Source organism: Streptomyces sp. NPDC041122 (assembly GCF_055592445.1).
The window spans coordinates 335,643-450,985 of the sequence record NZ_JBVIYQ010000005.1 but is presented as its reverse complement, the minus strand read 5'-3'; the positions used below and the strand labels follow the sequence as shown (position 1 = coordinate 450,985).

The 115,343-nt window shown below is 70.2% G+C and carries 98 protein-coding genes (1 of these 98 only partly in view); 57 read left to right on the top strand and 41 right to left on the bottom strand.

Annotation, left to right across the window (positions count from 1 at the left end):
- Positions 1 to 497, top strand: partial view of an AI-2E family transporter gene (locus tag ACZ6B8_RS20850; RefSeq protein WP_471608124.1) — the final stretch only. 934 nt of this gene lie to the left of the window's left edge; the window shows 497 of its 1,431 coding nt (coding positions 935-1,431); its start codon lies beyond the left edge, outside the window; its stop codon occupies positions 495 to 497.
- Positions 498 to 581: 84 nt separating this feature from the next.
- Here the strand turns inward: ACZ6B8_RS20850 and ACZ6B8_RS20845 are convergent, their stop codons facing one another.
- Both ACZ6B8_RS20845 and ACZ6B8_RS20840 read right to left on the bottom strand, forming a co-directional pair.
- Positions 582 to 1,112: an alkyl hydroperoxide reductase gene (locus ACZ6B8_RS20845; protein ID WP_471078841.1), complete on the bottom strand. Its 531-nt coding sequence runs from the start codon at positions 1,110 to 1,112 to the stop codon at positions 582 to 584.
- Positions 1,113 to 1,127: 15 nt separating this feature from the next.
- Entirely contained in the window at positions 1,128 to 1,682 is a 555-nt protein-coding gene (locus tag ACZ6B8_RS20840) for a peroxiredoxin (protein WP_150171589.1), read from the bottom strand.
- 133 nt (positions 1,683 to 1,815) lie between these two features.
- Between ACZ6B8_RS20840 and ACZ6B8_RS20835 the strand changes: the two genes are divergently transcribed.
- Positions 1,816 to 2,769, top strand: a complete 954-nt coding sequence (locus tag ACZ6B8_RS20835) for a LysR substrate-binding domain-containing protein (RefSeq protein ID WP_471078845.1) — start codon at positions 1,816 to 1,818, stop codon at positions 2,767 to 2,769.
- Between the two features lie 51 nt (positions 2,770 to 2,820).
- On the opposite strand, the gene ACZ6B8_RS20830 is transcribed toward ACZ6B8_RS20835, so the two are convergent.
- From ACZ6B8_RS20830 to ACZ6B8_RS20820, 3 genes are read right to left on the bottom strand one after another with little or no spacing between them, the layout of a single operon-like run.
- A complete protein-coding gene (locus ACZ6B8_RS20830) occupies positions 2,821 to 5,235 on the bottom strand; it encodes an FtsX-like permease family protein (RefSeq protein WP_471078848.1) in 2,415 nt (804 codons plus the stop codon).
- Positions 5,232 to 5,918 (bottom strand): ABC transporter ATP-binding protein, encoded by a 687-nt coding sequence (locus ACZ6B8_RS20825; protein ID WP_471078851.1) that lies wholly within the window; start codon positions 5,916 to 5,918, stop codon positions 5,232 to 5,234. The genes ACZ6B8_RS20830 and ACZ6B8_RS20825 overlap by 4 nt, the downstream gene beginning before the upstream one ends.
- Positions 5,915 to 6,442 carry a PadR family transcriptional regulator gene (locus ACZ6B8_RS20820; RefSeq protein WP_358777545.1) on the bottom strand — a complete coding sequence of 176 codons (528 nt, stop codon included), beginning with the start codon at positions 6,440 to 6,442 and terminating at the stop codon, positions 5,915 to 5,917. The genes ACZ6B8_RS20825 and ACZ6B8_RS20820 overlap by 4 nt, the downstream gene beginning before the upstream one ends.
- 238 nt (positions 6,443 to 6,680) lie before the next feature.
- On the opposite strand from ACZ6B8_RS20820, the gene ACZ6B8_RS20815 reads away from it, so the two are divergent.
- On the top strand, positions 6,681 to 8,936 hold the full coding sequence (locus tag ACZ6B8_RS20815; RefSeq protein WP_471608123.1) for a transglycosylase domain-containing protein: 2,256 nt from the start codon (positions 6,681 to 6,683) through the stop codon (positions 8,934 to 8,936).
- 79 nt (positions 8,937 to 9,015) lie between these two features.
- Here ACZ6B8_RS20815 and ACZ6B8_RS20810 read toward each other — a convergent pair whose 3' ends face one another.
- From ACZ6B8_RS20810 to ACZ6B8_RS20795, 4 genes are all read right to left on the bottom strand, one after another.
- Entirely contained in the window at positions 9,016 to 11,166 is a 2,151-nt protein-coding gene (locus ACZ6B8_RS20810; RefSeq protein ID WP_471078858.1) for a SpoIIE family protein phosphatase, read from the bottom strand.
- Between the two features lie 62 nt (positions 11,167 to 11,228).
- Positions 11,229 to 11,870, bottom strand: a complete 642-nt coding sequence (locus ACZ6B8_RS20805; protein WP_471078860.1) for a class I SAM-dependent methyltransferase — start codon at positions 11,868 to 11,870, stop codon at positions 11,229 to 11,231.
- Between the two features lie 116 nt (positions 11,871 to 11,986).
- Positions 11,987 to 12,673 (bottom strand): cytidylyl-2-hydroxypropylphosphonate hydrolase, encoded by a 687-nt coding sequence (gene fomD, locus ACZ6B8_RS20800; protein ID WP_471608122.1) that lies wholly within the window; start codon positions 12,671 to 12,673, stop codon positions 11,987 to 11,989.
- A 52-nt stretch (positions 12,674 to 12,725) separates the two neighbouring features.
- A complete protein-coding gene (locus ACZ6B8_RS20795; RefSeq protein ID WP_471608121.1) occupies positions 12,726 to 14,138 on the bottom strand; it encodes a class II fumarate hydratase in 1,413 nt (470 codons plus the stop codon).
- Between the two features lie 122 nt (positions 14,139 to 14,260).
- On the opposite strand from ACZ6B8_RS20795, the gene ACZ6B8_RS20790 reads away from it, so the two are divergent.
- Complete coding sequence (locus tag ACZ6B8_RS20790; protein ID WP_471608120.1) at positions 14,261 to 15,823, top strand: ricin-type beta-trefoil lectin domain protein; 1,563 nt, start codon at positions 14,261 to 14,263, stop codon at positions 15,821 to 15,823.
- A gap of 81 nt (positions 15,824 to 15,904) precedes the next feature.
- Here the strand turns inward: ACZ6B8_RS20790 and ACZ6B8_RS20785 are convergent, their stop codons facing one another.
- Entirely contained in the window at positions 15,905 to 17,572 is a 1,668-nt protein-coding gene (locus ACZ6B8_RS20785) for a fumarate hydratase (protein WP_471608119.1), read from the bottom strand.
- Positions 17,573 to 17,773: 201 nt separating this feature from the next.
- Here ACZ6B8_RS20785 and ACZ6B8_RS20780 point away from each other — a divergent pair, with 201 nt between their 5' ends.
- Positions 17,774 to 18,433, top strand: coding sequence for a DUF1707 SHOCT-like domain-containing protein (locus ACZ6B8_RS20780; RefSeq protein WP_471608118.1), 660 nt, complete (start codon positions 17,774 to 17,776; stop codon positions 18,431 to 18,433).
- Positions 18,434 to 18,608: 175 nt separating this feature from the next.
- A complete protein-coding gene (locus ACZ6B8_RS20775) occupies positions 18,609 to 19,022 on the top strand; it encodes a WhiB family transcriptional regulator (protein ID WP_471078872.1) in 414 nt (137 codons plus the stop codon).
- Positions 19,023 to 19,096: 74 nt separating this feature from the next.
- Here ACZ6B8_RS20775 and glpX read toward each other — a convergent pair whose 3' ends face one another.
- Positions 19,097 to 20,128, bottom strand: a complete 1,032-nt coding sequence (glpX, locus tag ACZ6B8_RS20770; RefSeq protein ID WP_471078874.1) for a class II fructose-bisphosphatase — start codon at positions 20,126 to 20,128, stop codon at positions 19,097 to 19,099.
- A 232-nt stretch (positions 20,129 to 20,360) separates the two neighbouring features.
- Between glpX and ACZ6B8_RS20765 the strand changes: the two genes are divergently transcribed.
- On the top strand, positions 20,361 to 20,879 hold the full coding sequence (locus tag ACZ6B8_RS20765; RefSeq protein WP_471608117.1) for a DUF4245 domain-containing protein: 519 nt from the start codon (positions 20,361 to 20,363) through the stop codon (positions 20,877 to 20,879).
- A 64-nt stretch (positions 20,880 to 20,943) separates the two neighbouring features.
- On the opposite strand, the gene ACZ6B8_RS20760 is transcribed toward ACZ6B8_RS20765, so the two are convergent.
- The 4 genes from ACZ6B8_RS20760 to ACZ6B8_RS20745 form a co-directional block, all read right to left on the bottom strand.
- Positions 20,944 to 21,534: a malonic semialdehyde reductase gene (locus ACZ6B8_RS20760; protein ID WP_471078880.1), complete on the bottom strand. Its 591-nt coding sequence runs from the start codon at positions 21,532 to 21,534 to the stop codon at positions 20,944 to 20,946.
- 216 nt (positions 21,535 to 21,750) lie between these two features.
- The gene (locus tag ACZ6B8_RS20755) at positions 21,751 to 21,999 is read right to left on the bottom strand and encodes an exodeoxyribonuclease VII small subunit (RefSeq protein ID WP_471078883.1); all 249 of its coding nucleotides are present in this window, start codon (positions 21,997 to 21,999) and stop codon (positions 21,751 to 21,753) included.
- Positions 22,000 to 22,008: 9 nt separating this feature from the next.
- A complete protein-coding gene (gene xseA / locus ACZ6B8_RS20750; RefSeq protein ID WP_471078886.1) occupies positions 22,009 to 23,268 on the bottom strand; it encodes an exodeoxyribonuclease VII large subunit in 1,260 nt (419 codons plus the stop codon).
- A 443-nt stretch (positions 23,269 to 23,711) separates the two neighbouring features.
- Complete coding sequence (locus ACZ6B8_RS20745) at positions 23,712 to 25,115, bottom strand: APC family permease (protein WP_471608116.1); 1,404 nt, start codon at positions 25,113 to 25,115, stop codon at positions 23,712 to 23,714.
- A gap of 97 nt (positions 25,116 to 25,212) precedes the next feature.
- On the opposite strand from ACZ6B8_RS20745, the gene ACZ6B8_RS20740 reads away from it, so the two are divergent.
- On the top strand, positions 25,213 to 26,205 hold the full coding sequence (locus ACZ6B8_RS20740) for a 4-hydroxy-3-methylbut-2-enyl diphosphate reductase (protein ID WP_471608115.1): 993 nt from the start codon (positions 25,213 to 25,215) through the stop codon (positions 26,203 to 26,205).
- A gap of 27 nt (positions 26,206 to 26,232) precedes the next feature.
- Positions 26,233 to 26,973, top strand: a complete 741-nt coding sequence (ppgK, locus tag ACZ6B8_RS20735) for a polyphosphate--glucose phosphotransferase (protein WP_471078895.1) — start codon at positions 26,233 to 26,235, stop codon at positions 26,971 to 26,973.
- 149 nt (positions 26,974 to 27,122) lie between these two features.
- Here ppgK and ACZ6B8_RS20730 read toward each other — a convergent pair whose 3' ends face one another.
- Positions 27,123 to 27,611 (bottom strand): DUF6542 domain-containing protein, encoded by a 489-nt coding sequence (locus ACZ6B8_RS20730; RefSeq protein WP_471608114.1) that lies wholly within the window; start codon positions 27,609 to 27,611, stop codon positions 27,123 to 27,125.
- A gap of 414 nt (positions 27,612 to 28,025) precedes the next feature.
- Here ACZ6B8_RS20730 and ychF point away from each other — a divergent pair, with 414 nt between their 5' ends.
- Both ychF and ACZ6B8_RS20720 read left to right on the top strand, forming a co-directional pair.
- Positions 28,026 to 29,114 carry a redox-regulated ATPase YchF gene (gene ychF, locus ACZ6B8_RS20725; protein ID WP_471608113.1) on the top strand — a complete coding sequence of 363 codons (1,089 nt, stop codon included), beginning with the start codon at positions 28,026 to 28,028 and terminating at the stop codon, positions 29,112 to 29,114.
- Between the two features lie 309 nt (positions 29,115 to 29,423).
- Positions 29,424 to 31,580: an AIPR family protein gene (locus ACZ6B8_RS20720; protein ID WP_471608112.1), complete on the top strand. Its 2,157-nt coding sequence runs from the start codon at positions 29,424 to 29,426 to the stop codon at positions 31,578 to 31,580.
- 265 nt (positions 31,581 to 31,845) lie between these two features.
- Here the strand turns inward: ACZ6B8_RS20720 and ACZ6B8_RS20715 are convergent, their stop codons facing one another.
- Positions 31,846 to 32,685: a hypothetical protein gene (locus ACZ6B8_RS20715; RefSeq protein ID WP_350980657.1), complete on the bottom strand. Its 840-nt coding sequence runs from the start codon at positions 32,683 to 32,685 to the stop codon at positions 31,846 to 31,848.
- Positions 32,686 to 32,821: 136 nt separating this feature from the next.
- Here ACZ6B8_RS20715 and ACZ6B8_RS20710 point away from each other — a divergent pair, with 136 nt between their 5' ends.
- The 10 genes from ACZ6B8_RS20710 (at position 32,822) to ACZ6B8_RS20665 (ending at position 48,381) form a co-directional block, all read left to right on the top strand.
- Positions 32,822 to 34,906, top strand: coding sequence for an N-6 DNA methylase (locus tag ACZ6B8_RS20710; protein WP_471608111.1), 2,085 nt, complete (start codon positions 32,822 to 32,824; stop codon positions 34,904 to 34,906).
- A 121-nt stretch (positions 34,907 to 35,027) separates the two neighbouring features.
- Positions 35,028 to 37,022, top strand: coding sequence for a type I restriction-modification system subunit M (locus ACZ6B8_RS20705; RefSeq protein ID WP_471608110.1), 1,995 nt, complete (start codon positions 35,028 to 35,030; stop codon positions 37,020 to 37,022).
- Positions 37,019 to 38,299, top strand: a complete 1,281-nt coding sequence (locus ACZ6B8_RS20700; RefSeq protein ID WP_471608109.1) for a restriction endonuclease subunit S — start codon at positions 37,019 to 37,021, stop codon at positions 38,297 to 38,299. The genes ACZ6B8_RS20705 and ACZ6B8_RS20700 overlap by 4 nt, the downstream gene beginning before the upstream one ends.
- A complete protein-coding gene (locus tag ACZ6B8_RS20695) occupies positions 38,296 to 41,508 on the top strand; it encodes a type I restriction endonuclease subunit R (protein WP_471608108.1) in 3,213 nt (1,070 codons plus the stop codon). Before ACZ6B8_RS20700 ends, ACZ6B8_RS20695 begins: the two co-directional genes overlap by 4 nt.
- Before the next feature lie 116 nt (positions 41,509 to 41,624).
- A complete protein-coding gene (locus ACZ6B8_RS20690) occupies positions 41,625 to 43,232 on the top strand; it encodes a serine/threonine-protein kinase (RefSeq protein ID WP_471608107.1) in 1,608 nt (535 codons plus the stop codon).
- A 17-nt stretch (positions 43,233 to 43,249) separates the two neighbouring features.
- On the top strand, positions 43,250 to 45,394 hold the full coding sequence (locus ACZ6B8_RS20685; protein ID WP_471608106.1) for a 3'-5' exonuclease: 2,145 nt from the start codon (positions 43,250 to 43,252) through the stop codon (positions 45,392 to 45,394).
- Positions 45,395 to 45,797: 403 nt separating this feature from the next.
- On the top strand, positions 45,798 to 46,898 hold the full coding sequence (locus ACZ6B8_RS20680) for a tyrosine-type recombinase/integrase (protein ID WP_471608105.1): 1,101 nt from the start codon (positions 45,798 to 45,800) through the stop codon (positions 46,896 to 46,898).
- A gap of 313 nt (positions 46,899 to 47,211) precedes the next feature.
- On the top strand, positions 47,212 to 47,496 hold the full coding sequence (locus tag ACZ6B8_RS20675) for a hypothetical protein (RefSeq protein WP_471608104.1): 285 nt from the start codon (positions 47,212 to 47,214) through the stop codon (positions 47,494 to 47,496).
- Positions 47,478 to 47,891 carry a PIN domain-containing protein gene (locus ACZ6B8_RS20670; protein ID WP_471608103.1) on the top strand — a complete coding sequence of 138 codons (414 nt, stop codon included), beginning with the start codon at positions 47,478 to 47,480 and terminating at the stop codon, positions 47,889 to 47,891. The genes ACZ6B8_RS20675 and ACZ6B8_RS20670 overlap by 19 nt, the downstream gene beginning before the upstream one ends.
- Before the next feature lie 34 nt (positions 47,892 to 47,925).
- Positions 47,926 to 48,381: an amidase family protein gene (locus ACZ6B8_RS20665; protein ID WP_471608102.1), complete on the top strand. Its 456-nt coding sequence runs from the start codon at positions 47,926 to 47,928 to the stop codon at positions 48,379 to 48,381.
- Positions 48,382 to 48,444: 63 nt separating this feature from the next.
- Here the strand turns inward: ACZ6B8_RS20665 and ACZ6B8_RS20660 are convergent, their stop codons facing one another.
- Entirely contained in the window at positions 48,445 to 49,572 is a 1,128-nt protein-coding gene (locus ACZ6B8_RS20660; RefSeq protein WP_471608101.1) for a threonine synthase, read from the bottom strand.
- A 396-nt stretch (positions 49,573 to 49,968) separates the two neighbouring features.
- Between ACZ6B8_RS20660 and ACZ6B8_RS20655 the strand changes: the two genes are divergently transcribed.
- Positions 49,969 to 51,543, top strand: a complete 1,575-nt coding sequence (locus ACZ6B8_RS20655; RefSeq protein WP_471078913.1) for a S8 family peptidase — start codon at positions 49,969 to 49,971, stop codon at positions 51,541 to 51,543.
- Positions 51,544 to 51,555: 12 nt separating this feature from the next.
- Here the strand turns inward: ACZ6B8_RS20655 and ACZ6B8_RS20650 are convergent, their stop codons facing one another.
- Entirely contained in the window at positions 51,556 to 52,776 is a 1,221-nt protein-coding gene (locus ACZ6B8_RS20650) for a serpin family protein (protein ID WP_471608100.1), read from the bottom strand.
- Positions 52,777 to 52,975: 199 nt separating this feature from the next.
- On the opposite strand from ACZ6B8_RS20650, the gene ACZ6B8_RS20645 reads away from it, so the two are divergent.
- The 7 genes from ACZ6B8_RS20645 to ACZ6B8_RS20615 all read left to right on the top strand — a co-directional run bounded on the left by ACZ6B8_RS20645 (position 52,976) and on the right by ACZ6B8_RS20615 (position 60,703).
- Entirely contained in the window at positions 52,976 to 54,118 is a 1,143-nt protein-coding gene (locus ACZ6B8_RS20645; protein ID WP_471608099.1) for a DUF4190 domain-containing protein, read from the top strand.
- Positions 54,119 to 54,213: 95 nt separating this feature from the next.
- On the top strand, positions 54,214 to 55,485 hold the full coding sequence (locus tag ACZ6B8_RS20640; protein WP_471608098.1) for an alpha/beta hydrolase fold domain-containing protein: 1,272 nt from the start codon (positions 54,214 to 54,216) through the stop codon (positions 55,483 to 55,485).
- 112 nt (positions 55,486 to 55,597) lie between these two features.
- Positions 55,598 to 56,353 (top strand): GntR family transcriptional regulator, encoded by a 756-nt coding sequence (locus tag ACZ6B8_RS20635; RefSeq protein ID WP_362364227.1) that lies wholly within the window; start codon positions 55,598 to 55,600, stop codon positions 56,351 to 56,353.
- Positions 56,354 to 56,621: 268 nt separating this feature from the next.
- Positions 56,622 to 56,807, top strand: coding sequence for an SPOR domain-containing protein (locus tag ACZ6B8_RS20630; RefSeq protein ID WP_471078923.1), 186 nt, complete (start codon positions 56,622 to 56,624; stop codon positions 56,805 to 56,807).
- An 88-nt stretch (positions 56,808 to 56,895) separates the two neighbouring features.
- Positions 56,896 to 57,315 (top strand): (deoxy)nucleoside triphosphate pyrophosphohydrolase, encoded by a 420-nt coding sequence (locus ACZ6B8_RS20625; protein ID WP_471078926.1) that lies wholly within the window; start codon positions 56,896 to 56,898, stop codon positions 57,313 to 57,315.
- A 116-nt stretch (positions 57,316 to 57,431) separates the two neighbouring features.
- Positions 57,432 to 57,857: an ATP-binding protein gene (locus ACZ6B8_RS20620; protein WP_471079908.1), complete on the top strand. Its 426-nt coding sequence runs from the start codon at positions 57,432 to 57,434 to the stop codon at positions 57,855 to 57,857.
- 173 nt (positions 57,858 to 58,030) lie between these two features.
- Positions 58,031 to 60,703 carry a SpoIIE family protein phosphatase gene (locus ACZ6B8_RS20615; RefSeq protein WP_471608097.1) on the top strand — a complete coding sequence of 891 codons (2,673 nt, stop codon included), beginning with the start codon at positions 58,031 to 58,033 and terminating at the stop codon, positions 60,701 to 60,703.
- 18 nt (positions 60,704 to 60,721) lie between these two features.
- On the opposite strand, the gene ACZ6B8_RS20610 is transcribed toward ACZ6B8_RS20615, so the two are convergent.
- The 8 genes from ACZ6B8_RS20610 to ACZ6B8_RS20575 all read right to left on the bottom strand — a co-directional run bounded on the left by ACZ6B8_RS20610 (position 60,722) and on the right by ACZ6B8_RS20575 (position 68,971).
- On the bottom strand, positions 60,722 to 61,435 hold the full coding sequence (locus ACZ6B8_RS20610) for a PspA/IM30 family protein (RefSeq protein WP_471608096.1): 714 nt from the start codon (positions 61,433 to 61,435) through the stop codon (positions 60,722 to 60,724).
- A gap of 67 nt (positions 61,436 to 61,502) precedes the next feature.
- Positions 61,503 to 63,545, bottom strand: coding sequence for a TPM domain-containing protein (locus tag ACZ6B8_RS20605; protein ID WP_471608187.1), 2,043 nt, complete (start codon positions 63,543 to 63,545; stop codon positions 61,503 to 61,505).
- A 141-nt stretch (positions 63,546 to 63,686) separates the two neighbouring features.
- The gene (locus ACZ6B8_RS20600) at positions 63,687 to 64,607 is read right to left on the bottom strand and encodes a hypothetical protein (RefSeq protein ID WP_471608095.1); all 921 of its coding nucleotides are present in this window, start codon (positions 64,605 to 64,607) and stop codon (positions 63,687 to 63,689) included.
- Positions 64,608 to 64,781: 174 nt separating this feature from the next.
- Positions 64,782 to 64,949 (bottom strand): hypothetical protein, encoded by a 168-nt coding sequence (locus ACZ6B8_RS20595; RefSeq protein WP_471608094.1) that lies wholly within the window; start codon positions 64,947 to 64,949, stop codon positions 64,782 to 64,784.
- Positions 64,913 to 65,683, bottom strand: coding sequence for a succinate dehydrogenase/fumarate reductase iron-sulfur subunit (locus tag ACZ6B8_RS20590; RefSeq protein ID WP_471608093.1), 771 nt, complete (start codon positions 65,681 to 65,683; stop codon positions 64,913 to 64,915). The genes ACZ6B8_RS20595 and ACZ6B8_RS20590 overlap by 37 nt, the downstream gene beginning before the upstream one ends.
- The gene (locus ACZ6B8_RS20585; RefSeq protein WP_471608092.1) at positions 65,680 to 67,671 is read right to left on the bottom strand and encodes a fumarate reductase/succinate dehydrogenase flavoprotein subunit; all 1,992 of its coding nucleotides are present in this window, start codon (positions 67,669 to 67,671) and stop codon (positions 65,680 to 65,682) included. Before ACZ6B8_RS20585 ends, ACZ6B8_RS20590 begins: the two co-directional genes overlap by 4 nt.
- 16 nt (positions 67,672 to 67,687) lie before the next feature.
- Positions 67,688 to 68,524 carry a hypothetical protein gene (locus tag ACZ6B8_RS20580; RefSeq protein ID WP_355803234.1) on the bottom strand — a complete coding sequence of 279 codons (837 nt, stop codon included), beginning with the start codon at positions 68,522 to 68,524 and terminating at the stop codon, positions 67,688 to 67,690.
- A 132-nt stretch (positions 68,525 to 68,656) separates the two neighbouring features.
- Entirely contained in the window at positions 68,657 to 68,971 is a 315-nt protein-coding gene (locus ACZ6B8_RS20575; protein ID WP_471608091.1) for a hypothetical protein, read from the bottom strand.
- Between the two features lie 413 nt (positions 68,972 to 69,384).
- Here ACZ6B8_RS20575 and ACZ6B8_RS20570 point away from each other — a divergent pair, with 413 nt between their 5' ends.
- From ACZ6B8_RS20570 to ACZ6B8_RS20540, 7 genes are all read left to right on the top strand, one after another.
- Positions 69,385 to 71,721 (top strand): ABC transporter family substrate-binding protein, encoded by a 2,337-nt coding sequence (locus ACZ6B8_RS20570; RefSeq protein ID WP_471078947.1) that lies wholly within the window; start codon positions 69,385 to 69,387, stop codon positions 71,719 to 71,721.
- 249 nt (positions 71,722 to 71,970) lie between these two features.
- Positions 71,971 to 73,878 carry a translational GTPase TypA gene (gene typA, locus ACZ6B8_RS20565; RefSeq protein WP_471078950.1) on the top strand — a complete coding sequence of 636 codons (1,908 nt, stop codon included), beginning with the start codon at positions 71,971 to 71,973 and terminating at the stop codon, positions 73,876 to 73,878.
- Between the two features lie 479 nt (positions 73,879 to 74,357).
- Positions 74,358 to 75,989, top strand: a complete 1,632-nt coding sequence (locus ACZ6B8_RS20560) for a peptide ABC transporter substrate-binding protein (protein ID WP_471608090.1) — start codon at positions 74,358 to 74,360, stop codon at positions 75,987 to 75,989.
- 78 nt (positions 75,990 to 76,067) lie between these two features.
- Positions 76,068 to 76,994, top strand: a complete 927-nt coding sequence (locus ACZ6B8_RS20555; protein WP_471078956.1) for an ABC transporter permease — start codon at positions 76,068 to 76,070, stop codon at positions 76,992 to 76,994.
- Positions 76,987 to 77,955: an ABC transporter permease gene (locus tag ACZ6B8_RS20550; RefSeq protein WP_471078959.1), complete on the top strand. Its 969-nt coding sequence runs from the start codon at positions 76,987 to 76,989 to the stop codon at positions 77,953 to 77,955. The genes ACZ6B8_RS20555 and ACZ6B8_RS20550 overlap by 8 nt, the downstream gene beginning before the upstream one ends.
- A gap of 11 nt (positions 77,956 to 77,966) precedes the next feature.
- A complete protein-coding gene (locus ACZ6B8_RS20545; RefSeq protein ID WP_471078962.1) occupies positions 77,967 to 79,022 on the top strand; it encodes an ABC transporter ATP-binding protein in 1,056 nt (351 codons plus the stop codon).
- Positions 79,015 to 80,190, top strand: a complete 1,176-nt coding sequence (locus ACZ6B8_RS20540) for an ABC transporter ATP-binding protein (RefSeq protein WP_471078965.1) — start codon at positions 79,015 to 79,017, stop codon at positions 80,188 to 80,190. The genes ACZ6B8_RS20545 and ACZ6B8_RS20540 overlap by 8 nt, the downstream gene beginning before the upstream one ends.
- Before the next feature lie 107 nt (positions 80,191 to 80,297).
- Here the strand turns inward: ACZ6B8_RS20540 and ACZ6B8_RS20535 are convergent, their stop codons facing one another.
- The 6 genes from ACZ6B8_RS20535 to ACZ6B8_RS20510 form a co-directional block, all read right to left on the bottom strand.
- Positions 80,298 to 80,882 (bottom strand): Uma2 family endonuclease, encoded by a 585-nt coding sequence (locus ACZ6B8_RS20535; protein WP_471608089.1) that lies wholly within the window; start codon positions 80,880 to 80,882, stop codon positions 80,298 to 80,300.
- Positions 80,883 to 81,100: 218 nt separating this feature from the next.
- Positions 81,101 to 82,135 (bottom strand): ABC transporter ATP-binding protein, encoded by a 1,035-nt coding sequence (locus ACZ6B8_RS20530; RefSeq protein ID WP_471608088.1) that lies wholly within the window; start codon positions 82,133 to 82,135, stop codon positions 81,101 to 81,103.
- Between the two features lie 26 nt (positions 82,136 to 82,161).
- A complete protein-coding gene (locus tag ACZ6B8_RS20525; RefSeq protein WP_471608087.1) occupies positions 82,162 to 83,190 on the bottom strand; it encodes an ABC transporter ATP-binding protein in 1,029 nt (342 codons plus the stop codon).
- Positions 83,191 to 83,210: 20 nt separating this feature from the next.
- A complete protein-coding gene (locus tag ACZ6B8_RS20520; protein WP_471078977.1) occupies positions 83,211 to 84,191 on the bottom strand; it encodes an ABC transporter permease in 981 nt (326 codons plus the stop codon).
- Between the two features lie 91 nt (positions 84,192 to 84,282).
- Positions 84,283 to 86,067 carry an ABC transporter substrate-binding protein gene (locus ACZ6B8_RS20515; protein WP_471608086.1) on the bottom strand — a complete coding sequence of 595 codons (1,785 nt, stop codon included), beginning with the start codon at positions 86,065 to 86,067 and terminating at the stop codon, positions 84,283 to 84,285.
- A gap of 87 nt (positions 86,068 to 86,154) precedes the next feature.
- Complete coding sequence (locus ACZ6B8_RS20510) at positions 86,155 to 87,180, bottom strand: ABC transporter permease (protein WP_471608085.1); 1,026 nt, start codon at positions 87,178 to 87,180, stop codon at positions 86,155 to 86,157.
- Positions 87,181 to 87,597: 417 nt separating this feature from the next.
- Between ACZ6B8_RS20510 and ACZ6B8_RS20505 the strand changes: the two genes are divergently transcribed.
- From ACZ6B8_RS20505 to ACZ6B8_RS20485, 5 genes are all read left to right on the top strand, one after another.
- Positions 87,598 to 89,229, top strand: a complete 1,632-nt coding sequence (locus ACZ6B8_RS20505) for a peptide ABC transporter substrate-binding protein (RefSeq protein ID WP_471608084.1) — start codon at positions 87,598 to 87,600, stop codon at positions 89,227 to 89,229.
- A 72-nt stretch (positions 89,230 to 89,301) separates the two neighbouring features.
- On the top strand, positions 89,302 to 90,225 hold the full coding sequence (locus ACZ6B8_RS20500; RefSeq protein ID WP_471078989.1) for an ABC transporter permease: 924 nt from the start codon (positions 89,302 to 89,304) through the stop codon (positions 90,223 to 90,225).
- The gene (locus ACZ6B8_RS20495) at positions 90,218 to 91,195 is read left to right on the top strand and encodes an ABC transporter permease (protein WP_471078992.1); all 978 of its coding nucleotides are present in this window, start codon (positions 90,218 to 90,220) and stop codon (positions 91,193 to 91,195) included. The genes ACZ6B8_RS20500 and ACZ6B8_RS20495 overlap by 8 nt, the downstream gene beginning before the upstream one ends.
- A 6-nt stretch (positions 91,196 to 91,201) precedes the next feature.
- A complete protein-coding gene (locus ACZ6B8_RS20490) occupies positions 91,202 to 92,248 on the top strand; it encodes an ABC transporter ATP-binding protein (RefSeq protein ID WP_471078995.1) in 1,047 nt (348 codons plus the stop codon).
- Positions 92,249 to 92,345: 97 nt separating this feature from the next.
- Positions 92,346 to 93,419, top strand: a complete 1,074-nt coding sequence (locus ACZ6B8_RS20485) for an ABC transporter ATP-binding protein (protein ID WP_471079915.1) — start codon at positions 92,346 to 92,348, stop codon at positions 93,417 to 93,419.
- A gap of 19 nt (positions 93,420 to 93,438) precedes the next feature.
- Here the strand turns inward: ACZ6B8_RS20485 and ACZ6B8_RS20480 are convergent, their stop codons facing one another.
- Complete coding sequence (locus tag ACZ6B8_RS20480; protein WP_471608083.1) at positions 93,439 to 95,607, bottom strand: S9 family peptidase; 2,169 nt, start codon at positions 95,605 to 95,607, stop codon at positions 93,439 to 93,441.
- 147 nt (positions 95,608 to 95,754) lie between these two features.
- On the opposite strand from ACZ6B8_RS20480, the gene ACZ6B8_RS20475 reads away from it, so the two are divergent.
- The 8 genes from ACZ6B8_RS20475 (at position 95,755) to ACZ6B8_RS20440 (ending at position 103,494) form a co-directional block, all read left to right on the top strand.
- Positions 95,755 to 95,949: a hypothetical protein gene (locus ACZ6B8_RS20475; protein ID WP_055569071.1), complete on the top strand. Its 195-nt coding sequence runs from the start codon at positions 95,755 to 95,757 to the stop codon at positions 95,947 to 95,949.
- A gap of 24 nt (positions 95,950 to 95,973) precedes the next feature.
- Positions 95,974 to 96,897: an N-acetyl-1-D-myo-inositol-2-amino-2-deoxy-alpha-D-glucopyranoside deacetylase gene (gene mshB / locus ACZ6B8_RS20470; RefSeq protein WP_471079001.1), complete on the top strand. Its 924-nt coding sequence runs from the start codon at positions 95,974 to 95,976 to the stop codon at positions 96,895 to 96,897.
- Between the two features lie 137 nt (positions 96,898 to 97,034).
- The gene (locus ACZ6B8_RS20465; protein ID WP_471079918.1) at positions 97,035 to 97,403 is read left to right on the top strand and encodes a DUF6113 family protein; all 369 of its coding nucleotides are present in this window, start codon (positions 97,035 to 97,037) and stop codon (positions 97,401 to 97,403) included.
- Positions 97,404 to 97,567: 164 nt separating this feature from the next.
- Positions 97,568 to 99,745, top strand: a complete 2,178-nt coding sequence (locus ACZ6B8_RS20460; protein WP_471608082.1) for a hypothetical protein — start codon at positions 97,568 to 97,570, stop codon at positions 99,743 to 99,745.
- A gap of 140 nt (positions 99,746 to 99,885) precedes the next feature.
- The gene (locus ACZ6B8_RS20455; protein ID WP_471079007.1) at positions 99,886 to 100,836 is read left to right on the top strand and encodes an ABC transporter ATP-binding protein; all 951 of its coding nucleotides are present in this window, start codon (positions 99,886 to 99,888) and stop codon (positions 100,834 to 100,836) included.
- On the top strand, positions 100,833 to 101,591 hold the full coding sequence (locus ACZ6B8_RS20450; RefSeq protein WP_471079010.1) for an ABC transporter permease: 759 nt from the start codon (positions 100,833 to 100,835) through the stop codon (positions 101,589 to 101,591). Before ACZ6B8_RS20455 ends, ACZ6B8_RS20450 begins: the two co-directional genes overlap by 4 nt.
- Positions 101,592 to 101,644: 53 nt before the next feature.
- Complete coding sequence (locus tag ACZ6B8_RS20445) at positions 101,645 to 102,802, top strand: sensor histidine kinase (RefSeq protein WP_471608186.1); 1,158 nt, start codon at positions 101,645 to 101,647, stop codon at positions 102,800 to 102,802.
- Positions 102,799 to 103,494 carry a response regulator transcription factor gene (locus tag ACZ6B8_RS20440; protein ID WP_471608081.1) on the top strand — a complete coding sequence of 232 codons (696 nt, stop codon included), beginning with the start codon at positions 102,799 to 102,801 and terminating at the stop codon, positions 103,492 to 103,494. The genes ACZ6B8_RS20445 and ACZ6B8_RS20440 overlap by 4 nt, the downstream gene beginning before the upstream one ends.
- A 33-nt stretch (positions 103,495 to 103,527) precedes the next feature.
- On the opposite strand, the gene ACZ6B8_RS20435 is transcribed toward ACZ6B8_RS20440, so the two are convergent.
- A complete protein-coding gene (locus tag ACZ6B8_RS20435) occupies positions 103,528 to 104,358 on the bottom strand; it encodes a transglutaminase family protein (RefSeq protein ID WP_471608080.1) in 831 nt (276 codons plus the stop codon).
- A gap of 209 nt (positions 104,359 to 104,567) precedes the next feature.
- Positions 104,568 to 105,569, bottom strand: a complete 1,002-nt coding sequence (locus ACZ6B8_RS20430) for a GNAT family N-acetyltransferase (protein WP_471608079.1) — start codon at positions 105,567 to 105,569, stop codon at positions 104,568 to 104,570.
- A gap of 143 nt (positions 105,570 to 105,712) precedes the next feature.
- Here ACZ6B8_RS20430 and fdxA point away from each other — a divergent pair, with 143 nt between their 5' ends.
- Positions 105,713 to 106,033, top strand: a complete 321-nt coding sequence (gene fdxA, locus ACZ6B8_RS20425) for a ferredoxin (protein WP_030573070.1) — start codon at positions 105,713 to 105,715, stop codon at positions 106,031 to 106,033.
- Between the two features lie 93 nt (positions 106,034 to 106,126).
- Entirely contained in the window at positions 106,127 to 107,221 is a 1,095-nt protein-coding gene (locus ACZ6B8_RS20420) for a bifunctional succinyldiaminopimelate transaminase/glutamate-prephenate aminotransferase (protein WP_471608078.1), read from the top strand.
- Between the two features lie 79 nt (positions 107,222 to 107,300).
- On the opposite strand, the gene ACZ6B8_RS20415 is transcribed toward ACZ6B8_RS20420, so the two are convergent.
- Together ACZ6B8_RS20415 and ACZ6B8_RS20410 are read right to left on the bottom strand one after the other, a co-directional pair.
- On the bottom strand, positions 107,301 to 107,759 hold the full coding sequence (locus ACZ6B8_RS20415; RefSeq protein WP_471079026.1) for an ATP-binding protein: 459 nt from the start codon (positions 107,757 to 107,759) through the stop codon (positions 107,301 to 107,303).
- A 344-nt stretch (positions 107,760 to 108,103) separates the two neighbouring features.
- Positions 108,104 to 109,000, bottom strand: a complete 897-nt coding sequence (locus ACZ6B8_RS20410; protein WP_471608077.1) for a heavy metal transporter — start codon at positions 108,998 to 109,000, stop codon at positions 108,104 to 108,106.
- A gap of 60 nt (positions 109,001 to 109,060) precedes the next feature.
- Here ACZ6B8_RS20410 and dapE point away from each other — a divergent pair, with 60 nt between their 5' ends.
- Together dapE and ACZ6B8_RS20400 are read left to right on the top strand one after the other, a co-directional pair.
- Positions 109,061 to 110,140 (top strand): succinyl-diaminopimelate desuccinylase, encoded by a 1,080-nt coding sequence (dapE, locus tag ACZ6B8_RS20405; protein ID WP_471608076.1) that lies wholly within the window; start codon positions 109,061 to 109,063, stop codon positions 110,138 to 110,140.
- A gap of 109 nt (positions 110,141 to 110,249) precedes the next feature.
- Positions 110,250 to 111,023, top strand: coding sequence for an LOG family protein (locus tag ACZ6B8_RS20400; RefSeq protein WP_471079035.1), 774 nt, complete (start codon positions 110,250 to 110,252; stop codon positions 111,021 to 111,023).
- A gap of 26 nt (positions 111,024 to 111,049) precedes the next feature.
- On the opposite strand, the gene folP is transcribed toward ACZ6B8_RS20400, so the two are convergent.
- The gene (folP, locus tag ACZ6B8_RS20395) at positions 111,050 to 111,910 is read right to left on the bottom strand and encodes a dihydropteroate synthase (protein ID WP_471079038.1); all 861 of its coding nucleotides are present in this window, start codon (positions 111,908 to 111,910) and stop codon (positions 111,050 to 111,052) included.
- 125 nt (positions 111,911 to 112,035) lie between these two features.
- Here folP and ACZ6B8_RS20390 point away from each other — a divergent pair, with 125 nt between their 5' ends.
- Positions 112,036 to 112,395: a DivIVA domain-containing protein gene (locus tag ACZ6B8_RS20390; protein ID WP_471079041.1), complete on the top strand. Its 360-nt coding sequence runs from the start codon at positions 112,036 to 112,038 to the stop codon at positions 112,393 to 112,395.
- Positions 112,396 to 112,397: 2 nt separating this feature from the next.
- Positions 112,398 to 112,991 carry a DNA-3-methyladenine glycosylase I gene (locus tag ACZ6B8_RS20385; RefSeq protein ID WP_471608185.1) on the top strand — a complete coding sequence of 198 codons (594 nt, stop codon included), beginning with the start codon at positions 112,398 to 112,400 and terminating at the stop codon, positions 112,989 to 112,991.
- 12 nt (positions 112,992 to 113,003) lie between these two features.
- Here the strand turns inward: ACZ6B8_RS20385 and chcB are convergent, their stop codons facing one another.
- Positions 113,004 to 113,804 carry a 2-cyclohexenylcarbonyl CoA isomerase gene (chcB, locus tag ACZ6B8_RS20380; RefSeq protein ID WP_471079042.1) on the bottom strand — a complete coding sequence of 267 codons (801 nt, stop codon included), beginning with the start codon at positions 113,802 to 113,804 and terminating at the stop codon, positions 113,004 to 113,006.
- Positions 113,805 to 113,842: 38 nt separating this feature from the next.
- On the opposite strand from chcB, the gene ACZ6B8_RS20375 reads away from it, so the two are divergent.
- Both ACZ6B8_RS20375 and ACZ6B8_RS20370 read left to right on the top strand, forming a co-directional pair.
- On the top strand, positions 113,843 to 114,124 hold the full coding sequence (locus ACZ6B8_RS20375) for a hypothetical protein (protein WP_471079045.1): 282 nt from the start codon (positions 113,843 to 113,845) through the stop codon (positions 114,122 to 114,124).
- Positions 114,112 to 114,279: a DUF3117 domain-containing protein gene (locus ACZ6B8_RS20370; RefSeq protein ID WP_003966491.1), complete on the top strand. Its 168-nt coding sequence runs from the start codon at positions 114,112 to 114,114 to the stop codon at positions 114,277 to 114,279. Before ACZ6B8_RS20375 ends, ACZ6B8_RS20370 begins: the two co-directional genes overlap by 13 nt.
- A gap of 222 nt (positions 114,280 to 114,501) precedes the next feature.
- Here the strand turns inward: ACZ6B8_RS20370 and ACZ6B8_RS20365 are convergent, their stop codons facing one another.
- Positions 114,502 to 115,200, bottom strand: coding sequence for an O-methyltransferase (locus tag ACZ6B8_RS20365; protein WP_471079926.1), 699 nt, complete (start codon positions 115,198 to 115,200; stop codon positions 114,502 to 114,504).
- Positions 115,201 to 115,343 lie beyond the last annotated feature (143 nt).

Below are 115,343 nucleotides of genomic sequence, written 5' to 3'. Positions count from 1 at the left end.
TCGCCGTCATCATCTTCCTCGCCGCGTTCGTGCCGCTCGTCGGCGCCGTGGTCTCCGGCGCCCTCGCGGTGGTCGTCGCGCTGGTCACCCAGGGCGTGTTCACGGCCGTCATGGCGCTGGTGGTGGTCCTCGCGGTGCAGCAGATCGAGGGGCACATCCTGCAGCCGTTCATCCTCGGCCGCGCGGTGCGGGTGCATCCGCTGGCGGTGATCCTGTCCGTCGCCGCGGGCGGCATGGTCGCCGGGGTCGGCGGCGCGGTCGTGGCGGTGCCGCTGGTCGCCGTCACCAACACCGTCGTCGGCTATCTGCGCTCCTATGCGCGTGAGTCGGCCCTCAAGCAGGCACCGCAGCCGCGCGGCGCGACGGCGCTGGACTCCGCCGCCGCGCACTCCTCCGCCACGGCCGCCCCGGAGCCGGCGGCCCCGGCCCCGGCGGCCCCCGCGGCCCCGCCGCAGGACGCCGCAGCCCCCGAGCCGCCCGCCGACCCGCGGGAGTGATCCGTACACAAGTGACCCGTACCTACGCGTGTGGGGCCCGGAACCAGTCGGTTCCGGGCCCCACACGCGTATAAGAGGCGAGCGCTACGAGAGGTGCGCCTCGGAGTCCAGCGTGACGCCCACGGCCTGGATGACCGCGGCGACCTTGAAGGCCTCCTGGATCGTCTCGCGGTCGACGCCGGCCTTGCGCAGGACCTGCTCGTGCGAGTCCAGGCACTGGCCGCAGCCGTTGATCGCGGAGACCGCGAGGGACCACAGCTCGAAGTCGACCTTCTCGACGCCCGGGTTGCCGATGACGTTCATCCGCAGACCGGCGCGCAGCGTCCCGTACTCCGGGTCGGAGAGCAGGTGGCGCGTGCGGTAGAAGACGTTGTTCATCGCCATGATGGCGGCGGCCGACTTGGCGGCCGTGTACGCCTCGGGGGAGAGGTTCGCCTTCGCCTCGGGCTCCAGCTCGCGCAGCACCTTCGGGGAGCGGGACGCGATGGCGCAGGCCAGCACGGTGCCCCACAGCTGCTGCTGCGGCAGGTCGCTGTTGCCGATGACCGAGCCCAGGTTCAGGCGGAGGTCCTTGGCGTAGTCCGGAACGGCGGACTTCAGTTCGTCGAGTGCCATGTCAGAGGCTCCTGTTCACTCGCCGGAGAGCAGCGCGACCGGGTCGAGGGTCTCGTCGCCCTTGCTCCAGTTGCAGGGGCAGAGCTCGTCGGTCTGCAGGGCGTCGAGGACCCGCAGGACCTCCTTGGGGTTACGGCCCACGGAACCGGCGGTCACCATCGTGAACTGGATCTCGTTGTTCTGGTCGACGATGAAGACGGCGCGCTGCGCGAAGCCGTCCTCGCCCTCGATGCCGAGGTCACGCATGAGCTCGTGCTTGGAGTCGGCGAGCATCGGGAAGGGCAGGTCCGTCAGGTCCGGGTGGTCCTTGCGCCAGGCGTGGTGCACGAACTCGGAGTCACCGGAGAAGCCGAGGATCTGGGCGTCACGGTCGGCGAACTCGTCGTTCAGCTTGCCGAAGGCCGCGATCTCGGTCGGGCACACGAAGGTGAAGTCCTTGGGCCACGCGAAGACGATCTTCCACTTGCCCTCGTAGGTCTTGTGGTTGATCTGCTCGAACTCCTTGCCCTGCTCCAGCGAGACACAGGCAGTCAGGTCGAACTCGGGGAACTTGTCACCGACAGTGAGCACACGTACTCCTTGCGACGAAGAAAATCCCTTTTGGGGAGTTTCCTGTGGGGTTGGACTGATGTCGATGGTGGCACAGGGTGCATTGATTAGTGAAATAGCTAGAGTGGGTCATGTTGATCGGAGGTGGTTATCAGTGCGAGCCATAAATAGGGGCAAGCAGACCAACGGCAAACAGCCGAGCCTGGCGCAGCTGCGCGCCTTCGCCGCGGTGGCGGAGCATCTGCACTTCCGGGATGCCGCCGCGGCGATCGGGATGAGCCAGCCGGCCCTCTCCGGGGCCGTGGCCGCACTGGAGGAGGCACTGGGTGTCAGGCTCCTGGAGCGGACCACTCGCAAGGTGCTGCTCTCACCGCCCGGCGAGCGCCTCGCCCTGCGGGTCCGGGCGGTCCTCGACGAGGTCGAGGCGCTCATGGAGGAGGCCGACGCGGTCAAGGCGCCGTTCACCGGCGCGCTGCGGCTCGGCGTGATCCCGACCGTCGCCCCGTATCTGCTGCCGACGGTGATCGGGCTGGTCCACGAGAAGTACCCCGACCTCGACCTCCAGGTGCACGAGGAGCAGACCGTCAGCCTCCTGGAGGGGCTGACGGCCGGCCGGCTCGACCTGCTGCTGCTCGCGGTGCCGCTCGGCGTGCCGGGCGTGAGCGAACTGCCGCTCTTCGACGAGGACTTCGTGCTCGTCACCCCGCTGGACCACTGGCTCGGCGGTCGCGAGGGCATCCCCCGCGAGGCGCTCAAGGAGCTCAATCTGCTGCTCCTGGACGAGGGTCACTGCCTGCGCGACCAGGCCCTGGACATCTGCCGGGAGGCGGGCCGCGCGGACGCGCCCGTCACGACGACGGCCGCGGGACTCTCCACGCTGGTGCAACTGGTCGCGGGCGGGCTGGGGGTGACGCTGCTGCCACGGACGGCGGTGCGGGTGGAGACGACGCGCAGCAATCAGCTCCTGACCGGGTACTTCGCCGACCCCGCCCCTACTCGGCGGATCGCGCTCGCGATGCGCGCGGGGGCCGCGCGGGCCGCCGAGTACGAGGAGCTGGCCGGGGCCCTGAAGGAAGCGGTACGGCCGCTGCCGGTGCGGGTGGTCTGACCCCGCACCGGCAACGGCCCCCGGTACCGACCTGCCGTCGTACGCGCGTGGTTACTCCGTGCGCAGTCCGTCCGGGCGCATCATCCGCCGCAGCGGCGGAAGGCTGAGCAGCGTCACGACGGCGACCATCGCCGCACCCGCGCCGGTGAGGGGCACGAACGACCACCAGTCGGTGACCTGCTTGCCGATCATCCGGGTCATCACCACGCCCAGACCGAGACCGCCGCCGATCGCGAGGGCGAGGCCCAGGGCGACCGGGATCGCCGTCTGCCACAGCAGCGACCAGGCCATCGCCGAGCGGCGCGTGCCGAACGCGGTGAGGGCCGCCAACAGGCGCTTGCGCTCGCGGAGTTGCTCGATCATCGAGACCAGCATGGACGCGGCGATCAGCGCCATCGTGACGCTCGCGCCGATCTGCAGGCCGCGTGCGATGGAGGCGTACTGCCTGTCGCGGTCGACCGCCTTCATCGAGTCCACTCCGAGGAGGGGGCTGATGCGGGCCGCGGTGTTGCGCACGTACTCCTCGGCGTCCGGTTCCTTCGGGTCGAGCTTGACCCAGGAACTCGTCGAGGCCTCCGTCAGCTTCGCGATGTCGACCGCGCCGGGCGTGGCGAAGATGCCGTCCAGCTTCGTGCCGGTCGGCGCGTGCCGGGCCCGCACGACGGGCGAGTGCTTCGGCAGCGTCCACAGGACCGGCTTCGCCCCCTTGGTGAAGTCCGGGTCGGCCCCGACGTTGACCGGCTTGCCGGGGCGCGCGGTCGTGTCGACCCAGTCGTTCAGCTCACGGTCGCCCGTGTGCGAGACGAAGGTGTCGCCGTCCTTGCAGGAGCCGAGGACCGCCAGTTCGCGCAGGGTCGCGCAGGTGCCGACGGTCAGCTCCGTGGTGGGCGTCATGTCCCTGACCTTCTTGCCGCCGGGCCGGGTGACGTAGGTCTGCACCGTCCCGATGACCTTGGTGACGCCCTTGGTCGCGGTGAAGTCGTCGATCATCCGCTGGGCGAGGGCGCCGTTGCCGGTCATGCTGTGGACCGTGAGCTGGGCGCGCGTGGTGTCCTGCCCGGTGATCTTGTTGAAGTCGTCGTGCATCGACGCGAACATCATCTGCAACGCCACCGCTCCGGCCACCGCGACGGTGATCCCGCTGACCGCGCGGGACGCCGTCCCCGACGTCAGCTGCAGTCTGCGCACGGCGAGCTGCCAGGGCACGGGACCGCCGCGCAGCCGCGCCACGGCGGCCTCGACGAGCCAGGGCAACAGCGCGCTGAGCCCGATCAGGGCGAGCGCAGAGCCCACGGCGATCGCGGGCACGTCCACGGCGGAGCTGCCCGCCTCGCGGTCGATGCGGCCGGAGAGGAGCAGGATTCCGATGCCGAGCACCGGCAGCGCCACCCGCCACCACAGCCGGCGTCCCCGCTGCTTGCCGCCCCTGACCACGCCGAGCGGCTCGATGGCCACCGAGCGCAGCGAGAGCAGCGTCACCAGGACCGCGCAGACCGGCACGGCCACCGCGATCAGCGCGGCCAGGGCGGGCTCGGGCGTCATGTCGGACGGGTAGGCGCTGACGTTGGTCAGGTCGACGACGCCGACGAGTTGACGCAGCAGCAGGAAGAGCACCGCGCCGAAGGCGAGTCCGACCAGTGACCCGAACAGCGCCTCGCCCGCCGCGATCCTGCGCACCGAGCGGGCGCTCGCGCCGACGAGCCGGAGCGCGGCGAGCCGCCGGTCGCGCCGGTCGCCGCCGAACCGGACCGCCGTGCCGATGAAGATGGCCACCGGGGTGAGCAGGACGACGCAGATCAGCACGACGAGCGCCATCAGGAACGGGTCGAGGGGCAGCGAGTCGTCGTGGCCGAAGTGGCCGACGCGGTGGGCGCCCGCCGACGGGGCGAGCCGGTCGGAGCCCGCGTAGTAGAAGAGTTCCAGCGGTGAGACCAGACCGGCATCGCCGATGGTGCCGACCTGCCGGTAGTCGGCGAAGCGCTCCTTGAGCAGCTTGTTCGCCGGGTCGTCCAGCAGGTCGCGCAGGGCGGGCGAGACGACGATCTCGCCGGGGGCCGGGATCCTGTCGAGGCCGGGTGGCAGGACGGGCCGGTCGCCGTCGGCGTGCAGGAACATGCCGGTCGCGGTGCGGCCGCGGAACTCGGTGCCGGTGTCACGCGCCAGGACCGTCGTGTCGCCGGCCTTCGGCGGCTCCTCGCCCAGCTGGGACTCGGGCGTGCGGGAGTAGGAGCGGTCGTCGCGGTTCTGCAGCAGGTTCGGCACCGAGGCCGCGCCGAGCAGCAGCGCGACACCGAGACCGACGCCCACGGCGGTCAGGATCGTGCGGATCCAGCCCTCGCGGCCGCCGCCGGCCGCGAAGCGCATGCCCATGGCCAGATCGCGCAGCCAGCCGGTGCCGCCCGCGGGACGGGCGGACTCGGGGGCCGCGGCGGGGCTCTTCTCGGGGCGCACCCGGGTGTCGCTCATGCGATCCGCTCCATGTCACGCGACTTGCCGTCCCGCACGACGATCTCGCGGTCCGAGTACGCGGCGACGCGGGTCTCGTGGGTGACCAGGACGACGGCCGCGTTGGCCGAGCGGGCCGCGTCGGTCAGCAGCTCCATGACGCGCTCGCCGTTGAGTGAGTCGAGGGCGCCGGTCGGCTCGTCGGCGAAGATCACGCGCGGGGAGGTGGCGAGCGCGCGGGCCACGGCGACGCGCTGGCCCTGGCCGCCGGAGACCTCGCCGGGCCGCTTGGCGGCGACGTCGTCGACCTCCAGGCGCTCCATCCAGGTGCGGGCGGTGGCCTCGGCCGCCTTGCGCTTCACGCCGTTCAGCCGCAGCGGGAGCGCCACGTTCTCCACACAGGTCAGCTCGGGCACCAGCTGTCCGAACTGGAAGACGAAGCCGAACTCGCTGCGGCGCAGGGCGCTCAGCTCGGCGTCGGACATGCCGGTCAGGGAGCGGCCGCCGTACGAGATGGAGCCCTCGTCGGGCCGGACGATCCCGGCGAGGCAGTGCAGCAGGGTCGACTTTCCGGAGCCGGAAGGACCCATGACCGCGACGACCTCGCCCGGGTGGATGGAGAATTCCGCGCCGTCGAGCGCGGTGGTCGGGCCGTACGCCTTGCGGAGTCCGTGGGCCACGAGAAGGGAACCTGCGGGGGTCATGCGGAGCGCACCTCCTGGGCGAGCTTGCCGAGGCGGGCGGCGGCGAGCTCCAGCCAGCGCAGATCGGCTTCGAGATGGAACAGCGCGTGGTCGCAGACGAGCTGGTCGGCGAGGTCGCCCTTGCGCTTGCGGTCGGTGAGGATGCGCATCAGGCGCAGGTGTTCGGCGCGCTGCACGTCGAGGAGTTCGGCGGCGTCCCGGCCGGTGAGCAGGGCGAGGACGACCTTGGTGTAGAGCGTCGACTGGAGGTAGGGCTCCGGCTTCTCCGGGGTGGCCAGCCACCGCTGGACGTCCGTGACGCCGGCGTCGGTGATCGCGTACCGCTTGCGCTCGGGACCGCCGCCCGCCTCTATGCCGTCGACCTCGACGAGACCGTTCTTCAGCAGCCGGGACATGGTCGAGTAGACCTGCCCGTAGTGCAGGGGCTTGTCGTGCCCGAACTTCTCGTCGAAGGCGCGCTTGAGGTCGTAGCCGTGCCGGGGGCCGGACTCCAGGAGACCCAGAAGGGTGTGGCCAATGGACATGCGAAGCACTCTACACGGCGTGTATACTCACGGTGTATACGTGCGGCCCGCTGCTCATTCGTGCGATCACCGGGCAACCATCCCGGCCCGAGAATCGTCGGTTCCTTAGGGGCAGGTGCTCATTGTCACGTCCGCAAAAGACGGGATGGGCAGGAGTTTGTCCCACGCTGCGGTGTTAGCTTCATGAGCTGACTCGACGTACGCATGAGAACTAGACGGAAGCGGAGCACTCTCAGTCATGGGCCGAGCCGAAGAACGACAAGCGCGGCAGCGCGGTGCCCGCCGGGCAGCGCGTGGGCGCCCGTCAGGCCGGAGCAAGCCCAAGCGCACCGGTATACGCCGCTTCTTCACCTGGAAGAAGATCCTCGGCACGTTCTTCGGGTTCTGCCTGCTGGGCATGCTCGGCTTCGTGGTCCTGTACCTCGTGGTGGACATACCCAAGGGCAACGCCGCGGCACGGATGCAGAGCAACGTCTACAAGTACAGCAATGGCGACGTCATCGCCCGCACCGGAGACGTGAACCGCGAGATCGTCGACCTGGACAAGGTCCCCGAGGACGTCCAGAAGACCTTCGTCGCCGCCGAGAACAAGTCCTTCTACAAGGACGAGGGCGTCGACTTCAAGGGCACGGCCCGCGGTCTGATCAACACGGTGACCGGCAAGGGCAAGCAGGGTGGTTCGACCATCACCCAGCAGTACGTGAAGAACTACTACCTCAGCCAGGACCAGACCGTCAGCCGCAAGCTGAAGGAACTGGTCGTCTCGCTGAAGGTCGACCGCGAGAAGAGCAAGGACGACATCCTCGCGGGCTACATCAACACCAGCTACTACGGCCGCGGCGCCTACGGCATCCAGGCCGCCGCCCAGGCCTACTACGGCGTCGACGCCGAGAAGCTGAACGTCTCACAGGGCGCCTATCTGGCCGCGCTGTTGCAGGCCCCCAGCCAGTACGACTGGACGTCCGCGACGCCGACCGGCAGGAAGCTGGTCAAGGCGCGCTGGAACTACGTCCTCGACAACATGGTCGAGGAGGACTGGCTGGACTCGGGAACGCGGGAGGGGCTGAAGAAGTTCCCGACGCCGCACACCCCCAAGGCGCCGCCCGGCCGCGAGGGCCAGATCGGCTACCTCGTGGAGGAGGCCAAGCGCGAGGTCCTGCGCAACAGCGACCTCAGTGAGGCCGAGTTCGAGGCGGGCGGTTACACCGTCACGCTGAACATCGACCCCAAGAAGCAGAAGCAGCTCGAGAAGGCCGTCGACAGGAAGCTCAACGACAAGCTCGACCGCAAGAAGAACAAGGCCGACGCGCGGGTCCAGGCGGGCGCCGCGTCCGTCGACCCCAAGACCGGCAAGGTCCTCGCCATGTACGGCGGCGAGGACTACGTCAAGCACTACACGAACAACGCCACCCGCCGGGACTACCAGTCGGCCTCCACCTTCAAACCGCTGATCCTCGCCGCCGCGCTGGAGGACGGCGCGACGACGCAGGACGGCAAGCCGATCACGGCGGGCACGATCTACGACGGCACCAGCAAGCGCCCGGTCAGGGGCAGCGAGGTGGGCTTCGCGCCGCCGAACGAGGACGGCGTCAGCTACGGGCCCGTCACCGTCCAGAAGGCGATGAACAAGTCCATCAACTCCGTCTTCGCGCAGATGGGCGTCGACGTGGGGATGCCCAAGGTCATGGAGATGGCCGGCAAGCTCGGCATGAACGTCGAGGGCCTGCCCGCGGTGCCCGCGCAGACCCTGGGCTCCATGGGCGCGAGTCCGCTGGAGATGGCGGGCGTGTACGCCACGCTCGACAACCACGGCAAGAAGGTCACCCCGGCACTGGTCGGCTCCGTGGAGCACAAGGACCGCACCGTCGACCTGCCCGACCCGGTCGGCGACGAGGTCATCAATCGCGGCACGGCCGACTCGCTGACCTCGGTGCTCACCGGTGTGGTCGACGACGGTACGGGCCACGCGGTGCGCAACCCCTCGCAGGACGTGGCGGGCAAGACCGGTACCTCCGACGACAACAAGTCGGCCTGGTTCACCGGCTACACGCCGAAGCTGGTCACCTCCGTCGGCCTGTTCGGCGAGGGTGCCCCGGGCACGCCGGAGAAGAACAAGCAGGTCTCCATGGAGGGCGCCGGCGGCCGCCCCCGCGTCGACGGCGGCAGCTTCCCCGCCGACATCTGGGCGGCGTACACCTTCGACGCCATGGGCGCGCCGAGCGAGTTCGACCTCGACACGGACATGGGCGCGGCCGTCGCGCCGCCCCCGGACCCGACGTCGAAGGCCCCGAAGGAGCCGTCGAGCACCCCGTCGACGCCGGACAAGGACCCGACCAAGACGCCGACGAAGACCCCGACCAAGACGCCGACGCATACGCCGAGCAAGACGCCGACCAAGTCGCCGACGGCCTCGCCGCCGACGACCGAGCCGGATCCGACGACCTCGCCCGAGCTCCCGCCGGACCCGGACGACGACCTGTTCGACAGGGACTGATCCCGCGGCTCGACCGCAGACGAAGGCGCCCCGGACCACACGGATCCGGGGCGCCTTCGTACGTGCCGTGGCGGCCCGTTCAGTTCCGGTTCAGCTCGAACCAGACCACCTTGCCGGTGCTCAGCCGCGTCGCTCCCCACCGGCGCGCCATCTTGTTGACCAGGTACAGGCCGCGGCCGCCCTCGTCCGTGGCGCGGGCCTGGCGCAGCCGGGGGAGCTGCGGGACGTCGTCGCCGACCTCGCAGCGCAGCACGTCGGTGCGGAGCAGCCGCAGGGTGATCGGGCGCGAGGCGTACCGCACGGCGTTGGTCACGACCTCGCTGACGAGGAGCTCCACCGAGTCGCTCAGCTCCTCCAGGCCCCAGCGGACCAGCGCGCTGCGGGCCAGCCGGCGGGCGCGGGACGGTGTCGCGTTCTCCGGTTCGAGGAACCAGTACGCGACGTCGCTCGGCGCGATCCCGTCGAAGCGGGCGGCGAGCAGCGCGATGTCGTCGTCCCGGTCGCCCGGGCCGAGCATGTCGAGCACCTCGTCGCAGAGCGCCTCCAGCGGCGGCGGGTGGTCCGGCCCGGTCAACTGGGCGGTGGCGGCGAGCCGTTCGCGCAGCTGCTCTATCCCGGTCCAGACGTCGCGCAGCCGGGACTCGACGAGCCCGTCCGTGTACAGGAGCAGTGTCGCGCCCGCGGGGGCGTCCAGCTCCACCGCCTCGAAGTCGACGCCGCCGACGCCGATGGGGGCGCCCGGCGGGACCCTGAGCACCTCCGCACGGCCGCCGAGGTGCAGCAGGACGGGCGGCGGGTGGCCCGCGTTGGCGATGGTGATGCGGTGCGAGACCGGGTCGTAGACCGCGTACAGGCAGGTCGCCATGCGGTCGGAGCCGAGCCGCTGGGCCTGCTCGTCGAGGTGGTGCAGGACCTCCTGGGGCGGCAGGTCGAGCCCGGCGAGGGTCTGTGCGGTCGTCCGGAGCTGGCCCATGATCGCGGCGGAGGTCATGGAGTGGCCCATCACGTCGCCCACGACCAGGGCGACGCGGCTGCCGGGCAGCGGGATCGCGTCGTACCAGTCGCCGCCGACCCGGGCCGTCTCGGCGGCCGGCAGATAGCGCGAGGCGAGCCGCACGCCGGTCGGGCGCGGCAGGGTCTCGGGCAGCATGGTGCGCTGGAGCTCGTCGGCGATGTACGCCTCGCGGCCGTACAGGACGGCCTTGTCGATGCCGAGCGCGCTGTGCGTGGCGAGTTGTGCGGCGACCAGCAGGTCGTCCGCCTCGAACGCGGGCCGGTCGGGCCGGCGCAGGAACACGGCCGCGCCGATCACCCGGCGCCGGCCCCGCAGCGGAGCGAGGATCGCCCGCTGCCCGCCCGGCAGGGTGCGCCCCTCGCCGAGCAGTTCGGGCAGCGCGGCGCGCGCCGCCGCCGAGTCCGCGAAGACCGGGCGCACCCCGCGCAGCACCTCGGCGAGCGCACCACCGGGCCGCACCTCGCACAGCTCGGCGCTGCCCATCACATCGGCGATGTCGGGCTGCACCACCTGCAGCGCGGGCAGGGTGCCGCCGTCGGTGTCCGGCTCATCGGCGCCCTCCTCGATGGAGCGCAGCCGGTCGGAGCGGCGCAGCCGCAGCACCAGCGGGCCGGTCGGCCGCTCGTCGCCGACGGGCAGCGGGTCGCGCAGGTAGACCAGGATCGCGTCGGAGAACGTCGGCACGGTCGCCCGGCACAGCCCCATCACGATCTCGTCGAGGTCGATGCCGCGGGCGATGCGCCGGGTCGCGGCGCCCACGAAGCGCAGCCGGTCGCCGTCGCGCCGCATCGCCACCGGACCCGCACCCGGCGGCCTGGGCAGTCCGGAGCGCCGCTCCTCGCCGTCCGGCGGCCCGGTGGACCCGTCCGGGGCGGGCCCGGACTGTGCCGGCACGCCGCTCTCGGGCGCGGGGCGCGGCCGGTGCGGGTCGGGCTCGGCGGCCGAGGACTGGGTGTGCTCGCCGGACGGCACGGGCGCCTCCGAACGCGCGTCGCCGGCCGGGGCCCGGGCGGCGGATGTCTGTGCGGTGGGTGTCTGCGGGGTGGGCGTCCGCGCGGCGGCGGGTGCCCGCGCGGCTGTGGGTGCCGTCGGCCCGGCGCCCGCGCCCTCCCGCGGTTCGGGGGAACGCAGCAGCGCCCCGCGGGGATCCGCGGGGGCGGTCGGCCGGGCAGCTGGTGCCTTGCGACCCTCGTGGGGGGTGAGGTGCTCCGTCACGCGTTTCGAATCCGTCCGTCCGGGGCTGCGCGCCGTGCGCGCCGTCCAGCGTTGCACGTTGCTCAGCCGCGTCGGCAGTGCAGAAAGACCTGGTTCTCGGGTGGTGCGTCGGTGCTCGCGGGGGCGTACGAGTACGTGTCCTCGCCGGTGATCTCGAAGCCCGCGTCCCGCACGACCTGCCGCAGTTCGTCCACCAGGTAACCGGATACCCGGATTGTGTGTCCCAGGAACGGAATTGCCGCGTCGTCCAGATCGGCCTCGACCATGGACAACTCCATCAGGCCGCCCGGCCGCAGCAGGCCGTGCAGCCGCCGCAGCGCCCGCGGGATCTCCGTGCGCGGCAGCATCAGAAGGGCGAAGAAGCAGACGATACCGTCGAACTCGCCGACTCCGCCCGGTCCTTCGACCGTCAGGTCGGCGATGTCGAGTTGCCGGAACTCGGCCGCCGGGACGTTCTTTCGCGCCAGGTCCAGCATGCCCGCCGAGAGGTCCGTGCCGAGTACCGTGTGGCCGGATCCGGTCAGTTGGCGCGCGGTCGGCAGGCCGGTGCCGCAGCCCACGTCGAGGACGCGGGATCCGGCCGGCAGCGCCGCGGCGAGGCGGGCTCCGGCCTCCAGCTGGCCCTCCTTGTGCGGGAAGGCGTCGTCGTAGTGCTGCCCGATGGCGTCAAAGGCCTCGGCCTGACCTCTGCGGTCCTCGCTCACGTTCTGCCGCCCCTCGATGACTTCCTGTCAGGCACCGCGCGGACGCACGGAGTTGCTGCTGTGCGCCCTTGCGGAGGACGATCCTACGTTTGAACCACGGGGGCGCATCAAGGGTCTCATGAGGACACGTGCGCGGGCGTACGGTCCCAGTCATCCGGGAGGGACGGTACGACCCAGGACGGATCGGGGCGCCAGTGCTGCCAGCCGTCCGAAAACGGCGCCCCCCACGCCGCGATCACGTCAAGTGCGGCGCGTCCGGCGGCGCGTACGCCGGCGGCCTTGCCGGCGTCCATCAGGCCCACCCGGAGGGCCTGCTCGAACTCGTCCTCGTCGTGCCAGCGCCAGCTGCGGTCCGGGCGCACGGAGATGTCCAGAAAGTGGTCCTCGGAGTCGACGCCGCCGGCCCACCGGGTGCGCGGCTCCTCCAGGTTCACGTACCAGTTCTTGAACCTCCACCCCGGGTCCCAGAAGAGCCAGACCGACCAGGGGTCGCCGGGCCGCGCGAGCTTGAGGACGCCGGTGCCGGACCAGTGTCCCGTGCGGATGGCGCGCGGCTTGGTGTAGCGGGTGGCGAGCGGCTCGTGGTGCACCGGTGTCCCGTCGGCGATCACCGGCTTCACGCACTCGGTGCCGGGCGCCATCCAGACGGCGAGCAGCTCGTCGGTGTCGCGCACGACGGTGACGGGGCGGCAGATGTGCACACGGGGCCCGGAGTTCTCCCGGTAGCGCCAGAGGATGTGGTCCCCGGGCGCCCACCGCACCGCCCCGCCACCGGCCGTCGTCTTCCCGTCGAGGTCTGTCATGGACAGATACTAGACGCCGCTCCCGCCGGCGGCCGGGCTCCGCGGGGATGCGTCAGGGGTGGGTCATGCGCAGCACGTCCAGCGCCTCGTCCAGCTGTTCCAGCGTGAGGTCGCCGCGCTCGACGTACCCGGACTCCAGGACCACCTCGCGGATGGTCTTCCGCTCGGCGAGGGACTTCTTGGCCACCTTCGCGGCCTCCTCGTACCCGATGTACTTGTTGAGCGGCGTCACGACGGACGGCGAGGACTCGGCGTACTCGCGGGCGCGTTCGCGGTGGGCCGTGATGCCGTCGACGGTGCGGTCGGCGAGCAGCCGGGAGACATTGGCCAGCAGCCGGATCGACTCCAGGACGTTCTTGGCGATGACCGGGAGCATGACGTTGAGCTCGAAGTTGCCCGCGGCGCCGGCCGCGGCGACCGTCGCGTCGTTCCCGGTGACCTGCGCGGCGACCATCAGGGTGGCCTCGGGGATGACCGGGTTGACCTTGCCGGGCATGATCGAGGAGCCGGGCTGGAGGTCGGGCAGGCTGATCTCGGCGAGGCCGGTGCGCGGCCCCGACGCCATCCAGCGCAGATCGTTGGCGATCTTCGTCAGACCGACCCCGATGGTCCGCAGCTGGCCGCTGGTCTCGACGATGCCGTCCCGCGCGCCCTGCGCCTCGAAGTGGTCGCGGGCCTCGGTGAGCGGAAGGCCGGTGGCCCGCGCGACCTCGGCGATGACGGCGGCGGCGAAGCCGGGCGGGGTGTTGATGCCGGTGCCCACGGCGGTGCCGCCCAGTGGCAGTTCGGCGAGGCGGGGCAGTGAGGCGCGCAGCCGCTCGACGCCGTACCGCACCTGCGCCGCGTACCCGCCGAACTCCTGCCCCAGCGTCACGGGCGTGGCGTCCATGAGGTGCGTACGGCCGGACTTCACGACGTCCGCGAACTCCTCGGCCTTGCGCTCCAGCGCGGCGGCGAGGTGCTCCAGGGCGGGGATCAGATCGCCGGTGACGGCGGCCGTCGCCGCGATGTGGATCGAGGACGGGAAGACGTCGTTGGACGACTGCGAGGCGTTGACGTGGTCGTTGGGGTGGACGTCGCGGCCGAGGCGTTCCGTCGCGAGCGTGGCGAGGACCTCGTTGGTGTTCATGTTGGACGAGGTGCCGGAGCCGGTCTGGAAGACGTCGACCGGGAAGTGATCGTCCCAGTGGCCGTCGACGACCTCGGCGGCTGCGGCGGCGATGGCCTCGGCGATGTCCTCGTCGACCACGCCGAGCTCGGCGTTGACCCGGGCGGCGGCCGCCTTGATCTGCGCCAGGGCGGCGATGTGGGCGCGTTCGAGGACCTGTCCGGAGATGGGGAAGTTCTGCACCGCGCGCTGGGTCTGGGCCCGCCACTTGGCGTGCGCGGGGACCTGCACCTCGCCCATGGAGTCGTGCTCGATCCGGTACGCGCCGGTGCGGTCGTCGCTGGCGTCACTGGTCATGCCCTGAACCTACCTCTCCGTTCAAACCCCGTAAAAAGTTGAGCACTTGTCTTGTTCCAGGTATTCCCAAGCCTGCTACCCACCAGTAAAAACCCTGGGTAACACCACACCGGGGAGGCGCAATGAAGCGCATCAGGCGCAGTGGACGAGGCGGCGGCCGGAGCCGGCTGCGATGTTCGTTCGCGGCGGCGGCCGCGATGACCGTCGTGCTCGGTACGGCCGCGGCCGTACCCGCCCAGGCGGCGGACGGCAAGGGCGCCGAGGCGGTGCCGAAGGCGGCACCGCTCCCGCCCGAGCTGGAGAGGATCCGGGCGGAGGAGGCGACGAAGCTGTACGGCGGCCCGGCCGAGCGCCCGATGGCCGAGCGAAAGACCGGCCTGATCTCGCTCGGCGACAGCGAGATCTCCGGCGAGGGCGTCGGCACCTACGAACCCGGCACGGACGGCCCCGACAACTGGTGCCACCGCTCGCCGGACGCCGCGATCCACCGCACCGGCATCCCGGCCGACGTGACGTACAACGTCGCCTGCTCGGGGGCGCAGACCGTGAACATCAGGATCGGCGGCCAGAAGCAGTACGCCGACGAGCTGGTGCAGAGCGACAACCTGGCGATCAAGGCGCGCAACACGAAGATCAAGACGATCCTGCTCGTCATCGGCGCCAACGACGACCTCCAGTTCGCCCCGGTCATGACGGACTGCGTCACCCGCTTCCTGCTCAGCCAGGGCGCCTGCGCGGGCAAGTACAACGACGGCTGGCAGGCGCGCGTGGACGCCCTCGTGCCCAAGGTCGAGCAGTCGATCCGCGACCTGAAGACCGTCATGAAGGACGCCGGATACCAGGACGGCGACTACAAGCTCGTCGCCATGGGCTACCCGAGCCCGATCGGCCCCGACTTCCGCGACAACCCCAAGTTCCCCGGCAAGCTCGTCTGCGGCGGCCTCGGCTACGACTCCGACACCGAGTGGGGCCGCGACTACGCGGTGCCCGCCTTCGAGACCGGCATGCGCAAGGCGGCCAGGAACGCGGGCGCGGTCTACCTGGACAACTCCCGGCTCTTCCACGGCCACGAGGTCTGCACGGAGAACACCTGGGCGCGCGGCCTCTACGTCGACCTCTCCAACCCGTTCCCGCCGGACTCCAACTCGGTGCGCCAGTCCTTCCACCCCAACGCCCGCGGCCACGCCGCCTTCGCGTCCTGCCTCACGCAGATCTACAACTCGGACAAGCGCGAGGGCAGTTGCGCCGACCCGGCGAGCACCGGCAGCCCGACGCTGTACGAGGGTGCCTGGGACGACGCGTACCGGCCGCTGAAGAACGAGGCCACCGGCACCTGCGTGGACGTCGACGCCGCCAAGAGCCGCAACGGCACCAAGGTCCAGGGCTGGGACTGCACCGGCAACCGCAACCAGACCTGGTGGTACGACGGTGCGCCCGGCGGACGGCAGTCGCTGCACACCGGACTGACCCAGGACCGCTGCCTGGACGTGCCCGACAGCGCCTACAAGGAGGGCGCCGCCGTCACCCTCTGGGACTGCCACGGTGGTACGAACCAGAAGTTCGTGCGGGCGTCCGGGACGGTACGGCCCGCTGCCGCGGAGGGGCTCTGTCTGACCCTGGCGGGGCCGAAGGAGCCGGTGCGGCTGCAGAAGTGTTCGGGGGCCGCGAACCAGCGGTTCGCCTGAGGGTTCGTCGAGTGTGCGGGTGCGCCCTGGCTGGTCGCGCAGTTCCCCGCGCCCCTTACGGGGCGCACCCGTACCTCCGTACTACGCGAGACCCGGGCCCCGCACCGGGATGTGCGTGAACGTCGGCTCCGGGGCCGGGTTCTGGAAGAAGTCGTTGCCCTTGTCGTCGACGACGACGAAGGCCGGGAAGTCCTCGACCTCGATCTTCCAGACCGCCTCCATGCCGAGCTCCTCGTACTCGACGACCTCGACCTTCTTGATGCAGTCCTGGGCGAGCCGCGCGGCCGGGCCGCCGATCGAGCCCAGGTAGAAGCCGCCGTGCGCGTCGCACGCGTCGGTGACCTGCTGGGAGCGGTTGCCCTTGGCCAGCATCACCTTGGAGCCGCCCGCCGCCTGGAACTGCGCCACGTAGGAGTCCATGCGGCCGGCCGTCGTCGGGCCGAAGGAGCCGGACGCGTAGCCCTCGGGGGTCTTGGCCGGACCGGCGTAGTAGACCGGGTGGTCCTTCAGGTACTGCGGCATCTCCTCGCCCGCGTCGAGCCGCTCCTTGATCTTGGCGTGCGCGATGTCGCGGGCCACGACCAGCGGACCGGTGAGCGAGAGGCGGGTCTTCACCGGGTGCTTGGTGAGCTCGGCGAGGATGTCGTCCATGGGCTGGTTGAGGTCGATCTTCACGACGTCCCCGGACTCGTCCAGGTGGGAGTCCTCGGTCTCCGGCAGGAAGCGCGCCGGGTCGGTCTCCAGCTGCTCCAGGAAGACGCCCTCGGCGGTGATCTTCGCGGTGGCCTGCCGGTCGGCCGAGCAGGAGACGGCGATGGCGACGGGCAGCGAGGCGCCGTGCCGCGGCAGGCGCACCACGCGCACGTCGTGGCAGAAGTACTTGCCGCCGAACTGCGCCCCGATGCCGATCTTCTGGGTCAGCTCGAAGACCTTCTCCTCCAGCTCCTTGTCGCGGAAGCCGTGGCCGGTCGGGGAGCCCTCGGCGGGCAGCTCGTCCAGGTAGTGCGCGGAGGCGTACTTGGCGGTCTTCAGGGCGAACTCGGCGCTGGTGCCGCCGACGACGATCGCCAGGTGGTACGGCGGGCACGCGGCCGTGCCCAGCGAACGGATCTTCTCCTCCAGGAACTTCATCATGGCGGCCTCGTTCAGGACGGCCTTCGTCTCCTGGTAGAGGAACGACTTGTTGGCCGAGCCGCCGCCCTTGGCCATGAAGAGGAACTTGTAGGCGCCGCCGTCGGTCGCGTACAGCTCGATCTGGGCGGGGAGGTTGGAGCCGGTGTTCTTCTCCTCCCACATGTTCAGGGGAGCCATCTGCGAGTAGCGCAGGTTGAGCTTCGTGTACGCGTCGTAGATGCCCTTGGAGAGCGCCTTCTCGTCCTCACCTTCGGTGAGGACGTTCTGGCCGCGCTTGCCCATGACGATCGCGGTGCCGGTGTCCTGGCACATGGGCAGCACGCCGGCCGCCGCGATGTTGGCGTTCTTGAGCAGGTCGAGCGCCACGAACTTGTCGTTGCCGGAGGCCTCGGGGTCGTCGACGATGCGGCGCAGCTGGGCCAGGTGGGCCGGGCGCAGATAGTGCTGGATGTCGTGGATCGCCTCGGCGGCCAGCGTGCGCAGCGCCTCCGGGTCGACCTTGAGGAACGTCCGCCCGTCGGCCTCGAAGGTGGCGACACCCTCGGCGGTCACCAGCCGGTACGGGGTGGTGTCCTCTCCCAGGGGGAGCAGATCGGAGTACTCAAACTCTGGCATTACGGCCATTCCTCACTCGGCAGACAGCGGCGCGGCCTCCATTGGCAGCGCGCCATCCAGCGTAGAACGAGGCCGTCGGCCCGCTCCTGTGAGGTAAGGCTCAGTGCAGGCGGTCACGGCGCCCCGGCGGTGGGGCCCGGCCGCCGATCGTCGCGACACAGGGGGTAGTCGCGATCTATCGCGTCTGGGTACGCTGCTCCCGTGGACCTCGAAAAGCACCCCCCAGCGCTCCGCGCCTCCGACGCCGACCGGGACCGCACGGCGGACATCCTGCGCGAGGCGCTGGCCGAGGGCCGGCTGACCGCGGACGAGCACGCGGAGCGGATCGACGGGGTGTACCGCGCCAAGACGATGGCCGACCTGGAGCCGCTGGTCCAGGACCTGCCCGCGGCCCACGACGCGGCGAGCGCCGCGCGGGGCCGCGCCCCCGATCCGGCGCCCGCGAGGCCGTCCCCCGGCGTCGTCCCGCCGGTCGCCGACGAGAACCTCGTCGCGGTGCTCAGCAGCACGGTGCGCCGGGGCCGCTGGCGCGTGGGCCGCCGCACCCACGCGTACGCGGTGTTCGGCAGCGTCGAGATCGACCTGAGCGAGGCGATCTTCGAGCAGCGCCAGGTGGTCATCAAGGCCATCTCGGTCTTCGGCTCCATCGACATCCGCGTCCCGGAGAACGTGTCGCTGCGCGGCAGCGGCGGAGGTGTCCTCGGCAGCTTCGAGGTGGACACACTCGACTCGCCCGACCAGGACGCCCCCGTCGTGTACGTGGACGGCTTCGCGGTCCTGGGCAGCATCGAGGCACGGCCCAAGCGGGGCCGGCTCGTCCACGACCTGCACCGGCAGCTGCGCAAGCACCTCGGGCGCTGACGCCGCCGCCGAGGCACCCGGCGAGGTGCCTGGCGCGGCGCGGACGACGTCACGTGCGGCAGCCATGAGGAAGCCACACGTCCGTACATCGGAACTCAGTGCATAGGCGCGCACACAGCGGGTAGAGCTTGCTGCATCGTCTCTCGCTCGCGAAGCCGTCGTCAGGAGTAGACCAGTGCTGCAACCGTCGCATCAGTCTCTGCAGGTCGCCGCAGTTCCGGGCGGTGGGGCGTCCCCTGCGCGAGCGCAGTCGAGCGCCTGGGGAGGGGCGCCAGTGCGAGATCGGGACGACGACGCCCCGTGGCACACCGAAGCGGTGTGCCGTCGTGACGAGGCCGGTCTGTTCTTTGCCCCGTCCAAGGAGCCCACGGCGGCGCGGCTCTCCCGCGAGGAGGCCGCCAAGCGCGTCTGCGCCCGCTGCCCCGTGATGGTCGAGTGCCGCGAGCACGCCCTCCTGCAGCCCGAGCCGTACGGCGTGTGGGGCGGCCTCACCGCCGCCGAGCGCCGGGTGGTCCTGGCTCGCCGCCGCCGGCGCGACCTGGAGCTGAAGAAGGCGGCGCACGCCACCGGTATAGCGGCCGCGGGGTAGGACCTGGCCGGCTGACCGACACGTCGAAGGGGGCGTCCCCCGCACGGGACGCCCCCTTCATCGTGCGTGCCGCCCTACTTGGCGCGGTCGAAGTCGATCGCGCTGTAGGCGCGCAGCTTCGACAGCCGGTGGTCGGAGTCGATCTTGCGGATCGTGCCCGACTTGGAGCGCATGACCAGCGACGAGGTCGAGGCGTTCGCCGCCCGGTAGCGCACGCCCTGGAGCAGCTCGCCGTCGGTGATGCCGGTGGCGACGAAGAAGACGTTGTCGCCCTTGACCAGGTCGTCCGTGGAGAGCGTGCGGTCCAGGTCGTGGCCCGCGTCGATCGCCCGCTGACGCTCCGCGTCGTCCTTGGGCCACAGCTTGCCCTGGATGGTGCCGCCCAGGCACTTGATCGCGCAGGCCGAGATGATGCCCTCGGGGGTGCCGCCGATGCCCATGAGCAGGTCGACGCCGGTGCCCTCGCGGACGGCCATGACCGAGCCCGCGACGTCGCCGTCGGAGATGAACTTGATGCGGGCGCCGGTCTCGCGGATCTCCTTGACGATGCCCTCGTGGCGGGGGCGGTCCAGGATCATGACCGTGACGTCCTCGGGCGAGGAGTTCTTGGCCTTGGCGACGCGGCGGATGTTGACGGAGGCGGGGGCGTTGATGTCGACGTAGTCGGCGGCTTCGGGGCCGGTGACGAGCTTGTCCATGTAGAAGACGGCGGAGGGGTCGAACATGGCGCCGCGGTCGGCGGCGGCCAGGACGGCGATGGCGTTCGGCTGGCCCTTGGCGGTCAGGGTGGTGCCGTCGATGGGGTCGACGGCGATGTCGACCTCGGCGCCGGTGCCGTCGCCGATGCGTTCTCCGTTGAAGAGCATCGGGGCTTCGTCCTTCTCGCCCTCGCCGATGACGACGACGCCGTTCATCGAGACGGTGGAGACGAGGGTGCGCATGGCGCGCACGGCGGCGCCGTCCGCGCCGTTCTTGTCGCCGCGGCCCACCCAGCGGCCGGCGGCCATGGCGGCGGCCTCGGTGACCCGGACGAGCTCCAGGGCCAGGTTGCGGTCGGGGGCCTCGGGGGAGACCTCGAGCTCGGACGGGAGATGATGCTCGGTCATCGGAGCGCACCTTTCTGCTGATGCGTTAAAAAACGGCGCGCCCGTAGGGCGTCCTGGGAAGGGCGGCGGTCGAAAGACGGGAGGGCGAACCGGATGAGGGTCGGTGATGACTCTATCCGCAGGCCGACAAAATGAGCAGAGGACCCCACGCATGAGCGGACCGGACGGCTCCGCGGGCCGCGACCCGGACACCGGGGGCGGGAGGGCATCCGGCGCCTGAGACCATGGGGGCGTGGCAGGAAGACAAGGCACCCAGACCGTCAAGAACATGCTGTGGTCGTTGGTGGTGATCGCCCTCGCAGCGGGCGTGATCTACATCTTCGTCCCGCATGACGAGTCCAAGAACCCCGCCAAGCGGGTCGACTACCGCGTGGAGCTCCTGACGGCCCAGCGGGCCGCGAAGTACCCGGTGGCGGCCCCTGAGGGCCTGTCCGAGAAGTGGACGCCGACGTCGGTGCGGTTCAAGGGCGAGGAGAACGACTCCTGGCACCTGGGCTTCCTCGACCCGCACGACGAGTACGTGGCGATCGAACAGTCCACCGCCAGGCCGGCGGCGTACATCAAGAAGGTCACGCACGACGCCAGGAAGACCGACGCCGTCGAGGACATCGAGGGCCGCACCTGGCAGCGGTACGAGGGCGCGAAGTACGACGCGCTCGTGCTGAGCGAGAAGGGCGCGACGACGGTGGTCACCGGCACGGCGTCCCCGAAGCAGCTGGTGAAGATGGCCCAGTCGCTGAAGATGTCCTGAACGAGTCGGCCGCGGACGCACGAAGGGCCCCCGGCGGTGTGCCGGGGGCCCTTCGCGTGCCGTGTCAGACCGTGGTGACGACGTCGTCGAAGGCCAGGCGCGGGGAGCGCGGGAACCAGGCGTCCTCGCCCGGCTTGCCGATGTTGACGACCATCAGCGGGGTGTGGTCGTCGTCCAGGAACTCCTTCTGGACGCCCGCAAAGTCGAAGCCCGTCATCGGGCCCGCGGCCAGGCCGGCGGCGCGGACGCCGACGATGAAGTAGGCGGCCTGCAGCGTGGCGTTCACCAGCGCGGCCTGCTCACGGACCGGGCGCTCGGTGAAGAAGGCGTCCTTGGCCTGCGGGAAGTGCGGGAACAGCGCCGGGAGCTCCTCGTGGAACTCGTTGTCGGCGGAGAGGATCGCGACGAGCGGCGCGGCCGAGGTCTTCGGGCGGTTGCCCTCGGCCATGTGCTGGACGAGGCGCTCGCGGGCCTCGGGGGAGCGGACCAGCGTGACGCGCAGCGGCGACTGGTTGAAGGCGGTCGGGCCGTACTTGACCAGGTCGTAGATCGCCTGGACCTGCTCCTCGGTGACCGGCTCGTCGGTGAAGGTGTTCGCGGTGCGGGCCTCGCGGAAGAGCAGGTCCTGGGCGGCGGGGTCGAGTACGAGAGACATGGATCAACCTTCTTGAACGTACGGGGGTGTCGACCGAACCCGTCACCGGGCTCGTGACCACGACAGTACGTCTCTACTGTTCAACTTTCAATCAAAACTGGACCTGCGTGATCCGGTTCACAGACCGCAGGGAGGAGCGGCTCGGCGGCGGCGCGCCCTTGGGCGCGTGCCTGGGCGGCACCCCGGGGCGCATCCTCGGGCCGCGTTCCCCGGCCCTCAGGCGTCCGGGTCGTCCTCGGCCGTGTCCGGGCCCGCGAGGGCCGCGTCGAGCCGGGCCCGCGCGCCGTCCAGCCAGCGCCGGCAGATCTTTGCGAGCTCCTCGCCGCGCTCCCAGAGCGCGAGCGACTCCTCCAGGGTCGTCCCGCCCGTCTCCAGGCGGCGCACGACCTCGATGAGCTCGTCGCGCGCCTGCTCGTAGCCGAGCGCGTCCGCGGAGGCCGTGGCCTCGTCCGTCTTGCTGGTCATGCGCCCACCCTAATTCTCGGCGTTGTCGTCGTTCCGCACGGTTCCCGGCTCCTGCCGCGCCGTCCCCACCGCTCGTACGGTGAAGTCGCCCTCGGCGACGCGGGCCCGCAGCTCCTCGTCGGCGGCCACCTCCGCCGGCGCCCGGACCACCGTGCCGTCCGGCTTCTGCAGCACCGCGTACCCCCGCTGGAGGGTCGCGGCGGGGGAGAGGGCCACCACGCGCGCGTGGGTGTGCGTCAGCTCCGATCCCGCCCGGTCGAGCAGGTGCCCGAGGGTGCGGCGGCTGCGGTCCACGAGCGCGGTGACCTGCTCCTCGCGCTCCTCGACCATGCGGTGCGGATGCTCCATGGCGGGGCGGGCCAGGGCGTGCGCCAGGCCGCGGGCCTCGCGGTCCAGGAAGGCGTCGATGCTGCGGCGGGCACGGTCGCGGAGCCACTGCACGCGCTCGTACTCCTCGCCGACGTCCGGCACGACCTTCTTCGCGGCGTCGGTCGGGGTGGAGGCGCGCAGGTCCGCCACGTGGTCCAGCAGGGGGTTGTCCGGCTCGTGCCCGATCGCGGAGACGACGGGCGTACGGCAGGAGGCGACGGCCCGCACGAGCTGCTCGTCCGAGAACGGCAGCAGGTCCTCCACGCTGCCGCCGCCCCGCGCGACGATGATCACGTCGACCTCGCCGTGGGCGTCGAGGTCCTTCACGGCCTGGACGACCTGCGGCACGGCGTGCACCCCCTGGACGGGGACGTTGCGCACCTCGAAGCGGACGGCCGGCCAGCGGTGCCGGGCGTTCTCCAGGACGTCGCGCTCGGCGGCGGAGGCGCGGCCGGTGACGAGCCCGATGAGCTGCGGCAGGAACGGCAGCGTCTTCTTGCGCTCGGGCGAGAAGAGCCCCTCCGCGGCGAGGCTCTTCTTCAGCAGCTCGATCCGCGCGAGCAGTTCGCCGACGCCCACCGGCTTTATCTCGGCGGCCCGCAGCGACAGCTGGCCGCGCCGCTCGTACCACTCGGGCTTGGCCCGTACGACGACGCGGGCGCCCTCGGAGACGACGTCCGCCACGGCGTCGAAGACCTGGCGGTAACAGGTGACGCTCACGGAGATGTCGTGGGAGGGGTCCCGGAGCGTCATGAAGACGACGCCGGCGCCGGGTCTGCGGGACAGCTGGGTGATCTGCCCCTCGACCCAGATGGCGCCGAGCCGGTCGATCCACCCGCCGATGAGCCGCGACACCTCCCCCACGGGGAGGGGGGCGTCCGCGGAGGTGTTGAGAGCCATGCGGTGAGGGTAGTCGGGGGCGGTGACATTGCGGTTCGCTGCGGCGGGCTGGGGCCTCGTCGTCTCCCGCGCGCCGGTGGGGGCGGCCCGCGCGTGTCCCGCGCGCCGGGGGGGGGCATGTTGCGCAGGTCCCCGCGCCCCTGGGGGTGGGGCCGGAGGTGTGTGGTCTTCCGCGCCCTGGTGGGGCCTGGTCGCGCAGTTCCCCGCGCCCCTGGGTAGTCCGTCGCGCAGGCAACCTGCTCGCTCACCGATCACCCCACCGGGCGGCGGACGACAGCGATGGCCCAGCAGGTTCAGGGGCGCGGGGAACTGCGCGAATCAACCCACCGGGCCGGCAGGCAACAGCGATGGCCCAGCGAGTCCAGGGGCGCGGGAAACTGCGCGACCAAGCCCCACCGGCCCGCAGACGACACAGAACCGCAAGACCCCGAACCCCCACCGTCCTACCGCCGCCCCGCAGCCCCGGCCCGCGTCCCCTGAACCACCAGCACGACCAACCCCACCGCCAGCCACACCGCCCCCACCACCTGCGCCGTGCCCGAGGCCTCCCAGATGACCGCCACCACGATCGCCGCGCCGAGAACCGGGATCAGCACGTGGCGCCACCAGCTGAACCCGTCCTCCCGGTGACGCACCGCGAACCACCCCACCACGCTCGCGTGCAGCAGCAGGAACGCCGTCAGGGCGCCGATGTCGACCACCGACACCAGGTGGTCCATGCCGTCGTCCCGACGCGCCGCCCACACCGCCGCCACCATCGTCACGACCGCCGCACACAGCAGCGCGACCCGCGGCGTACCGGAGTCCGTCCGGGACAGGGCCTTCGGCAGCCGCCGGTCCCGTGCCATCGCGAAGAGCAGTCGTCCCGCCGCCGCCTGCCCAGCGAGCGCCGCGAACGCCGCGCCGATCGCCTTGCTCGCGGCCACCAGGTCGTGCAGCCACGTCCCCGCCGCCGAGTCCACCGCGTCGTAGAACGCCGTCCCCTGCTTGCCCGGGTCCGCCGCGAGCTCCGCCGACGACATCGGCTCCAGGAGCGCCACCAGATACGTCTGGGCGACGAACAGCACGCCCGCGAGCGCCAGACAGAACAGCACCGCCCGCGCGACCTCCGCCGACCCGCCCGTCACCTCCTCCGCGAACGCGGCGATCGCGTCGAAGCCCAGATAGGACAGGACGGCGATCGAGACCGCGCCCACCACCGCCGACAGCGCGAACGCGCCCTGCGAGCCGTCCCCCGTCAGCGGCGACAGCCAGTCCCGCTGCGCCCCGTCCCGTACGAGGACGACGACCGCCGCCACGACGAAGACCAGCAGGACCACGACCTCCATGGCGAGCACCGCGAAGCCGACCCGCGCCGCCGCCCGCACCCCCCACAGGTTCAGCGCGGTCGTGATGAGCACCGCCAGGGCCGTCCACACCCACCGCGACACCGAGGGCACCAGCGAGTTCATGGCGATCCCGGAGAAGAGGTACGCGACGGCCGGGATGAGGAGGTAGTCCAGCATCGCCATCCACCCGGCGACGAAACCGGGCCCCTTGCCGAGCCCCACGCGCGCGTAGGCGAAGACGGACCCCGCCTGAGGGACGACCCGGACCATCTGGGCGTAGCTGAATGCGGTGAACGCCATCGCGACCGTGGCGACCAGATAGACCAGGGCGACCGCCCCGTGCGACTTCGCGTCGAGCGTCCCGAAGACGCCGACCGGCGCCATGGGGGCGATGAAGAGCAGCCCGTAGACGACGAGGTCACGGAAGCCGAGACTGCGCCGCAGCCCCTCACCCCCGGCGCCCTCGGCGGGTTCGGCACCCGGGGTGTGGGCTCCCGTACTGGCGGACTGACCGGACATCGTGCCTCCGTAGATCAACGCAGGCCCCCAGTCTCCCCAACCGCGCGATCTTTGACGCGCTGGACGGGGCCCAATGCGCACGGGACGCGGCCTTACGATGGAGGGCATGACTGCTACGCCTGGCTCCCGCCGTGTCCTGCTCGCCGCTCCCCGTGGCTACTGCGCGGGCGTGGACCGTGCCGTGATCGCCGTCGAGAAGGCCCTGGAGCAGTACGGGGCCCCGATCTACGTCCGCCACGAGATCGTGCACAACAAGTACGTGGTGCGGACCCTGGAGAAGAAGGGCGCGATCTTCGTCGACCGGACGGCGGAGGTCCCCGAGGGGTCCATCGTGATGTTCTCGGCGCACGGCGTCGCCCCGACCGTCCACGCGGAGGCCGCCGAGCGCAAACTCGCGACGATCGACGCGACGTGCCCGCTGGTCACGAAGGTGCACAAGGAAGCGGTCAGGTTCGCCAAGGAGGACTACGACATCCTCCTGATCGGCCACGAGGGCCACGAGGAGGTCATCGGCACGTCCGGCGAGGCGCCCGACCACATCACGCTGGTGGACGGTCCCGATGACGTGGCGAACGTCGAGGTGCGCGACCCGGACAAGGTCGTCTGGCTCTCCCAGACCACGCTCTCCGTGGACGAGACGATGGAGACGGTCGACGCCCTGAAGGGCAAGTTCCCGAACCTCCTCTCGCCGCCCAGCGACGACATCTGCTACGCCACGCAGAACCGCCAGACCGCGGTGAAGAAGCTGGCCGAGGACGCCGAGCTGGTCATCGTCGTCGGCTCCAAGAACTCCTCGAACTCCATCCGGATGGTCGAGGTCGCCCTGGACGCGGGCGCCGCCGCCTCGTACCTGGTGGACAACGCCGACGAGATCGACGAGGCCTGGCTGGAGGGCGTCACCACGGTCGGCCTGACCTCGGGCGCCTCCGTGCCGGACATCCTGGTGGACGGCGTCATCGAGTGGCTGGCCGAGCGGGGGTACGGCGACGTGGAGACGGTGAAGACGGCGGAGGAGTCCATCATCTTCTCCCTGCCCAAGGAGCTCCGCAGGGACCTGCGCGCCGAGGCGGCCGAACTCTCGCAGCGCTGAGCGCGCACGGGTCGTACGGTGGGATCCATGCAGATCTTCGGTGTGGACATCGGCGGATCAGGGATCAAGGGCGCGCCCGTTGACCTGGACCGTGGAGACCTGGCGCAAGAGCGGCACAAGGTACTGACCCCGCATCCGGCGACGCCGGACGCGGTGGTCGACGGCGTGTGCGAGGTGGTGAGGCACTTCGACTGGAAGGGCGCCGTCGGCGCGACCTTCCCCGGAGTGATCACCGACGGCACCGCGCGGACCGCGGCCAACGTGGACAAGAGCTGGATCGGCACGGACATCAGGAGACTGGTCTCCGAGCGCCTCGGCGGCGTCCCGGTGACGGTCCTGAACGACGCGGACGCGGCGGGCGTCGCCGAGATGCACTTCGGCGCGGGCCGCGACCGCAAGGGCACGGTCATCCTGCTCACCCTCGGCACGGGCATCGGCAGCGCGCTCTTCACCGGCGGCCACCTGGTCCCCAACTCGGAACTCGGCCACCTCGAACTGCGCGGCCACGACGCGGAGAAGAAGGCGTCCTCCAAGGCCCGCGAGGACGAGGACCTGAGCTGGGAGCACTGGGCACGCCGCGTCCAGAAGTACCTGGCGCACGTGGAGATGCTGTTCTCGCCGGAGCTGTTCATCATCGGCGGCGGCGTGAGCCGCAAGGCGCACAAGTTCCTGCCGCTGATCGAGGGCATCAGGGCGGAGATCGTGCCGGCGCAGCTGCAGAACAACGCGGGGATCGTGGGCGCGGCGATGGCGGCGGCGGAGGCGTAGAGGTACGTAGCGGTACGTAGAGGTTCGCGGAGAGGCGGATGGGGGCGGCCCGAGACGGTGGGGCCGCCCTTCTCACGTCACGAGCCCGGCACCCCAAGCCGGGCACCCCGAGCCCGGCACTCCGAGCCCGGCACACCCCGAGCCGGGCCTCACGAGACGGGCAGGCGCTTCCCGGGGGCGGGACGCTGGGGTGGCTGCGGTGGGCGGGCCTCGCGCCGCCGCGTCATGAGCTTGATCCGGCGGACGGTCACGATGAGTCCGGCGAGGAGCGTCCCGCCGTAGAGCCAGCCGGCGTAGAAGGCGAGCGTCGTGACGAGCCCCATGAACTGGCCGCCGAAGCCGCCCGTGCCCCCGGCGATGGGCAGCACCCCGGCCGCGAAGGCGATCGGTACGCCGACGGGCGCGGTGACCAGGTCGGCCGGGCGCACCCAGAGCGCGGTGAGCGCGGCCACGGGCACGAAGAGCACGCCGTACGCGACGACGGAACCGTCCGCGATCAGCCGCAGCAGACAGGCGAACAGGAACATCACCGCGGCGCAGAAGAGTCCGCTGCCGAGCCCGGTGAGGCGGGGGTTCGGGATCCGGCGCAGCGCGGCGTAGAGCGGCCGCACCCTCCGGTACAGCGGGGAGCGGCGCACGGCCCGTACCAACGGCGGTGCGGGGCGGCGCGGACGCGGCGCGGCACGGTACACCGCGCCCGCGGCGGCGGGCCGGCCCTGTGGGGGCAGCCGGGCGGGCCGGCGCGGCCGCGCCGGTGAGGGGGCCCTGGGGGCGGACTGAGGGGGACGCGTCCTGGGTTGCTCCACTGGACCAACCTAGGACGGGGACCGCGCCGAAGCGGTCGCGGGACACGCCTTTGATACGACCTTGGCCATCCGTTCGAGGGCACTCGCCCCGGTCCCTTGCGCCCCGTCGCCGGTCCCTCACCCCGAGCCTGACGGGGCAGGCGGGGGCGTCGGTGGTACGCCGTAGACTGGGGGATCGCCCCACGGTCGCCCCGGCCCTCAGGGCCGTCCACCCAAGACCTCACCTCACGTACGGGAAGTCGCAACGTGTCGCTCACGATCGGAATCGTCGGTCTGCCCAATGTCGGCAAGTCGACCCTGTTCAACGCCCTGACCAAGAACGACGTGCTGGCGGCCAACTACCCGTTCGCCACGATCGAGCCGAACGTCGGCGTGGTCGGTGTCCCGGACCCCCGCCTCACGAAATTGGCGGAAATCTTCAGCTCCCAGAAGGTCCTGCCCGCCACGGTCGACTTCGTCGACATCGCCGGCATCGTGCGCGGCGCGAGCGAGGGCGAGGGCCTGGGCAACAAGTTCCTCGCGAACATCCGCGAGTCGGACGCGATCTGCCAGGTCATCCGCGCCTTCAAGGACGAGAACGTCGTGCACGTCGACGGCAAGGTCTCGCCCAAGGACGACATCGAGACGATCAACACCGAGCTGATCCTCGCGGACCTCCAGACCATCGAGAAGGTCCTGCCGCGCCTCCAGAAGGAGTCGCGGATCAAGAAGGACATCGCCCCGAAGGTGAAGGCGGTGGAGGCCGCCAAGGAGATCCTGGAGAAGGGCGACACGCTCTTCTCGGCGGGCATCGTCCAGGGCTCGGGCAACGAGGAGCTCCTGCACGACCTGCACCTCCTCACCACGAAGCCCTTCCTCTACGTCTTCAACGTGGACGAGGACGAGCTGACCGACGACGACTTCAAGGCGGAGCAGCGCGCGCTGGTCGCCCCCGCGGAGGCGATCTTCCTCAACGCGAAGCTGGAGTCGGACCTCGCGGAGCTGGACGAGGACGAGGCGCTCGAACTCCTCCAGTCGGTGGGCCAGGAGGAGCCGGGCCTGGCCACCCTCGCCCACGTGGGCTTCCGCACGCTGGGCCTCCAGACCTACCTGACGGCGGGCCCGAAGGAGTCCCGAGCCTGGACGATCCCCCAGGGAGCCACGGCCCCCGAGGCGGCCGGCGTCATCCACACGGACTTCCAGAAGGGCTTCATCAAGGCGGAGGTCATCTCGTTCGAGGACCTCGTGGAAACGGGCTCGGTGGCGGACGCCCGCGCGGCGGGCAAGGCGCGCATGGAGGGCAAGGAGTATGTGATGCAGGACGGGGATGTGGTGGAGTTCCGCTTCAACAACTGAACTCCACCACGTCGCTGATGTGGTGGAGTTCAGCCCGAAAGTACAAGTGAGTGATGAGGCCGGGATGACCTCGTTCCGGCCTCATCAGTCATGCCCGCCATCTTTGATGGTGCACGAAGGGCCCAAGCCGTCCCCCTGGGGCCTGCGTCACTGCCAGCGGCGGGGCGCCTGCCGGGAGCGACTACGAGCGGCTGGTGCGCCTCGCCGTCAGCACGAGCCGTGACGCGGACTCATCCGTTCAGTCCCGCCGGCCCACGCTTCTCGTAGCATATGAGAAGTTCAAACGCGCGGTCGTGACTGGGGGCAGGGATGAGCAAGAGCGGGCAGGCAATGCCGCTGGAAGTCCGGCATGTTCGCGATGCGTTGAAGCGCGAGTTCGATCCGTTGATCTCGCTCGCTGACTACGAGAAACGTCAGCCGTTGGAACGTGAGAATGCCTTCAACTCGCGTGCGTTGTCCGCCAGGGCGGCTCGCATGCTCACGGACTGCACGTCCGAGGAAGCAGCCGAGTCGGTGATCGACGGTCGGGACGACTTCGGCATCGACGCCGTCGCCTTCTCCGCCTCCGCTCCTGAACTGTGGCTGATCCAGGCTAAATGGAGCGACAAAGGCAAGGCCGGCTTCGACACGAGTGCCGCACACAAGCTGGTACACGGCCTGAAGAAGCTCGACAACCGGGACTTCGATCAGTTCAACGAAAGGTTCCGCCGTCTCGCTGACCGTGTGCGGTCAGTGCTTGACGTGCCTACCTGCAAGGTGGTCCTCGTCATCGCTGTCATGGGCGAAGGACACCTGTCTACGGAGACCGAGGCCATACTCGTCGAAGCGGCTGAGGAGTTCGGCGGATACACGCGCTCCATCGAGCACCGAGTGTTGAACCAGACGGACTTCCACCGTGCCGTCCGCGAGGACCTCACCCCCGAGCCGATCACCCTCACCGCCACCATGACGCAGGGCTGGCATTCCCGGGAAACCCCATTTCAGGCATATTCGGGGCTGGTGGCGGCCGACGAACTCGCTCAGTGGTACGCCGACAATGGGGAGCGGTTGTACGACCGTAACGTCCGCAGATCGCTGGGCCTGACCGGAGTCAACCAGACGCTCGTCGAGAGTCTGATTCGGGATCCGCAGGGCTTCTGGTACCGCCATAACGGCATCACGGTTCAGTGCGACAGGATCGAGCCGCATTTCTTCGCGAAGCAGAAACCCAGTGAGCCCGTGAAACTGGTCCTCGAAAACGCAAGCGTCGTCAACGGTGCGCAGACCGTCAGTTCTGCCCACCGGGCGTTCCAGCAGAACGAAGAAGCGGTGGGAGAGGCGTACGTCACCGTCCGGGTCATCTCACTTTCCGGTGCCCCGGAGGGGTTCGCAGGCGAGATCACCGAGGCGACCAACACGCAGAACCACATGGAGCGGTCGGACTTCATCGCGATCAAGCCAGTACAGAGTCTGATCCGTGAGGACTTCCGACTCTCTCTTGACAAGGACTACGTATTCAAGCGCGGTGAGATCGAGCCGTCGCCGGCGTTCGGATGCTCGGTCCGCGAGGCCGCCACCGCCCTTGCCTGCGCTCACCCGGACCCGGCCCTGGCGGTACGGGTTAAGGGCTCAGCCGACGCGCTCTGGGAGGACGGTCCTGGAGGCATCTACACCCGGCTGTTCGGGCGTAGGCCGAGCGCTTATCAGATCTGGCGTAGCGTCCTACTTATGCGGCGGGTGCGGGAGTCCTTGCACGAGGTCCGGTCCACGCTCACCGGACGGGCGGGTTCGATCGCTGACAGTGGTGCTCTGCTGGTGGCGCACATGGTCGCCCAGCAGGTCGGCTCAGAGGGAATCGACGAACCAGACTCAGGTTGGGAGTCCTCTCTGGAGGACGTACCGGCGCGGGTCGGCGCAACGCTTGCCCAGCTTATTCCGCTGGTGAACCACCTTTTTGGTGGCGGAAGTTATATCACCAGCACCTTCGCCAGCGAGGAACGCTCCCGAAAGCTGGTCGCCGCCGTCCTTCAAGCTCTCTCCGACGGTACGGATGCTGGAGACCTCGCTGCGTACCAGCAGCGGGACGACTCGAGGCCGCCTAGGCGCCCCAATACCGTGACCCTGCTCATCGACCATGACCGTATTCCAGCGGGTACCAGGCTGATGTACCACCCCAGCGCGACGGAGGAGCAGGCCATCGGGGACTGGCTGAACGCTGACCCGCGCCGGGCCTACGCGACCTGGGTCAACGACCGGCGCAAGCCGTTGCTTTGGGAGGCTGACGGGAGCCGTTACTCGCCAAGCGGCCTGGTCACGCATATCTGGCAGCAGGCCGAGTGGCGCGAGGCGTGGAGCGCGGTCCAGGGGCCAAAACAGTGGGGTGTGCTGGGCGAGGATGGAACGCTTGTTGACCTTGCAGAGCAGCTCTGGCAGCAGCTCCTGACCGAGTCCTTGCCTGAGGAGGAACAGTTCGAGTCGCTCCAGTAAGGGCAGCTTCCGGCAACGCCCGACACAGTGACGCGTGTCGGCGAACCAGCTCCGCCTCGGTCTCCTCTCGATTCGGCATCTGATGGGCGAGGCGCTAGCGAGGAGCGCGCGGCGCTCTGTGCGAGCCTCGGTGACTTCGATGCGCAAAGTGCACGGCCTCAACGTGAATCGGAAGTCGAAGTCCCGTCCCACGACGCGTGAGCTGATCCGCGCGGCCGAACCCCCCCTTGTCCCTGATGCCGAACCTTTCCAGGATGAGGAAGTTTCAGGCCCCCTCTGCGAACCGGGGCCGAGCCGTGTGCCGCGAGATGCGCGGCATCGTCTCGCCTGGTGAACGACGGAGCAGCTTCATGTCGCGGCCCTCGACCCAGGCGTTCCAGGACTTGAGGTAGTAGAGCAGGTGCTCTCGCGAGTCGTCGCGCCTGCGGTGGGTCTTCCCGGCCGCCAGGTTCAGCAGCGTATTGCGCAGAGTCAGTCGCGGGTCACCGATGCGCAGCCCCGCACCGGTGACCAGGGCCTCGTGCCAGGGGAGCTGATCGAGCTCGGGACGGGCGTCGGTGGTCGCGTACCAGCCGACCGCAGCGGCTGTCACGGTGATGCGGAACGCCTTGTTCATCGGGATCGCCGCCCGGACAGCGTCCCGCATACCGGGGTGCTGGTCGAGGACGGTGAGCAGTAGATCGTTACTGACGGCGGCGCTCTGCCCGCTCCACGCGGAGTCCGGGGCGGTCAGATAGAGGTGCAGGCCGCGCAGAGCAGCGGCCAGGTGGGTGCTGTGCTCCTCGCCCGCCAGGGCCAAGGCGTCGCGTCCGCTCCGCTTGCGGCCAGTGTCCATCACTGTGAACGCGGACTGCGCCACCCCGCGTGTCACCACGCACTGCACGGGGATGCCCGCCTTCGCGACCGCCTCCAACCGGTGCTGGCCGTCGATCAGTGCCCCGTGGTCGTCGAAGGCGATGCCCTGGTGGGTGAGCTGCCACTCGCCGCGCTCGATCTGCTGGGTGAGCTGCTGGACGAACGCTTTGCTCAGCGGGCGATTCCTGGTGTTGAACAGCAGCCACTCGCGAGCCAGCTCGGGCGTGATCACTTCTACGTTGCTCTGCATGACGTCCCCTCCATTGTCATCACCGGCAGCACTCGTCGATAGCAACGATGACAGCATCGCCTGAAAGCATTGTCAAACAGCATTCTGTCGTGCTGTACTGTTCGTGCGTGTTCGATGAAGACGAAGGGGGCTGCTGATGGCCGCACCGACCACGGTGAGTACCTCCGACATCGCCCGCATCGCGGACGTCGGCCGCGCGACCGTGACCAACTGGCGGCGCCGCCACTCCGATTTCCCCGCTCCCACGGGCGGTACGGAATCGCGCCCCACGTTCACGCTGGAGGATGTGGAGGGGTGGCTGGCCGAGCATGGCCGCCTCCCGCAGTTCACCGAGCAGCAGCAGTTGTGGCGTGAGCTGCTGCGAGAGGCCGAGGGGTCGGGGCTGACTGAAGCGATGGCCCGGGCCGCGCTCTTCCTCGCCTTCCTGGAACGTGAAGGTCACACCTCACGGGAGACGCATTACGTTCACTACGCCGAAGGGCCGGACCTGGACGACGAGGGTCTCGGTGACGGCATGCTGGACGAGATCGGCAGAGCACTTCAGGACATGCCTGAGCCGCTCGCCCTACTGCGTTCCGCGTCGCTGATGCGTGAGCTTGCGGCTGCCGCGACACGGCAGACGCCGGACGAGGTCCTGTCGGACCTGCTTGACCGCTACGCGAGCGAGTCGCGAAGGCGCGGGCCGGGGACCCCTGCGGCGGTGGCCCACTTCATGGCGACGCTGGCCAAGGCCGCCTCGCCGGACGACGCGCTGAGCGCCGTACTCGACCCGGCATGCGGGACGGGGGACCTGCTGGAGGCGGCCCGGATCCAGGGGGCCACGCAGCTTGACGGCCAGGATCGGGAGCTGCATTTGGCCCAGCTGGCCGCGTCCCGGCTCTCCCTCCGGCTGGGCGGGAAAGGGCACTGCTCTGTCGACGCCGAGGACGCTCTCGCCCGATCCCGGCATACGGGTGGGGAGTTCGACGCGGTCCTGTGCAATCCCCCGTACAACGAACGTGACTGGGGCGCAGACGAGTTGGCGTACGACTCCCGCTGGGAGTACGGCCTGCCGTCCCGGTCCGAATCCGAGCTTGCCTGGGTGCAGCACTGCCTGTCGCGGGTGCGGCCGGGTGGTGTGGTGGTCATGCTGCTGCCGCCGTCCGTCGCCTCCCGGAGTTCGGGGCGACGGATCCGGGCGGCGCTCGTACGGCACGGCGCGCTGCGCGCTGTGCTGGCGCTGCCTGCCGGGGCCGCTCCGCCGGCGCACATCGGGCTGCATCTGTGGGTGCTGCGGAGGCCGGGCGGGGGTAACGGTGCAGAGGTCAGCCATGTGTTGTTCATGAACTGCAAGTCGTTGCCGGACATGAACAGCCGTGGCGGGCGCCCCTCCGTCACCTACCGAGAGCTGCTTACAGCGCCTGAGAAGTGCCCTGCCATGCCAGGCGTCTACCGTGCCGTTCCAATCACGGATCTGCTCGACGACACAGTCGACCTCACGCCCGCGCCACGACTCGCGGGGGAGCGCGACCTGCCGCCGGTAGCCGACCTCCGTCGTACCCTGAGCGGCCGTCGAGACAGCCTCGGCTCCGTGCTGTCGCATGCATCGGCACTCGCCCCGAGCGACGATTGGGCAGTCTCCCGGACGGGCGGGCCATGGACGATGGCCCCGCTCGCCGATCTGATTCGTACGGGGGCGCTGACTCTGCTCAGGCCCAAGGCGACGGGCGCCAACGGGGATTTGGGTGGCGACGATCCGGTCCTCACGGCTTCGGACGTGAATGAGGGGCGCTCCCCGTCCGGGCGCGGTCCGGCAGGGGACGAGGACGCGGTGCGGATCAGGGCCGGAGACGTGATCATCCCCGGGACCCTGCTGTCCGCGGACAGGACTGCCGCGCGGGTTGCGGACGACACCGACGCGGGGGCGCTGCTCGGCAGGAACTTGCACCTGCTGCGCCCGGACGAGGCGCGGCTCGCCCCGTGGTTCCTGGCCGGTTTCCTCGCCGACCCGGCCAATGTGCAGCGGGCGAGCCAGGGGACGTCGATCGTTCGGGTGGATCCGCGCAGGCTCCAAGTTCCCTTGCTGCCGCTTGAGGAGCAGCAGACATACGGGGCGGCGTTCCGGCGGCTGCACACCTTTACGACGGCTCTGCGCCGGGCTGCGCTCCAGGGTGAGGAGACGGCCGGGAAGTTGCGGGCCGCGCTCACAGCAGGCGCTTTGCGGCCACCGCCACCGGCCTGAACCCATGCGGGCCTCCCCGCGCACACGACACACTGACCGCGTACGTACCGCACTGAAGTATTCGCCGCCCCGGCGGCTCGGAAGGACAACGGTGGAGCAGGACCACAGCAGGCACTCAGAGATGATCAACTTCATCTGGAAAGTCGCCGACTTGTTGCGCGGCGACTTCCGGGCGCATGACTACGGGAAGATCATTCTTCCGTTCACGGTGCTGCGGCGACTGGATTGTGTGCTGGAGCCGACGAAGGCCGAAGTGCTTGCGGAAGTCGCGGAGCTGGAAGAGCGGGGACGTCCGCTGGCCTACCGGGAGATGAAGCTCCGCGAGGTCGCGGGGCACGGGTTCTACAACACCAGTGAGCTCACCTTCAAGCTGATCGCTAAGGATCATTCACAGGCGCAGACGCTGCTGAAGTCGTACTACAGTGCCTTCTCCGAAAACGCCCGGGAGATCCTCGACCGCTACAACTTCGAGAAGCACATCTCCGATCTGCAGGAGAAGGGGCTGCTCTACCAGGTGGTCGGCGAATTCGCCAAGATCGATCTGCGGCTACCGAAGGAGCCGGACGACAAGGACGGCATCGACAACCATCAGATGGGCTACATCTTCGAGGAGCTCATCCGGAAGTTCTCCGAAGACAACCCCGCAGGTGAGCACTTCACACCGCGCGAGGTGGTCCGGCTGATGGTGAACCTGCTGCTGGCCCCGGACGAAGGGGAGGGCAAGACCAGGACGGTCCTCGACCCGGCCTGCGGGACGGGCGGCATCCTCAGCGAGACCGAGGAGCACATCAAGCGCAAGGCCCCGCAAACGACTGTCGGGCTGTACGGGCAGGAGCTGAACCCCGAGTCGCACGCCATCTGTCAGTCCGACCTGCTGATCAAGGGGCAGGAACCGGACAACATCAAGTACGGGAACTCCTTCACCCAGGATGGCCACAAAGAGCAGAAGTTCGACTATTTGGTCGCGAACCCGCCCTTCGGAGTGGAGTGGAAGAAGGTCAAGCAGGATGTGGAGCGGTTCGCTAGAAACGGGGATCGTTTCCACGCGGGACTGCCGAGGATCAGTGACGGTTCCTTCCTCTTCCTCCAGCACATGATCTCGAAGATGAAGCCGGCGCATCCTGACGGGAAGGGCGGCTTCGAGGGCGGAAGCCGTATCGCGATCGTCTTCAACGGGTCGCCGTTGTTCAGCGGTGGGGCGGGCTCCGGCGAGTCCGACATCCGGCGGTGGATCCTGGAGGAAGAGGACCTGCTGGAGGCCATTGTGGCTCTGCCGGACCAGCTCTTCTACAACACCGGAATCTCCACCTACTTCTGGATCCTGTCGAACAGGAAGCACCAGAGCCTTAAGGACAAGGTCATTCTGCTGGACGCGCGAGGCCAGTGGACGAAGATGCGGAAGTCGCTCGGGGACAAGCGCAAGGTCATCTCCGATGCTCAGATCGCAGCGGTGACGGACATGTACATGGAGGCGCTGGCTGCGGCGGCTGATCCTGAACAGTCGCCGCCGGAGAACGTGAAGATTCTCGAAACGAAGGAGTTCGGTTACCAGCGGATCACAGTGGAGCGGCCGTTGAAGCTGCGCTTCGAGGTCACGGAGGAGACGCTGACCGCACTCCGGGCTTCGGCTGCAATCGACAAGGCGGTTGATGCAGGGGCGTTCGCGGATGCGCTGAAGTCGCTGGTGGGCGAGCGATGGGCGACAAAGGCGGAGGCGTGGGACGCGATTCGTCAGGCGATGGTGCCGGCGGGCCTGATGATGCCGACGGGCAAGCCCTTCCAGAAGGCGCTACGGGATGTGGTGGGGGTGCGCGACCCCGAGGGCGAGGAGCAGCACATCAAGAAGGGCGACCCGCACCCGGAACCGGACCCTGAGCTCCGCGACAACGAGAACGTGCCGCTGGAGGAGGACATCGACGCGTACATGAAGCGCGAGGTGCTTCCGCACGTGCCGGACGCTTGGGTGGACCACACGAAGACGAAGATCGGATACGAGATCCCGTTCACGCGGCAGTTCTATGTATATGAGCCGCCGAGGCCATTGGAAGAGATTGACGCGGAGTTGACGTCGCTGGAGGCCGAGATTCAGCGGCTGCTCGGGGAGGTGACGAAGTGAAGGGAGTCTTTGAAAATATCCCTGGGCACTGGGAACTGGCTCGTGTGGATCGGGTCGCCTCAGTTAATGCCCGTATCGGGTGGAAGGCACTAACAGCTGCCGAGTACCAGGAAGAGGGCTATGTGTTTCTGTCGACGCCCAACATCAAATCTACCGAGATCGATTTCAAGAACGTCAACTATATCTCTAAATTCCGGTATGAGGAGTCGCCGGCCCTGAGGCTGGTAGAGGGAGACGTTTTGTTGGCCAAGGATGGGAACACCCTTGGCATTGTGAACATCGTCCGATACCTTCCTCGGGCTGCCACTGTCAATGGTTCAATTGCGGTTCTTCGTTCGCATGGTATCGACCCTAATTATCTGCGCTACGTAATCGCGAGCGACATCACCCAGGGTGCTATTTCTGCAGTCAAGGATGGTATGGGGGTGCCGCATCTATTTCAGTGGGATATCAAAAGACTTCCTGTTCCCGTGCCGCCCCGTAACGAGCAGCGAATTATTGCGGACTATCTCGATCGAGAAACTGGTCGAATCGCTGACGCAATTAAGGCGAGTGCCCTTCGTTTGGCCCTCCTGGAGGAGCGTTTTGAAGCACTCCTGAATCAAAAAGTCGGGATGGCGTGTGAGCAGTACGGGAAGGTGAGGCTTCGTCATGTCATCTTGTCTATCGAGCAAGGGTGGTCGCCTCAATGCGAAGAACGCGTCGCTGTGTCAGGCGAATGGGGGGTTGTCAAAGCAGGTTGTGTCAACGGTGGAATTTTTGATGTCCTCCAGCACAAAACACTCCCTAGTGGCATCCCCCCGCGGCTTGAATACAAACTGAATCCTGGTGATCTCCTTATGTCGCGAGCCAGTGGGTCGGTAGATCTTATTGGTAGCGTGGGTATCGTTCCGGATATCTCTCAAGACCTCCTCCTTTGTGACAAAGTCTACCGAGTTAAAGTTGATCCCCGACTTGGGTACGTGCCATTCGTTGCGTATGCTCTCCGGTCGCATAGCGTTCGCGAGCACATCAAACTCGGCGTTTCCGGCGGAGAAGGGATGGCGAATAATCTGCCCAGTGGGGTAGTAAAAGACTGCATCATCCCGTCAGCGCCCGTAGATGTTCAGGAAAGGCTCTCGAAGGAGCTAGATGAAGCGAATCGTAAGCTCCGGGCGGGGCGTGCGCTCTTGCGCCGGGAGCTCAGTCTGCTTGCCGAGCGCCGCCGCGCCCTGATCACTGCCGCAGTAACCGGCCAAATCGACGTGACAACCGCACGGGGGGTGCGAGTTCCATGACTCACAGCAATCCGTTCAGCAACAAAGGCCCGAAAGGACCCCAGTACAAGGTCCACCACGAAGAGGCGTTCCGCGTCGCGATCATGAACCGGCTCCTCGCCCACGGCTGGGAGATGGGCCTCAGCTCCGACTACCGCCGCGACCTCGCCCTCGACACCGCACAGGTCTTCGCGTTCATCGGTGCCACCCAGAACAAGGCCTGGCTGAACTATGCCGGCTATTACGACAACGACCCCGACACCGCCCAGCGCGCATTCGCCGAGCACCTCGCCAAGTGGATCGACAAGCGGGGCACCCTCCAGACTCTCCGCCGGGGGGTCAAGGCGCACGGCATTCATTTCGACCTCGCCTACTTCAAGCCGTCACAGACGATCGACCCCGGCGCCCTCACCTCGTACAGCAAGAACCGGCTCACCGTCGTCCGTGATCTCGTCTACGCCACCCGCCGTGTGCCGGACGGCGCGACCAGCAACGACGAGGGCAACAAGCCCGACCTCACTCTCTTCGTCAACGGCATCCCCGTTGCCACCGCAGAGTTGAAGAACCCGCTCACCGGCACCGGTACAGCCGAGGCCATGCACCAGTACCGGACCACCCGGGACCACCGGGAACCGCTCTTCGCCAAGCGCGCCCTCGCGCACTTCGCGGTCGACCCGGACGCTGTCTTCCTCACCACCCAGTTGAAGGGTAGGGACACCGTCTTTCTGCCTTTCAACACCGGTTCCGACGGCCCCGGAAACCGTGGCGGTGCCGGAAACCCGGCGATCCCCGACACGGCTCCCGCCGGCACGTACCGGACCTCGTACCTCTGGGAACAGATCTGGCACCCGGACACCTGGCTGGACCTGCTGGAGCGGTACGTTCACCAGAGCACGGAGAAGAAGGATGACGGCAGCACCGTCAAGAAGCTGATCTTTCCGCGCTTCCACCAGTGGCACGCTGTGAGGGAGTTGACCGCACACGCCGCGCGGCACGGGGCGGGGCACAACTACCTGGTCATGCACTCCGCGGGGTCCGGCAAGTCGAACACCATCGCCTGGCTCGCCCACCGGCTCTCCGACCTGCACGATGCACGCCACAAGTCGGTTTTCGACAAGGTACTGGTGATCACGGACCGTACGGTCCTGGACGATCAGCTGCAGGAAACCATAGGTGACTTCCAGCAGACCAATGGCCTGGTCCTCGGCATTGGCGGCAAGGGCGGCTCGAAGTCGTCGCAGCTGGCGGATGCGCTCGCGCAGGAGACGGCGAAGATCCTCATCGTCACCCTTCAGACCTTCCCCGCGCTCCTCGCCTACCTGAGCAAGTCGCCCGTCGAGATACGCGGCAGTCGCTTTGCGATCGTCGTCGACGAAGCGCACTCATCCCAGTCGGGCGAAGCCGCCACCGACGTCAAGAAGGCCCTGCGCGATCTCGGCCTCGACGCCGACGACGAAGAGACCGGAGCCACGGAGGCCGAGGCGGAAGTGTCGGAGCCCACCACCGACGAGCGTCTCGCCGCGTCCGCCCGTGCCCGTGGCCAGAGCGCGAACCTCTCCTACTTCGCCTTCACCGCCACCCCCAAGCACAAGACGCTGAAGCTCTTCGGCACCAAGAACCCGCTCACCGGCCTTTATGAGCCCTTCCACACCTATTCGATGCGGCAGGCGATCGAAGAGAAGTTCATCCTCGACCCGCTGTGCCAGTACGTGAGGTACGAGACGTACTGGCAGATGGTCAACGAGGACCCGCACGAGGCGGACCGCGAGGTCGACAAGAAGAAGGCCAACGCACTGCTCGCCCTGACCGCGCACGGTCACACCGAGACCGCCGTGCAGCGGGCCAGGGTGATCGCGGAGCACTTCATGGCCCACACCCGCAGGCGGCTGGGAGGGCGGGCCAAGGCCATGGTGGTGTGCCGTTCGCGGTACGGCGCGCTCCAGCTGTACCGGCAGATCGTCAAGTACTTCGACGACAACGGCTATCCGGACCCCGGGGTACTGGTCGCCTTCTCCGGCTCTCTCAAGGAGGGAGAGGAGGAGGTCACCGAGGCGAAGCTCAACGGCTTCTCGGAGGGCGAGCTGCGCAAGAGGTTCGCGTACACCGCGGCCGACGACAAGAAGGGCACGTCAGCCAGGAGTCGGCGCGAGTACCGGATCCTGGTGGTCGCGGACAAGTACCAGACGGGCTTCGACCAGCCGCTGCTGACCACGATGTACGTCGACAAGAAGCTGAAGGGTGTCGCCGCTGTGCAGACGCTCTCCCGCCTTAACCGCACGCATCCTCTCAAGGACCAGCAGGATCTTTGCGTCCTGGACTTCGCGAATGACGCGCACGACATCCAGAGCGAGTTCCGGCCGTTCTTCGAAGAAGCCCAGACCATGCCCACCGACCCCAACCTGATCTATGACGCGCAGCATCAAGTCATGGATCCGCCGATCCTGCTCGTCGACGAGATGCAGTCGTTCGTGGCGGCGTACCTCAGGGCACAGGACGCGGCGGCCGGGGACGGTGCCCGCTGGGAGAAGCTGCACGCGGAGCTCTACCGGCATACCGACCCCGCCCGCGACAGGTTCATCGTGCTCAGGGACAGCGAAGTGCCGGCCGAGCACGAAAGCGCCGAGCAGTTCCGGGCCGACCTCGCCGACTATGTGCGCAAGTACAGCTTCCTTGCGCAGATCGTGCCGTACATCGACATCGATCTGGAGCGCCTGCACCTCTTCGGGCAGCATCTGCTGCGCAGGCTGCCCCCGCGCGAGGGGGGTGGGGTGGACATTGGGGAAACCCGGCTTGAGGCCGTGCGCCTGGAGAAGGTCGGGGAGGTCAACGTGAGCCTGACTGCCGAGGGCGCGGTCGAACTGAAGGGCTTCGGCAGTGGTGCCGGTGGGGCGGCTGAACCCGACAAATCGCCGCTGGCCAAGGTGATCGACCAATTCAACGAGCGGTTCGGTACGGACTTCACCGAGGACGACTTCATCGTGCCGCTGCGGGCGGTGATGGCCGACGAGAAGGTGCGGCGGTCCGCCTCGCAGGACGACGAGGACGGATTCAAGCACGTCATCGACCCGGTACTGGACGCCGAGATGGTGAAGCACATCGACTCGGTACGCGAGTTGGGGGACCACTACTTCCACGACGACCGAGATCACCGGGAGTCGATCAAGCGCGACCTGCGGCGGCACGCCTTCCGCATGCTGCGCCGCGAGCTGGGCATGGACGACGCGGCCTGAACCCGCCGCGGGCAGCGCGGACCGTCCACGGCAACTCCCCGTAACCGTGGACGGTTCACGGCGACACGCGCCACACTGGGCACACATGATCACGGGGCACGGGGAGGACAGCGCAGGTGGCGCCAGAAGTACGAGTCATCGCCGAACGCTATGAACTGCGGACCAGGATCAGTACCGGGGGGATGGGACAGGTCTGGCTCGGCTACGACCCGATCCTGAACCGGGACGTGGCGGTCAAACTCATCCGCCGGGACCTGACCACGCCGGGCCCGGACGCGGAAGAGCTGGCCGAGCGCTTCAAGCGGGAAGCCCGGGTCACAGCCAAGTTCGACCACCCAGGGGTGCCCGCGGTCCATGACGCGGTGCTCGACCGGGCGGCGGACGGCGTCTACATGGTGATGCAGCTGGTGCGCGGCGCGCTGCTCACCGACATCCTCGCCAGGCCCGGTGTGCTGCCGGTCAGCTGGGCCGTCTCCGTCGCCGCGCAGGTCTGCTCGGTGCTCTCGTACGCGCACGCCGTGCCCGTCGTCCACCGCGACCTGAAGCCGGACAACATCATGGTCGCCGGGGACGGCACCGTGAAGGTTCTCGACTTCGGGGTCGCCGCGGTGCTCGGAACCGATGTCACCAAGCTGACGTCCACCGGGCACATCATTGGCACCCGCCGCTACATGTCGCCCGAGCAGATCCAGGCGGCCGCGGTCAGCCCCCGCAGTGATCTCTATGCGCTGGGCTGCATCCTTCATGAACTGCTCGCCGGGAAGCCGCCGTTCACGGCCGAGGCGGAGTTCCAGCTGATGGAGGACCACATGTACCGGGCGCCGGCCCCGCTGTGCGGGCTGCGCGCCGAGGTGGACCCGGCGCTGGAGCGGCTGGTCCTGGATCTGCTGGCCAAGGTGCCCCATCAGCGGCCTGACTCAGCCCAGGATGTCTACGACCGTCTGGTGCCTTTTCTCCCCGCACCCGACTCCGAGCGGACCACCGAGCAGCGGGGGCAGGGAGTCACTGACCCCACGGGCCCTTACCGTCGTCCGCTCGCGCCCCGCCCCCGCCCGGCCGAGAAGGCCGTGTACACGCCGACCGCTGTGGACTCGCCACTGCAGCCAGCCGCCCCTGCCGTACCGGATGAGGAACTGCAGCAGGCCCGCGGTCACGCAGCGGCGCTCGTGGAGGAGGAGCGATTCTCCCAGGCATCCGGAATGCTGGAGGACGTCCTGGCCCGCGCTGCTGCGGTGCGTAGCGCTTCCGAACCGCTGATGGTCGGCCTCCGTCTTGTCCACGCGCTCGCGCTCTTCTGTGACGATGACTACGGACGAGCACTGCCGGAGTACGAGGCACTCGTTGAAGTACTGGAGGCCGCAGGTCCTGCCCGTGGCGAGGATGCCCTTTACTGCCGCAGGCAGGCCGCCTTCTGCCGGATGGAGCTCGGCGACAGCGAAGGTGCGCTGGCCGAGTTCGAGGCCGTGCTGGGACAGATGAGGCAAGGGCTGCCGGACAACGACATGGACGTCCTTGAGGTACGCAGGCATGTCGGCCTGCTGCTTCAGGCGGTCGACCGGCTCCGGGAGGCGGTCGAGGTGTTGATGCCGCTGTACCGGGACCTGATGGCCGAGTACGGACCGGACGCCCCGGAGACCGCCCAGGTGCGGGACGCACTTGTGCGTATTCGGCTGCGGAACTCGCGTACTACCGGCACCGGCCGGGCCGTCACGCGCAGAAACTGACCGAAGGAGCTTCCCCCATGGCACAGCTGGCTCTCTCGGTCCGGTTCCTCGACGAGTTCGGGAAGATTGGCTCCAAGGCGCGGTCCGGGGCCGTGAAGACGGCTCTGAAGTTCCAGCAGCTCACGCTCAAACAGCTCTGGTCGGACGCCGGACTCGATTTCAAGCAGCCCAAGGGGGCCAGGGACAAGCACATTTACACCTGCCGTATCGACAGGTTCTACCGGGGAGTCGTACTCGCGCCCGGCACTGGCGAGGACTTTTTGCTGCTGCGTGTGATGGCGCATGACGACGCCTACGCCTGGGCTTCCAAGCAGGTGCCGAGCGTAAACGCGGTGACCCACGGACTGGAGATCCGTGACGTCGTCACAGTGGAGCAGCTGGTGCCGACATGGGAGGCGGAGGCGGCCACCGCCGCGGTGGAACCTCTCTTCGCTCGTCACCCGGACGGGGATCTTCGTGGTCTGGGTATCGAGGATGATGTGCTGCGCGCGGCCCGTTCTCTGACCTCCAAGGAGCAGCTCGATGCATTCGCTCCGTTGATGCCGGAGGATCAGTGGCAGGTGCTGCAGTTCCTCGCCGAGGGACTGAGCGTGCAGACGGTATGGGGTGAGCTGGTTGCCTTCCGCGCCCGGAACGGCGCGCTGACGGTGGACCGCGCAGACCTGGCCGGTGCGATGCGTAACACTCCGTCGCGCATTGCCCTGGTGACCGGCCCGGAAGAACTGTCCGAGATCCTCGACAAGCCGTTCGCCGCGTGGAGGATCTTCCTGCACCCGTCTCAGCGGTATATGGCGTACCGGCCCAGCTACTCGGGTCCTGCCCAAGTGACCGGTGGACCGGGCACGGGGAAAACTGTGGTGGCACTTCATCGGGTCAAGCACCTCCTGGAGCATCTACGGACCGGCGAGCGCATCCTGCTCACCACGTACACCGGGGCGCTCACGTCGGCTCTTCGCGAGGGGCTGGCCCTGCTGATCGAGGACGAGGAGCTGCGCGGTCGGGTGGACGTGTCGACGGTCAACGCCCTGGCACGAGAAATTGTTGAACCACATGACACGGTCCGGCGTGCTTACCTCGACGGGGCGCAAGAGACTGCTCTCTGGGGAGAGATCGGCGACCAGCTGGGTTTGCCGTGGAACGACCAGTTCCTGGCCCAGGAGTACAAGCATGTCATCTTGGCGCAGGGGCTGCGCTCGCTCGACGCCTACCGTGAGGCGTCCAGAAGCGGTCGGGGCTCCCGGCTCGCCTCCGCTCGGCGGCACGAGGTCTGGCAGGCGGTGGAGGCGTTCCAGGTTGCGCTCGACAAGCGCTCCGCGCGTACGCATCTGGGTGTGTGCGATGAAGCGGCGTTGCGGGTCACCGCATCCGGAGTGCCGCCCTACCGGCATGTGGTCGTTGACGAGGCACAGGACCTACACCCCGCCCAGTGGAGGCTACTGCGGGCCGTGGTGCCCAATCGCCCTGACGACTTGTTCATTGCTGGCGACCCGCATCAGCGCATCTACGACTCGAAGGTGTCTCTGAGATCGTTGGGGGTCGCCGTGACCGGACGTTCCACCCGGCTGCACAAGAACTACCGCAGCACGCAGGAAATTCTCGCTTGGGCGGTGGCGTTGCTGGACGGTCGGCCTGTGGAGCAGTTGGAGAACGGGAGTGCGGACACGCTGGCAGGTTTCCGGTCCTCGCTCCGCGGCGCCCGCCCGACCGTGTGTGCCACGGATGACCCGGATGCGGAACTGGCCGAGCTGGTGGCGCGCATCCGAGAGTGGGCCGACAGTGGAGTTGAGCTCTCCGATATCGCGGTGGCTGCCCGGTTCAACAAGATCGTGTACCGCGTGGCGCAGCGGTTGCGGGACGAGGGAATCCCCGCGGTCCGGCTACGGCAAGACGGAAGCGCAGACGCTGAGGGCGTCAGGGTCGCAACCATGCATTCTCTCAAAGGGTTGGAGTTCAGGTGTGTGGCGGTCGTTGGGGTGCGTGAAGGGACGGTTCCGTACCCAGGAGCCATCACGCCAATGGAACTTGACCCCATCCAGCACCACACGGATCTGACAGCGGAGCGTTGTCTGCTCTTCGTAGCCTGTACGCGCGCACGCGACCGACTGCACGTGTCGTGGAGCGGTCCAGCGAGTCGCTTTCTCGCTGAAGTGGGAGCGGCATAGGAGCCTCGTGTGCGTCGCACTGACAATCCGCCTTGAGGCTAGGGCCCGGCGCCCAGCCGCCGGGGGAACCTTACGGTCCCGGGAGCACGGTGGTTGCTTCGTCCGCGCATGAAGCGTCACGTTCGCTGAAAAGGGCGGTTTAGTGTCGTGCATCTTGTCTGGCTACGAAGTGATGGAAACGCTATAGATCGGAGGGTCAGGCTGATCGGGGTGTTGGGTGGCGAGCGTCTTTCAGAGGTGCAAGCGGGACGCCCGAGATCGGCACTACCCGTGTGAGCGTCCAAGGTGCGGTCACGCGTGGACCGTGCGGTATCGGGAGCCAGGCGGCAGGAATGGGCGGCAGCGGGAGAAGTCGTTTCTGCGGAGGATCGGCATCGACGGTGCGGACGCCTTCGCCGCTGGTGTGGAGAAGGACAAGAAGGCTCGTGTCTGTGTGGATCCTGCGCGCGGTGCCATGGCGTTGTCGGTCTGGGCTGAGGATTGGCTTGAGCGACGAGTCATCGGTGAAGCGACCCGTCGCAACTACGATGGGTTCATCCGTAACCATCTCGTGCCGCGCCTCGGCTGTAGGTCCCTGGCTGGGCTGGCGAGGCGGGACTTTGAGAGGTTCGTCAAGGACATCTACCGAGGCGGTGCGGGGCTGGCTGCATCGACTGTCAATGACCGCATGGTGATGGTGGCCGCCATCATGGAGGCGGCCGTCGCCGACAAGCGCGTCACGGAGAACCCTGCCCGGGGCATCCGTATTTCCCGTAGGGAGGCTGTGGCGGTGGACGAGGACGAAGTCCCGACGTCGGCCGACGTGGATCTGATTGCTGCGCACATCGCGCCACATTTCCGCCTCACCGTCTACCTTCAGTCCGGCACAGGCCAGCGCCCCAGTGAAGCCCTGGCTTTCTCCACAGCGTGCAGGCGGCCTGGCTACGTCAGGATTCGATGGCAGGTCAGTGCCAAGGCGCACCGTGAGGACTGCCAGACACCCTTCGTGCCGCTCAAGCATCGGCTGGAGAAGGAGTGCCGAGACGTCCCAACCGCCCTGTTCATTGAGCAGGAGATCGACGCGCACCTCCTGAAATGGCAGCCGGTACCCGTCGTCTTCACTGGGCAGAAGGGGAAACCGATTCGACTCGAGACCTTCTTTGCTCCACGTCAACCTGGCGCTGGCGTGATGCCGTCCATCGCGTCCTACGGCTACCAGTTCAAGAAGGCATGCCTCTCGGCTGGCCTGGTCGATCTGGACGGCAGTGCCAAGTACACGCCTCGTAGCCTGCGGCACTTCTTCGCATCCACGGCCCTGGCCAACGGTGTGCCAATCCACGAGGTCTCGCGCTGGCTGGGGCACCGCTCGGTCAAGACGACGGTCGACATCTACGGGCATCTGCTGCCCAGCGCCTGGGATCGCTGCCGGGAAGTTCTGCAGCGCGCTATGCGGCCTGCATCCCCGGATGCGACGTCTCTCCCGGACGAGCAGGTGGGCTGGAGCGCGGGCAACCGAGCTGCGTAGGAGTACGACAGCCGTCTTGCCCGCATCGTGCTGGGATAGAACGCCCGTGCTGGGATGGTGCTGGGACGACCCCTGCGAAACCCGCGTTTCCGCAGGTGGGAGCTCTGTACTATGGATTCCGCTTCAACGTGTAGCGGCTGGCTCGGCGCCGCATCGCTGATCTGACCACCTGCAGGTCAGAGAGGGTCCGACTCTTCGGGGTCGGGCCCTTGGTGATTTTTCGGGCTGGGATTTGTGCGAGCAGGGCGCTGGCCGAGCTGTGAAAGTAGGGCGGACGTGGCACTTTTCCTACTCGTTTGACACAATCGGTGGCATGGCTGAGACGACGTACAGCATCGGGGAAGGCCCGGCGACGCGGGTGAGCCTGTCACTGCCGGAGGGGACCGCGGAGGCGATCCGGGCTCGGGTGGGCAAGCGGGAGTTCTCCGCGTTCATCGCCGAGGCGGTCGAGCGTGAGCTGCGCGGGCAGGTCCTGGACGAGTACCTGGCGGACTACGAGAGCCGCAAGGGGCCGGTCTCCGAGCCGGTTCGTCAACGGGCGCGGCAGGTCTTCGACGAGGTGTTCGCCGAGGAGGCCGAGTGGCCCGCCGCAGGTTGAGCCACGAGGGAACGCTGGTCCTCGACAGCGAGGGACTCTCGAAGCTGCTCGCCGACGACGAGCAGGTGGTGGCCCTGATCGCTGAGGCACGCTCGCGGGGCATGGAAGTCGTGATCAGTGCGCTGACCATCGTCGAGGCCGTCCATGCCCGTACGAACACCTCCCGCCTGAACTGGGTGCTCTCCGGACTGCGTGTGGTCCCGGTGGGTGACGAGGAGGCCAAGGCGGCGTCGAAGTTGCTGATGAATGCCGGTTTGCACGGTCACAAGTACGCGATCGATGCGGCTGTCGCCGAGACCGCGCTGCGCCAGCACCGCCCAGTGGTCATGTTGACTTCCGATATCGACGACATGACAAAGCTCTGTGGCGATCGGGTCCGGCTCGTGGCGGTGTGATTTCCCCTGGGCCGCGAGATCCTGCTCATCAAGTGTGGGCAAACCCCATCTCGACGCGTCCCCCGATGCCCTGCGGCCCAGCATCGTCTGGAACATCGAGGAGGGTGCCCGGCTGACCGGTGACGACCTCGCGTGCGTCGCCGCCGAGCGCACGCGGCTGCACCTCGCCGCCGTCCGGTTCTTCGAGCGGTACGACGTGCTGCTCGCCCCGGTCAGCCAGGTCGCGCCCTTCCCCGTCGAGTGGGAGTACCCGTACGTCGTCGACGGGCAGCCGCAGCACACGTACATCGACTGGATGCGATCCGCCTACCTCGTCTCCGTGCTCGGCGCGCCCGCGCTCTCCGTCCCCGCCGGGTTCACGCCCGACGGGCTGCCGGTGGGGCTGCAGATCGTCGGGCCGCCGCGTGCGGACCGGGCGGTTCTCGAGGTCGGCGCCGCCTATGAGGCCGCGACCGGCCACGGGCGGCGGGAGCCGCGCCTCGTTCTGTGAGGCCGCACCTCGCTTCATGAGGGGAGGATGTGCGGCGGGTGCGGCGGGTAAGGGGGTACGGGATCAGCCCGCCGCCAGCCCCGTCTTCGCTCCCGCCCCGCACAGCGGGACCACCGCCGTGCGCTCGCCCAGCGCGCCGTCCCGGACGGCCGCCCAGCAGGCCACGCCCGTCGACTCCACGTACAAGCCCCTTGCCGCCAGGTCGAGTTGGGCGGCGGCGATCTGGTCCTCGGTCACCGTGAGGAAACCGCCGCCCGACGCGCGGACCGCCTGCAGGATCTGTCGGGCGCGGGGTGGGCGCGGGATCGCGATGCCCTCCGCGAACGTGGGCGCCATCGAGGTCTCGCCGAGCAGGTCGTCCGCGCCGGCCCGCCACGCCGCGGCGAGCGGGGCCACGGCTGCGGACTGCACCGCGTACAGCTCGGGTGCCCGCTCGATGAGCCCCGCGGCCCGCAGTTCTCGTACCGCTAGCGCCGCGCCGAGCAGCAGCGTGCCGTTGCCGACCGGCACCACCAGCGCGTCCGGCAGTCGACCGCCGAGGTCCTCCCAGAGTTCGTGGACGTACGTCTTGGTGCCGTGGAGGAAGTAGGGGTTGTGGACGTGCGACGCGTAGAACGTGCCGGGGTCGTCGGCGGCGGCGCGGGCCGCGCGGGCGGTCGCCTCGCGGTCGCCGTCGACGACTTCGAGCCGCGCCCCGTGTGCGCCGATCTGCTCCAGTTTCTTGGGCGAGGTGCGGGCGGGGACGTAGATGGTGCAGGGGAGTTGGGCCCGTGCGCAGTACGCGGCGACGGCGGTGCCCGCGTTTCCGCTGCTGTCGGCGATGACCCGGTCCGGGCCGAGGCGCCGGGCGAGGGCGGCGAGGACGACCGCGCCGCGGTCCTTGAAGGAGAGCGTCGGCATCAGGAAGTCCAGCTTGGCCGAGACCGTACCGGCCAGCTCCACGAGGGGCGTGCGGCCCTCGCCGAGGGAGAGCGCGGGCGCGGGCAGCGGCAGGCACTCGGCGTACCGCCAGAGGGAGTTGACGCGCCGCCCGCTCAGTACGTCGAGGGGTGCGGGCGTGGGGGAGAAGTCCAGGTCGAGGGGGCCCCGGCAGGTGGGGCAGGACCAGTTGAGCGAGTCCGACGCGAGGCGGGTCCCGTCGGTCGGGCAGAGGTAGTCCGGGAGGCCGTCCGGCGTCGTCACAGAAGTCATGCGCGCAGGTTAGAGGGTCTGGGGTGCGGTCTGTGGGCCGGTGGTGTTCGTTCCGCGGACGGGGCCGGGCGGGGCGGGTGGGGGGATTCCGAGGGCTCCGCCTCCTCCCTAGGGCAGGCTCCGCCCGCTCCCTAGGGCGGGCTCCTCCTGCTCCCTAGGGGCAGTACGCCAGGTACGCGCCACTTGGTGACGGTACGTCATGACGACGCCATGGCAGTCGTGTTACGGCCGGTCCTGACCCTTGTCACTTCCCCATGGGTCCGCCAATCTTTCGTCTCGACGGAGGCAAATGCGGGCCCGTCGTCTTGACATGACCTTGCCATCTGCCTCCGTGTGTGTGGGTTCCACGGCACCAATCCCCCACCAGCGCACCACCTATTGAGGAGGACCCCTCAGATGGCAGTGATGCGTCACCAGCGTCGAAGACTGGCCGGGATCAGCGCGACCGCGGTCGCGGCCCTCGCCCTCGGCGTCGTCTCCGCCCTCCCGGCGAACGCCCGGCCGGACGCGGCGGATGGCCGGATCGAGAACGCCGGCGCCCCCGGCACGATCAAGAACAGCTACATCGTGAGCCTCGACGAGGACGCGCCCAAGGCCCGCTCCGCCGCGGGCAAGGCCCTCGCCAAGGAGTACGGCGCCACGATCGAGCGGACCTACGACAAGGCCCTCAACGGCTACGCGGTCGAGCTCTCCGAGGCCGAGGCCAAGAAGTTCGCGGCCGATCCGGCGGTCGACCTGGTCGTCCAGAACCGGACGTTCACCGCCTCCGCGACGCAGAACAACCCGCCGTCCTGGGGCCTGGACCGCATCGACCAGAAGAACCTGCCGCTGGACCAGAAGTACACCTACCCGGACTCCGCGGGGCAGGGCGTCACGGCGTACATCATCGACACCGGCGTCCGCATCAGCCACACCGACTTCGGCGGCCGCGCCTCCTACGGCTACGACGCCATCGACAACGACAACACCGCGCAGGACGGCCACGGCCACGGCACCCACGTCGCGGGCACCGTCGCCGGCACCCTGCACGGCGTCGCCAAGAAGGCGAAGATCGTCGGCGTCCGCGTCCTGAACAACCAGGGCTCCGGCACCACCGCGCAGGTCGTCGCCGGCATCGACTGGGTCACCAAGAACGCGGTCAAGCCGGCCGTCGCCAACATGTCGCTCGGCGGCGGCGCCGACAGCGCGCTGGACACGGCCGTGCGCAACTCCATCGCGTCCGGCGTCACGTACGCCGTGGCGGCGGGCAACGAGTCCACCGACGCGTCGACCAAGTCGCCCGCGCGCGTGGCGGAGGCCATCACCGTCGGCGCCACGACCAACACCGACGCGCGGGCCAGCTACTCCAACTACGGCAGCATCCTCGACCTCTTCGCCCCGGGCTCCTCGATCACCTCGTCGTGGAACACCGGCGACACGGCGACCAACACCATCTCCGGTACGTCGATGGCCTCCCCGCATGTCGCGGGCGCCGCCGCGGTCTACCTGGGCCAGAACCCCGCGTCGACCCCGGCACAGGTTTCCGCCGCCCTGGTCGCCGCCGCCTCACCGGGCGTCGTCGGCAACCCCGGCTCCGGCTCGCCCAACCGGCTCCTGAACGTCACGGGCGGCACCACCAACCCGCCGGGCAAGTCGTTCAGCAACACCGACGACTACCCGGTCAACGACAACGCCACCGTCGACTCGCCGATCAACGTCACGGGCGTCGACGGCGCCGCCCCGGCCGCCCTCTCCGTGCCGGTCGTCATCCAGCACACCTACATCGGCGACCTGCGCGTCCAGCTGATCGCCCCCGACGGCACCGAGTACACCCTCAAGGCGTACGGCACCGGCGGGAGTTCGGACAACATCAACACCACGTACACCGTGAACGCCTCATCGGAGACGGCCAACGGCACGTGGAAGCTGCGGGTCAGCGACAACGCCGCGCAGGACACCGGGAAGATCGACTCCTGGGGTCTGCAGTTCTAGACCGGTTCCCGGTCACCGCGCGTCCTCGTCCTCGTGGTACGGCTCCGGGTCGGTGACCCAGCCTGCCGCGAGGACGAGCAGCGAGGTGCGGTGGACGGCGAGGAAGCCGAAGGGGCGGTCGAAGGCCGCGTCCACCTCGGTGGTGACGTGACGCTCCTCGGGTACGCCCCCGGCGATCGCGTCGAACGCCGTGACGGCGGCGGCCCGGAAGCCCAGCGCGCCGAACGTCGCCGTCGCCGTCTGCGCGCCCCGCTCGATCGCCGTCGGCTCGGCGGCGATGCCCGGGAAGTGCCCCTCGCGTGCGTCCAGCGCCGTGGTCAGGCCGAACAGCGCGTGCTCCCGCGTCAGGTCGTGGTCGGCCGTCAGCGCGAACGGCACCGTCCTCACGTGCAGCGTCGGCGGGCGCGGGCTGATGGCGCGCACCCTGCTGACGCACAGGCCCGGACCCACCTCCCCGTACGGCAGCCGGGGCCCCGGAACGACCGGCAGCCGGCGCGCGAGGAGATCCACGCCCGCGCCGAGCACCTGCCCCGGGCCCATCCCCTCCTCGCCGAGCAGCAGATGGACGTCGATCCCGGTGTCGCCGAGCACCTTCAGCTCGGTCACCGCGCCGGCCGGGGCCTGGGCGACGCCGACGCGGTCGAGCAGCGACGTCGAGCGGTGCAGGGAGGCGAGCGCCCGGTCCTTCCACGGCCCCGCCTCGGGCCACATCGCGTGCTCGGTGAAGGGCTGGAACCAGTCCGTCCGCAGCGCGAGCGCGCTCGCCAGGACGAACTCGGTGTCCTGGTCCGGACGGACCGGCATGCGCTCGATCTGCCCGCCCGTCCGCCGTGCCGCCCACGCGTCGAGGGCCGCCCCGTCCGCGTCGGCGTCTCCGGTGAGCACCCCGAGCGCCTGTGCCGGTACGCCCTCCCGCCACGCGTCCCGCAGCGTCAGCGTGCGCCTGGTCCACAGGCCCACCGCCGCGTCCACGCCCCGCATGGCCTCCAGCGAGGCCAGCAACGCGCGGGCCCCGGCGGCCGCTCCGTCGGGCGGCAACCCCACCGCGTCCGCGAGTTCGACGCGGGCCGCCCCGCCCGCGCCGTCCGCGAGGAGGGCCAGCAGGGGCCAGACGCCGGGCGCGGAGAAGACGGTGCCGTGGTCGGGGGCGGCCGTCGCCGCCCATCGGGAGGTCAGGCCGTTGACGGCCTGGAGTACCGCCCGAGTCCGAGTCGTCGAGATGTGCCGTCGCATCAGCTGCTCGTCCCCCTTGATGGCGCTTGCGCCTTGATGAGGCCTCCGCCTTGATGGCGCTCGCGTCCCGACGGCACTCCCGCCCCGTTCGTGATCCCGCCCCGTTTACGATGCGCCAGGCCACCCGCACGGCTCGCCCCGCCCCACGTCATCGCCCCGGCGCCCTCAACCGCCGCCGAAATCCAGGAGAACGCTACCCGTGGACATACCGCCGCCGCCCGGCCCGGCCCCGTACCAGCGGTGGCCCGGCCCGTACTCCCCGTACTCCCGCCCGCCGGTGAACGGCTTCGCGATCGCCTCCCTGGTGCTCGGGCTCCTCTGCTTCCTGCCCGGTTTCGGACTGGTCCTCGGTCTGATCGCGCTCGCGCAGATCAAGAGGAAGGGTGAGCGCGGCAAGGGGATGGCGGTCGCCGGCAGCGTCCTCTCCGTGGTCGGCGTGCTGATGCTCGTGCTCGCCGTCGCCACGGGCGGCGCGCGGGACTTCATGGAGGGCTTCCGGGAGGCGGCGCGCGAGGCGCGGCAGGACGCCGGAGCCTTCCCGGTCGACAAGGGCGGCTGCCTGAACGCCCCCGACGGCACACTCGACTCCATGAAATTCGGCTTCCAGGTCGACGAGGTGCCCTGCGCCGGACGCCACGACGCCGAGGTCTTCGCGTCCTACCGGGTGCACCACGCCACGTATCCGGGCGACGGCGTGCTCACCTCGGTCGCCGAGACCAAGTGCGCCGACCTCCAGTACGCCTATGTCATGGACCGCTGGCAGGACTTCGGCGACGCCGACCTCTACTACTTCGTGCCCGACCGCACGACCTGGCGCCGGGGCGACCGGAACGTCACCTGCCTCTTCGGCGCCCCGGACCCCGACCACCCGCTCAAGGGCACGCTGCGCCGCGACAGCACGACCCTCGACGCCGACCAGCTCGCGTACGTGACGGCGGAGCAGGCCTTCGAGCGGGCGTACGGGAAGGAGCCGGACGCGGAGCGGGTCGAGGACGACCTGCCGGGTCACAAGGAGTGGGCCGCCGGCGTCGTCAAGGGCCTGGACGAACGGGTGCGGATGTTGCGGGCGCACGACTGGCCGGCGGGTACGAGCAAGCGTGTCGACGCGCTCGTCGCCGCGATCGGCAAGGGGCGGACGGAGTGGCAGAAGGCGGCCGAGGCCACGGACGCCGACAGCTACATCGACCACTATGAGGCGGCGCTTGCGGGGATCGGCGACGAGCAGGCCGTCGCGGTCCGCAAGCCCCTCGGCCTGGCGACGACTTCGCCGCGCGAGGCGGCCCCCGGGGACGGCGCGGGGTCGGGTCCGGACGAGGACCACGAGGTGACGTCCGCGGTGTGAGCGGCGCCGCCTCGGCCCGTGCGGCAGCCAGTGCGGCAGCTGGTGAGGCCCATTCCCTGAGGCTATTTTGTCCGCTTCTGTGATAGTTCTTCGGTGTGACGTCCGCCGTGCCACCGCCCACCGTGGGCAGGATCGTGGCCAGGATCCTGCTGCTGGCCGCCGGGCTCCTGAACGCGGCGCTCGCCGTCCTCGTCGCCGCCCCGCTGCCCCGCCTCCCGCTCCTGGTGCTCGTCGCGGGCGCCATCACGTCGTGGGGCCTGGTGCTGCTGCCGCCCGGACTGCTCGGGCTCGCCGCCGCGGCGTTCGCGGGCCGCCGTCACCCCTGGTGCGCGGGGCTCGCCGCGCTCGCCTCCTTCGCCGCCCTCGTGTACGGGGTGATGCCGTACGCGGCGGCGTACGGCACGGCGGTGCGGCAGGGCCAACCGCTCGCCCCCGCGCGGTACTTCGACGGCGTCAACTACGCCACGGTGCCCGACCGCGCCCGCACCCTCACCTACGCGCGCGTGCCCGGCCCGCACGGGACGAGGGCCACGCGCGGACCGCACGGCACGCGCGCCGCGCACCGCGCGAAGGCGACGCAGAAGCTGCGGCTCGACCTGTGGGCGCTGCCCAGGCGGGACGCGGTGCGCAGGCCCGCCGTCGTCTGGGTGCACGGCGGCGGCTGGAACAAGGGGCACCGCAGCCAGACCCCCGAGTGGAACCGGTGGTTCAACGCCCGTGGCTGGTCGGTCTTCGACGTCGACTACCGGCTCGCCCCCGGGGCCACCCAACTCGACCAGATCGGCGACGTGAAGTGCGCGGTCGGCTGGGTCAGGCGGCACGCGCGCGTGTACGGCATCGACCCCGAACGCGTGCTCCTCGCGGGGAGTTCGGCGGGCGGCAACCTCGCGCTCGCCGCCGCCTACACGGAGGGCGACGGCCGCGTCCCCGCCTCCTGCGGCGCGGCGCGCGACACCTCGGTGTCGGGGGTCGTCTCGCTCTACGGGCCCACCGACATGGGGCGGCTGATCGCCGCCACCGCGTTGCGCGGCGACCCCATGATCCCCCGGCTGATGGGCGGTTCGGCGGCGAGCGCCCCCGCCCGCTACCGCCTGGGATCGCCGGCCCGGCTCGTCCGGGGCGACGTGCCGCCGACGCTGCTGCTGCACGGGAGCGCGGACCGCGCGGTGCCGGTGGCGCAGGCGCGCGAACTGGCGCGGCGGCTGAAGGCGGCCGGCGCCCCGGCGACGTACGTCGAACTCCCGTGGGCCGACCACTGTTTCGACGTCAACTGGGGCGGCTGGGGGAGTCAGATCGCGCGGGCGGCGATGGAACGTTTCCTGGGTACCCTTGATCGTTCGCCATATCCGCGGAAAGGCCCTGCGTAAAGACCTGCACGGGCAGACTTCATCACTTCGAGTGATTCCTTGGCCTTGGGTTGCACCCAACAACCCACGGTTGCCAGGCTGTTGCTGTCTGTCAACCTGATGGGAGTGGCCAGTGACTTTCGGTGAACAGCCGGCGTATCTGCGCGTCGCGGGGGATCTCCGCAAGAAGATCGTCGACGGTTCGCTGCCGCCGCACACCCGGCTCCCCTCGCAGGCCAGAATCCGCGAGGAGTACGGGGTGTCGGACACGGTCGCCCTGGAGGCGCGCAAGGTGCTGATGGCCGAGGGGCTGGTCGAAGGCCGCTCCGGCTCGGGCACGTACGTCCGGGAGCGCCCCGTCCCGCGCAAGGTCGCCCGCACCGGCTACCGCGCGGTGAACGGCGGGTCGACCCCCTTCCGTCAGGAGCAGGCCGCCGACACCGCGCGCGGCACCTGGGAGTCCCGCAGCGAGCAGATCGAGGCGAGCGCCGCGGTCGCCGAGCGGCTCGCCATCCGCCCCGGCGACCGCGTGATGTGCACGAAGTACGTCTTCCGGGACGCCGGCGAGGCCATGATGCTCTCCACCTCCTGGGAGCCCCTCGCCGTCACCGGCCGCACCCCCGTGATGCTCCCCGAGGAGGGCCCCCTGGGCGGTTGCGGAGTGGTCGAGCGGATGGCGGCCATCGACGTCGTCGTGGACAACGTCGCGGAGGAGGTCGGCGCCCGCCCGGGCCTGGCCGAGGAGCTCACGGCGCTCGGCGGCGTCCCGGGCCACGTGGTCCTCGTCGTCCACCGGACGTACTACGCGTCGGGCCGCCCCGTGGAGACGGCCGATGTCGTGGTCCCCGCCGACCGCTACCGCATCGCGTACCACCTGCCGGTGAAGTAGCCCGGCGGGCCCGCCTCTTGACCCGCTCCCTCCGGACCGCGAGGGGGCGGGTTTCGGCTGTTTCCGGGGGGCGCCACGGCCCCGTACCCGCCCCGGCTCCCCGCCTCCGCTCTCCCGCCGTGGCCGAGAGCGGCCCTCCTGTGTATCTCTTTGTGCAAAGCCGTATCCGCTGAGTAAAGGTCGGGCGTAGGCTCGGGCATATGCGGATTGCGGTTTCCTTACTGATCGAGGCGTGGGGCGCGCCGGGGGTGGCGAGCGGAGGGGCGCGATGAATGACGGGACGGGCCTGCTGCCCTGGTTCGTGATACGCCAGGACACCAACGGCAACCGTTACCGCGTGGGCAGGTACGCGACGAAGGCCGAGGCCCAGCGGATCGCGGACAGCCTCGACGACCGCGGCCACCGGCAGCTCTACTCCGTCGAGCGGCTGAACCAGAACGGCAGCGGCCGCTGACCCTCGGCGCCCGTCTCGCCCCCTCCCCTCCCGGAGCCCCGGGGGAGCGCCGCGTGCCGCGCCGCGCGCACCGCCTAGGCTCCGCCGTATGAACGAAGACTCCGCCGCGGCCGCCCGCATCGTGGTCGGCGCCGCCCTGTACGACTCCGGACGCCTGCTCGCCGCACGGCGCAGCGCGCCCCCCGAACTCGCGGGCGGCTGGGAGCTGCCCGGCGGCAAGGTCGAGCCCGGCGAGCGGTGCGAGGACGCGCTGGTGCGCGAGCTCCGCGAGGAACTGGGCGTCGAGGCCGAGCCGACCGCCCGCGTCCCCGGCGAGTGGCCGCTGGCCAAGGGGTACGTCCTGCGGGTGTGGACGGCCCGGCTCGTCGCGGGCGAACCGCGCCCCCTGGAGGATCACGACGAGCTGCGCTGGCTCGCTCCCGACGCCGTCTGGTCCGTCGACTGGCTGACCGCGGACGTGCCCGCCGTCGAGGCGGCGCTCGCCACCCTGCCGCACGCCGCGCACTGACCCCGTCTACGCCGTTCGTGCCACAGTGCGACCCGTTACACGGTAAAGCCACCTGGATATCGGGTATGTGCCCATTAACCCCATGAAACCGGACAGGTTCAGTGACTGGTCTGGAAGTGATCGGCGTGATCGACATCGAAGGCGACTGCGCCGAGTGGGCGTTCCCCGCGGACCCGGGCGCCGTCCGCACCGCGCGCACCGTCGTCCGCAAACAGCTCGCCGACTGGGGCCTCGCATCCCTGGGCGACATCACCGTGCTGCTCGTCAGCGAGTTGGTGACCAACTCGCTGCGTCACGCCTCCGGGCCCATCGGCGTACGCCTGGTACGGCCCACCGACCTCACAGACCCCTCGGGCTCCCTCCTCGTGGAGGTGTCCGACCCGCTCCCCGACCCGCCCCTGGAGCGGACGGCCGCACCCGACGACGAGGGCGGCCGGGGCCTCCAACTGCTCTCCCGCTCGTCACGGCGCTGGGGAACACGTCCGGGTCGTACGGGCAGGACGGGGAAGACGGTGTGGTTCGAGCTGGCGTTGCCGGGTTAGAAGACTGGCAGTGTGCGAAAGGCGTCCGGCACAAGAGCGGCACGGGCCAAAAAGCGTCGAGTACGTGCTGTGATCGTGAACGCCGTGTGGCGTGGCACCGTAGTGCTGGATACTGCGGTCAGCCGTACGCGGTGACCGGTGCCGGGCGCGGTGAGCTGGAGGGGACGGTTCGCGTGAGCGAGATACCAGCGAAGGCGACGGAGCCCGACGGGCCGTCGGACGACGCGAAGGCCCACGGGGCCACGGACGACGCGACGGGCGACGTGGCCCCGGCCGACAGGGGGCCCGGCGACGTGCCGGTGGACGAGACGTGGCAGAGCGACCCACCCGGTTCGATCTACGACTACATCAAGGTCGCCTCCTTCTCGATCGGGCCCGACGGCCTGGTCGACCAGTGGAGCGTGCGCGCCGAGCGGCTGTTCGGCGTGGCCGCGCGGGACGCCGTGGGCAAGGACCCCATCGAGGCGTTCGTCCCGCCCGAGCTGCGCGCCGGGGGCCACCGCAAGATGGCGGAGATCCTCGACGGGCGGGAGTGGACGGGATCGGTCCCCTTCCGGCTGCCGGAGGGCGCCCTGCCGGGCCAGCGCCGGGGCGGGGAAGGCCCCGGGGGCCTGGAGGGCATCGCCGAGGTCTACGTCATGCCGACCGAGACGGAGGACGGTGAGCGGGCCGCGGTCTGCATCGTCGTCGACGTCCGCGCGCTCCGGCAGATCGAGACGGACCTCGCTGCCTCGCAGGCCATTTTCGGCCAATCCCCGGTCGGTTTCCTGCTCTTCGGCACGGACCTGAAGGTGCAGCGCGCCAACCGCCGGTTCGCCGACGTGTTCGGCGGCGGCCTCGAGGAGCACCGCGGCCGCACCGTCCACGACTATCTGCCGCGCCACGAGGCCGACCGGATGTCCGCCGCGCTCAAGCGGGTCCTGGAGACCGGCGAGCCCGTGACGGACCTGCAGATCGTCGGCCCCGCGCCGGGCAGCAGCGACCGCAGGCACTGGTCGATCGACCTCTACCGGGTGCACAGCGGTTCGGGCCGGCCCATCGGCGTCGCGGGCCTCGGCACCGACGTCACCCGGCGGCACGCCGCCGCCCGCGAGGCCGCCCACGCGCGGCGCAACCTCGCCCTCCTGAACGAGGCGGGAGCCCGCATCGGCAACTCCCTCGACCTGGAGACCACCGCCAGGGAACTGCTCGACGTGGCCGTCCCCGGCTTCTGCGACCTCGCCTCCGTCGACCTCTACCAGGGGCTCCTCGACGGTGACGAGACCCCGCCGGGGCTCGCCGACGGCAGCGCGGACCTGCGCCGGGTGGCCTTCGCGAGTGCCGTGGCCGACGCCCCGTTCCCGGCCGGCACCGGGCCCGTCGACGTCGGCGCCGTGCACCGCTTCGCGTTCACCTCGCCCTGCGCCGACGCCCTGCGCGCCGCCCGCCCCCGGCTGATCACCGCCGACGACGACGATTCCGCGAGCCGGCGCACCGGCGGCCTCGTCCAGTCGACGCTCGCGGTGCCGATGGTCGCCCACGACACCGTGGTCGGCCTCGCCCAGTTCTCCCGTACGAAGGGCAGCGAACCCTTCGGCGAGCGGGACCGGGCGCTCGCCGTCGAACTGGCCGCGCGCGCCGCCGTCTGCATCGACAACGCCCGCCTCTACCGGCGCGAGCACGAGCGCGCGTTGATACTGCAGCGCTCCCTGCTGCCGCCCGGCGACCCCGAGGCGTCCGGGCTCGACATCGCCTGCCGCTATCTGCCGGGCAACGCCGCCACGGAGGTCGGCGGCGACTGGTTCGACGTCATCGAGCTGCCGGGCCACCGCACGGCGCTGGTCGTCGGCGACGTCATGGGGCGCGGGCTGCGGGCCGCCGTCGCCATGGGCGAACTGCGCACCGCCGTGCGCACCCTGGCCCTCCTCGACCTGGAGCCCGCCGAGGTGCTCTCCGCCCTCGACGAGATCGCCCGCGGCCTCGGCAACCCGGCCGGGCCCCAGCAGTCCACCCGCGCCGCGCGCAAGGGAGCCGACGCGGACCTCGGCGAGGTGTACCTCGCCACCTGCGTGTACGCGGTCTACGACGCCGTCACCCGCCGGGTCACCTTCGCCAACGCCGGCCATCTGCCGCCCGTCCTGGTCGAGCCCGGCGAATCCGCGCTGATGCTCGACGTGCCGCCGGGCATGCCGCTCGGCGTCGGCGGCGAACCCTTCGAGGACGTCCAGGCCGAACTCCCCGAGGGAGCCCTCCTCGCGCTCTACACCGACGGCCTCGTCGAGTCCCGTCACCACCCGCTCGACGAGGGGCTCAACGCCCTGGTGAGCTCCCTCAACGACGCGCCGTCCGCCCTGGAGGACGCCTGCGACCACGTCCTGAACACCCTCGACACCCACCACGGCGAGGACGACATCGCGCTGCTGATGGCGCGCGTCGAGGGGCTGCCCGCCGAGCACGTCGGCGACTGGACGCTGCCGCGCGACCCCAAGTCGGTCGGCCGCGCCCGCGAACTGGCCTGCGACAAGCTGCGCGCCTGGGACCTGGAACGCCTCTGCGACACGGCGGAGCTGCTGGTCAGCGAGCTCGTCACCAACGCCCTGCGGTACGGCGAGGGAGACATCAGGCTCCGGCTGCTCCTCGACCGCACGCTGGTGTGCGAGGTGTGGGACGGCGGCTTCGTCCAGCCGCGCCGCCGCCGGGCCAGGGACACCGACGAGGGCGGGCGCGGGCTGCAGCTGGTCGGCCTGCTCAGCGCGGCGTGGGGCTCGCGCAGGACGCCGCAGGGCAAGACCGTGTGGTTCGAACTCCCGCTGCCCGGTGACGCGGAGCCGAAGGACGCGGCGGAGGCGCTGCTCAGCCTGTTCTGAGCGCGTCCCGTAGGGGGCTCAGGTGGTGGCCTTCAGGGCGGCGAGGCGGGCCGTGATCTCCGCCTCGTCGCCCAGGCCGTCCAGCTCCTCGAACTGCGCGTCGAGCGAGGACGCGGCGAGTTCCTGCCGGCCGAGCGCCCGCGCCTCCTCGCGCCGCACCTTCTCCTCGAAGCGGCTCAACTCGCTCGTGGGATCCATGACGTCGATGCTTCCGGCGGCGTCCATCATCCGGTTCTGCGCCTCCCCGGTCTTCGCCCGCGCCACCAACTGGTCACGCCGCGACTGCAGTTCGGTCAGCTTCGACTTCATCCGGTCGAGTCCGGACCTCAGCTTGTCGACGATTTCGGTCTGCGAGGCGATCGTCGGCTCGGCGTCCGCCGCCTCCCGCTCGGACTGGAGCTGCCGTCCGAGCGCCACCTTGGCGAGCCGGTCGAACTTGTCGGCCTCCGCGGCGTTCCCGTCCGTCCGCAGCTCGTCCGCCTTCCTGCTCGCGGCGAGCGCCTTGCCGCCCCACTCGGTGGCCGCGTCCCGGTCCTCCCGGTGGTCCTGCTCCAGCATCCGCAGCTGCCCGATGGTGGTCGCGACGGCCTCCTCCGCCTCCCTGATGTTGTTCGAGTAGTCGCGGATCAGCTGGTCGATCATCTTCTGCGGGTCCTCGGCCTGGTCGAGGAGCGCGCCGATGTTGGCCTTGGCGAGCTGGGCGACACGGCCGAGGATGGTCTGCTTCGTCATGACCTGGATCTCCTTGTACGAGGGGGTCGTCCGGCCGCGGCACACGGGCCACGGCACACTCTCGGGGTCAGAACCGGCCGCCCCCGCCCCGGCGCCCCCGCGTGCCGCCCCCGCCGAAACTCCCGGGACCACCGCCGCCGAACCCGCCGCCGAATCCGCCCCCTCCAGGACCGCTGCCCCGGCGCCCGCCCCCGCCCAAGAGCTCGCCCAGGATGATGCCGCCGAGCACCGCGCCGCCCGTCCCGCCGCCGCGCCCGCCCCCGCCGCCGAGCCCTCCGTACGGGTTGCCGAACCCCCGTACGTCGCGCTCGGCGAGCTGCTGCGCCTGCCGGGCCAGGGCGTCCGCCCGCCGCGCCTCGGCGAGCGCGGCGGCGGGATCGCCCTCCTGCGCCGCCTCCGCCCGCGCCAGATGCCGCCCGGCCTCGGCCAGCCGGGTCCGTGCCTCGCTGCCGACGGCCCCGCGGTGCGTGGTGACGAAGTCCGTCGCCGCCGAAACGGCGCTGCGCGCGGTGAGCAGCGCGGGGGAGAGCAGGGAACGCGAGCGGCGGTCGCCGGCCTCGCGCTCGCGGGCGCCCGCGAGGGCCTGGTCGAGCGCGGCGTCGGCCTCCTCGACCCGGCGCAGCGCGTCGATGGGGTCGTACGGGCCCGCGGCGACCTGGCCCCGCACCGTGGCGACCACCGACTCCGCGCGGGCGACCCGGCCGCGCAGATCGGCCGTGGAGACACCCGCCGCGGTGCCTTCGAGGAGGCCGCGCGCGTCGGCGAGGTCAGCCTCGGAGCCGGTGAGCGCGCCCGGCAGCTTCGCGGCGGCCTCGGCGAGCTCGCCGGCCAGCCGGTCGACGGCGTCCACGAAGGTGCCGGCCTGGTCCACGGCGCCCTCGGCGGCCCGCAGATGAACGGCGGCCCTGCCGTTGTCGCCCGCGTCGGCGCTCTGGCGGGCCTGGGCCAGGTGGGTGGCGGTGAAGACCAGCCGGTCCTTGGCCTGCTCGACGTGGCCGAGCACGGGGGCGTACGCGGTGGGCGCGTACGCCCGACGCATCCCGGCGAGGGTCTCCTCGGCCCCCTCCGTACGCCCCGCGACCCGCTGATACGCCGTCTCCACGTGGTCGAGGGCCTGCGGCGCGTTCTTCTCCAGGGCGCGCAGCCGGTCGAAGCCCGCCGTCTCCGCGTCCAGCCTGCGGCCCGCCTCCGTGCAGCGCGCGACGATCTCGTCCAGCATGCGCCGCCGGGTCGGACCGTCCTCGGGGAACGCGTCGTCCAGCTCCTGGCGCAGCCGGAACGCCGCCGTCAGCTCCCCCTGCGCGTACGCGAGCGCCGCCCCGAACGGCCGGACCGCCTCCTCCCCGAACTGCGCGGTGGCGAAGCCGAGCTCCTCGGTGCTGGTGCGGACGGCGTCGTCGGTCTCCACCAGGAGCCGCCGGGCCCGCTCGTCGAGCTCGGGGAGCGGCGTGGGCTTCCGCCCGGCCCCCTGTCCCCGGCCGCCGCCCGGCGTCGTACGGGTGGTGGCGCGCTTCCTGCGCCGCTTGTACGCGACCGTCGCGGCGACCCCGGCCGCGCACGCCGCCGCCACGGGCAGCACCAGGTCCCCGGTGACGGACTCGTCCGCGCCACGGCCGGGGTCGGCCGGGCCGGGGGTGACCGAAGGGGTGGGCACGGGCCGTCCGGCGAGCACGGCGCGGTAGCCGTCCGCCGCGCCGACGGCCGCTCCCGCCCAGTCGTTGTGGCGCAGGGCGGGCCGGATGGCCGTCGTGGCCACGGACCGCAGCTGGGCGTCGGTCAGCCGCGACCCGTCGTCCACGGAGTAGGCGAACTGCCGGTCGTGCGTCGCCACCGCGAGCAGCACGTCGTCGAGCCCGAGTCCGTTGCGCTCGGCGGTTGCGTCCGCCCAGCCCTGCGGGGAGCGCCCGGAGAAGTCCCGCACATAGACGACGAAGAGCTGCACGCCCTGCTCGTCGTAGAGCCGGCCGAGGGCCCCCTTCACCTCGTCCGCGCGGCCCCCGAGCGCCTCCGTCCGGTCGGTGACCTGCCCGCTCCGCGAGAGCGGGACGGGATCGTCGGCGAGCGCGGGGGAGGGACTCAGCAGCACACACCACCCGAGCAGCACGGCCACCCCGGCCGCGGCTGCCCGCGCGGCCAGGTACGAGGGCGGCTTCACATCTCGGAGCGTATGACCGCGTACCGGTCACCGCGACCCGGGCAGACAGCCCGGAGACCGTCCGGCCATCGGCACTCTGAAGTGCGCGCACGCGCCTCACCGCCCCCAGAGCAACACCCCCGGCAGCTCGCCGGTCCGGTCGTTGTCGGCGGGGCGCAGGCCCGACTTCGGCCGGTTCTTCCAGGCCATGGTGACCATGGGGGCCGCGCCCTCGCCGACGGTCACCTTCGCGCCGGCGTAACGGCGGCCGGGCGCCGTCCTCGCGCGCAGCCGGGCCGCCGTCGCCCCGGCCGTCCTCCGCGAGGCGGTGCGGGCGCAGAGGGTCTCCGTGGACGATCGGCCGTCCTTCGCCAGCCGCCCGCCGATCGCGAAGAGCACGACGTCCGCGTCCTCGCGCTTGGCGTAGTACGTCGCCTCGTAGACGTCCCCCAGACAGTCGGCCACCGCCGCGTACGCCACGTCGGCGCGCAGGGACTCCGCGGGTGCGTCGAGGCCGAGCGCGAGGTCCGAGCGCCGGGCCGCGCGTGCCGAGCCGGAGACCTCGAACGTGCCGTCATCGGCGCCCTTCTCGTACCGCGTGCCGTGGCCGGTGCGGGTGGCCCGGTACCCCTGCTTCCGCATCGCCCGCCCGACCGCCTCCGTGTCGAAGTCACCGGTGAGCAGCGAGGTGTTGCCGACCGTGACGGAGGTCCGCACGTCCTTCACGCCGAACCCCCAGTCGGCGCGGACGCTCCCGCCCGTGTAGTCGTGCTGGGCGGCCTCCAGGATGCCGAAGCCGTTCAGGCCGCCGTAGAGCGCGGGGTCCTTCGCGACGAGGCGGCGGGCCGTGCGCACGTCCCGGTAGGTGACCGCCTGGTCGGCCGCCGCGGCCGGCACCGCGTCGAGGGCGCGCTCAAGTCCCGTACCGCTCCCGGCGTCACCGTCACCGCCGGGCAGGGAGCAGCCGGCCGCTCCCGCGCTCAGGGCGCCCGCGAGCAGCAGCGCCGGAAGGGGCCGGAAACGGTGGGGCATGCGCATGCGCGGCAGTGTGGCAGGGGTGGCGGCGGTACGTAAGGGTCTGGAGGCTCCCGTTCGGGTCGGACCGGGCTCGCGACCCTGCCCGACCCGAACGAAAGGCCGTGGGGCGTCAGTTCGGGAACTACGCCACCTCCGGGTGGTCGGTGTACGCCCGGTGCACCGAGCCCCGCAACGTCAGGTTCCGCTCCCGACCGGCATCAGATGCGTGCCCTCCGGCTCCGGGTTGTACTCCAGCGTGCCGTCCAGATCGACCCCGGCCCGCACCCGGCCCCCTGACGCCCGGCCGCCGAGCCCGCCCCGCCCCGCTACTCCGTCCGTCGCCGGATCTTGTTCCCCAGCCACACCAGCGGATCGTACTTGCGGTCGACCGCCCGCTCCTTCAGGGGGATCAGCGCGTTGTCCGTGATCTTGATGCCCTCGGGGCACACCTCCGTACAGCACTTGGTGATGTTGCAGTAGCCGAGCCCGTGCTCGTCCTGTGCGGTCCGCTTGCGGTCGAGGCCGGACTCGGCCGCCGCGTCCAGCGGGTGCATGTCCAGCTCGGCGACCCGCATGAGGAAGCGCGGACCGGCGAACGCGGTCTTGTTCTCCTCGTGGTCGCGCACCACATGGCAGGTGTCCTGGCACAGGAAGCACTCGATGCACTTGCGGAACTCCTGCGGGCGGTCCACGTCCTCCTGCCGCATCCGGTACTCGCCGGGACCGAGATCGGCGGGCGGCACGAATGCCGGGACCTCGCGCGCCTTCGTGTAGTTGAAGCCGACGTCCGTCACCAGGTCCCGCACCACGGGGAAGGCGCGCAGCGGCGTCACCGTGATGACCTCGTCGGGGTCGAAGACCGACATCCGCGTCATGCACAGCAGCCGCGGCCTGCCGTTGACCTCCGCCGAGCACGAACCGCACTTGCCCGCCTTGCAGTTCCAGCGCACGGCGAGATCGGGTGCCTGGGTGGCCTGGAGGCGGTGGATGATGTCGAGCACCACCTCGCCCTCGTTGACCTCGACCTTGAAGTCCTCCAGGCCGCCGCCCCCGAGGTCCCCGCGCCAGACCTTGAATTGCGCGTCGTACGAACTCACTCGTACAGCTCCTCTTCAGCCAGGTACTTGACCAGCTCTTCCTTCTCGAAGAGGGCGAGCAGGTCCGGGCGGATGGGCTCGGTCTCCACGCGGTCCAGGTCGATCTGACCGCGCACGGCACCGGTGGCCGCGAGACCGCCGGTCGGGTCGGCGAGCCGGCAGAGCAGATTGGCGCGGCGCCACTCGCGGTTCATCGCCGGGTGGTCCTCACGGGTGTGGCCGCCGCGGCTCTCCGTGCGCTCCAGGGCGGCCCGCGCGATGCACTCGCTGACCAGGAGCATGTTGCGCAGGTCCAGGGCGAGGTGCCAGCCCGGGTTGAACTGGCGGTGGCCCTCGACGCCGGCCCGCCGCGCGCGCACCCGCAGTTCGGCGAGCTTCTCCAGGGCCTGCGCCATCTCCGCCTCGCGGCGGATGATGCCGACCAGGTCGTTCATGGTCTGCTGCAGTTCCTGGTGGAGGGTGTACGGGTTCTCCGGCGTCGTCCCGTCCTCGGGGCCCTCAGCGCTGAACGGCCGCAGCGCCTCGGCCGCCGCCGCGTCGACCTGTTCCTCGTCCACCGGGGGCCGGGCGGCGAGGCCCGCCGCGTACCGGGCCGCGTGCAGACCCGCGCGCCGCCCGAAGACCAGCAGGTCCGAGAGGGAGTTGCCGCCGAGACGGTTGGAGCCGTGCATGCCGCCCGCGACCTCGCCCGCGGCGTAGAGGCCGGCCACCCGGCGCGCCGCGGCGGTGTCGGAGTCGACCGCGATGCCGCCCATCACGTAGTGACAGGTCGGCCCGACCTCCATCGCCTCGGCCGTGATGTCGACGTCCGCAAGCTCCTTGAACTGGTGGTACATGGACGGCAGCCGGCGCTTGATGACCTCGGCGGGCATCCGGGTCGACACATCCAGGAACACCCCGCCGTGCGGCGAGCCGCGGCCCGCCTTCACCTCGGCGTTGATGGCGCGGGCCACCTCGTCACGGGGCAGCAGCTCGGGGGGACGGCGGTTGTGGTCCGGGTCGTCGTACCAGCGGTCGCCCTCCTCCTCCGACTGGGCGTACTTCTCCTTGAAGACGTCGGGCACGTAGTCGAACATGAACCGCTTGCCCTCGGAGTTCCTGAGCACCCCGCCGTCGCCGCGCACCGACTCGGTGACGAGGATGCCCTTGACCGACGGCGGCCAGACCATGCCCGTCGGGTGGAACTGCACGAACTCCATGTTCAGGAGCGGGGCCCCGGCGAGCAGCGCGAGCGCGTGCCCGTCGCCGGTGTACTCCCACGAGTTGGACGTCACCTTGAAGGACTTGCCGATGCCGCCGGTCGCCAGGACCACGGCGGGCGCCTCCAGGACGAAGAAGCGGCCCGACTCCCGGTCGTAGCAGAACGTCCCGCAGACCCGGCCGCCCTCGCCGAGTCCGCCCTCCTCGTCCTTCAGGACCCGGCCGCCCTCGCCGAGTCCGCCCTCCTCGTCCTTCAGGACCCGGGTGACCGTGCACTCCTGGAAGACCTTGAGGCGGGCCTCGTAGTCCCCGAACTCCCGGTAGTCCTCCTGTTGGAGGGAGACGATCTTCTGCTGGAGGGTGCGGATCAGTTCGAGGCCGGTGCGGTCGCCGACGTGCGCGAGGCGCGGATACTCGTGCCCGCCGAAGTTGCGCTGCGAGATCCGCCCGTCCGCGGTGCGGTCGAACAGCGCGCCCCAGGTCTCCAACTCCCAGACCCGGTCCGGTGCTTCGCGCGCGTGCAGCTCCGCCATGCGCCACTGGTTGAGGAACTTGCCGCCGCGCAGGGTGTCGCGGAAGTGGACCTGCCAGTTGTCGCCGGAGTTCACATTGCCCATGGAGGCGGCGATGCCGCCCTCGGCCATCACCGTGTGCGCCTTGCCGAACAGCGACTTGCAGATCACGGCGGTACGGGCGCCCTGTTCGCGTGCCTCGATCGCGGCCCGCAGGCCCGCGCCGCCGGCTCCCACCACGACGACATCCCACTTCTGCCGCTCCACTTGAGACATCAGAAGGCCCCGTCCACTAGAAGAAGCGCGGATCGTCGAAGGCGCCGCTCGCGACCAGGTAGACGTAGAGGTCGGCGAGCGCCACGCTCGCCAACGACGTCCAGGCCAGCAGCATGTGATGGTTGGTCAGCTTTCCGGTCCACCGCCACATGCGGTACCGCACCGGGTGCTTGGAGAAGTGCTTGAGCTTGCCGCCCATGACGTGCCGGCAGGAGTGGCAGGAGAGGGTGTAGATCCAGATCAGCACGACGTTCACGAGCAGGACGAGCGTGCCGAGCCCCATGTGGCCCCACTCGTAGTGCTCGTCGCGGAAGCCGAGGACGGCGTCGTACGTGAGGATGCCCGCCACCGGCACGGCGAAGTAGAAGAAGTACCGGTGGATGTTCTGCAGGATCAGCGGGAAACGGGTCTCGCCCGTGTACTTCTTGTGCGGCTCGGCGACCGCGCACGCGGGCGGTGACGCCCAGAAACCGCGGTAGTAGGCCTTGCGGTAGTAGTAGCAGGTGAGCCGGAAGCCGAGCGGGAAGACGAGGATGAGCACCGAGGGGGACAGGCCCCACCAGCTGCCGAAGATCTCCCAGTTGGGGCCCGAACGCATCGGCTCGCAGTTCTCGGCCACGCACGGCGAGTAGAACGGCGAGACGTAGGGCGCCGCGTAGTAGTCGGCGTTCGCGAACGCCCGCCAGGTCGAGTAGACGACGAAGGCGAGCAGTCCCGCGGCGGTCGCCGCCGGGGCGAGCCACCAGCGGTCGGTCCGCAGATGGGCAGCCGAGATGGCGGCGCGCGTGCCGTCGCGCACGCCGCCGCCGGGGGCCGTTCCGCTTTTCGGTTGGGGTTCCGTGCCGGTGGCCAACGAGGCTCCACTCCTTCGTCCTCGGATCAATGGAGAGGCTCTGCGAGTGCGAGTGCGAGTGCGAGTGCGAGTGCGAGTGCGGATGCGTGCGGCGCGCGGGGGCGCGGCCCCCGGGGAGGGCCGGCCGCGCGGTCAGGGTGCGTGGCGGTCGCAGCCGCCGAGGCCCTCGTCGTCGAGGTCTCCGGCGTTCGCCCACAACGCGCTGTCGTACGGCGTGTCGGGGATGGTCACGAAGTCGCGCGCGTGCGGTTCGGTGCGGGGGGCGGGGGACGGGGCCGCGGCGCGCAGCAGCGCCACGCTCTCGCGCAGGCGGTCGGTGTCGGTACGCACCCGGCGCACGTCGACGCCCGCGAGCCGGTCGTCGGCCTGCTGTTCCAGCCTGCCGACCGTGCGGACCAAGTCGTCCACGCATTGTTGGACAGCCGTCAATTCATCGTGCAGAGCCATTACTTGCCCTCACTTCGGGTGTGCGGTGGCAACGCTCATGCGCCTGCGAGTGTCGCGCGTCACATCCCGGCTTGTGAAGGGATCTGCATCGATTGCCGGATCAGGGGCGGTGAATGCGCCGGATCGCGCGCCGATCACGCCGAACCTCGACCGGCCGTGATTGTTCGGTGACCGGGCGGGGCGGGCGGTGCGCTCCCGCGGGACGCGCGGCCGCACCCCGATCCCGCGCCCCATTGGGCCGCACGGGTGGCATATCGGGGCCGCCGCGCCGTGTCGCCCCCGCGGGGCGGGTCCCGTCCCCTTCAGTGGGGCGATAGATGTGATCAGCTCCATATACCGCCAAACGTGATCAAACCCGGCCCGGTCCTGGTAGCGGGCGGCCGGGCGAGCCCCGGACCCCGGAGGTACCAGTCATGTCCCACGACCGCGCCAGAGCCAGATCTGTCGTGTTCCTCGCGACGGGGGTGCTGGCTCTGCCCGCCCTCGCCGGATGCAGCTCGAACGACGAGGCGGGACGGCCGACCGCGGGCCAGGACGTCGCTCCCGCCGCCCGGGACCTGGTCGCCGACGGCGGGACCATGAACTGGGCGGTCGACGCGCTGCCCGAGACGTTCAACTCCTTCCAGTCCGACGCCGACGAGGCCACCGCACGGGTGGCGGGCGCCGTCCTGCCGTCCCTGTTCCGCCTCGACGCGCAGGGCAGGTCGCAGCGCAACGCCGACTTCCTGGAGTCGGCGAAGGTCGTCGAGCGCGAGCCCCAGCAGGTCGTCCTGTACAAGCTCAACCAGCAGGCGGTCTGGAGCGACGGCCGGGAGATCGGCGCCGACGACTTCGCCGCGCAGTGGCGGGCCCTGTCCGGCAAGGACACCGCGTACTGGACGGCGCGCAACGCCGGCTACGACCGCATCCAGAAGATCGAGCGCGGCGCGAACAACCTGGAGGTGCGGGTCACCTTCGCCAAGCCGTACGCGGACTGGCGCTCGCTCTTCTCGCCGCTGTACCCCAAGCAGGTCATGGGCGCCCCCGACTCCTTCAACGACGGCGCGCGCCGCAAGCTGAAGGTGACGGCGGGACCCTTCGGCCTCGCGGACGTCGACCACAAGGCCGGCGCCGTGACGCTGGAGCGCAACCCGCGCTGGTGGGGCCGCCCGGCCAAGCTCGACAAGCTGGTGCTGCGCGAGGTGAAGCGTTCCCAGCGCGCCGAGGCGCTGGCCAAGGGCCGGGTCGACCTCGCCGCGATCGACGCGGCGGAGGCCGGGCGGATCGGCCTGGCCGCACGCGACAAGGGCGCGCAGGGCCCGCTCGCCCACGGCCCGGCCGCCGAACTGACCGCCGCCAAGGCGCTCCGCTCCTGGGCCGTCGCGCACGGCTCCGACGAGGAGGCGGCCGACGCCGAGACCGCGGTCCGCGCCAAGACCCAGAAGGCCGTCAAGAAGTACGAGACCGAGCAGACGGGCCTGCGCGGCTACGTGGTCCGCAAGTCCCTGGAGCCCGCCTACACCCAGCTCGCCCTCAACGGCGCCGAGGGCCCCCTCGCGGACGACCGGGTGCGCCGCGCGGTGGCCCGCGCCCTGAACCGCGAGGAACTGGCCAAGACCGTCCTCAAGCCCCTCGGCCTGCCCGCCGCGCCGGTCGGCAGCCACCTCGCCCTGGCCGGCCAGGAGGCGTACGCGGACAACAGCGGGGCCCTCGGCGAGCAGGACACCGCCGAGGCGCGGGCGCTGCTCGCGGACGCGGGCTGGACGCCGGGCGCCCTGCGCAAGGGCAAGAAGGACAAGGACGCCAAGACGGCGGGCGGCGAGTCGGACCGGGAGAAGGGCGCCGACAAGGACTCGGCGAAGGAGTCCGACTCCGACGACGGCACGTACATCGTCGGCGAGGACGACGGCAAGCCCGCCGACACCGGCACCTCGGTGCTCGCCCCGGCGCCCGCTGCCGCCTACCAGCGGGCCGCCCTGAACCGGCAGGCCGACGCCCTCGGTCCGTCCCGCGAGACGGACAAGGAGAAGAAGCACACGAAGCACTCCAAGGCGGAGGGCAAGGCCAGGAGCAAGGCCGGGAGCAAGGCCAAGAGCAAGGCCGAGAGCAAGTCCACGTCGACGTCGAAGGACCAGGCCAAGGGCGGGGCCCCCGGCGCGTACGCCCCCAAGGGGACCGCCGCACCCGCCGCGGCCGCCGGGCCGATGGCCAAGGACGGCAAGCCGCTCACCCTCCGTTTCGTCCTGCCGTCCGGTGACGGCTCGGAGCCGCTGCGCGCGGTGGCCGACCGGATCTCGCGGATGCTGGACAAGATCGGCGTGCACACCGAGACGTCCAAGGTCGCCGACGACAGCTACTTCAAGGACCACATCGCGTCCGGCCAGTACGACCTGGCCCTCTACTCCTGGCCCGCCTCGGCCTACCCGGCCACCGACGCCCGCCCGATCTTCGCCAAGCCGGTGCCGGCCGCCGACGGCTCCCTCAACGTCGAGCAGAACTACACCCGCGTCGGCACCGACCACATCGACCAGCTCTTCGAGCAGGCGCTCGGCGAGCTCGATGAAGAAACGTCACGCTCCCTGGTGCGCAAGGCCGACGCGCGCATCTGGGCCGAGGCGGGGTCCATCCCCCTCTACCAGCGCCCCCAGCTGGTGGCGGCCCGCCCGAACCTGGCGAACGCGGGGGCCTTCGGCTTCCAGGCCCCGAACTTCGAGGACATCGGGTTCCTGAAGCCGGGCGCCAAGCCGTCGGTCAAGCCGTCCGCCGAGTAGCCCCGGCTCAGATTCCGCTCAACTCTCTTGCCCGTCGGCCACCCCGGCGGGCAAGCTCGTATCCACCCATTGACCTGCTGTTTCCATAAACTTCCCCAGGCTTTCCCGGCCCCTGCGCAGCCCCCGCGGAGGCTGCCTCCGTGCGAGACACGTAGACTGGGGTGAGGCCGTGGCGTGTCCAGCCCGGCAGGGTTCGCGTACTTCAGAGGTGCGTGTGACCATCCACTCACTCCAGGAGTACGCCGCACTATGGCCACGCGCCACGACATCCGCAACGTCGCCATCGTCGCTCACGTCGACCATGGCAAGACGACCATCGTCGACGCCATGCTCAAGCAGGCCGGTTCCTTCGCCGCGCACGCCGCCGAGTCCCTCGACGACCGCATGATGGACTCGAACGACCTGGAACGTGAGAAGGGCATCACGATCCTCGCCAAGAACACGGCGGTGAAGTACCACCCCAAGGACGGTGGGGACCCGATCACGATCAACATCATCGACACCCCCGGCCACGCCGACTTCGGTGGTGAGGTCGAGCGCGGCCTGTCGATGGTGGACGCGGTCGTCCTCCTCGTGGACGCCTCCGAGGGTCCGCTCCCGCAGACCCGCTTCGTGCTGCGCAAGGCGCTCCAGCAGCGCCTCCCCGTCATCCTGTGCATCAACAAGACGGACCGCCCCGACTCGCGGATCGACGAGGTCGTCAACGAGACGTACGACCTGTTCCTCGACCTGGACGCGGACGAGGACCAGATCGAGTTCCCGATCGTCTACGCCTGTGGCCGTGACGGCATCGCCTCGCTGACCAAGCCCGACGACGGCACGGTCCCGGCGGACTCCACCAACCTGGAGCCGTTCTTCTCCACGATCCTGGAGCACGTCCCGGCCCCGACGTACGACGAGTCGGCGCCCCTCCAGGCCCACGTCACCAACCTCGACGCGGACAACTTCCTCGGCCGCATCGCGCTGCTCCGCGTCGAGCAGGGCGAGCTGCGCAAGGGCCAGACCGTCGCGTGGATCAAGCGGGACGGCACCATCGCCAACGTCCGCATCACCGAGCTGATGATGACCGAGGCGCTCACCCGCAAGCCCGCCGAGATGGCGGGCCCCGGTGACATCTGCGCCGTGGCCGGTATCCCCGACATCATGATCGGCGAGACGCTGGCCGACCCGGAGAACCCGATCGCGCTGCCGCTGATCACGGTCGACGAGCCGGCGATCTCGATGACCATCGGCACCAACACCTCGCCGCTGGTCGGCCGCGGCGGCACCGGCAAGGGCGCGGACGCCAAGGCCGCGGTCAAGGACCGCAAGGTCACCGCCCGCCAGGTGAAGGACCGCCTGGAGCGCGAGCTGATCGGCAACGTCTCGCTGCGCGTCCTGGACACCGAGCGCCCCGACGCCTGGGAGGTGCAGGGCCGCGGTGAGCTGGCGCTGGCCATCCTGGTCGAGCAGATGCGCCGCGAGGGCTTCGAGATGACCATCGGCAAGCCGCAGGTGGTCACCCGCCAGATCGACGGCAAGACCCACGAGCCGGTCGAGCGCATGACGATCGACGTGCCCGAGGAGCACATGGGCGCCGTCACGCAGCTCATGGGCGTCCGCAAGGGCCGCATGGACAACATGTCGAACCACGGCTCCGGCTGGGTCCGTCTGGAGTTCGTCGTGCCCTCCCGCGGCCTCATCGGCTTCCGTACGGAGTTCCTGACGCAGACCCGCGGCACGGGCATCGCGCACTCCATCCACGAGGGCCACGAGCCGTGGTTCGGCGAGCTGAAGACCCGTAACAACGGCTCCCTGGTCGCCGACCGCTCCGGTGCCGTCACCGCCTTCGCGATGACGAACCTGCAGGAGCGCGGCGTGCTGTTCACCGAGCCCGGCACCGAGGTGTACGAGGGCATGATCGTCGGCGAGAACAGCCGCGCCGACGACATGGACGTGAACATCACCAAGGAGAAGAAGCTCACCAACATGCGCTCCGCCTCCGCCGACTCCTTCGAGGCGATCGTCCCGCCGCGCAAGCTGTCGCTCGAGCAGTCCCTGGAGTTCTGCCGCGACGACGAGTGCGTCGAGGTGACCCCGGAGGCCGTGCGCATCCGCAAGGTCGTCCTGGACCAGAAGGAGCGCGGCCGCTCCGCGTCGCGCGCCAAGCACAACTGATCCACTGACGTAAGGCAGTTGCGGCACACAGCCGCCTACGAGGCCGATTTCCGCCGCCCCGCGAGGGGTTCCCGCGGAAGTCGGCCTCCGGCGTTTTCGCTGGCAGGTACGGTGTGCCACCGCCGGTCGAGGCTCTCCCGGCAACCGGTTTTTGTCCGCCAAGTGTCCGGTATGCGGACGTCACTGACCGTTAGATGTGTAACACGTCCGTTTCGCAACCATCTATCTAGGATCGGTTTGTCCGGATTTTGGAAGTTGTACGGGGCAGGTGTGATTGAACCGAGACCAAAAGGGTGTGGTCGACCGGTACCGCATGGCTAATAGTTGACCGCGTATAGCTCGGGTCAATGGGTCACGCGCTGTGGGGAGCGCCGACTCACGAGCACACTGGGGTACTCGATCTTCGCCGTCAGGGGTGTCGGCGCGGTTGCACGTACCCCCTCTTGTAGTGAACAAGTGGACTCATGAGGAGGAACCCCATGCGTGGTGCCAAGAGCGCCAAGTGGGTCGCGATAGCCGGTGTTGTGGCGCTGACGGCCACCGCCTGTGGCGGCGGCGACAGTGACAGCGGCGACGACAACCGGGCCGTCGACAAGAACGGCATCTTCGTGTACTCGGGCGGTGAGCCGCAGAACCCGCTGCAGCCCGCCAACACGAAGGAGGCGTACGGCAGCGACGTCATTCGCTCCCTCTTCTCGCAGCTGGTCGGCTACAAGAACGACACGGGCGAACTGACCTATGTGAACGCCGAGTCGGTCACCCCCGACAAGGCCAACAAGGTCTGGACCGTGAAGCTCAAGCCGGGCTGGAAGTTCCACAACGGCGAGACGGTCACCGCGAAGTCGTACGTCGACGCCTGGAACTGGGCCGCCGATGTCAAGAACAACCAGGTCAACAGCTCCTGGTTCGCCGACATCGCGGGCTACGACGACGTCCACCCCGCGAAGGGGAAGCCCAAGGGCTCCAAGATGTCCGGCCTGAAGGTCGTGGACGACAACACCTTCAAGATCACGCTGAACACGGGCATCCCGTACTACGCGTTCAAGCTCGGCTACGACGTGTTCTCCCCGCTGCCCTCGGGCTTCTTCAAGGACCCGAAGGGCTACGGCGAGAAGCCGGTCGGCAACGGCGCCTACAAGTTCGCCTCGTGGGACCACAAGAAGACCATCAAGGTCACGCGCTACGACGGCTACAAGGGCCCGGACAAGGCGAAGAACGGCGGTGTGACGTTCAAGAACTACGCGTCGCCCGACGGTGCCTACAAGGACCTGGTGTCCAACAACGTCGACTCGATGCCGCAGATTCCGGACGGCGAGCTCGCGAACTACCAGAGCGACCTGGGTGATCGTGCGATCAACCAGGACTACGCGATGATCCAGACGATCAACCCCGCCTTCTACTCGAAGCAGTGGAAGAACATCGACAACAAGGTCATCCAGGGCCTGTCGATGGCGATCGACCGCGACACGATCATCAAGACCGTCCTCAGCAACACCCGTGAGCCCGCCACCGGCTGGGTCGCCAAGAACGTCGAGGGCTACAAGGCCGGCGCCTGCGGTGAGTACTGCAAGTTCGACGCCAAGAAGGCCAAGGCCCTCATCAAGGAGGGTGGCGGCGTCCCGGGCGGCAAGATCTCCATCCAGTACAACGCCGACCAGCCGCACAAGGGCTGGGTGACCGCCGTCTGCAACAGCATCACGCAGTCGACCGGCGTGAAGTGCGTCGGCGACCCGAAGACCGACTTCCAGGCGGACACGCAGACGCGTGACGCCAAGAAGGTCAAGTCGTTCTACCGCTCCGGCTGGGTGCTCGACTACCCGTTCAACGGCAACTTCCTGCGCGACCTCTACGGCACCGGCGTCGCCGGTAACCAGGGCGGCTACTCGAACAAGAAGTTCGACGAGCTGACGAAGAAGGCGGACGCGGCTCCCACCACGGCGGAGTCCGCGAAGCTGTACCAGCAGGCCGAGGAGTCCCTCCAGGACAACATGCCCGGCATCCCGCTGTGGTACGGCAAGCTCCAGGCCGGTCGTTCGGAGAACGTGAAGAACGTTCACTTCGACCAGCAGGGCAGCCCGATCTTCACCGACGTCGAGGTGTTCAAGAAGTAGTCGCGCGGCTCGACCCGCGGGGGTGGCCGACGATCTCGGCCGCCCCCGCGGGCAGCTCCGCTCAGGACGGAGGCACCCATGGGGCGCTATGTCGCGCGGCGACTGCTCCAGATGATCCCGGTCTTCATCGGGACCACTCTTCTCATTTTCTTCATGGTCAACGTGCTCCCCGGCGACCCCGTGCGGGCGCTGTGGGGTGACAAGCCGCCGGACCCTACGCAGATGGCGGCCATCCGTCACCAGCGCGGCCTCGACCTTCCGCTGTGGCAGCAGTACCTCCACTACATGAAGGACCTGCTGACCGGCGACCTCGGCACCAACATGGGCGGCAGGCCCGTCAGTGACATTCTCGGACAGGCCTTCCCGGTCACCGTGCGTCTCGCGCTGATCGCCTTCGTCATCGAGCTCGTTCTCGGCATCGGCCTCGGCATGCTCGCGGGCGTGCGCCGCGGCCGCGTCGTGGACACCTCGATCCTCGTCTTCACGCTGCTGGTCATCTCGGTGCCGGTCTTCGTGCTCGGCTTCGTCTTCCAGACGGTCTTCGGACTGCAACTGGAGTGGGTCTCACCCACGGTCCAGGACGCCACCGATCCCACCCAGCTCATCCTTCCGGCAGCCGTGCTCGGGTCGTTGTCACTCGCCTACGTCGCCCGGCTGACCCGCACGAGCATCGCGGAGAACCTGAGCGCCGACTACATCCGCACGGCGGTGGCCAAGGGGCTGCCGAAGAGCCGGATCATGACGCGCCACCTGCTGCGCAACTCGCTGATCCCGGTGGTGACCTTCCTCGGCACCGACATCGGGACCCTGATGGGCGGCGCCGTCGTCACCGAGGGCATCTTCAATGTGCCGGGCGTCGGCAACACCCTCTTCGACGCGCTCGCCCGCCGCGAGGGCCAGGTCATCGTCGGCACCGTGACCATCCTCGTGCTCGTCTACCTGGCCGCGAGCCTGATCGTCGACCTGCTTTACGCGGTCCTGGACCCGAGGATCCGTTATGCCTGATGCTGACGTCACCAAGACCACCAACCCGCTCGCCGTGACCGAGGCGGCGCCGCCCGCGGGTACGGCCCCCACGGACCTCGCGAGCCCCGCTCCGGGCAAGCCCCGCTCGCTTGCCGGGGACGCCTGGCGGGATCTGCGCCGCAACCCGTTCTTCGTGGTCTCGGGGCTGCTCATCCTGCTGATCATCGCGGTCTCGCTGTGGCCGGGGCTCTTCACCGGCGCCGACCCGACCAAGGGCGATCTGCGCAACCACTTCCTGCAGAAGCCGAGCTACAGCCACCTCTTCCAGGACGACTGGTTCGGCTACGACCGGCAGGGCCGCTCCATCTACGCGCGAGTGATGTACGGGGCCCGCAACTCCGTCACCGTCGGCGTCTGCGTCACGCTGGCCGTGACCGTCATCGGCTCCATCTTCGGCATGCTCGCGGGCTACTTCGGCGGTTTCTGGGACGCGGTCATCTCGCGTCTGACCGACGTCTTCTTCGGCATCCCGTTCCTGCTCGGCACGATGGTCGTGCTGAACTCCGTGACGGACCGCTCGGTGTGGACCGTGGTGGGCGCCCTGACCCTGCTCGGCTGGACGCAGATCACCCGCGTCATGCGCGGCGCGGTCATCACCACCAAGCAGTCCGACTACGTGGTGGCGGCCAAGGCGCTGGGCGCGGGCACCCGGAGGATCCTGTTCCGGCACATCCTGCCGAACGCGGCCGCTCCGGTGATCGTCGTCGCGACGATCGCGCTCGGCGGCTACATCACGGCCGAGGCGACCCTCTCCTTCCTCGGCATGGGTCTCTCGGACGACGCGATCTCCTGGGGCAGCGACATCTCGGACGCCTCCAAGGAGCTCCGCAACAACCCGTACACGCTGTTCTTCCCGGCCGGCATGCTCAGCCTGACGGTTCTGGCCTTCATCATGCTCGGCGACGCGGTGCGCGACGCCCTCGATCCCAAATTGCGCTGAGGGAGGCGTACGTGACCACCATTGAGAAATCGGCCGACGTCCCTGCCCCGCGCGACGCGGGCGACACCGGGCCGCTGCTCGAAGTCCGCGACCTGCACGTCGAGTTCCACACCCGCGAGGGCGTGGCCAAGGCCGTCAACGGCGTCAACTACACGGTGTCCGCCGGCGAGACGCTGGCGGTGCTCGGCGAGTCCGGGTCCGGCAAGTCCGTGACGGCGCAGGCCATCATGGGCATCCTCGACATGCCTCCGGGGCGCATCCCTCAGGGAGAGGTGCTCTTCCGGGGCGAGGACATGCTCAAGATGTCCGCGGAGCAGCGCAGGAAGATCCGCGGCCGCAAGATCGCGATGATCTTCCAGGACGCGCTGAGCTCGCTGAACCCGGTGCTCAGCGTCGGCTACCAGCTGGGCGAGATGTTCCGCGTCCACCAGGGCCTCGGCCGCAAGGCCGCCCAGGCCAAGGCGATCGAGCTGATGGACCGGGTGAAGATCCCGGCCGCCAAGGAGCGGGTGAACGACTACCCGCACCAGTTCTCCGGCGGTATGCGCCAGCGCATCATGATCGCGATGGCGCTCGCCCTGGAGCCCGACCTGATCATCGCGGACGAGCCCACCACGGCGCTCGACGTGACGGTCCAGGCGCAGGTCATGGACCTGCTGGCGGAGCTGCAGCGCGAGTACAACATGGGGCTGATCCTGATCACCCACGACCTCGGCGTGGTCGCCGACGTCGCGGACAAGATCGCGGTCATGTACGCGGGCCGGATCGTCGAGACGGCTCCGGTGCACGAGCTCTACAAGCGCCCGGCGCACCCGTACACCCGGGGTCTGCTCGACTCGATCCCGCGCCTGGACCAGAAGGGCCACGAGCTCTACGCGATCAAGGGCCTGCCGCCCAACCTGCTCAAGATCCCCGGCGGTTGCGCGTTCAATCCGCGCTGCCCCAAGGCGCAGGACATCTGCCGCACGGAGGTCCCGCCGCTCATGCAGGTCACCGAGCGGGACGGCGCGGAGCTGCCCGGCCGCGGCAGCGCGTGCCACTTCTGGAAGGAGACGATCCATGGCTGAGCCGACGAAGGCTTCGAAGCTCTCCAAGGTCTCGAAGACGGACGAGCCCGCCGACGCCACCCCGAACGTCTCCGACGTCGAGACGGTCGACGCGGCCACCGCCGAGGAGGCCGTCGCGGCCATCGAGGCGCCGGTGGAGCGCGGCGAGCCGATCCTGCAGGTCCGCAACCTGGTCAAGCACTTCCCGCTCACGCAGGGAATCCTGATCAAGAAGCAGATCGGCGCGGTCAAGGCGGTCGACGGCATCTCCTTCGACCTGTACCAGGGCGAGACGCTGGGCATCGTGGGCGAGTCCGGCTGCGGCAAGTCCACGGTCGCCAAGCTCCTGATGACCCTGGAGCGGGCCACGGCCGGCGAGGTCTTCTACAAGGGCCAGGACATCACCAAGTTGTCCGGGCGCGCGTTGAAGGCGGTGCGCCGCAACATCCAGATGGTGTTCCAGGACCCCTACACGTCCCTGAACCCCCGGATGACGGTCGGCGACATCATCGGGGAGCCCTTCGAGATCCACCCCGAGGTGGCCCCGAAGGGTTCGCGCCGCCAGAAGGTCCAGGACCTCCTGGACGTCGTCGGCCTCAACCCCGAGTACATCAACCGCTACCCGCACCAGTTCTCCGGCGGTCAGCGCCAGCGCATCGGCATCGCCCGCGGCCTGGCCCTGAACCCCGAGATCATCATCTGCGACGAGCCGGTCTCGGCCCTGGACGTCTCCGTCCAGGCCCAGGTCATCAACCTGATGGAGAAGCTCCAGGACGAGTTCAACCTCTCCTACCTCTTCATCGCGCACGACCTGTCGATCGTCCGGCACATCTCGGACCGGGTGGGCGTGATGTACCTCGGGAAGATGGCGGAGATCGGCTCGGACGAGCAGATCTACGACCACCCGACGCACCCGTACACCCAGGCGCTGCTCTCCGCGGTGCCGGTCCCGGACCCCGAGGCCCGTGAGGGCCGCGAGCGCATCATCCTGACCGGCGACGTCCCGTCCCCGGCCAACCCGCCCTCGGGCTGCCGCTTCCGCACCCGCTGCTGGAAGGCGGAGGACAAGTGCGCGAAGGAGATCCCGCTGCTCGCGGTCCCCGAGCGGTTCAAGGGCAAGGACACCCCGGCGGCACACGAGTCGGCGTGCCACTTCGCGGAGGAGAAGGACGTCGTGCACGCGGCGTGACGTCCGCGCGGATCCGCGCGTGAACGCCTGTGCTCCGTGAACGTACGCGTTCACGGAGCACAGGCGTTTTCTGCTGACGGGCGAGGGGCGAGGCTCGGGAGCGCCCCTCAGGGCACGTGGGCCCGCGGTTCTTCGTAGCGCCGGAAGGCCGCGGTCTCCACGGTCCAGGGTCCGAACGGCACGACGTCCCCGAAGATGTACGGCGCTTTGGACCGGTAGCGGTCCGCACAGGGTTCGGAGTGCACTTCGACCGTCCCGGTGCGAGGGTCGACGATCAGGTAATGGGCGATGCCCATGGCCGGATACTCGGAGAGCTTCGCTCCGTAGTCGTTGCTGGGATTGGACGGGGACACGATCTCGATGACGGCCAGCACCTGGGTGGCGTCGACGGCGAGACCCTCTTCGTCGAGCACTTCCTCGGGGATGACGAGGGCGTCGGGCCGGCGCATACGACCGATCGAGGGGTGCTCGATCTCGGGACCGTTCGCGCAGATGTAGCCCGGGTGAGTGGTGGCGAGCTGCTTGTCCAGTTGCTTACAGATGCGACGGACCGTGCCTTCGTGCCGTTTGGACGGGCACATCATGGCCAGTATCGGGCCCGACGGCCCGATCTCCACGTGCCAGGTTCCCTCGAGACGCTCGGCGTAGGCTCCGAGCTCCTCGGCGATCGCACGCATCTTGGCGTAGTCCATGGTGCCAGGGTAGTCACGTCGGCCCGGGAGAGCCGGGCGCGAGGGCCCCGGCCCGATCCGCGGCGACGGCGTCCGCCAGCCCGCCCCCTGCCCAGGGACCCACCCGGAACCGGCTCCGCCCCGCTCGGGTCAAGGGGGAGGGCGGGCCGGTTCCGGTGAGCGGGGCCCGGTCCGGAGGGGTGGCCGGGGCCCCGGTCCGCGAATCCGTGGTGCTCCGGTCAGAGCGACTTACGGGCCCCCGGCACCGCGAGCTCCGCCGGCGCCTCGGGGTAGTGGCACGCCGTCAGGTGCCCCTCGCGGTTGCCGTCGATCCGGACCAGCGGCGGCGTGTCCGTCGCGCACTTGTCCGTCGCCTTCCAGCAGCGCGTGCGGAAGCGGCAGCCGGAGGGCGGGTTGACGGGGGAGGGCACGTCACCGGTCAGCAGGATGCGCTCCCGGCGCGGGACGTCCTCCGGGGTCGCCTCGGGCACCGCCGACAGGAGCGCCTTCGTGTAGGGGTGGCGCGGGTTCCCGTACAGGCTCTCGCGGTCGGCGATCTCCACGATCCGGCCCAGGTACATCACGGCGACCCGCTGCGAGAAGTGCCGTACCACCGCCAGGTCGTGGGCGATGAACAGGAACGCGATCCCGAGGTCCTTCTGGAGCTGCTGGAGCAGGTTCACCACCTGCGCCTGGATCGACACGTCGAGCGCCGAGACCGGCTCGTCCGCCACGATCAGCTTCGGTTCGAGGGCGAGCGCGCGGGCCACCCCGATGCGCTGGCGCTGGCCGCCGGAGAACTCGTGCGGGAAGCGGTTGTAGTGCTCGGGGTTGAGGCCGACGGTCTCCAGGAGCTCGCGGACCCGGGCCTCCCGGCCGCCCGCCGGGTTGATGTCGTTGACCTCCATCGGACCCGAGATGATCTTGCCGACCGTCTGGCGCGGGTTCAGCGACGCGTACGGGTCCTGGAAGATCATCTGGATCTCCGAGCGGACCGGCGCCAGCTCCTTGCGCGAGGCGTGCGAGATGTCCTGGCCGCGGTAGGAGATCTTGCCGTCGGTGGGCTCCAGAAGGCGCGTGATCAGGCGGCCCGTCGTCGACTTGCCGCAGCCGGACTCGCCGACCAGGCCCACGCTCTCGCCCTGGGAGACCGTGAAGTCCAGGCCGTCCACCGCCCGCACGGCGCCGATCCTGCGCTTGAACGGGAAGCCGCCCATGATCGGGAAGTGCTTGGTCAGCCCGCTGACGTCCAGGAGGGGAGTGCTGTCGCTCATAGTGGTCAAGTCCAGTCTCTTGTACGTCAGTCGGTGCGCGTCGTGGCGAAGTCCGCGAAGAACTCCGTCCGCTGCTCCGCCGTGAGGTGACACGCGGCGCCCCGGCCGTCGGCCAGTTCGAGGAGCGGCTGCTCGCCGGAGCAGCGGTCGCCCCCGACCTGCTCGGTGAACGCGCACCGCGGGTGGAAGCGGCACCCGGAGGGCGGGTTCAGCAGGCTGGGCGGCGTACCCGGGATGGGCGAGAGCGGCACGTCGACCGGTCCTTCGAGCGACGGCATCGAGCCCAGCAGGCCCCAGGTGTACGGGTGCTGCGGCGCCCGCAGCACCTCCTTCTTGGTGCCGCGCTCCACACACCGACCGCCGTACATCACCAGGACGTCGTCCGCGATGTCGGCGATCACGCCCAGGTCGTGGGTGATGAAGATGATCGCCGTGCCGAACTCCTGCTGGAGGTCCTTCAGGAGGTCCATGATCTGCGCCTGGACCGTCACGTCGAGCGCCGTGGTCGGCTCGTCGGCGATCAGCAGCGCAGGGTTGCACACCAGCGACATCGCGATCATCGCGCGCTGGCGCATGCCGCCGGAGAACTGGTGCGGGTAGTCGTCCACGCGCAGGTCCGGCTGCGGGATCCCGACCTTCGTCAGCATCTCGATCGAGCGGTCCCTGGCCTCCTTCTTGGAGGCCCCGGTGTGCTTGCGGAACGTCTCGCCGATCTGCCGGCCGATGGTGTGGTACGGCGACAGCGAGGCGAGCGCGTCCTGGAAGATCATCGCCATCTTGTTGCCGCGGAGCCGCTCCAGCTCTCGCTCGGTGGCGGTGAGCAGCTCCTGGCCGTCCAGCAGGATCTCGCCGTCGATGGCGGTGCTGTCCTTGTGGTGCAGGCCCAGGATGGCGAGGTTGGTGACGGACTTGCCGGACCCGGACTCGCCCACGATGCCGAGGGTCTTGCCCTTCTCCAGCTCGAAGTCGAGGCCGTCGACGGCCTTGACCATGCCGTCCTCGGTGGAGAAGTGGACGCGCAGATCGCGTACGGACAGGAAGGGGGTGGCGCTCATCAGATCTCTCTCCCTGAGCCCTAGGCGAGCCGTACGCGCGGGTCGATCAGCGCGTACAGGGCGTCGACGATGATGTTGAAGACGACGATCGCCGTGGCGGCGACCAGGACGACACCGAGCAGCATCGGCAGGTCGCTGGTGTTGACCGCGCGGACCGACAGGTCGCCGATGCCGTGCAGCGCGAAGGTCTTCTCGGTGATGATCGCGCCGCCGAGGAGCACACCCAGGTCGAGGCCGAAGATCGTGACGATCGGCCCCATCGCGCCCCGCCAGGCGAACCGGAAGAAGACCGCGCGGCTGGAGAGGCCCTTGGCGCGGGCCGTGCGGACGTAGTCCTCGCTGAGTGTCTCGACCAGCTGGGAGCGCGTCATCCGGGTGTAGTTCGCGGTGAAGATCAGCGAGAGGACGAGCCAGGGGATCAGCAGTCCGGAGAACCAGGTGCCGGGCTCCTCGGTGAGCGGCGTGTACTGGGGCCGGTCCATCCACTGCAGCTGGTACGTGAAGAGGTACACGGCGAACACGCCGACGACGTAGATCTGCAGCGAGGAGGCGATCAGCGAGGCGGAGGAGGCGATCTTGTCGACCATCTTGCCCTGCTTGACGGCGGCCAGCATGCCGGTGCCGACACCGAAGATGACGAAGACGAAGGCCGCGCCCAGCGAGAGGGAGACGGTGGTGGGGAAGCGGTCCAGGATGGTGCCGAGCACCGGCTCACGGTTGCGGAAGGAGTAACCGAGGCACGGCGCGGGGCAGTTGCCGAAGCTGGCGTAGTCACGGCCCACGAACAGGCCCTCGAACCAGTGCCAGTACTGCACCGGCAGCGGATCGGCGATCCCCAGGTTGTGCCGCACCAGGTCCAGGGTCTCGGGCGAGCAGACCTTGCCGCAGGCCAGCCGGGCCGGGTCGCGCGGAGCGGCGTAGAAGAGTACGAAGACGAGAACGCTGATGATCAGCAGGATCACCGCGCCACCGACGATGCGGCGAAGGAGGAAGCGGAGCATGGCAGTTGGGTTTCCTGACGGATGCCGTGGGTGAGGAGGGGGCGGGGCGGTCCTCCGTGCGGAGGGGCCGCCCCGCCACTGGGGCCGCTCGTCAGGCCTTGACGTACGTCTTGTAGATCAGCGTCGCGGCGAACTGCGGGTCGTGCTGCGCGCCACCGACCTTGGAGCCATGCAGGTAGAAGCGGCGCTGGTAGGTCTCCGGGATGATCGGCACGACCTCGGTCATGATCTTCTTGTCGAGCTCGGCCCAGGCCTTGCCGGCCTCCTTCTGGTCCGAGATGACCGCGTTCTTCTTGATCGCCTCGTTGATCCAGCCGATGTCGGTCTGCGAGATGTTGTTCTGGCCGTCACCGATCGCGTCACCGTCGAAGAGCGGCTGGATCAGGGTGTAGGCGGTCGGCCAGTCCGGGGACCAGCCGAACCACATGACGTCGAACTTGTTGTCGATGCGCTGCGCCTGGTCGTAGTAGTCCGTCGAGTTGAGCGGCTTGATGACCGGGTCGAAGCCCGCGGCCTTCAGCGCGTTCTCGATGACGACCTTGGTCTTGTCGTACGTGGGGCGCTGCGGGAAGGCGTAGACGATCTTCTGGCCGAGCTTGCCGGCCTTCTTCAGGATCGCCTTGGCCCGCTCCGGGTCGCCGGCCGGCTTCTTCAGCTTGCCGAAGACGTCGAACTTCTCGCGGCCGATGATGTCGGGGCTGAGGATGGTGGTCGCCAGGTCGCCCGCCGACTCGCCGCCGTAGATCCGGCGGATCTGCTCCAGCGGCCAGGCGACGTTGAGGGCCTTGCGGACCTCGACGTCGGTGATGCGCTTGCAGTTGATGGCGTAGTAGTACGTGCCGGAGGAGAGGCCGTTGAAGGACCGCTTCTTGACCTCCGGGTTGGTGAGCACCTTCTGCATGCGCTCGGCCGGGATGTTCTCGTAGAGCGCGATCATCTGCTTGTCCTTGCCCTGGTCCGCTATGAAGCGGTCACAGGAGTCAAGGCCCGTCGGCCCGAACTCGAACTCGAAGCTGTCCGGGTAGGCGTTGCGGATCGGGTCGGTCTTCGGGTCCCAGTGCTTGTTGCGCGTCAGCGTCATCGCCTTGTCGATGGAGCGGTGCTTGACGATGTAGGGACCGCAGGAGAAGGGGGCCTTGTCGTACTTCTCCTTGGTGTCGTGCTTGACGGGCACGGGCGAGTACGAGGTCATCGCCAGCGTGAAGTTGAAGTCCGGGCGGGCTTCCTTCAGCTTGAAGGTGATGGTCTTCTTCGCCTTGTCGATGGTGATCGAGTCGAGGTGGTCACCGCCGTACGGGCCCTTGTACCCCTCACGCCACTTGGAGCCCTTGCCGGTCAGCGCCATCTGCACGTACGCGGCGCCCTCGGTGATGAACGAGGCCCAGGAGCGCTCGAAGCCGTGCCGCACGTCCTCGACGGTCAGCTCGCTGCCGTCCTGCCACTTCAGGCCGTCCTTCAGCGTGAACGTCCAGGTCTTGTTGCCGTCCGACGCCTTGCCGGCGTCGGTGGCCAGGTCGCCGACCAGGGTCATGTGGCCCTTGTCGTCGACGTAGTAGCCGGTGAGGGCACGCGCGAAGAGGTTGGCCACCGAGGAGTTGTACGCGAAGTAGATGCGCTGCGGGTCCATGTGCGACACGTCGTCCTCGGCGACGCCGTAGATCGTGCCGCCCTTCTTCGCGCCGGGAGCCTCGGGAGCGGGTCCCTTGGAGTCGTCGGCGGTGCCGATCTTGACGGAGGCGCCGGTGTACTCGGTGGCGCCACCGTGGTTCCCGGAGCCGCCGTCGCCCGAGCCGCCGCTGCTGCAGGCGGACAGGACCATCGAGCCGCCCGCCGCGACCGATGTGGCGATGACGAAGTTTCTGCGGGAGAGAGACATGTGGCTACCAACCCTGATTGTCGAAGTAGAGGAGCGGAAGGAGCGGCCGGGCACTGCCCCGTCGCAGGTGCCGGGCGCGGGGGAGTGTCAGCGTTTGGTCTTCGGGTCCAGCGCGTCGCGCACGGAGTCACCGAGGAGGTTGAAGGCGACGACGAAGATCACCATCGCGATGCCCGGGAAGGCCATGTACGTGATGTCCTGCTCGTACACCTCGGAGGCGCGCTGGATCATCACGCCCCAGTCGGGAGTGGGCTCCTGAAGTCCCACGCCCAGGAAGGCGAGTCCGGCCTCCGCGGTCACGAACATGGGCAGTGCGAGGGTGGCCTGGATGAGGATCGGCGTCCACAGGTTGGGGAGCAGTTCCTTGAAGATGATCCGGGCCGGTGAGGCGCCGGTCACCTTGGCCGCCTCCACGAACTCCCGCTCGCGCAGGGCCAGCACCTCGCCGCGCAGCAGCCGGGCGATGGACGCCCAGCCGAAGGCCGTCATCACCGCGATCAGGCTGGTGACCGTCAGCCAGGTCGGCGTCTTGTCCTCGGGGGCGACCACCACGGAGATCATCACGGGCCAGAAGGCGATGAAGAAGAGCGTCGAGGGGAAGGCCAGGAGGATGTCGATGACCCGGCCGATGAAGTAGTCGGTCTTGCCGCCGAGATAGCCGGCCGTGATGCCGACCGTGATGCCGATGAGCGTCACCAGGATCGTCGTCGCCCCGGCGATCAGCAGCGAGTTGCGCATGCCGTACAGCAGGAAGGTCAGCACGTCCCGGCCCAGCTGGGGCTCGATGCCGAACCAGAACTCGCCGTCCATGCCGCCGTTCGGCTTGATCGGATAGCTGAACTCGTTGAACAGGCTCGGGTCGTTCACGCCGTACGTCGTGTACGGGTCCTTGCCGTAGATCTTCGAGATCAGCGGCGCACACAGCGCCACGACGAAGAAGAAGATCACGACACCCGCCGCGATGACGCCGGACTTGTCCCGCTTGAACCGCGTCCAGGCGAGCCGCCCCGGCGAACGGCCCTTGCTGCCCCGGTCCTTGGGCGAGGGAGGAATGCCGTCGGTCTTGTCCGTCACTTCAAGCGTGGCGGCAGCGGCGGGAGTTGGCGAGGTCATGGCGCTCCAGGCCCGGAGGGGTCATCAGGAATCCGCAGGACAACCAGCACCTACGGGGCTAGCCGCGACTTTCGCAAGGCGTTTCCCACGCGGTCAATGAATCGTCAGGCCCTTTGGGCCGCTCTTGGGATCCTTGAGCAAGACTTGAGGAAAACATGGGCATGACATTGCCTTCGCGTAATCAAGCGTGATGGACAAGGTGGGGCGCCACGGGGCAAGGCGGGCAATGAGTCCGATATGCGGGCGCGAGCGTCTCGGAATGCGTACATCCGGATGGGCTCGGACACATACGGGTGGCGTAAATGTGCGGTTCATGCAGCTTGCGGCGATATTTGGCGGTACGTACGTCGGCCCGCCGTGGCGGACGACGGCGCAGAGAGCCGGGACGCAGGAACAAGCACGGGACTGGAGGACTCCATGCGTGGAGCCACGCACGCCAAGTGGGCCGCATGCGCGGTGGCGGTCGCTCTCGCGGCGACGGCCTGTGGTGGCGGGGGGAGCGGCGGTGGTGGCGGTGACGGCACCGGCATCGTGGGCTCCTCCTGGGGCGACCCGCAGAACCCGCTGGAGCCGGCCAACACCAACGAGGTCCAGGGCGGCAAGATCCTCGACATGCTCTTCCGGGGTCTCAAGCGGTACGACCCGAAGACCGGCGAGGCCAAGAACATGATCGCCGAGTCCATCGACACCAAGGACGCGCAGAACTTCACGGTCAAGATCAAGAAGGACTGGACGTTCAGCGACGGCGAGAAGATCACCGCCAAGTCCTTCGTGGACGCCTGGAACTACGGCGCGAACCTGAAGAACAACCAGAAGAACGCCTACTTCTTCGGCTACATCGACGGCTACGACAAGGTCCACCCCGAGAAGGGCGAGCCGAGCGCGAAGACCCTCTCCGGGCTCAAGGTCGTCGACGACGCGACCTTCACCGTCAAGCTCGGCCAGAAGTTCTCCACCTGGCCCGACACCCTCGGCTACCCGGCCTTCGCGCCGCTGCCCAAGGCGTTCTACGACGACCACGACGCCTGGCTCTCCAAGCCCGTCGGCAACGGCCCGTACACCGTGGACTCGTACACCAAGGGCTCCAAGATGTCCCTGCGCAAGTGGGACAAGTACCCCGGCCCGGACAAGGCGAAGAACGGCGGTGTGGACATGAAGGTCTACACCGACAACAACACCGCCTACACCGACCTGATGGCCGGCAACCTCGACCTCGTCGACGACGTCCCCGCCTCGCAGCTCAAGAACGCCAAGAACGACCTGGGCGACCGCTACATCAACACCCCCGCCGGCATCATCCAGACCCTGGCCTTCCCCTTCTACGACAGCAAGTGGACCAAGCCGGGCATGGAGAAGGTCCGCCAGGGCCTGTCCATGGCGATCAACCGCAAGCAGATCACCGAGACGATCTTCCAGAAGACCCGTACCCCCGCCACCGACTGGACCTCGCCGGTGCTCGGCAAGGACGGCGGCTACCAGGACGGGCTCTGCGGCGACGCCTGTACGTACGACGCCGCGAAGGCCAGGAAGATGGTCGAGGACGGCGGCGGCATCCCCGGCGGCACCCTGAAGATCTCGTACAACGCGGACACCGGCTCGCACAAGGAGTGGGTCGACGCGGTCTGCAACTCCATCAACAAGGCGCTCGGCAAGGACAAGGCCTGCGTCGCCAGCCCCGTCGGCACCTTCGCGGACTTCCGCAGCAAGGCCTCCAAGCAGGAGCTCGACGGGGCCTGGCGGGCGGGCTGGCAGATGGACTACCCGCTGATCCAGAACTTCCTGGAGCCGGTCTACTTCACCGACGCCCCGTCCAACGACGGCAAGTTCTCCGACGAGAAGTTCGACAAGCTCGTCAACGAGGCCAACGCCGAGACCGACACCGGCAAGGCCGTGTCGAAGTTCCAGGACGCCGAGAAGATCCTCGCCCAGAAGATGCCCGCCATCCCGCTCTGGTACCAGAACGGCAGCGCCGGCTACTCGGACAAGGTCTCCGACGTCTCGCTGAACCAGTTCAGCGTGCCCGTCTACAACGAGATCAAGGTCAACTGAGACGCCGGGAGCGGTCGTCCGGGGCCCCGCGAGGGCGCCCGGCGGCCGCTTCCTCCGATTTCCGGAGCCCCCATGGGACGTTATGTGATCCGGCGTCTGCTGCAGATGATCCCGGTCTTCTTCGGCGCCACTCTGCTGATCTTCCTGATGGTGAACGTGATGGGCGACCCCGTCGCGGGCCTGTGCGGCGACCGCAAGTGCGACCCCGCCACGGCCACCCAGCTGAAGAAGGAGTTCGGCCTCGATAAGCCGGTGTGGCAGCAGTACCTGACGTACATGGGCAACGTCTTCACCGGCGACTTCGGCACCGCCTTCAACGGCCAGAAGGTCACCGAGCTGATGTCGGACGCCTTCCCGGTCACCATCCGGCTCACCCTCGTCGCCATCGTCTTCGAGATCGTCATCGGCATCACGCTGGGCGTGCTGACCGGGCTGCGGCGCGGGCGGCCGGTCGACACCGTGGTGCTGCTGCTCACGCTCGTCGTGATCTCCATCCCCACCTTCGTCACCGGCCTGGTCCTGCAACTGCTGCTCGGCGTCGAGTGGGGCACCATCAAACCCTCCGTCTCCAGCGAGGCCCCCTTCAACGAACTCCTCATCCCCGGGCTCGTCCTCGCCTCGGTCTCGCTGGCGTACGTGACCCGGCTGACCCGCACCTCCATCGCGGAGAACCGGCGCGCCGACTACGTCCGCACCGCCGTCGCCAAGGGCCTGCCCCGGCGCCGCGTCATCGTCCGGCACCTGCTGCGCAACTCGCTCATCCCGGTGGTCACCTTCATCGGCACCGACGTGGGCGCGCTGATGGGCGGCGCGATCGTCACCGAGCGGATCTTCAACATCCACGGCGTCGGCTTCCAGCTCTACCAGGGGATCCTCCGCCAGAGCACCCAGACCGTCGTCGGCTTCGTGACCGTCCTCGTCCTGGTCTTCCTGGTGGCCAACCTCATCGTCGACCTCCTGTACGCCGTACTCGACCCGAGGATCCGCTATGCCTGAACCTCAGCAGCCCGAGCGCGCCATCGCCGCGACCGGCATGGGCGGCGCGATGGACCTCGCCACCAGCGAGGCGACGACGCTGGAGAAGACGCCGGGCGGACCCGAGGGCGGCGGCCCCTCGGCACCGGCCCGCAGCCTGTGGTCGGACGCCTGGCGGGACCTGCGGCGCAACCCGATCTTCATCGTCTCGGGCCTGATCATCCTCTTCCTCGTCGTCATCTCGCTGTGGCCCTCGCTCATCGCCTCCCGCAACCCGCTGGACTGCGACCTCGCCAACGCCCAGAAGAGCTCGGCCCCCGGCCACCCCTTCGGCTTCAACGAACAGGGCTGCGACGTCTACACCCGCGTCGTCTACGGCACCCGGGTCTCGGTCACCGTCGGCGTCTGCGCCACCCTCGGCGTCGCGCTCATCGGCAGCGTGCTCGGCGGGCTCGCCGGGTTCTTCGGCGGGACCTGGGACGCGATCCTCTCCCGCATCACCGACATCTTCTTCGCCATCCCCGTCGTCCTCGGCGGCCTGGTGCTCCTGTCGGTGGTCACCAGCTCCACGGTCTGGCCGGTGGTCGGCTTCATGGTGCTGCTCGGCTGGCCGCAGATCTCCCGCATCGCGCGCGGCTCCGTCATCACCGCCAAACAGAACGACTACGTGCAGGCGGCGCGGGCGCTCGGCGCCTCCAACTCCCGGATGCTGCTGCGCCACATCACCCCGAACGCCGTCGCCCCGGTGATCGTGGTCGCCACCATCGCGCTCGGCACCTACATCGCCCTGGAGGCGACCCTCTCCTACCTCGGCGTCGGCCTGAAGCCGCCGACCGTCAGCTGGGGCATCGACATCTCGGCCGCCTCCCAGTACATCCGCAACGCCCCGCACATGCTGCTCTGGCCCGCCGGGGCGCTCGCGATCACCGTGCTCGCGTTCATCATGCTCGGCGACGCGGTGCGCGACGCCCTCGACCCGAAGCTGAGGTAGGCGCCCATGGCAACCGTGGCATCGAAGGCACCCGCCCCCGGGGAGCCGCAGGCGGCCAAGCTGCTCGACGTGCGCGACCTGCACGTGGAGTTCCGCACCCGGGACGGCGTCGCCAAGGCCGTCAACGGCGTGGACTACAGCGTCGCCGCGGGCGAGACGCTCGCCGTGCTCGGCGAGTCCGGCTCCGGCAAGTCCGTGACCGCGCAGGCCGTCATGGGCATCCTCGACACCCCGCCCGGAAAGATCACCAAGGGCGAGATCCTCTTCCGCGGCCAGGACCTGCTGAAGCTGAAGGAGGACGAGCGGCGCAAGGTCCGCGGCGCCGGGATGGCGATGATCTTCCAGGACGCGCTCTCCTCGCTCAACCCGGTGCTCAGCGTCGGCGACCAGCTCGGCGAGATGTACGTCGTCCATCAGGGCCTGTCCCGCAAGGACGCCAAGGCCAAGGCGGTCGAGCTGATGGACCGGGTGCGCATCCCCGCGGCCAAGGAGCGCGTCGGGCAGTACCCGCACCAGTTCAGCGGCGGCATGCGCCAGCGCATCATGATCGCCATGGCGATGGCGCTGGAACCCTCGCTGATCATCGCCGACGAGCCCACCACCGCTCTCGACGTCACCGTCCAGGCCCAGGTGATGGACCTGCTCGCGGAGTTGCAGCGCGAGATGAACATGGGCCTGATCCTCATCACCCACGACCTGGGGGTGGTCGCGGACGTCGCCGACACCATCGCCGTGATGTACGCGGGCCGCATCGTCGAACGGGCCCCCGTCCACGAGATCTACCGGGCGCCCGCCCACCCGTACACGCTCGGGCTGCTCCGCTCGATCCCGCGCCTGGACCAGAAGGGCCAGGACCTCTACGCGATCAAGGGCCTGCCGCCGAACCTCATGAACATCCCGCCCGGCTGCCCCTTCCACCCCCGCTGCCCGATGGCCCAGGACATCTGCGTGAGCGACGACCCGCCGCTCGCGAGAGTGACGTACGAGGGGCTGGCCGCCGAACGCAGGAGCGCCTGCCACTTCTGGAAGGAGACGCTCGATGCGGCACGGTGACGGCGGCGCGCACGTCGGCAAGAAGGAGCACGTCGGCAGGAGAGAGCACATCAGCAGGAAGGATCTGGAGGACGAGGGCGAGACCGCGCGGCAGCTGATGGACAAGGCCCGCGGCGAGATGGACTTCGCCGCGCACGGCTCGGAGTCCGGCCGCGAACCGATCCTCCAGGTCCGCGGCCTGGTCAAGCACTACCCGCTGACCCAGGGCATCGTCATCCGCAAACAGGTCGGCGCGGTCAAGGCCGTGGACGGCGTCGACTTCGACCTGGGGCAGGGCGAGACGCTGGGCATCGTGGGGGAGTCCGGCTGCGGCAAGTCCACGGTCGCCAAGATGCTCGTCAACCTGGAGCGGCCGACCGCCGGCGAGATCCGCTACAAGGGCGAGGACGTCACCAAGTTGTCCGGGCGCGCGCTGAAGGCGGTGCGCCGCAACATCCAGATGGTGTTCCAGGACCCCTACACGTCCCTGAACCCCCGGATGACGGTCGGCGACATCATCGGCGAGCCGTACGAGATCCACCCCGAGGTGGCCCCGAAGGGTTCGCGCCGCCAGAAGGTCCAGGACCTCCTGGACGTGGTGGGGCTCAACCCCGAGTACATCAACCGCTATCCGCACCAGTTCTCCGGCGGTCAGCGCCAGCGGATCGGCATCGCCCGCGGCCTCGCGCTGCGCCCCGAGGTCATCGTCGCCGACGAGCCCGTCTCCGCGCTCGACGTCTCCGTCCAGGCCCAGGTCATCAACCTGATGGAGAAGCTCCAGGACGAGTTCGACCTGTCCTACCTCTTCATCGCGCACGACCTGTCGATCGTCCGGCACATCTCCGACCGGGTCGGGGTGATGTACCTGGGGCGGATCGTCGAGATCGGCACCGACGAGGAGATCTACGAACACCCCACCCACCCCTACACCCAGGCACTGCTCTCCGCCGTCCCGGTCCCCGACCCCGACGCGCGCGAGCACCGGGAGCGGATCATCCTCACCGGCGACGTCCCGTCCCCGGCCAACCCGCCCTCGGGCTGCCGCTTCCGCACCCGCTGCTGGAAGGCGCGGGAGCGGTGCGCGCTGGAGGTCCCGGCGCTCGCGGTGCCCGCGGAGTTCCGCTACGAGGACGGGCCCGCGGCACACGACTCGGCCTGCCACTTCGCGGAGGAGAAGCAGGTCGTGCCGTAGCCCGCGGGCCCGCGCCCGGTCACAGCCCCAGCGACCGCTTCAGGAAGTCGACCTGGAGCAGCAGCAGGTTCTCCGCGACCTGCTCCTGCGGGGTCATGTGGGTGACGCCGGACAGCGGCAGGACCTCGTGCGGGCGGCCCGCGGCGAGCAGCGCGGAGGAGAGCCGCAGCGAGTGCGCCACCACCACGTTGTCGTCGGCCAGGCCGTGCACGATCAGCATCGGGCGGTGCGGCTCGGCGGCCTCCACGAGACCGTCGTCCCAGATCAGGGAGTTGTGGCGGTACGTCTGCGGGGAGCGGTTCGGATCGCCCAGGTACCGCTCCTCGTAGTGCGTGTCGTAGAGCCGCAGATCCGTCACCGGGGCGCCGACCACCGCCGCGTGGAACACGTCGGGGCGGCGCAGCGCGGCCATGCCGGCCAGGAAGCCGCCGTAGGACCAGCCGCGGATCGCCACCCGCTCCAGGTCGAAGGGGAACGTTTCGGCGAGCGCGTGCAGCGCCTCGACCTGGTCGTCGAGCGTCAGGGTGACATCGTTCTTGATCGACTTCTCCCAGCCGGGGGAGCGGCCGGGGGTGCCGCGGCCGTCCGCGACGAGCACCGCGAACCCCTGGTCGGCGAACCACTGGGAGGTGAGGAAGATGTTGTGCGCACGCTGGACGCGCTGACCGTGCGGACCGCCGTACGGATCGAGCAGTACCGGGAGCGGCCCGTCCGCCTCCTTGTAATCCGTGGGGAGCAGGACGGCGCACGGAATCCTGTGTGTGCCCCCTTCCGTGAGCGTCACGCGCGGCGTGAGCCCCGGGCGCTGGGCGTGTGAGGTGACGGTGGCCACCTGCTTGCCCTCGCGCACCACCTGGACCTGCGAGCCGGGACGGTCCAGGGTGGCCGACACCAGGACGGTGAGGCCGCCCGCGCGCACCGCCGAGTGCACGCCCGGCTCCTGCGAGACGCGCTCCACACCCAGTTCGTTGACGCGGTACACATGGATCTCGCCGGTCTCCGGGTCGGCCGCCGCCGCACCCGCCGACGCCGAGATCAGGACATCCTGCTCGGTCACGTCGAGCACCGCGCGCACATGCAACTGCGGCCCGGTCAGCGGCCGTTCGCCCCAGGCCAGGACGCGCGCGCCGGCCTCGTCCGCGATCCGCACCATCTTGCCGCTGGGCGACCAGCACGGGGAACCGGGAAAGAGTTCCAGCCAGTCCGGGTCCTCCTCCGCGTGCACCATCCGCGTCGACCCGTCGTCCGGATCCACCGCGAGGTACAGCTGGCTGCCCTGGTCGCGGGACTGCACGAGCAGCAGCGGCGCGCCGTCCGTCGACCAGTGCACCCGCGCGAGATAGGGGAAGCGCGCCCGGTCCCAGACCACCTCGGTGCGCGAGCCGTCCAGGCCGAGCACGAAGAGGCGCACGTCCGCGTTGGGCGTGCCCGCCGCCGGATACGCGACCTGCTGGGGCACGCGGTCCGGGTGCGCGGGGTCCGCGATCCACCACCGCTGCACCGGGGCGTCGTCCACCCGCGCGACCAGCAGCCGGTCGGACTCCGGAGACCACCAGAAGCCCCGTGAACGGGCCATCTCCTCGGCCGCGATGAATTCCGCCAGACCGTAGGTGACGGTCTCCTCCTGGCCCGTCTCCGGCTCCGCGAGGGCCCGGTCGACCGTGCCGTCGGCACCCGTCACGCGCAGGGCGCCGCGCGCCACGTACGCGATGTGCCGGCCGTCCGGCGAGGGCCGCGGGTCGATCACCGGGCCGGGGACGGGCAGTTCGCCCGCGGTGCCCGCCCGCAGCTCGGCCGTGAAGAGGCGGCCGGAGAGCGCGAACGCCGCCAGCTCCACCGCCGCGTCCGTCGCGTAGCCGACGATGCCCGCGCCGCCCTCACGGCTGCGTTCGCGCCGTGCGCGCTCCTCGGCGGACAACTGCTCGTCCGCGTCGCCCAGCAGCAGGTGCGGATCGGCCACCACGCGCTCGGTGCCGCCGTCCGCCACGTCCAGGACCCACAGGCGGCCGACTCGATCGACGCTCGAGGACGAACGGAGAAACGCGACGCGCGAGCCGTCCGGCGCCGGAGTGAACGCGCGCGGCGCGCCGAGGGTGAAACGCTGGGTCCGGGCGTGCTGACGCGGGAAGGAGAGCCGCTGTGCCGGGCTCTCGTCGGGCCTGGGAATTCCGGGGATCTCGGTGGTCATCCTCCGAGCCTAGGGCGCATGCGCCCCCCTGTGCTGCCGTGCTCCGAGTCATGCGTCCACACGGATAGTTATGATCCGTAGCGCTTGGTGGGTATGAACCTGCTGGCGTCCGCACTGGGTTACGGCAACGACTTGGAGGTGACCGCCGTGGCACTCTCGATTTCGGCGGTGGTGCTGCTGGCGATCATCGTCTTCCTGTTGGTCAAGAAGTCAGGTCTCAAAGCGGGGCACGCGGTCGTCTGCACGCTGCTCGGCTTCTACCTGGCGAGCTCGTCCGTCGCGCCGACCATCAACGAGCTGACGACCAACGTGGCGGGGATGATCGGCGACATCAAGTTCTGAGCCGGGGGCTCGTAGGGTGGTCCCATGACGGAACTGCCCGCCCGGCGCCTGCTGCTCGTGCACGCGCACCCCGACGACGAGTCGATCAACAACGGCGTGACCATGGCCAAGTACGCGGCCGAGGGCGCGCATGTCACGTTGGTCACCTGCACGCTGGGCGAGGAGGGCGAGGTCATCCCGGCCGAGCTCGCCCACCTCGCCGCCGACCGCGAGGACTCCCTGGGCGCCCAGCGCATCGGGGAGCTCGCGGCCGCCATGAAGGCGCTCGGGGTCACCGACCACCGCTTCCTCGGCGGCACCGGGCGCTACCGCGACTCCGGGATGATGGGCGTCGAGCAGAACCACCGCCCCGGCGCCTTCTGGTCCGCCGACCTCGACGAGGCGGCCGCGTACCTCGTCGAGGTGATCCGCGAGGTGCGCCCGCAGGTCCTCGTCACGTACGACCCCGACGGCGGGTACGGCCACCCCGACCACATCCAGGCGCACCGCGTCGCCATGCGCGCCGCAGAGCTCGCCTCCGAGCCGGCCTTCCGCGCCGACCTCGGCGAGCCGCACACCATCGCCAAGATCTACTGGAACCGCGCCCCGCGCTCCGTGGTCGAGGAGCGCTTCCGGCGGCTGCCGGACGCGCTGGGCCGCTCGCCGTTCGCCGCGCCGGCCGCCGTCGCCGACGTGCCGGGCGTCACGGACGACGAGCGGATCACCACGCAGATCGAGGGCGGCGGCCACTCGGCCGCCAAGGCCGCGGCGATGCGCGCCCACGCCACCCAGATCACGGTGAGCGAGCCGCTCTTCGTCCTCTCCAACCAGCTCGCCCAGCCGATCTTCGATGTGGAGTATTACGAGCTGGTTCGGGGAGAAGTGTCCGCACAGGGATCGTCCCGTGAGACGGATCTCTTCGCGGGACTCGAAAGGATGACGGATGTGGCCGAGGTGACCGCGCTGTGAGTACGCGATCCCGTGCGTCGTCGGGGGCCGGTTCCGCTTCCGGCTCCGGGAAGCCCGGTGCCGCGAAGGCGGCCGGCGCGAAGCCCGCCACCCGGCAGCCCGTCGCCGCGCCCCCGGGCAGCTTCCTCGCACAGCCGTTGCGGGCGGGGCGAGTTGCCGCCTGCGCCGGGCTCTTCGTGCTCGGCGCCGTCGTCGGTGTCGCCGGGGCGCTCGTCCAAGGCGGTTTCTTCCCCGCCGGGTTGCTGCTCGCGCTCCTCGGCGCGGCCGGCCTCTTCTACGGCGGGTCGCGGGCGATGGGCACCAGAGCCGGGGCGGTGGCGCCCGCCGCGGGCTGGCTGGTCGCGGTCCTGCTGCTCACCGCCACCAGACCGGAGGGCGACTTCCTCTTCGGCGCGGGCCTCGGCAGTTACGGCTTCCTGCTCGGCGGAATGGCCGTGGCTGTGATGTGCGCCACGCTCGGGCAGGGGCCGCAACCGAGCGGTGCCGCCGCCCGACTTGGCAAGTGACGTACCACTTCGGCCCGTGTTCCGCACGGGTTTGACGCCGGTCACGGGATGAGTGCCGACGGCGGCCAGTATGGTGGTGCGGCCGCCGAGCCTCCCCAACCTCCGGCCGGGGGGACCCCGGATGAGGTCGAGACGGGCGGCGGAGTCAACCAGGAGAACCTGCCTTGAGTCGTGAAACTGACAGTTCGTCCTCCGGCCCCCAGGGGCGCGGTGGAGCCGCATACCCCTCGGGGACGCCGCCCTACGGCTCCCCGGCCCAGGGCGCCGGCGCCGACGGCGCGGACGGAGCGCGGCGGCAGGCCGCCGAAGAGCGGCCCGACGAGCCCGAGACCCAGACCACGCTGACCACCCGCATCCGGATCAACATCCCCGGCTCGCGGCCCATCCCGCCGGTCGTCATGCGCACGCCCGTCGGTGACGACGACGCGCGCGGGAACTCCTCGGCCGCGAACGACGACGGCCGCGGCGACGCCGGCGCGCCGGGCGCTCCCGGCGCGGGCGGCACCCTGGGCTCCGGAGCCCCGCTCGCCGGAGGGTCTGGATCCGGTTCCGCTTCCGGTGCCGGCACGGGTGCGGGCGGTGGCTCGGGCGATGGCGCTCCGGGAGCTTCCGCGGCGGCCGAGGAGAAGACGAGCGACTGGTTCGCCCCGCGCAAGTCGGCGCGGCCCGAGGGCGGCCAGGGGGCGGGCCCCGGCGCGAACGGGTCCGGCGGCCCCGGTGGTTCCGGTACCGGCTCCTTCGACGTGTCCGGCGCCGTGGCGTCGGGTCCGCTCGGCACGGGCGCCCCGCAGGGCGGCGACGCGCAGCGCGGCGACCTGCCGTACTTCTCGGCCGGTACGGGCACGGGTCCGGGCACCGGTGCCGGCGCCGGCATGGGGGCGGGCGGCTCACGCGACGCCCTGGACTCCCGCAATCCCTCGGGCCCGACCGGCGGCCCGGTCACCGGTGACAGCCCCGTGGCGCCCCCCGGCTCCGGTCCCCGCCCCGCGGCGCCCGGCGGACCGGGCATCCCCGGTGCACCTGGCGGCCCCGGCGCCCCGGCCAACTCCGGGGCGCGGCCGCCCCGTTCCGGCGCCATGGGCGACGACACCGCGATCCTGACGCCGCAGAAGGCCGGACCGGTCTCCCCGCCCGGCGGCCCGCGGCCCCCCGTCGGCGGCCAGGTGCCCGGCGCGCCCGGGGCTCCTGCCGGCCCCGGTGGCCCGGTCCCCGGTGGCAACGTCTCCGGTGAGACGCTGACCAGCGGCATCCCCGTGGTGCCGCCCGCGCAGGACAGCTCCCCGTTCGCGCCCGGACCGCAGGGGGACGGGCCCGTCCCGCACACCCCGCCGAAGCTGCCCGAGCCGGTGCGCTCGGACGTGCCGCCCGCCGCCCCCGCTCCGAAGGCGAAGAAGAAGGGCCGCAACAAACTGGTCCTCCTCGCCGCCGCCGTGGTCGTCGTGGCCTGCGGCGCGTACGGCGCGGGCCTGTTGATGAACCACGCCGACGTCCCGAAGGGCACCACGGTGCTCGGCGTCGACATCGGCGGCGGCACCCGCGACGAGGCCGTCAAGAAGCTCGACGACGCCATCGGCGCCCGTGTCACCAAGCCCCTGAAGCTCTCGGTGGACGGCGCGCCCGTCGCGCTCAAGCCGGACCAGGCGGGCCTGACCGTCGACAGCCAGGCCACCGTCCGCGAGGCCGCGGGCAGCGACTACAACCCGGTCTCCGTGGTCGGCTCGCTCTTCGGCGGACAGCGGGTCGTCGAGCCCGTCATGCCCGTCGACGAGGAGAAGCTGGCGGCCGCCCTGGAGCGCGCCGCGGGCGGCTCGGGCACGGCGAAGGAGGGCACGGTCAAGTTCGAGCCCGGCAAGGCCGTTCCCGTCTACGGCAAGGTCGGCAAGGGCATCGACCCGAAGGCGTCGACCTCGGCCGTCGCCGACGCGTACAAGAAGCAGGTCGAGACGGGCAGTGCGGGCACGGTCCAGGTGCCGACCACCACCCGCAGGCCGACGGTCTCCAAGGCCGAGGTCGACAAGTTCATGACCCGCTTCGCCGAGCCGGCCATGTCCGCCAACGTCATCATCAAGGCGGGGACCAGGTCGATCCCGTTCGGCCCGTCCAGGTCGCTGCCGAAGATCCTGGAGACCCAGGTCGTCAATGGCGGCACCCTGGAGGTGCACTACAACCTCGAGGAGCTCAAGAAGCTGTACGGCAACGTCTTCGACGGCGTGCTCATCCAGCGCGGCAACGGCGACAAGACGCCGGTCCAGCCCACCGACGTCGCCCAGGCGATGGGCAAGGCGCTGGTCGGCAAGACGCCCGCCGAGCGGACCGGCGTGATCGAGACGAACGCCAGCTGATCCTCGTACGGCCATGGAGGCCGGACGGCTTTCCCGGGTGACCGGGAGAACCGTCCGGCCTTCGGCATGACATCTGTCATCCCGGAGACACCACATCCGGCACTGCCGCCGCCACCTGCGATTTTGTGACGATGGTGGACATGAAGACGACCACAGCACCGCCCGCCGCCGCCGGGGCCGCGGCCCCGGTCACCGCCGCGGTGAGCTTCGAGCGGGTGACCAAGAGCTACGGAGAGGTCCGCGCCGTCGACGGCCTGACCCTCGACCTCCACCCGGGCGAGACGGTGGCCCTGCTCGGGCCGAACGGCGCGGGCAAGTCCTCCACCCTCGACCTGCTGCTCGGACTGCGGCGCGCGGACAGCGGGACGGTACGGGTCTTCGGCACGTCACCGCGCGAGGCGATCGCGGCCGGCCGGGTCGGCGCGATGCTGCAGAGCGGCGGCCTGATGGGCGAGGTCACCGTCCGCGAACTGGTCACGCTCGCCTGCGACCTGCACCCGAGGCCGCACCGCGTGAACGACGTGCTCGCCCACGCGGGCATCACCCAGATCGCGGACCGCAAGGTCGACAAGCTCTCCGGAGGGCAGGAGCAGCGCGTCCGCTTCGCGCTCGCCACGGCGGGCGCCAATGACTTGATCGTCCTCGACGAACCGACCACCGGCATGGACGTCACCGCCCGTCAGGCGTTCTGGGCCACCATGCGCGAACAGGCGGACCAGGGCCGCTCGGTGCTGTTCGCCACGCACTACCTGGAGGAGGCCGACGCGATCGCCGACCGCGTCCTGGTCCTGCACCGCGGCCGCCTCCTCGCGGACGGCACCGCCGCCGAGATCAAGGCCAGGGCGGGCGCCCGCAAGGTCGCCTTCGACCTGGAGGGCCCGGTCGACACGGCCGCCCTGAAGGGACTGCCGTTCCTGACCACGCTGGACGTCTCCGGGCGCTCGGTCCGCATCCAGTCCACCGACGCCGACGCCACCGTGCACGCGCTGTACGGGCTCGGCCTCTACCCCAAGAACCTCGAAGTCGCCGGGCTCGGTCTCGAGCAGGCCTTCGTGGCGATCACCGAGGCCGAGGAGGCCAGGACCCGATGACGAACGCCTTCGCCTCGCGCAGTCTCATCAAGCTCGAGATCACCCGCGCCCTGCGCAACCGCAAGTTCCTCTTCTTCTCCGTCATCTACCCCTCGGTGCTCTTCGTGATCATCGCGGGCAGCCAGAGCACCGCCGACAAGGTGCCCGACACCCACCTGTCCGTCCCCGCCTTCATGATGGTCTCGATGGCGTCCTTCGGCGCCCTCACCGCGGTCCTCATGGGCAACAGCGAGCGCATCGCCAAGGAGCGCGAGAGCGGCTGGGTGCGTCAGCTGCGCCTGACGGCGCTCCCCGGGCGGGGTTATGTCCTCGCCAAGACCGCCAGCGCGGCGGTGGTGAGCCTGCCGTCGATCGTGGTGGTGTTCGCGGTCGCCGGGATCTTCAAGGGCATCCGGTTCGACGCCTGGCAGTGGCTGGCGCTGACCGGCGCCATCTGGGCGGGCAGCCTCTGCTTCGCCGCGCTCGGCGTGGCCATCGGCTACCTCGCGACCGGTGACGCGGTCCGCCCGATCACGATGATCATCTACTTCGGGCTCTCCATCCTGGGCGGCCTGTGGATGCCGGTGACCACGTTCCCGCACTGGCTCCAGGAGACCGCGTCCTGGCTGCCCACGCACGCGTACGCTGCCCTCGGGCAGGCCATCGAGCTGGGCGAGGCACCGCACGCGAAGGACATCACGCTTCTGGTGGCCTACTTCCTCCTCTTCGCGGGCGGCGCGGCCTGGCTGTACCGGAAGGACACCCTGAAGGCGTGAGCGAGACCGACACCGCGCGCGAGACGGCCGCCGCGGGCAACGAGCTCCACCCCGTGTACACGTTCGGGCGGCCGCCCCAGGGCCGCCGCCAGTTCCTGGCCAAGTCGGGCTGGATCGGCGTCTGGTTGGTCTTCCTGAGCTCACCCGTCAAGGACCTGACCGACGGCCGCCACACGGTCCTCGCCACGGTGCTCGGCTCGCTCGGCCTCGCGCTCTTCGTGGCCTGCTATCTGACCCTCGTCTTCCGCTACACCACCAAGATCCTCCAGTGGGGCCCGGTCGCCGCCTCCTTCGGGATCCTCGTGGTGCTCGCGACGGTGCTCGGCTTCAGCCTCGGCGACCCCTGGCTCGGACTCTTCGTGTACGTCTCGGTCTCGGCGGGCGCCGTCCTGCCGATCCGGTACGCGCTCTGGGCGATCCCCGCGGTCACCCTGCTGATGATCGTGGTGGGTCTGCGCGACGACGGCCTCGGCGATCTGATCGCCAATCTCGGGGTGATCACCCTCCTGGTGGGGTTCGCGATGTCCGGCGTGCGCGAGCTGATCCGTACGACGGTCCAGCTGCGGCAGGCCCGCGCCACCGTCGCCCAACTGGCCGCCAACGAGGAGCGGTTGCGGCTCGCGAGGGACCTGCACGACCTGCTCGGCCACTCGCTCTCGCTGATCACCCTCAAGAGCGAGCTCGCCGGGCGGATGCTCCCCGCCCATCCGAACAAGGCGGCCCAGCAGGTCGCCGACATCGAACAGGTCAGCCGCCAGGCGCTGGTGGACGTGCGCGAGGCCGTCTCCGGCTACCGCAGGCGCACCCTCGCCGGTGAACTGGCCGGCGCCCGCACCGCGCTGACCGCCGCGGGCATCGACCCCGAGGTACCGCTGGAGCCGCCCGCCGAACTGCCGGGCGAGGAGGCGGAGGCGGTGCTGGCCTGGGCGCTGCGGGAGGCGGTGACCAACGTCGTGCGGCACAGCGGGGCGCGGCGCTGCACGGTGGAGTTCACGGTGCGTCAGACGCTGGCGGGGCGGCTCCTCGAACTCTCCGTGGAGGACGACGGGGCGGGCGGCGCGGGGGCGCCCGCGGGCAACGGTCTGACGGGCCTCGGCGAGCGTGTGGCGGCGGTCGGCGGGTTCCTGGAGGCGGGTCCCGCGGGCCGGCGCGGGTTCCGTCTGGCGGCTCGGGTGCCGATGGCGGGCGCGGCCGTAGGATCCCCCTCATGAGCAGCGGGAACAGCGGGTTCAGCGGGAACGGCGAGGCCGGCGGGAGCGGTGCGGACGGCTCGGACGGTACGGGCGGCTCGGGGGGCGTCATCAGGATCCTGCTCGCCGAGGACCAGGCGATGGTCCGCGAGGCGCTCGCCGCGCTGCTCGGCCTGGAGCCGGACATCGAGGTCGTCGCCCAGGTGGCCCGCGGCGACGAGGTGCTCGCCGCGGTGCGCGGGCACGCCGTGGACGTCGCGCTGCTCGACATCGAGATGCCCGGCATGACGGGCATCGAGGCGGCGGCCCAACTCCGCGCGGAGTTTCCCGCGTTGAAGGTGGTCGTGCTCACTACCTTCGGCCGCCCCGGCTATCTGCGGACCGCCATGGAGGCGGGTGCGCAGGCGTTCCTGGTCAAGGACGCGCCCGCGGCGCAGCTCGCCGCGGCGCTGCGCAAGGTGCTCGCGGGGGAGCGGGTCATCGACCCCACGCTGGCGGCGGCGGCCCTCGCCGAGGGCGCGAACCCGCTGACGGACCGCGAGCGCGAGGTGCTGCGCGCGGCGGCCGACGGCGCCACCAACGCGGAGCTGGCCAAGGCCCTGCACCTCTCCCAGGGCACGGTCCGCAACTACCTCTCGACGGCGATCCAGAAGCTCGCGGTCCGCAACCGCGCGGAGGCGGTGCGCACGGCCCGGGACAAGGGCTGGCTCTGAGGCGCCGCCGAGCCGGTCGGCGCTCCGGCGCCGTCAGTTCAGCATCGCCCGCGCGGCCCGCGCCTGCTGCCGCACCCGGTCCGCCGTGGTCGGCTCGACCGTCGACACCACGTCGGCGTACGCGTCGAGTTCTTTCGCCCCGCCGAGAAAGTCGCCGCGCTGTACGAGGAGTTGGGCCCGCTCGTAGCGCAGCCGGGCCGGATGGGCGGGCAGCAGGAGCGACAACTCCAATGCCCACAAAGCGACTTCGGAGCGTTCGGGGCGGGCCGCGGCCCAGGCGCGGATGTTGTTGAGGATGCGCTGCACGATGTTGAGCGGGTCGGCGGGCGTCAGCATCGACGGCTGGAGGCCGGTGCCCGCCGTGCCGGCGACGAGGTGCTCCGCGTCGGCACCGGTCAGCAGCCGTCCGCCGTCGAAGGGGTCGGCGAGCACCTGCTCGTCACGGGGGCCGAAGCCCACGACGAAGTGCCCCGGCAGCGCCACCCCGTAGACGGGCGCGCCCGCACGCCGCGCGACCTCCATCCACACCACGGAGAGCAGGATCGGCAGACCTCTGCGGCGCCGCAGGACCTGGTGCAGGAGGGAGGAGTCGAGCCGCTGGTAATCACCCGGCGTCCCCTCGAACCCGCACTGTTCGCCGAGGAGTTCGGCCAGCGCGAGCGCCCACGCGCGAGGGCCGCCGGGGCGGAACGGCAGCAGCCCCGCAAGGCGGTCGAGCTCGATCCCGGCGGCGTCGATGCCCCGCTCGTCGAGCGAGACGTCCGCCTCGGCGCCGATCAGCAGGCACAGCAGCGCGAGATCGGGCCGCTCCGACCTCGCCTCTTCGGCGAACCGCCGCCGCCATTCGCCGGACTCCGCGTGCATACGTGCCTCGTGTCTGCCCTCGCCGGGCGCTGTCTGCCGTGCCGTGCTCTGCTCTGTCGTGCCGTTTTCCACGTGCTGGGCGCCGCCGGGACGTGCGCTGTCGTGCCGTGCTCCGCCGGGCCGTGTTCCGCCGCGCCACCCTGCGGGTACCCGCGCCGTGCCCGGCCCTCTCCTGCCGCGCCCGGCCGGATCCGATCCGCCCGTCCCGGTCAGGCGGGGCCGTACCGGTAGTGGTGGTAGGCGTGATGCGCGGTGAAACCCATCCCGCCGTACAGCGCCCGCGCGGCGTCGTTGGCTTCCTCGACCTGCAGCCAGGCCGCCGACGCGCCCTCGGCCAGGGCCCGCCGGGCCAGCGCGGTCATGACCATGGTGGCGAGCCCCTGGCGCCGGTGCTCCCCGGCCACCTCGACCGCCATGAAACCCGCCCAGCGGCCGTCCACCACGCACCGCCCGATCGCGGCCGGGGCGGCACCGCTCCCGGGCACGGAAGCGAACCATACCGAGGGCCCGCTCGCCAGCACCTTGCGCACATGCGCACCGGGCCCGTCGAACCGCCGGTACCGGCGCAGCCAGGCGTCGTCGCAGGCCCGGGAGAGCTCCACGCGCGTCACGTCCGCGTCCAGGTCCCCGACCGGCGCGAGCCCGCCGATGTGGAGCTCCGTGCTCACCTCGCGCTCCCAGCCGCGCTCCGCCAAGCCGGCGCAGAGCAGCTCCTGGGTGCCCTCCGCGCCCGTCGCGGTCTGGATGTACGGCGGCAGGCCGCGCTCCGCGTACCACCCGCGCACGGCCGAAAGCGCCGCGTCGAGGGGGCGTCCCGGATCGCCGAGCGGGAGTACCGAGTTGGCCCGCCGGGTGAACCCGCCCGCGGCCCGCAGCTCCCAGTCGCCGAGGCGTTCGCTCTCCACCGGCTGCCAGGCCCGCGCGGTCACCCGTGCCAGCTCCTCGTAGGAGGCGGCGGGTCCACGCCGGCGCGCGGGCGCGGCCGGCACGACCTTGCCCGCCACGACGGACCGTTCCGGAATCCGGACGCTCTCGCCGTTCCGTCGTGTGATGTGCATTACACCGTCGTCCCACGATACGAGAACGCCCACCGTGTCGGTGAACTTCTCCGTCGGGCCCACAGCATCGCTCAAGCAGCGGACGGACACTCGTTTGCCCACGTCAGCTGGGGTGATACGGACTTCGAGACGCCCGCCCGCAATGAATTCCACGACTCTGTAAGCCCCTCCTGTTCGGATCATGCCCAGGAACGGAGATACTAGGGGCGGGCATCGACGACGCCGCGCTCCCGCGCGCCAGGCGAGCGGAGCCTGAGGACGGCCCGCCAACGCCCGTATCGAGGAGGAACGACAGCGTGACCTACGTCATCGCGCAGCCTTGTGTCGACGTCAAGGACAAGGCGTGCATCGAGGAGTGCCCGGTCGATTGCATTTACGAGGGCTCCCGGTCCTTGTACATCCACCCGGACGAATGCGTCGACTGTGGAGCCTGCGAACCGGTCTGCCCGGTCGAGGCGATCTTCTACGAGGACGACACTCCTGAGGAGTGGAAGGACTACTACAAGGCGAACGTCGAGTTCTTCGACGAGCTCGGTTCGCCGGGTGGCGCGAGCAAGCTCGGTCTGATCGAGCGCGACCACGCCTTCATCGCCGCCCTGCCGCCGCAGAACCAGTAACGGCGGTTCGAGCGTAGCCCCGGTCCCGTACGGCGTCCCGCCGCACGGGACCGCGGCGTTTGCAACGACCAGCACCAGCACGGGAGTCACCACGTGTCCGCAGTCTCCGACAGGCTTCCCACCTTCCCCTGGGACAAGCTCGAGCCGTACAAGGCCACGGCGGCCGCCCACCCCGGCGGCATCGTCGACCTGTCGGTGGGCACCCCGGTGGACCCGGTGCCCGAGCTGATCCAGAAAGCACTGGTCGCGGCCGCGGACTCGCCGGGCTATCCGACGGTGTGGGGCACGCCGGAGCTGCGTGACGCGATCACCGGCTGGTGCGAACGGCGCCTCGGCGCCCGGGGGATCACGCACCGCGAGGTCCTGCCGGTCGTCGGCTCCAAGGAACTGGTGGCCTGGCTGCCGACGCAGCTGGGCCTCGGCCCGGGCGACGTGGTCGCCTACCCGCGGCTCGCCTACCCGACGTACGAGGTCGGGGCCCGCCTGGCCCGCGCCGAGTACGTCGCGTACGACGAGCCCACCGAGCTCGACCCGGCCCGCCTCAAGCTCCTCTGGCTCAACTCGCCCTCGAACCCCACCGGCCGGGTCCTCACCCGCGAGGAGCTCACCCGCACCGTGGCCTGGGCGCGCGAGCACGGCGTGCTCCTGGTGAGCGACGAGTGCTACCTGGAGCTCGGCTGGGAGGCCGAGCCCGTCTCGGTTCTGCACCCGGACGTGTGCGGCGGTTCGTACGAGGGGATCGTCGCGGTCCACTCGCTCTCCAAGCGGTCCAACCTGGCGGGCTACCGCGCGGCGTTCCTCGCCGGGGACGCGGCCGTCCTCGGCGATCTGCTGCAGATCCGCAAGCACGGCGGCATGATGACCTCCGCGCCCACCCAGGCGGCCGTCGTGGCGGCGCTCGGCGACGACGCGCACGTGCGCGAGCAGCGCGAGCGGTACGCGGCCCGCCGCACCGCCCTGCGCGACGCCCTGCTCCGGCACGGCTTCCGGATCGAGCACAGCGAGGCGAGCCTGTACCTGTGGGCGACCCGCGAGGAGTCCTGCTGGGACACCGTGGCCCACCTCGCGGAGCTCGGCATCCTGGTGGCGCCCGGCGACTTCTACGGACCGGCGGGCGACCGCTTCGTCCGGGTGGCGCTGACGGCGAGCGACGAGCGGATCGCGGCGGCGGTCGCGCGCCTGGCCTGAGCCGCGCGGACCCGGCGGCGGACACGGCGAAGGGCCCGGAGCCACCGGCTCCGGGCCCTTCGCCGTGCGTGCCGCGGGATCAGCCGAGCGGCAGGCTCCCGACCGGCAGGTTCTCGGTGGGCAGGCCGCCCCCGGTGAGCGAGTCGGTGGGCAGGTTGTCGGTGGGCAGACCGCCGTCGGTGGCCGTCTCGGCGGTCTCGCCGAGCACCTTGCCCGCGCTGCCCGCGACGTCGCCCGCGGCCTGCTGCGCGGCGGGGGTCGCCGTCTTGCCCGCCCTGCCGACGGCCTTGCCCGCGGCCGGCACGGTCTGCTTCACGGCCTTGCTGCCGGTCTCACCGGCGAGGCCGGTGACGTTCTGCGCCGCACCGTCGACGGTGTCGCCGAGCTCGGCGCCGTCCAGGGCGCTCACTCCGCCCAGGTCGGGGGCGGCCGGAAGGTCAACGGCGCTCGCGGAGCCGGCCGCACCGACCACGGAAGCTGCACCCGCTGCGCTCAGCAGCGCGGCACGGGCGATCCGGCGGGTCAGGGGGAGGGACATGATGCTCCTTCAGACGGGAGAGAACGTTGGGGGTGTCCGGCCGGATCGGCTCCGGCGCCCCGCCGGACGGCTTCCGGCGATCGGACGCAGTGACTACCGCTCGAAGCCCGCGAAGGTTGCGGTGGATCAACGTAAAGAATTGGCAATGCGTCGCATTATCTGCTGCGGATAAAAACGGTCAAAGTGATCGTGCGACGATTGGCTGCCGAATCCTTAATTCCCTTGTGGCGCAAGAGAATTGGATGGGTGGTACAGGGGTACGGAAAGGCGTGCGCGGCGTCGTCCCGCCGTGTCCGGCGCACCCCGATCGAGGGACCGTCCGCACGCATGAGTGATGCGGCGTCCTACGGTCCGGTGACGATCCGCACCGCGCCCGCGACGGCGCCGGGACCCGCGCCCGCCGCGGTCGACTTCCGCCACCTGCCCGGCTCCCCGGCGCGCCATTCCCGGCCGCCGTACGCGACCTTCTCGATGTGCAGCGCCGAGGAGTACGCCACCGCCCAGTGCGCCAGCTCCCAACCGCGCTGCGGGGGCCGGTCGGCGGCCGGGCGGGCGGGCACGGGGACCGTCACGGCGCGCCCGGCGGCCGCGCCGGGACGCACCTCGCGGCCGAAGTCGCGGGCGAGGGCGGCCCGCACCCGCGCGGGGCCGCCGGGGTCGGTGCCGGGGCGGCCCTCGCAGCTGAAGGCGGCGGGCGTCCGGCCGGTGAGCGCGGCGGCGAGCAGCGCGGCGTCCGGCTCGTGCTTGGCGTACGCCTGCGGGAAACCGGAGCGCTGCACCCGCTGCGCGGCGACGGTCAGCGGCAGCCGCGAGTAACCGGGGACCTCGGCCAGGTGCGCGTAGAACCGGCCCGCCGAGTACGCCGGGTCCATGATGTGCCGCGCGTCGCCCCAGCCCTGCGAGGGGCGCTGCTGGAAGAGGCCGAGCGAATCCCGGTCGCCGTGCGTGATGTTGCGCAGCCCGGACTCCTGCAGCGCGGTGGCCAGGGCGATGGTCACCGCGCGCTCGGGCATCCCGCGCGAGGTGCCGGCCGCGGCGACCGTCGCGGCGTTCTCCGCCTGCTCGGCGGTGAACGTGTACGAGGCGCCGCCGTTCCCGGAGGCGACCGTGCACCGGGGCGCGGGCCTGCCGCCGTAGACCCACTGGAGCGCCACATACCCCACGACGGCGAGGAACGCGGCGGCCGCGGCCCCGTAACGGAGGAGACGGCCGCGCCGGACGGGGGTGGAGGGCACGCGCACGCGACCAAGGTACTAGTCCTGCCATCGGTCGCGGAGCGCTGCGGCGTTAGGGTCGTGCGCATGCCTCAGACACCGCTTGACCTCACGCTCGACGCCGCGGCGCTGACCGCGCGGCTGGTCGATTTCCCGTCCCCGAGCGGCGAGGAGAAGGCGCTCGCCGACGCCATCGAGACGGCCCTGCGCGGGCTGCCGCACCTCACGGTCGACCGGCACGGCAACAACGTCGTGGCCCGCACGAACCTCGGCCGCGCGGAGCGCGTCATCCTCGCCGGGCACATCGACACCGTCCCGATCGCGGACAACGTGCCCTCCCGCCTCGACGCGGACGGCGTCCTGTGGGGCTGCGGCACCTGCGACATGAAGTCGGGCGTCGCCGTCCAGCTGCGCATCGCGCAGACGGTGACCGAGCCCAACCGCGACCTCACCTTCGTCTTCTACGACAACGAGGAGGTGGCCGCGCACCTCAACGGCCTGGGGCACGTCGCCGAGGCCCACCCCGAGTGGCTGGCGGGCGACTTCGCCGTCCTGCTGGAGCCGACCGACGGCCAGGTCGAGGGCGGCTGCCAGGGCACCCTGCGGGTGCTGCTGCGGACCAAGGGCGTGCGGGCGCACTCCGCGCGCGCCTGGATGGGCGCCAACGCCATCCACGCGGCCACCCCGATCCTGGAGAGGCTCGCCGCCTACGAGCCGCGCAAGCCGGTCGTGGAGGGCCTGGAGTTCCACGAGGGGCTCAACGCCGTCCGCATCGAGGGCGGCGTCGCCACCAACGTCATCCCCGACGAGTGCACCGTCACCGTCAACTTCCGCTACGCCCCGGACCGCACCGAGGAGGAGGCCCTCGCCTTCGTGCGCGACTACTTCGCCGACTGCGGCGTCGACGAGTTCGTCGTCGACGACCACACCGGCGCGGCCCGCCCCGGCCTCACCCACCCGGCCGCGGCGGCGTTCATGGCGGCCGTCGGCGGCGAGGCGCGCCCCAAGTTCGGCTGGACGGACGTGTCCCGGTTCAGCGCGCTCGGCGTGCCCGCGGTCAACTACAGCCCGGGCGACCCGCTGCTCGCGCACAAGATCGACGAGCGCGTGCAGGCCTCGCGGATCCCGGTCGCGGAGGAGAAGCTGCGGGCCTGGCTGACGTCGTAGCCGCGCCCGGGGCCCCATGAGGCTCCCGGTACCGGACATCCCGAGGTCCCTCTGCCGTAACCCGCGTGGATCTACGCTGTGGGTCACGTACGCATGGAGGGAGCAGACGATGAGCAATCCCGACAACGGCACCGACAGCGCTGCCCGCGCCGCGAGGAAGGGGCCCGAGCAGCGGCTCGGGCCGGTGCTTCGCCGGCGGGACAAGGTGCAGTCCGGCACCACCGATCAGCGTCTCCTCGACTCCGACGGCCCTTCGGAGTGGGTACACACGGACCCCTGGAGAGTCCTGCGCATCCAGTCGGAGTTCATCGAGGGCTTCGGCACACTGGCCGAACTCCCGCCCGCGATCAGCGTTTTCGGCTCGGCGCGCACCGGGGAGGGCTCGCCGGAGTACACGGCGGGCGTGGAGATCGGCAAGGCGCTCGTGGAGGCCGGCTTCGCGGTGATCACGGGCGGCGGGCCCGGCGCCATGCAGGCCGCCAACCAGGGCGCCGTCGAGGCGAAGGGCACGTCGGTCGGCCTCGGCATCGAGCTCCCCTTCGAGCAGGGCCTCAACCCCTACGTCGACATCGGCGTGAACTTCCGCTATTTCTTCGTCCGCAAGACGATGTTCGTGAAGTACGCGCAGGGCTTCGTGGTCCTGCCCGGCGGTCTCGGCACCCTGGACGAACTCTTCGAGGCGCTCACCCTCGTGCAGACCCGCAAGGTCACCCGGTTCCCGATCGTCCTGTTCGGCACGGAGTACTGGGGCGGCCTCGTCGACTGGCTGAAGAACACGGTCATCGCCCAGGGCAAGGCCTCCGAGGCCGACCTGCTGCTCTTCCACGTCACCGACGACGTGGAAGAGGCCATCTCCCTGGTGACCAAGGAAGTCGGGAAGTAGCACCCCCTAGGCACCCCCGCAGGGAGTCAGGCGAGTCCCCGGCGGGCGACCGCCGGGGGCCGGTGGCCCGCGATCGTCGCCACCATGTCGACGACCTGCCTGGTCTCGGCGACCTCGTGCACGCGGTAGACCTGCGCGCCCAGCCACGCCGAGACCGCCGTCGTCGCCAGGGTGCCGATGACGCGCTCCTTGACCGGCTTGTCGAGGGTCTCGCCCACGAAGTCCTTGTTGGACAGGGAGACCAGCACGGGCCAGCCCGTGTCCACCATCTCCTCCAGCCTGCGGGTGGCCTCCAGGCTGTGCCGGGTGTTCTTGCCGAAGTCGTGCCCCGGGTCGATCAGCACGGACTCGCGCGGCACGCCGAGCTCCACCGCCCGCTCGGCCAGGCCGACCGTCACCCGCAGGATGTCGGCCATCACGTCCTCGTACGTGACCCGGTGCGGCCGGGTACGCGGCTCGGCGCCTCCCGCGTGCGTGCACACCAGGCCCACACCGTACCGCGCGGCGACCTCCGCGAGCTTCGGGTCGACGCCGCCCCACGCGTCGTTGAGCAGGTCGGCGCCGGCCTCGCAGACCGCGGCGCCGACGTCGTGGCGCCAGGTGTCGACGCTGATCACCACGTCGGGGAAGCGCCTGCGGACCTCGGCGACGAAGCCCACCGTGCGGCGCGCCTCCTCCTCGGCGGTGACCTCCTCGCCCGGGCCCGCCTTGACCCCGCCGATGTCGACGATGGCGGCGCCCTCGGCCACGGCCTGCTCCACGCGCGCGAGCGCCGGCTCGTCGCGGAACGTGGCCCCCTGGTCGTAGAAGGAGTCCGGGGTCCGGTTCACGATCGCCATGATCACCGGCTCGTGCGCGTCGAACTCGCGCCTGCCAAGCCTGAGCATCCCCTGTGGCCCTCCTGGGTCCTAGTCGCGGTTCGGCCGCCTGCGACCTTAACTGTCACAGGCGCATGGCACGATCGGACCCGAGAAGTTTCAGCACGGGCAGTCGAGCGTGAGGGCCTGAAGCCATGGTCTTGTTCTTGTTCCTGGTCATCGCCCTCGTCGTGGTGGTCGGCGCGGTGTCCCTCGCCGTGATCGGCGGCGGCGAGAGCGGTGCGCTGGCCGACGTCGCGCCCGAGCGTTTCACCGACCCGCTGCCCCCGGACCGCCCACTGCGCCGCGCCGACGTCGACGCGGTGCGCTTCCCGATGACGCTGCGCGGCTACCACATGGACGAGGTCGACGACGTGCTCACCCGCCTCGGCGCCGAGCTCGCCGAGCGGGACGCCCGCATCGCCGAGCTGGAGGCGGCCCTGGCCGGCGCGCAGGCCACCGCGGTCGCGGGGCCCGCCCTCTTCGACAAGGACGAGAAGGGCGACGAGCAGTGAGCATCGAAGGCGGCGCGGTCGCGGGCCCGGACGGCGGACTCCGCTGCCCCTGGGGCCTGTCCACCGAGGACTACGTGGCGTACCACGACGACGAGTGGGGCCGCCCGGTCCACGGCGACGACGCGCTGTACGAGCGGCTCTGCCTGGAGGCCTTCCAGTCCGGCCTCTCCTGGATCACGATCCTGCGCCGCCGGGAGGGCTTCCGCGCCGCGTTCGCCGGCTTCGAGATCCCGGCGGTCGCGGAGTTCACCGACGAGGACCGCGCGCGGCTCCTCGCCGACCCGGGCATCATCCGCAACCGCGCGAAGATCGACGCGACGCTCGCCAACGCGCGCGTGCTGGCCGGCTGGTCCGAGGGCGAACTGGACGAGCTGATCTGGTCGTTCGCGCCGGACCCGACGACCCGCGCGGTCCCGCGGACACTCGCCGACGTGCCCGCGATCACCGACGAGTCCACCGCCCTGTCCAAGGCGCTCAAGAATCGCGGCATCCGCTTCGTCGGCCCCACCACGGCGTACGCCCTGATGCAGGCCTGCGGCCTGGTCGACGACCACCTCGCGGACTGCGTGGCCCGCGAGGCGGGGGCCCGGACCTAGCGTCCAGGGCGGTCAGCGGCCGAGGTACGCCGGCTTCTCCTTGGCGATGAAGGCCCGCACCGCGATGGTGTGGTCCTCGGAGGCGCCGGCCCTGGCCTGCAGCTCGTCCTCCTTGTCCAGCGCCTCGTCCAGGGTGTGCCCCGCCGCGTAGGCGAGGGACTCCTTGAGCGCCGCGTACGCGAGGGTCGGCCCGTCGGCGAGGGCGCGGGCCACCTGCGCGGCCTCGGCGGCGAGGTCGGCCGCGGGCACGATCTTGTTGACGAACCCCAGCTCGTACGCCTCCTGTGCGGAGATGTTGCGCGGGAAGAGCAGCAGGTCGGCGGCGCGCGCGGGGCCGATCAGGCGCGGTAGCGTCCAGGAGACGCCCGAGTCGGCGGTGAGCGCGACCCCGGCGAAGGAGGTGTTGAACTTGGCGGTGTCCGCGACCACCCGGTAGTCGGCGGCGAGCGCGAAGCCGAGGCCCGCGCCGGCGGCGGCGCCGTTGACGCCCGCGACGACCGGCTTGGGCATGCCCGTCAGCGCCCGCACGATGGGGTTGTAGTGCTCCCTGACGGTGCTCATGGTCTCCCCGGTGCCGGCCTCGCGGTCGGCCGTGAGGGAGCCGATGTGCTCCTTGAGGTCCTGGCCCACGCAGAAGGCGCGCCCGTTGGCGGTGAGCAGCACCGCGCGGACCGCCTCGTCCGCTGCGGCCGACCGGGCGGCCTCCCGCAGGGCGACCTTGGCCTCGGTGTTCATGGCGTTCATCGCCTCGGGACGGTTGATCGTGATCGTCGCGAGTCCGTCGCTCACCTCGTAGAGCACGCTGTCGGCCATGGGGTCCCCTCCGCTGGTCCAGTAGGTAGGAGCTCAGCATGACGGAGATCATCGGAGTCCGGCATGCGGACGTACATGTGACCTGCGTCAAAGAATTTCGGGCCCCTGAGGCGTATGGGGCGGCGAAGTATCGCAGCCACATCGCCGAATTGAGTGGTTTTGCGGGCGCGCGTTGCGCAGTCGATGCCGACCGATGTTGGTCATCGGGTCCTGCCATGCGGGATAATGGCCTGGAAGCAATGTGTTCGATGCCGGTGACACCTGGGTTGTCGGCTGCGATGAGCTGGTTTCAGGAAGGGGAACGAGCATGGCGGCCATGAAGCCGCGGACGGGCGACGGCCCGCTCGAGGTGACCAAGGAGGGGCGGGGCATCGTCATGCGCGTTCCGCTCGAAGGCGGCGGACGACTTGTCGTCGAACTGACTCCGGACGAGGCCGACGCGCTCGGCGACGCCCTGAAGAAGGTCGTCGGCTGACGCGGAAGCGCGCCCAGACTTTTCCACTGCCCCGGCATCGTACGACGGTGCCGGGGCAGTGCTGTGTCCGGGCCCTGGAGGGGCGCCGAGGACGGCGTGACCGCGTGACCAGCCGCGACGGACCGCGTACGGCGCACGCACCAGGAGACCGGCGGCACCCGGCACGACGGCCCCGGCGATCGGCGGCAGCCGGCGCACGCGCCCGCCCGGACGGGCCCGGCGCTACCGTTTGACGGCGCAGAGCAGCCCGTCACCCACGGGAAGCAGCGACGGAACCAGGTCGGGGCTCTCCCGCACGGTGCGCAACAGATCGCGCAGGTGCAGGACCTCGACCGGCTGGGGACCGGAGTCCACCGTCCTGCCGTCCGCGAAGACGCCCTCGAAGCAGACGAGGCCGCCGGGCCGCAGCAGGCGCAACGATTCAGCGAGATAGTCGAGTGACTCGAGCCGGTCGCCGTCGCAGAACACGAGGTCGTAACCGCCGTCGGCGAGCCGCGGCAGGACGTCGAGGGCGCGCCCGGGGATGAACCGCGCGCGGTTGCCCGCGAAGCCGGCCGCGCGGAAGGCCTGACGGGCGAAGGCCTGCCGCTCCGGCTCGGGATCGACCGTGGTCAGCACGCCGTCGGGCCGCATCCCGTGCAGCAGGTGGATGCCCGACACCCCGGTCCCGGTACCGATTTCGGCCACCGCTTTCGCGTCAGCCGTGGCGGCGAGCATGCGCAGCGCGGCGCCGGTGCCGGGCGACACCGAGGGCAGGCCTGTCTCCCGGGCCCGGTCCCGGGCCCAGCGCAGTGCCTCGTCCTCGGCGACAAAGGCGTCGGCGAACGCCCAGCTCGTCTGCCGGTTGCCGGTAATGGCCCTCTCCTGTCCCCGTGGTTGCCTGGCCGTGACTGTATCCGTTGGGGCCGGGAACCCGCAGATGGGACCGGGCGTTTACCGGGGGTGGGAGAACAGCGGGGGTGGACGGATGGATCAAGACCGGAAGCGGGCGGCGCGAAGCGGCAGGACACCTGCAGCGAAGCCCGTACCAAATTCACGTAAAAACGCTTATCCGGAGCTAACGG

Coding starts and splice junctions, on each gene's coding strand:
- ACZ6B8_RS20845 (WP_471078841.1), bottom strand. CDS start 1,112: ATGGCACTCGACGAACTGAAGTCCGCCGTTCCGGACTACGCCAAGGAC.
- ACZ6B8_RS20830 (WP_471078848.1), bottom strand. CDS start 5,235: ATGAGCGACACCCGGGTGCGCCCCGAGAAGAGCCCCGCCGCGGCCCCC.
- ACZ6B8_RS20825 (WP_471078851.1), bottom strand. CDS start 5,918: ATGACCCCCGCAGGTTCCCTTCTCGTGGCCCACGGACTCCGCAAGGCG.
- ACZ6B8_RS20820 (WP_358777545.1), bottom strand. CDS start 6,442: ATGTCCATTGGCCACACCCTTCTGGGTCTCCTGGAGTCCGGCCCCCGG.
- ACZ6B8_RS20815 (WP_471608123.1), top strand. CDS start 6,681: ATGGGCCGAGCCGAAGAACGACAAGCGCGGCAGCGCGGTGCCCGCCGG.
- fomD (WP_471608122.1), bottom strand. CDS start 12,673: ATGACAGACCTCGACGGGAAGACGACGGCCGGTGGCGGGGCGGTGCGG.
- ACZ6B8_RS20795 (WP_471608121.1), bottom strand. CDS start 14,138: ATGACCAGTGACGCCAGCGACGACCGCACCGGCGCGTACCGGATCGAG.
- ACZ6B8_RS20790 (WP_471608120.1), top strand. CDS start 14,261: ATGAAGCGCATCAGGCGCAGTGGACGAGGCGGCGGCCGGAGCCGGCTG.
- ACZ6B8_RS20785 (WP_471608119.1), bottom strand. CDS start 17,572: ATGCCAGAGTTTGAGTACTCCGATCTGCTCCCCCTGGGAGAGGACACC.
- glpX (WP_471078874.1), bottom strand. CDS start 20,128: ATGACCGAGCATCATCTCCCGTCCGAGCTCGAGGTCTCCCCCGAGGCC.
- ACZ6B8_RS20760 (WP_471078880.1), bottom strand. CDS start 21,534: ATGTCTCTCGTACTCGACCCCGCCGCCCAGGACCTGCTCTTCCGCGAG.
- ACZ6B8_RS20755 (WP_471078883.1), bottom strand. CDS start 21,999: ATGACCAGCAAGACGGACGAGGCCACGGCCTCCGCGGACGCGCTCGGC.
- xseA (WP_471078886.1), bottom strand. CDS start 23,268: ATGGCTCTCAACACCTCCGCGGACGCCCCCCTCCCCGTGGGGGAGGTG.
- ACZ6B8_RS20745 (WP_471608116.1), bottom strand. CDS start 25,115: ATGTCCGGTCAGTCCGCCAGTACGGGAGCCCACACCCCGGGTGCCGAA.
- ACZ6B8_RS20740 (WP_471608115.1), top strand. CDS start 25,213: ATGGAGGGCATGACTGCTACGCCTGGCTCCCGCCGTGTCCTGCTCGCC.
- ppgK (WP_471078895.1), top strand. CDS start 26,233: ATGCAGATCTTCGGTGTGGACATCGGCGGATCAGGGATCAAGGGCGCG.
- ACZ6B8_RS20720 (WP_471608112.1), top strand. CDS start 29,424: ATGAGCAAGAGCGGGCAGGCAATGCCGCTGGAAGTCCGGCATGTTCGC.
- ACZ6B8_RS20715 (WP_350980657.1), bottom strand. CDS start 32,685: ATGCAGAGCAACGTAGAAGTGATCACGCCCGAGCTGGCTCGCGAGTGG.
- ACZ6B8_RS20710 (WP_471608111.1), top strand. CDS start 32,822: ATGGCCGCACCGACCACGGTGAGTACCTCCGACATCGCCCGCATCGCG.
- ACZ6B8_RS20705 (WP_471608110.1), top strand. CDS start 35,028: ATGATCAACTTCATCTGGAAAGTCGCCGACTTGTTGCGCGGCGACTTC.
- ACZ6B8_RS20695 (WP_471608108.1), top strand. CDS start 38,296: ATGACTCACAGCAATCCGTTCAGCAACAAAGGCCCGAAAGGACCCCAG.
- ACZ6B8_RS20685 (WP_471608106.1), top strand. CDS start 43,250: ATGGCACAGCTGGCTCTCTCGGTCCGGTTCCTCGACGAGTTCGGGAAG.
- ACZ6B8_RS20675 (WP_471608104.1), top strand. CDS start 47,212: ATGGCTGAGACGACGTACAGCATCGGGGAAGGCCCGGCGACGCGGGTG.
- ACZ6B8_RS20660 (WP_471608101.1), bottom strand. CDS start 49,572: ATGACTTCTGTGACGACGCCGGACGGCCTCCCGGACTACCTCTGCCCG.
- ACZ6B8_RS20655 (WP_471078913.1), top strand. CDS start 49,969: ATGGCAGTGATGCGTCACCAGCGTCGAAGACTGGCCGGGATCAGCGCG.
- ACZ6B8_RS20650 (WP_471608100.1), bottom strand. CDS start 52,776: ATGCGACGGCACATCTCGACGACTCGGACTCGGGCGGTACTCCAGGCC.
- ACZ6B8_RS20630 (WP_471078923.1), top strand. CDS start 56,622: ATGAATGACGGGACGGGCCTGCTGCCCTGGTTCGTGATACGCCAGGAC.
- ACZ6B8_RS20625 (WP_471078926.1), top strand. CDS start 56,896: ATGAACGAAGACTCCGCCGCGGCCGCCCGCATCGTGGTCGGCGCCGCC.
- ACZ6B8_RS20610 (WP_471608096.1), bottom strand. CDS start 61,435: ATGACGAAGCAGACCATCCTCGGCCGTGTCGCCCAGCTCGCCAAGGCC.
- ACZ6B8_RS20600 (WP_471608095.1), bottom strand. CDS start 64,607: ATGCGCATGCCCCACCGTTTCCGGCCCCTTCCGGCGCTGCTGCTCGCG.
- ACZ6B8_RS20585 (WP_471608092.1), bottom strand. CDS start 67,671: ATGTCTCAAGTGGAGCGGCAGAAGTGGGATGTCGTCGTGGTGGGAGCC.
- ACZ6B8_RS20575 (WP_471608091.1), bottom strand. CDS start 68,971: ATGGCTCTGCACGATGAATTGACGGCTGTCCAACAATGCGTGGACGAC.
- ACZ6B8_RS20570 (WP_471078947.1), top strand. CDS start 69,385: ATGTCCCACGACCGCGCCAGAGCCAGATCTGTCGTGTTCCTCGCGACG.
- typA (WP_471078950.1), top strand. CDS start 71,971: ATGGCCACGCGCCACGACATCCGCAACGTCGCCATCGTCGCTCACGTC.
- ACZ6B8_RS20560 (WP_471608090.1), top strand. CDS start 74,358: ATGCGTGGTGCCAAGAGCGCCAAGTGGGTCGCGATAGCCGGTGTTGTG.
- ACZ6B8_RS20555 (WP_471078956.1), top strand. CDS start 76,068: ATGGGGCGCTATGTCGCGCGGCGACTGCTCCAGATGATCCCGGTCTTC.
- ACZ6B8_RS20550 (WP_471078959.1), top strand. CDS start 76,987: ATGCCTGATGCTGACGTCACCAAGACCACCAACCCGCTCGCCGTGACC.
- ACZ6B8_RS20540 (WP_471078965.1), top strand. CDS start 79,015: ATGGCTGAGCCGACGAAGGCTTCGAAGCTCTCCAAGGTCTCGAAGACG.
- ACZ6B8_RS20535 (WP_471608089.1), bottom strand. CDS start 80,882: ATGGACTACGCCAAGATGCGTGCGATCGCCGAGGAGCTCGGAGCCTAC.
- ACZ6B8_RS20530 (WP_471608088.1), bottom strand. CDS start 82,135: ATGAGCGACAGCACTCCCCTCCTGGACGTCAGCGGGCTGACCAAGCAC.
- ACZ6B8_RS20525 (WP_471608087.1), bottom strand. CDS start 83,190: ATGAGCGCCACCCCCTTCCTGTCCGTACGCGATCTGCGCGTCCACTTC.
- ACZ6B8_RS20520 (WP_471078977.1), bottom strand. CDS start 84,191: ATGCTCCGCTTCCTCCTTCGCCGCATCGTCGGTGGCGCGGTGATCCTG.
- ACZ6B8_RS20515 (WP_471608086.1), bottom strand. CDS start 86,067: ATGTCTCTCTCCCGCAGAAACTTCGTCATCGCCACATCGGTCGCGGCG.
- ACZ6B8_RS20510 (WP_471608085.1), bottom strand. CDS start 87,180: ATGACCTCGCCAACTCCCGCCGCTGCCGCCACGCTTGAAGTGACGGAC.
- ACZ6B8_RS20505 (WP_471608084.1), top strand. CDS start 87,598: ATGCGTGGAGCCACGCACGCCAAGTGGGCCGCATGCGCGGTGGCGGTC.
- ACZ6B8_RS20500 (WP_471078989.1), top strand. CDS start 89,302: ATGGGACGTTATGTGATCCGGCGTCTGCTGCAGATGATCCCGGTCTTC.
- ACZ6B8_RS20495 (WP_471078992.1), top strand. CDS start 90,218: ATGCCTGAACCTCAGCAGCCCGAGCGCGCCATCGCCGCGACCGGCATG.
- ACZ6B8_RS20490 (WP_471078995.1), top strand. CDS start 91,202: ATGGCAACCGTGGCATCGAAGGCACCCGCCCCCGGGGAGCCGCAGGCG.
- ACZ6B8_RS20485 (WP_471079915.1), top strand. CDS start 92,346: ATGGACAAGGCCCGCGGCGAGATGGACTTCGCCGCGCACGGCTCGGAG.
- ACZ6B8_RS20480 (WP_471608083.1), bottom strand. CDS start 95,607: ATGACCACCGAGATCCCCGGAATTCCCAGGCCCGACGAGAGCCCGGCA.
- mshB (WP_471079001.1), top strand. CDS start 95,974: ATGACGGAACTGCCCGCCCGGCGCCTGCTGCTCGTGCACGCGCACCCC.
- ACZ6B8_RS20455 (WP_471079007.1), top strand. CDS start 99,886: ATGAAGACGACCACAGCACCGCCCGCCGCCGCCGGGGCCGCGGCCCCG.
- ACZ6B8_RS20450 (WP_471079010.1), top strand. CDS start 100,833: ATGACGAACGCCTTCGCCTCGCGCAGTCTCATCAAGCTCGAGATCACC.
- ACZ6B8_RS20440 (WP_471608081.1), top strand. CDS start 102,799: ATGAGCAGCGGGAACAGCGGGTTCAGCGGGAACGGCGAGGCCGGCGGG.
- ACZ6B8_RS20435 (WP_471608080.1), bottom strand. CDS start 104,358: ATGCACGCGGAGTCCGGCGAATGGCGGCGGCGGTTCGCCGAAGAGGCG.
- ACZ6B8_RS20415 (WP_471079026.1), bottom strand. CDS start 107,759: ATGTCCCTCCCCCTGACCCGCCGGATCGCCCGTGCCGCGCTGCTGAGC.
- dapE (WP_471608076.1), top strand. CDS start 109,061: ATGCCTCAGACACCGCTTGACCTCACGCTCGACGCCGCGGCGCTGACC.
- ACZ6B8_RS20400 (WP_471079035.1), top strand. CDS start 110,250: ATGAGCAATCCCGACAACGGCACCGACAGCGCTGCCCGCGCCGCGAGG.
- folP (WP_471079038.1), bottom strand. CDS start 111,910: ATGCTCAGGCTTGGCAGGCGCGAGTTCGACGCGCACGAGCCGGTGATC.
- ACZ6B8_RS20390 (WP_471079041.1), top strand. CDS start 112,036: ATGGTCTTGTTCTTGTTCCTGGTCATCGCCCTCGTCGTGGTGGTCGGC.
- chcB (WP_471079042.1), bottom strand. CDS start 113,804: ATGGCCGACAGCGTGCTCTACGAGGTGAGCGACGGACTCGCGACGATC.
- ACZ6B8_RS20375 (WP_471079045.1), top strand. CDS start 113,843: ATGACGGAGATCATCGGAGTCCGGCATGCGGACGTACATGTGACCTGC.
- ACZ6B8_RS20370 (WP_003966491.1), top strand. CDS start 114,112: ATGGCGGCCATGAAGCCGCGGACGGGCGACGGCCCGCTCGAGGTGACC.